Below are 109347 nucleotides of genomic sequence, written 5' to 3' on the forward strand. Positions count from 1 at the left end.
CCAGGCCTCCTGGGTGAAGCGGCGGCCGGCCGGCAGTCGCCACTGCTCGCGGATGCGGTCGCGCTGCAGGATGGCGTCGGGCGCCTCGGAGCCGGCGATGTCGCCTTCGAAGCGGATGTCCACCTCGGAGATCGTGGTCGGCTCGCCGGCCTCGACCTCCACCACCACCACCGGCACGCCGCCCGCGGCGCCGGGTTCGCGGCGGATGTCCAGCCGGGGCGCGAAGTAGCCCAGCGTGCCGATCAGCTCGCGGGCGTCGCGCTCGGCCAGGCGCAGCAGCCGTGCCAGCTCGGCCTCGTCCAGGTCGGGCACCCAGCGGTAGCGCTGCAGTTCGAGGTGGCGCTCCAGCAGTTCACGCACGTTGTCGGGCGCCCGCACCTCCAGGTTGAAGGCGGGACGTTCAGGCCCTCCTTCGGGCGGGGGCGACGACCGTGGCGGCTCCTGGGCCAGCGCCGTGCCGGCGGCCAGGAGGGTCCAGAGCATGGCGGTCCACCATCTTCGAGCATGCGCGAGCAGGCCGTGCTTCATGTTGTCGTGCAGGCATCCAGCGCCCTGTGAGCGGGCGCGCGCCTGAACTATGAACAGGGCCGGAGCCCGGCCGCGTAGGCTGAGGCCGCAACCGGCCGGGGCCAGCGCGACCGTGGGGCCGGCCGTTCGGGCTGAGCTTGCCGAAAACCGGGCCCGGCGCTCAGACCACCACCGGCTCCGGCTCGAGCCGGATGCCGAAGCGTTCGTAGACGCTGGTCTGGATGGCGCGGGCCAGGGTGACGACCTCGCCGCCGGTGGCGCCGCCGCGGTTGACCAGCACCAGCGCCTGCTTTTCGTAGACGCCGGCGTTGCCCACCGACTTGCCCTTCCAGCCGCAGGCATCGATCAGCCAGCCGGCCGCCAGCTTCACCCGCCCGTCGGGCATGGGGTAGTGAACGATGCCCGGTTCGCGGGCGATGATGTCCGTGCACTGCTCCGGCGTCACCGTCGGGTTCTTGAAGAAGCTGCCGGCGTTGCCGATCACGCGCGGGTCGGGCAGCTTGGCGCCGCGGATGGCGCACACCCAGTCGAAGATCTGCCGCGCCGTGGGTTCGTGCACGCCGCTCTCGGCCTGCTTGCGTTCCAGGTCGGAATACCCCAGGACCGGCTTCCAGGGCTTGGGCAGCCGCAGCCGCACGCGCAGGATCATCGCCCGCCCGGCCAGGCCCATGCCGCGCGCGCTCTCGCCCTCGGGCGCCACGTGCTTGAACACCGAGTCGCGGTAGCCGAAGGCGCACTGGGCCGCGTCCAGCGTGAACACCCGCCCGGTGAGCAGGTCGATGGCGTCCAGCGACTCGAAGCGGTCCTGCAGCTCCACCCCGTAGGCGCCCACGTTCTGCACCGGCGACGCGCCCACGGTGCCGGGGATCAGCGCCAGGTTCTCCAGCCCGGGCAGGCCCTGGTCCAGCGTCCAGCGCACCGAGTCGTGCCAGTTCTCGCCGGCGCCGATCTCCACCACGGTGGCCCGCGGGCCGTCTTCCACCACCCGGCGGCCCGGGATCTCCACCTTCAGCACCAGCGGCCGCACGTCGCCGGTGAGCACGATGTTGCTGCCCCCGCCCAGGACGAACTTGGGCCGGGCCGCCAGCTGGGGGTCGGCCAGCAGCTGCTGCACGTCCGCTTCGCCGCGCACGCGCACCAGTTCCCGCGCCTTGGCGACGATGCCGAAGCTGTTGTGCGGCGCGAGGGAGACGTTGTGCTCCACGATCATGGGAGAATTGTCGCCCAAGCGCGCGAGGCGCCGGGGAAGAGCAATGCCGTCATTCGATACAGTCTGCGAGCCCAACCTGGTCGAGGTGAAGAACGCCGTCGACAACACCGCCAAGGAGATCGGCACGCGGTTCGATTTCAAGGGCACGTCGGCGGCCATCGAGATCAAGGACAAGGAGATCACCCTGTTCGGGGACGCCGAGTTCCAGCTCGGCCAGGTCGAGGACATCCTCACGAACAAGCTGGCCAAGCGCAACGTCGACGTGCGGTTCCTGGACAAGGGCAAGGTCGAAAAGATGGGCGGCGACAAGGTCAAGCAGGTCGTCAAGGTGCGCAGCGGCATCGAGTCCGAGCAGGCCAAGAAGGTCACCAAGCTCATCAAGGAGAGCAAGCTGAAACTGCAGGCCGCGATCCAGGGCGACGCGGTGCGCGTCACCGGCGCCAAGCGCGACGACCTGCAGCAGGCCATGGCCCTGATCCGCAAGGAGATCAGCGACCTGCCCCTGTCCTTCAACAACTTCCGCGACTGAAGGCGGGTCCCCGCATGCGCACGGCGCTCCTGGCCCTGTCCCTGCTCGCCGGCGTCCCGGCCTGGGCGCAATCGGTCGCCCTGCAGGGCATGATGGGCAACCGGGCCCTGCTGATCGTCGACGGCTCCGCGCCCAAGCCGGTGGCGCCGGGTGATTCGCACCGGGGCGTCAAGGTGGTCTCCACCTCCGGCGACCAGGCCGTGCTGGAGTTCGGGGGCCGGCGCCAGACCCTGCGCGTGGGCGAAGCACCCGCCAGCGTGGGCGGCAGCGGCGACGCCCCCAGCGGGCAGAAGATCGTGCTCACCGCCGGCACCGGGGGCCACTTCCTCGCCGAAGGCAGCATCAACAACCGCGCGGCCTACTTCATGGTGGACACCGGCGCCACCAGCATCGGCATCGGCGCGGCCGAGGCCGACCGCCTGGGCCTGGACTACAAGTCCGGCCAGCCGGTGCGCCTGGGCACGGCCAACGGCGTGGTCGGCGGCTGGCGCGTCACGCTCGCGTCGGTGCGCATCCGCGACGTGGAGGTGCGCAACGTGGAGGCGGTGGTGAGCCCGCAGTCGATGTCGTACATCCTGCTGGGCAACAGCTTCCTGACCCGGTTCCAGATGCGGCGCGAGAACGACCAGATGGTGCTCGAGCGGCGCTACTGATGTCCGACCCCGAGCGCGCCACCCTCGAGCCGCCGCCGGTCAGCCCGCCCGTCACCGCGTTCGGCCCGCTAGGCAATCCGGTCTTCCGGATGCTCTGGTTCACCTGGTTCGCGGCCAACACCACGATGTGGATGAACGACGTCGCGGCCGCCTGGCTGATGACGTCGATCGCGCCTACGCCGCTGTGGGTGGCGCTGGTGCAGTCGGCCTCCACCCTGCCGGTCTTCTTCCTCGGCCTGCCCAGCGGTGCGCTGGCCGACATCCTGGACCGCCGCCGCTACTTCATGTTCACCCAGTTCTGGGTGGCCGGCACCGCCCTGGTGCTGTGCGCGATGATCCTGATGGACTGGCTCAGTCCCGGCCTGCTGCTGGCGCTGACTTTCGCCAACGGCGTGGGCCTGGCGATGCGCTGGCCGGTGTTCGCGGCCATCATCCCGGAGGTGGTTTCGCGGCCGCAGCTGCCGCAGGCGCTGGCGCTCAACGGCGTGGCGATGAACGGCTCGCGCATCATCGGCCCGCTGGTGGCCGGCGCCATCATCGCCAGCGCCGGCAGCGCCTGGGTGTTCGTGCTCAACGCCGTGGTGTCGGTGATCGCCGGCGTCATCATCATGCGCTGGCGGCGCGAGCACAAGGAGAGCCCGCTGGGCCGCGAACGCCTGGCCAGCGCCATGCGGGTGGGCGTGCAGTTCGTGCGCCAGTCCAGCCGCATGCGGGGCATCCTGCTGCGCATCTCGGTGTTCTTCCTGCATTCGACCGCGCAGCTGGCCATGCTGCCGCTGGTCGCGCGCGGCCTGCCGGGCGGCTCGGCCGGCACGTTCACCGTGCTGCTGGCCTCCATGGGCGCCGGCGCCATCTTCGCGGCGCTCAACATGCCGCGCATCCGGGCCCGGCTGCCGCTGCAAAAGCTGGTGTTCCTGGGCACCGTGCTGCAGGCGCTGGGCACGCTGGCCGTGGCCTACGCGCCCAGCATCTGGTTCGCGGTGCCGGCCATGCTGGTGTCGGGCATGGCATGGATCACGGTGGCCAACTCGCTAACCGTGGCCGCGCAGATGGCCCTGCCCGACTGGGTGCGGGCGCGCGGCATGTCGATCTACCAGATGTGCCTGATGGGCTCCACCGCCGCCGGCGCGGCGTTCTGGGGCCAGGTCGCGACGTGGAGCAGCCTGCGCGACAGCCTCACGGTGGCCGCGTTCACCGGCGTGATCCTGATGTTCGTGGTGCAACGCCTGATGGCCGACCGCGGCACCGAGGAGGACCTGACGCCCTCGCACGTGATCAAGGTGCCGGACATCCCGGCGCCGGCGCGGTCGGGGCGCATCCAGCTGTGCATCGAGTACCTGATCGACCCGGCGCGGGAGAAGGAATTCCTGGCGGTGATGGAGGAGAGCCGGCGCAGCCGTCTGGCGCAGGGGGCTCTGGGCTGGCAGTTGCTGCACGACCTGTCGGAGCCGGGGCGCTACGTGGAGCAGATCACGGACGAGTCGTGGATCGAGCACCTGCGGCGGTTCGACCGGATCACGGCGGCGGATGCGCAGGTGCGGGATCGGCGGCTGGGGTTCCATCTGGGGGAGGAGCCGCCTAAGGTGACGAGGTACGTGGTGGAGCGGGAGTAGGTTCCTTTGGGTCGCTGCTCAATTGGGCAGTGCGCCCGCGCGGCAGGCGGTGCCTGGCCCGGGCTCATGGTGGGCCGGTCGCTCGCTGCACTCGCAACTCGCAGGGCATTCCGCGGCCCGGCCTGCGCGGCAGAACTCGCTGCGCGCTGCTTCGCACCGCTCCGCTCAGACAGCTGCCGCGAGTCAGTAAGCTCGCCTTCGGCTCGCAACGGCCGGGCCGCGGAAAGCCCGGCTCGTCCCACAAATCGCCCGGGCCAGGCACCGCCTGCCGCGTGGGAGCAGGGTGGGGGTGCGGGCAGGAAACCCTCAGCGCTGCGCTGCTCGCCTCGTCACCGCCATTCGCTTTTCTTCGCCACCGTCATCCCCGCGAAGGCGGGGATCCAGGGCTTCCGGCAGTCCGCTGAAGGCGGACGCACTGGATTCCCGCCTCCGCGGGAATGACGGGGGCCTATCAGGAGCCCTGCCTGGTCAGCCACCGCTGTTTCCAGCGGCAGGGGGTCCCCGGCGGGGGGCGATTTCTGTGCCGAGCGTCGCGCAGTGGTGCGGGCCCTGCGAGCCCGCGGCAAGCGGGCGCAGCTCGTCGATGGCGATTTCTGTGCCGAGCGTCGCGCAGTGGTGCGGGCCCTGCGAGCCCGCGGCAAGCGGGCGCAGCTCGTCGATCAACCACTGACTCGCGGAAACTGTCTGAACGGAGCGCTGCATCGCAGCCCGCAGTGAATTTTTCCGCGAGGGCCCGCACCACTCAAGCGACGCGCGCAGCACTGCGAGCGCCAGCGAAGCAGGCGAAGAGGCACAGCATGAGCCCCCCGCCGGGGACCCCCTGCCGCAGGCAACGAACAGAAATGAGCCCCTGCCCAGAAAAGCCGCAAAAAACTCAGGCCTTCTTCGCCCCCAACCGCGACTCCGTCCCCTTCAGCAGCCTCTTGACGTTCTCCCGATGCCGCCAGGCCAGCAGCCCCGCCATCACGAACAGCGCCATCACCACCGGCGTCTCCGCGTACCACTGGATCCGGTCCCCCAGCAGGAAATACACCGGCGCGAACACCGCAGCCACCAGTGACGCCAGCGACGAATAGCGGAAGAAGAACGCGATGATCAGCCACGTGATGCCGGTCGCGATCCCCAGCAGCCAGTGGATGCCGAACACCGCGCCGATGAACGTGGCCACGCCCTTGCCGCCCTGGAAGCGGAAGAACACGGGATAGAGATGCCCGAGGAAGGCCCCCAGCGCCACCAGGGCCACGGTGCCGTCCTCCAGCCCCCAGCGCTTGCCGTACAGGCGCACCAGCAGCACCGGCACCAGCCCCTTGCAGGCGTCCAGCAGCAGCGTGACGATCGCGGCGGCCTTGCTTCCGGAGCGCAGCACGTTGGTCGCACCGGGGTTCTTGCTGCCGAAGGTGCGCGGGTCCGACAGGCCCATGGCGCGGCTGACGATGACGGCGAAGGCGAGCGAGCCGACCAGGTAGGCGGCGATCGCGGCGAGGGCGGGGTAGAGGGTGTGCATCGGGCGCCGATTCTGCCTCTTCCGCGGATCAGTCGGCCAAGGCGCAGCGCACCGGCTTGGCCCCGAGCAGCCGCACGCAAACCTGCGGATCGATGCCCACCAGGTAGCCGCGGCGCCCGCCGTTGATCGCGATCTTCGGCAGGCCGAGGATGGTCTCCTCGATGTAGACCGGCATCTGCCGGCGCGTGCCGAAGGGCGAGGTGCCGCCCACCAGGTAGCCGCTGTGGCGGTTGGCCACTTCGGGCTTGCAGGGCTCGACCGACTTGGCGCCGATCTGGCGCGCCAGGTTCTTGGTGGAGACCTTGCGGTTGCCGTGCATCAGCACCACCAGCGGCCGCGCCTTCTCGTCCTCCATCACCAGCGTCTTAACCACGGTGAACGGATCGACCCCGAGCACCTGCGCGCTGTGCTCGGCGCCGCCGTGCTCCAGGTACTCGTAGGGATGCTCGGTGAACGGCACCCCGTTCGCGCGGAGCAGGGCCGTGGCCGGGGTTTCGCTGACGTGGTCCTTGCGGCCCATGGGGAACCTCAGTCGCCCTCCACCCACTCCACGTGCGCGCCCAGCCGGCGGATGTTCTCGGCGAAACCGGGATGGGCGCGGCGCACGGGCGCGGCGTTGTGGATCACGCTGCGGCCGGGGATGGCGGCCGCCACCATCAGCAGCGCGATGGCCACGCGGATGATGTAGGGGCTGTCCACCTCCGCCGGCGCCAGCGGCTTGCCGCCGAAGGTGATCACGCGGTGCGGGTCGGCCATCACGGTGTGGGCGCCGAACTTGGACAGCTCGCTGGTCCAGCCCATGGCGCCTTCGTACACCTTGTTCCAGTACATCATGCTGCCCTCGGCCCGCACGCCCAGGGCGACGAAGATGGGCAGCAGGTCGACCGGCAGGTAGGGCCAGGGCGCGGCCTCGACCTTCTGCAGGATGTTGCGGGTGAAGGGCTCGCGCACGCGCAGCCGCCCCTCGGGCAGGCGGGCGCGCGACCAGCCGCCCTCGTGCGTGACCTCCACGCCGAACTTGGCGAAGGTGCGGTCGATCAGCGGGAACTGCTCGGGCGCGGAGTTGCGCACTTCCACGCTGCCGCCCGTGATGGCGCCCAGGGCCAGGAAGGTCACGGCCTCGTGGAAGTCCTCGGTGAAGCGGAACTCGCCGCCCCCCAGGCGCTGCACGCCTTCGACGGTGAGGCGGCTGGTGCCCACGCCCTCGATTCGCGCGCCCAGGAGGCGCATGAAGGCGCAGAACTCCTGCACGTGCGGCTCGCTGGCCGCGTTGTTCAGCGTGCTGGTGCCACCGGCCAGGGCGGCGCAGAGCACGAAGTTCTCGGTCGTGGTGACGCTCGCGTAATCGGTCCAGTGGTCGTTGGCGCGCAGGGCGCCGGAGGCATGCAGCAGCAGCGCTTCGCGGGTGCGCTCCACGCGGGCGCCGAAGCGCTCCATCACCTCCACGTGGGGATCGATCTCGCGCACGCCCAGCGTGCAGCCCTGCACGTCGTTCTCCACCTTGGCGACGCCGAAACGGGACAGCAGCCCGGGCACCAGCATGATGGACGAGCGCATCTCCTGCGGCAGGTGGTGGCGCTGGGGATCGAACTGCGTGTCGGCGTGGTGCACGTCGAGAACGCCATTCGCGAAGTCCACCTCCACCCGGCTGCCGAGCTGGCGGAAGACGTCCAGGATCTTGCGCACGTCGGTGATGTCGGTGATGCCCAGCAGGCGCACCGGCTCGCGCGTGAGCAGCGTGGCGCACAGGATGGGCAGCACCGCGTTCTTGTTGGCGGACGGAACGATCCGGCCGGCGAGCGGCGTGCCGCCATGGACGATGAGGTTGGCCATGAGGCAATCCGGGTCAGACCGCCGGGTCCCGCAGCTCCCAGCGGAGGCGGTCTATCTCGGCCAGCACTTCGGGCGCCAGCGTCGTGCCCCAGGCGTCGATGTCCTCGTCCAGCTGCGCCAGCGAGGTCACGCCGATGATGGTGCTGGCCACCTGCCACTTGGTGTAGCAGAAGGCCAGCGCCAGACGGGCGGGCGTGAGGCCGTGCTCGCGCGCCAGCGCGTTGTAGCGCCGCGCCGCGGCCAGCGCATCGGCGCGGCCCCAGCGGCCCTGCCGCACGGACTCGAACTTCGCCAGGCGCCCTTCGGCCGGCGCCTGGTCGCCCTCCGCGCCGCCCGCGTCGTACTTGCCGGTGAGCAGGCCGAAGCCGAGCGGCGAGTACGCGAGCAGCGACACGCCCAGGCGGTACAGGCTTTCATCGAGGCCGTTCTCGACGGTGCGGTTGAGCAGGCAGTACGGGTTCTGCACTGTCGCCGGCCGCGGCAGGCCGTGCAGCTCGGCCAGCCGCACGAACTCATGCAGGCCGTAGGGCGTCTCGTTGGAAAGGCCGATGTGGCGCACCTTGCCCTGCTGCACCAGCTTCCCCAGCGTCTCGAGCTGCTCGTGGATCGACGTCTTGGTCCGTTCCTTGGCAGGGTCGAAGTACATCGCACCGAAGGCCGGCACGTTGCGCTCGGGCCAGTGGATCTGGTAGAGATCGATCGTGTCGGTCTGCAGGCGCTTGAGCGAGCCCTCGCAGGAGGCCACGATGTCGGCCGCCGTCATGCCCGCGCCTTCGCGCACCCAGGGCATGCCGCGCGAGGGACCGGCCACCTTGGTGGCCACCACCAGCTGGCTGCGCACCGAGGGGCGCTTGCGCAGCCAACGGCCGATGATGGCTTCGGTGGCGCCGTAGGTTTCCTTGCGGGCCGGCACCGAGTACATCTCCGCGGTGTCGAGGAAGTTGATGCCGCGCTCGACCGCGCGATCGAGGATGGCATGGGCCCGGTCTTCGGCGACCTGCTCGCCGAATGTCATGGTGCCGAGGCAGACCGGGGTGACGCGCAAGTCGCTGGCGCCGAGCGCCACGAGGTTCATGGATGACATGGAACAGGCAATGAGGCGGACAAGCGCCGGAAAAGGGAGCTGCGCAGAATAAACCAACTCCCCTCCTGCCCCGCTCCACGACCCCGCCATGCCCGAAGGCCCCTCGCTCGTCATCCTGCGCGACAAGGCCTGTGTATTCGAGGGCCGCCGCATCCTGCGGGTGGAAGGCAACAGCAAGCTCGACCAGGACCGGCTGCGCGGCCGCGTGGTGCGCGCGGTGCGCACCTGGGGCAAACACTTCCTGCTGGAGACCGCCAACGTCTCGCTGCGCATCCACCTGCTGATGTTCGGCAGCTGGTGCATCGACGAGCGCAAGCCCGACAAGCCGCTGCGCCTGGGCCTGGGCTTTGCCGGCGGGCGCGAGCTCAACTTCTACAGCTGCGCGGCGCGGCTGGTGGACGAGCCGCTGGACCTGCTGTACGACTGGAGCGCGGACGTGATGTCCGACGCGTGGGACCCGAAGCTCGCGCGCAGGCGCCTGCTGCTGCACCCCGACACCCTGGTGTGCGACGCGCTGCTGGACCAGTCGGTTTTCTCGGGCGTGGGCAACATCATCAAGAACGAGGTGCTGTTCCGCATCCGCGTGCACCCGCTCTCTCGCATCGGCGCGCTGCCGCCGGCGCGGTTGCGCGAGCTGGTCAAGCAGGCCAGGCAGTACAGCTTCGACTTCCTCGAATGGAAGAAGGCCTACGTGCTGCGCAAGCACTGGCTCGCGCACACCAGGCGCACCTGCCCGCGCTGCGAGATCCCCTTCCACAAGGGGCACCTGGGCACGACGCAGCGCCGCAGCTTCTGGTGCGAGGGCTGCCAGGTCCTCTACGACTGAAGCGCCCGCGCGCGCTCTTCCTCCTGCAGCCGCAGCACGCGGCGCTGCACCTTGCCGGTGGTGGTCATGGGCAGCGCCTCGATGAACTCGATCTCCTTGGGGTACTCGTAGGGCGCGAGCTTGCCGCGCACGTGCTGCTGCAGCTCGGCCACCAGCGCGTCGCCGCCCGCATGCCCCGGCGCCAGCACCACGTAGGCCTTGACCAGCGCGCCGCGCTCGGCATCGGGCTTGGGCACCACGGCGGCATTGGCCACGGCGGGGTGCTTGACCAGGCAGTTCTCGATCTCGCTCGGCCCGATGCGGTAGCCGGCGGCCTTGAACACGTCGTCGGCGCGGCCCTGGTACCAGAGGTAGCCGTCCTCGTCGCGCGTGGCCAGGTCGCCGGTGCGGCACCAGTCGCCGGTGTATTTGCGCCGCGTGGCGCCGTCGTTGCGCCAGTAGCCCAGGAAGAAGATCGGGTCCGGGTCGCCGTGCACGTCGAAGCGGTTCACCGCGACGTCGCCCGGCACGCCCGCCGGGCATTCGTTGCCGTCGTCGTCGATCACCGCCACGCGGTGGCCCGGGTACGGTCGGCCCATGCTGCCGGCCCGCGCGGGCCAGCCCGCGCCCCCCTCGGTGCGGCCGTTCATGCTGCAGTTGCCGACGACGTAGTTGATCTCGGTCTGGCCGAACATCTCGTTGACCACCACGCCGAGCTGGTCGCGGCAGTAGGCGAAGACGGCATCGCCCACCGCCTCGCCCGCGCTCATGATGGCCTGCAGCTTCAATCGGTAGTGGCGGCCGGGCTCGGGGACGGCCTTCATCATGGCCTTGAGCGCGGTGGGGAACAGGAAGCTGTGGGTGACGCCATGTTCCTGCATCAGCGCGAAGGCGACCTCGGGGCCGAAGCGGCCGTTGAAGGCGACGATGGGCCGGCCGAAATAGAGCGAGGGCAGCAGCGCGTCCATCAGGCCGCCGGTCCAGGCCCAGTCGGCGGGCGACCAGAACACGGCGTCCGAGCCCTGCCCTTCCACGGCTCCCGGTCGCACCGACGCCGGGAAGCCGAACCAGTTCTGGCTGCACACGAAGCCCGGCAGGTTGCCGATCAGCGCGCGGTGCGGAATGAGCGCGCCCTTGGGCGGGCCGGTGGTGCCGCTGGTGTAGATCAGCACGGCGCCTTCGTCGGCCTTGGTCCTGGCGGCGGTGAACCTGGGCGAATGGCGGGCCAGTTCGACGCCCCAGTCCAGGTCCGCCTGCAGCGCGGCCGCGCCGACACCGACCAGGGTGCGCAGCGAAGGGCAATCGGCGCGCACCGCCAGCAGGTTGGCGATGGAGCTCTCGTCGCAGATCGCGACCGCGGCCTCGCTGTCCTGCAAGCGGTACTCCAGCGCCTCGGGCCCGAACAGCATGGACAGCGGCATCGCCACCGCGCCCATCTGGAAGATCGCCATGTAGGCGATGGCGGTCTCGAAGCGCTGCGGCATCACCAGCGCCACCCGGTCACCGCGGCGCACGCCCAGCGAGGCCAGCACGTTGGACAGGCGATCGGCCTGCGCCTGCAGCGCGGCGAAGGTGAGCACGGCCCCTTCCCGCTTCGCGCCGTGCTGGCGGATCGCGATGCGGTTGGCGCCATCGGGCGCCTGCGCCCAGCGGGTGCAGCACGCCTGCGCGATATTGAAACGCTCCGGCACCACCCAGCGGAACCCACCGTGCATGCGCGGCCAGTGGTCCCCGGGGTGCGGTCCGTGGACCGCCTTGTCGCTGCCTTGACTGACGGGCATCGGCCTGCCTCCTATGATTCGGCCGCAATGTACCAACCCCGCCGAACGTCGCGCAGCGAGTTTGTCCCGATCCGCCGGTTGCGCTACCACGTTCGCCTGTGGGGCGAGCCGGCGCCTGACAAGGTGCCGCTGGTGCTGGTGCACGGCTGGATGGACGTGGCGGCCTCGTGGCAGTTCGTGGTCGACGCGTTCTCGCGCGAGCACTACGTCATCGCGCCCGACTGGCGCGCCTACGGCCTGACGGAATCGCCCGAGGCCGACAACTACTGGTTCCCCGATTACCTGGCCGACCTCGATTTCCTGCTGGACCACTACGCCGGCGGCCGGCCGGTCCACCTGGTGGGCCACAGCATGGGCGGCAACATCGCCATGCTGTACACCGGCGCGCGCCCCGGGCGCATCGCGCGGCTGGTGAACCTGGAAGGCTTCGGCATGCCGGCCACGCGGCCGTCGCAGGCGCCCGGGCGCTATGCGAAGTGGATGGACGAACTGAAGGCCTTCCACCGCGGCGAGACCGAGCTGAAGTCGTACGACAGCGTCGACGGCGTGGCGCAGCGCCTGATGAAGACCAACCGCCGCCTGTCGCAGGACAAGGCGGACTGGCTGGCGCGCCACTGGGCCCGGCAGGACGGGGACGGCCGCTGGCGCATCCTGGGCGATCCCGCGCACAAGATCACCAACGCCCAGCTGTTCCGCGTCGACGAGGTGCTGGAGCTGTACCGCCGCATCGCCTGCCCGGTGCTGTCGGTCGAGGCCAGCGACGACAGCCTGGGGCAATGGTGGCAGGGCCGCTTCACGCTGGCCGAGTTCCACGAGCGCCTGCGGGCCGTGGCCCAGCTGAGGCAGGCCAGCGTGCCGGATGCGGGCCACATGCTCCACCACGACCAGCCCCAGCTGCTGGCCGATCTCATCGAAGACTTCATCGCCAGCTGAGCCTGCTTGCGGCTGAGCGACTGCGGCTGGGCTGCATCGCGACAAGCCTCGCCCTCTACGGCTGAGCTTCGTGCCCCCGCTGGCTGATGCGCATCCGCCTCAACCAATTGAAAAAGTGCGCAGTTGTCCTACTTGTCCGTCAGACAGTCAAGACAGCCTGGCGTAGGAACGCTCCTACCCGTAGACTGGCGCAAAGTTGAGGTGACTCGGATGAACAGGAAGTTCTGGTCGTTGTGTCTCGCAGCGATTCTCTCGCCCTGTACTGCACTCGCCACGGATGAGACGGAGCAGGGGCTGGCCACGCTGTGGGAAGTGCTGTGGCACCAAAGTGGTACTCCCACCCGCATCGTGCGGTGGGAGAGCGACATCCGCATGCGGATGACGGGCGTGGAACTGCCGCGCCACCGCGAGCACGTCCTCAAGGCCATGCGCGACGTCACGGCCGAGACCGGCGTGCGCCTCATCGACGTCACCGACCAGCCGGGCGAATTCGCCAACCTCACCGTCGAGATCACGCCCGACACGGCGCTGGAGGACAACCAGCCCTGCGTCACCTACCTGGACTTCCGCAGCGAAGCCCGGGTGGAAACGGCCACCATCCAGATGCGCAGCAAGGACACCTGGCGCTGCGCGTACCACGAGGCCATGCACCTCATGGGCGTGCGCGGCCACCCGGCCGGCAAGACCGTGCTGAGCTACTTCCCCTGGAAGGTCGACAGCCTGATGCCGCTGGACAAGGTGATGCTGCGGGCCTGGTACTCGCCGCGCATGAAGGGCGGCATGACGCCTTTCGAGGCGTTGCCGGTCCTGGCCGACGAGCTGATCGCCACCGCGGCCGACAAGCCCGCCGCCACCCAGGCGCGCGAACGCTTCTTCGCCAGCACGGTCGAGCAGATGCAGGCCTACGCGGCCGGCCGCGGCGACATCCCCGCGATCGTCAAGCGCTCGGGCAAGTCCACCGAGGAAGGCATCCGCCACGGCCGCAGCGAGATGAGCTACTTCCTGGGCGTCGCCTATTTCGAAGGCGCCACCGTGCGCCCCGACCAGAAGCAGGCCCTGACCTGGTTCGAGCGGGCCGCCAGCGCCGGCAACCGCCGCGCGCAGTCTTACCTCGCGGGCCCGAGCCGCTGACCCACGGATGAGTTGCGTGCCGTCCGCAGCGACGGCACCGCGCGGCGGCTTTTCCGGCAAACTCGCCGGTTTGCCCGACGGTTGCGTGCGGGCACTCCCGCGTCCGTGCCGCAAGATCCCTCCAGCTTTCGCCGCATCCTCGCCCGCAACGTCGCGCTCCCGCTGATCCTGGCGGGATTCAGCGCGGCCGTCTTCGTCGCCGTCATCGCCTACCTGGTGCAGGCCAATGCCGTGATCGAGCGGACCGACCGCCTGATCACGCGGGCCTTCGCGCTGCAGAAGCTCGACCTGGACATGGAGACGGGCCTGCGCGGCTACCTGCTCAGCGGTGAGGACCGCTTCCTCGAGCCCTTCAACGTCGCGCGCACGCAGCTGGCGGCCGAGCAGGCGACGCTGCGCGAGCTGAGCTCCGACCTGCAGCAGCGCGAGCGGCTGGACCGCATCCTGGCGCTGCAGGGCGAGTGGAACGCCTACGCCCTCCAGCACATCCAGGCCAAGCAGCGCGACCCGGGCTACCAGATCGGCACCCGCGTGGGCGATGGCCTGCGGCTGAAGTCGGCGGTCCGCCAGCAGTTCGACGACTTCATCGGCCATGAACGCCGCGCACGGCTAGAGCGGGTGGAGACCGTCAACCGCAACACGATCTGGCTGGTGGTCGCGTTCGTCGTGCTGAGCGCGCTGGTGGGCGGCACGCTGGCCTGGCGCGGGCGCCAGGAGTTGCTCGCGCTCTCCGACTCCTTCTCCGCCGCGCTCGAAGAGCAGACGCGCCAGGCGGCCACGCTGGAGGCGCAGGCCTGGCTGCGCGAAGGCCAGGCCCGGTTGTCCACGCGCGTCGCGCGCGAGCAGCAGCTGGCCGCCGTGGGCCACGCCGGCCTGGAAGCCCTGGCGCAGTACATCGGCGTGGCGGTCGGTGCCGTCTACACGGCTGACGACGATGGCGGTTTCACCCGCATCGCCACCTGGGGTTGGGCACCGGACGAAACCGCAGGGGACGAACGCCTGCCGGCAGGCCGGTCCCTGGTCGCCGAATGCGCCGCGCAGCGCGCCCCCCTCGCGCTGGAAGGCGCACCTCCCAGCTACCTGCGCGTCAATTCGGCCCTCGGGAGCACCGCGCCGGCGTCGGTGCTGCTCACGCCCATCGAGCACGAGGGCCGCCTGGTCGGCGTCATGGAGCTGGGCCTGCTGCGCGCGCTGCAGCCGCGCGACCGCGAGCTGGCCGCGGGCGTGGGCGCCCTGTTCGGCGCCTCGATCGAGTCGGCGCGCTATCGCCACCGCCTGCACGACGCGCTGGACGAGACGCAGCAGCTCAACGAGGAACTGCAGGTCCAGCAGGAGGAGCTGCGCACGGCCAACGAGGAGCTGGAGGAGCAGTCCCGCGCGCTGAAGGAGTCGCAGGCCCACCTGGAGAACCAGCAGGCCGAGCTGGAGCAGACCAACCTGCAGCTGGCCGAACAGGCCAGCCGCCTCGAGGTGCAGCGCGACGACCTGCGCCGTGCCCAGGGCGAGCTGGAGCAGCAGGCGTCCGAGCTGCAGCGCGCCAGCCGCTACAAGTCGGAGTTCCTGGCCAACATGTCGCACGAGCTGCGCACGCCGCTGAACAGCTCGCTGATCCTGGCCAAGCTGCTGGCCGACAACCCCGAGGGCAACCTCAACGTCGAGCAGGTGCAGTTCGCGCAGGCCATCTACTCGGCCGGCAACGACCTGCTCAACCTGATCAACGACATCCTGGACATCGCCAAGGTCGAGGCCGGCAAGCTGGAGCTGCGGCCCGAGGTGACGCCGGTCGCGTCGGTGGCGCAGGGGCTGCGCGCCATGTTCCAGCCCCTGGCGGCGCGCAAGGGCCTGCAGCTGGAGCTGTCGGTGGCGCCCGACGTGCCCGCGACCCTCTACACCGACCGGCAGCGCCTGGAGCAGATCCTGCGCAACCTGCTGGGCAACGCGCTGAAGTTCACCGAGCAGGGCAGCGTGGCGCTCGAGGTTTCGCGCCGCGGCGCCGACGCCCTGGCCTTCGAGGTGCGCGACAGCGGCGTGGGCATCGAGCCTTCTCAGCAGGAGCTGATCTTCGAAGCCTTCCGCCAGGCCGATGGCACCGTGAGCCGCCGCTTCGGCGGCACCGGCCTGGGGCTGTCGATCTCGCGCGACCTGGCGCGCCTCTTGGGCGGCGGGATCACGCTGGCCAGCACGCCGGGCGAGGGCAGCACCTTCACGTTGGTCGTGCCGCTGGAACATGCCGCCGGCGAACCCGTCGCGCCGCCGCCGCTCGAGCCGGTGCCGGCGCCCACGAAGCGCCCTCCCGCCGCCACGCCCGCGCCGACGCAGCCCTCCCTGGCCTTCAGCTTCGGGGACGACCGCGACACGCCCGCCGAAGGCCGGCGCACCGTGCTGGTGGTCGAGGACGACGAGCGCTTCGCCCGCATCCTGCTGGACCTGGCGCACGAACAGGGCTACCGCTGCCTGGTCGCGCCCCATGCCGACGAGGGCGTGGCGCTCGCCTTCGAGCACGCGCCCGACGCCGTGCTGCTGGACATGCGCCTGCCCGACGACTCCGGCCTCTCGGTGCTGCAGCGCCTGAAGGAGGATCCGCGCACGCGCCACCTGCCGGTGCATGTGCTGTCGGTGGAGGACCGGGTCGAGACCGCGATGCAGCTGGGCGCGATCGGCTACGCGCGCAAGCCGGCCACGCGCGACGAGCTGCAGGAGGTGTTCGCCCGCGTGGGTGCCAAGCTGGAGCAGAAGGTCAAGCGCGTGCTGCTCGTGGAGGACGACCCGCGCCAGCAGGAGAGCATCGCGCGCCTGATCGGCGACACCGACGTGGAGATCGTGCCGGCCCTCACCGGGCAGGCCGCGCTGCACGCGCTGGCCGGCTCGGTGTTCGACGTGATGGTCATCGACCTGAAGCTGCCCGACATGGGCGGGCTGGAGCTGCTGCGCCGCATGGCGTCCGGCGAGAGCCGCTCGTTCCCGCCGGTGATCGTCTACACCGGGCGCAACCTCACGCGCGACGAGGAGGCCGAGCTGCTGCGCTACTCGCGCTCCATCATCATCAAGGGCGCCCGCTCGCCCGAGCGCCTGCTCGACGAGGTCACGCTGTTCCTGCACCAGGTGGAGAACCGGCTGTCGGCCGAGCGCCAGAAGATGCTGCGCACCGCCCGCAGCCGCGACCGCGCCTTCGAGGGGCGGCACATCCTGCTGGTGGACGACGACATGCGCAACATCTTCGCCCTGACCAGCGCGCTCGAACACAAGGGCGCGCAGGTGGAGGCGGCGCGCAACGGCCTGGAGGCGCTGGAGAAGCTGCGGGCCGCGAAGGACGAGGTTGACCTCGTGCTGATGGACATCATGATGCCGGAGATGGACGGCTACACCGCGACCCGGGAGATCCGCAAGGACCCGCGCTGGCAGAAGCTGCCCATCATCGCCATCACCGCCAAGGCGATGAAGGACGACCAGCAGCGCTGCCTGGAAGCCGGCGCCAACGACTACCTGGCCAAGCCGATCGAGCTGGAGCGCCTGTTCTCGCTGATGCGCGTCTGGATGCCCAAGCTGGAGCGGCTCTGATGGGGCATGTGGCGGACATCGAGATCCGCCTGCTGGTCGAGGCCATCTTCCTGCGCTACGGCCAGGATTTCCGCGACTACGCGCCGGCCTCGCTCAAGCGCCGCGTGCTGCAGGCCCAGCAGAAGATGGGCGCCGCCTCCATCAGCGCCCTGCAGGAGAGGGTGCTGCACGACCCGGCGCAGTTCGCTGTGCTGCTGCAGCAGCTGACGGTGCCGGTCAGCGAGATGTTCCGCGACCCGGAGTACTTCCTGGCGCTGCGCCGGCACGTGGTCCCGGTGCTGCGCACCTACCCCTCGGTGAAGGTCTGGGTGGCCGGCTGCAGCACCGGCGAGGAGGCGTACTCGATGGCCATCCTGCTGCTGGAAGAAGGCCTGCTGGAGCGCACCATCTGCTACGCCACCGACATCAACCATGCATCGCTGGACCGCGCCCGCCAGGGGATCTACGCGCTGGACCGCATGCAGTCGTTCACCCGCAACTACCAGCGCGCCGGCGGCACCGGCAGCTTCAGCGACTACTACACCGCGGCCTATGGCGGCGCGCTGTTCGACAAGCGCCTGCGCGGCGCCATCACCTTCGCCGACCACAGCCTGGCCACCGACGCGGTGTTCGCCGAGACCCAGCTGGTCTCCTGCCGCAACGTGCTGATCTACTTCAACAAGCAGCTGCAGGACCGCGCCCTCGGCCTGTTCCACGAATCGCTGTCCCACCGCGGCTTCCTGGGGCTGGGCACCAAGGAGACGCTGGAGTTCTCCGCCCATGCGCGGCACTTCGAGGTGGTGAGCCGCGCCGAGCGCCTGTACCGGCGGGTGGCGGCATGACGGCCTTGCGGTCCCGGCTGCACGCGCCGGTCGAGGCCGTCGTCGTCGGCGCCTCGGCTGGCGGCATCGATGCCCTGCTCCAGCTCTTCGAGGGGCTGGGCCCGCCCCGCTCGGCCGCAGTGGTGACGGTGCTGCACCTGCCGGACGACCACGACAGCCGGCTGGCCGAGGTGCTGGCGGTGCGCCTGGGCCCGCACGTGACGGAAGCGCTGCCGGGCGCGCCGGTGGCGTTGGGCCACCACTACATCGCGCCCCCGGGCTACCATCTGCTGGTCGAGCAGGACCGCACCTTCGCGCTCAGTTGCGACCCGCCGGTGCTCTTCTCGCGGCCCTCGATCGACGTGCTGATGGAATCCTGCGCCGACGCGTGGGGGCCTTCGCTGGCCGGCCTGGTGCTGACGGGTGCCAGCGAGGACGGCGCCCGCGGGCTGGCGGCGATCAAGGCGGCGGGCGGACTGGCCCTGGTGCAGGACCCCGCCGGGGCCGCCTTCGCCACCATGCCGCGGGCGGCCATCGCTGCCGCCGCGCCCGACGCCGTGCTCCCGCTTTCCGGACTGCGTGACCTGCTCTCCAACCTGCTGAACCGATGAGTGACCCCGGCCTTCCCGACGTGAACCTGCTGCTGGTGGACGACCTGCGCGAGAACCTGGTCGCGCTGGAGGCGCTCGTCCGCGGTCCGGGGCGTCGCGTGTTCACGGCGCAGGACGGCGACGAGGCGCTGTCCCTGATGCTCGAGCATCCGTTCGCGCTGGCCATCGTCGACGTGCAGATGCCGTCGATGGACGGCTTCGAGCTGGCCGAACTCATGCGCGGCCCCGAGCGCACCCGCCACATCCCCATCGTGTTCGTGACCGCGGCCGGGCGCGAGCTGAACTACGCCTTCCGCGGCTACGAGTCGGGGGCAGTGGACGTCCTCTACAAGCCGCTGGACCCGCAGGCGGTGCGCAGCAAGGTCGAGGTGTTCGTCAACCTGTTCCGCCAGCGCCAGGAGCTGCTGGGCCTGAAGACGCAGCTGGAGCATGCGGTGCGCGTGCGCGACGACTTCATGTCCATGGTCTCGCACGAGCTGCGCAACCCGCTCAACACGCTGTACCTGCAGGCGCAGCTGCGCCAGCGCATCGCGGCCAAGGGCCAGGTGCCGGAGCTGCCCGCCTTCCGCCAGATGGTCGCGCGCGAGGAGCACCAGATCCGCAGCATGATCCGGCTGCTGGACGACATGATCGACGTCTCGCGCGCGCGCACCGGCCGCCTGGCGGTGGCGCTGCGGCCGATCGACCTGGCCGGCGTGTCGCGCCGCGCCGTCGAATCGATGCAGGAGCAGGCGCGCGCCGCCGGCACCCCGCTCACCGTCGAAGGGCCGGCCCGGCTGCCGGTCAACGGCGACGAGTTCCGGCTCGAGCAGGTGCTGCTCAACCTGATGACCAACGCGCTGCGCTACGGGCGCGGCCAGCCGGTGTGCGTGCGCCTCGAGGCCGCGGGCGGCGAGGCCTGCGTCACGGTGCAGGACCAGGGGCCGGGCATCGCCCCGGACGACCAGGAACGCATCTTCCAGCAGTTCGAACGCGGGCCGACGGGGGAGAACATCCCCGGCCTGGGCCTGGGCCTTTTCATCAGCCGCGAGATCATGCAGGCGCACGGCGGCCGGCTGGAACTTCGGAGCGCGCCTGGCGAAGGCGCGGCTTTCACCCTGCGGCTGCCGTTGGCGCCCTCGCCCGCGTGAGAAAATCGTCCGCTTTGGCAAGGATTCCCCACACCATGGACGCAGAACGCATCAACCTCATCGGCACCACCCTCTCGGACCTGCAGGGCAGGACGGCCGATCTCCGGAGGTATCTTTGACTTCGATGCCAAATCGGAGCGCCTGAGGACCGTCACCGCCGCGCTGGAAGACCCCGCGGTCTGGAACGATCCCAAGAAGGCCCAGGAGCTGGGCAAGGAAAAGAAGCAGCTGGACAGCGTGGTCCTGGTGATCCAGGAGCTGGAGCGCGAGCTGTCCGACAACCTCGAGCTCTATGAGATGAGCAAGGAGGACGGCGACCAGGCCGGCCTGGCCACCATCGAGGACGAGACGGCCAAGCTCACGGCGATCGTCCAGGACCTGGAGTTCCGGCGCATGTTCGACCGGCCGGCCGACCCGATGAACGCCTTCCTGGACATCCAGGCCGGTGCCGGCGGCACGGAAGCCTGCGACTGGGCCAGCATGCTGCTGCGCCAGTACCTGAAGTACGCCGAGCGCAAGGGCTTCAAGGCCAACGTCGAGGACGAGACGGCCGGCGACGTGGCGGGTATCAAGAGCGCCACCATCAAGGTCGAGGGCGACTACGCCTACGGCCTGCTGCGCACCGAAACCGGCGTGCACCGGCTGGTCCGCAAGTCGCCTTTCGACTCCGCGGGCGGCCGCCACACCAGCTTCGCCAGCGTGTTCGTCTACCCCGAGATCGACGACTCGGTGGAGATCAACATCAACCCGGCCGACGTGCGGGTGGACACCTTCCGCGCTTCGGGCGCCGGCGGGCAGCACATCAACAAGACCGATTCGGCGGTGCGGCTGACGCACGTGCCCACCAACATCGTGGTGCAGTGCCAGGACAGCCGCAGCCAGCACAGCAACCGCGACGTCGCCTGGCAGCGCCTGCGCTCGCGCCTGTACGACCACGAGATGCGCAAGCGCATGGAAGAACAGCAGAAGCTCGAGGACACCAAGACCGACGTGGGCTGGGGCCACCAGATCCGCAGCTACGTGCTGGACCAGAGCCGCATCAAGGACCTGCGCACCAACGTCGAAATCTCCAACACCCAGAAAGTGCTGGACGGCGACCTCGACCCGTTCATCGAAGCCTCGCTCAAGCAGGGCGTCTAAGGAATCCACATGATGCGCGAAGGACAGAACGCGGTGATCTACCGCGCCGATTACCAGGCACCGCCCTTCTGGATCGACACCGTCGAGCTGTGCTTCGACCTCGACCCGGCCAAGACGCGCGTGCTCAACCGCATGAAGCTGCGGCGCAACCCGGACGTGCCGCACCAGCCGCTCAAGCTCGATGGCGACGAGCTGAACCTGGCGCGCGTGCTGGTCAACGGCCAAGGCACCTCGTTCCGCATGGAAGGCCCGCGCCTGGTGCTGGAGAACCTGCCCGAGGGGAACGAGCCTTTCGAGCTGGAGATCTTCACCACCTGCGCGCCCGCCAAGAACACCAAGCTCATGGGCCTGTACGTGAGCAACGACTCGTTCTTCACGCAGTGCGAGGCGGAGGGCTTCCGGCGCATCACCTACTTCCTGGACCGGCCCGACGTGATGGCCAGCTACACGGTCACCCTGCGCGCCGACAAGCGCAAGTACCCCGTGCTGCTGTCCAACGGCAACCTGGTCGACCAGGGCGACCTGGACGACGGCCGCCACTTCGCCCGCTGGGTCGATCCCTTCCGCAAGCCCTGCTACCTGTTCGCGCTGGTGGCCGGCCAGCTGGTGGCCCGCGAGCAGAAGATCGCGGCGCGCAACGGCCGCGAGCACCTGCTGCAGGTCTACGTGCGGCCCGGCGACCTGGACAAGACCGAGCACGCGATGAACTCGCTGATGGCCTCGGTGGCCTGGGACGAGGCCCGCTTCGGCCTGTCGCTCGACCTGGAGCGCTTCATGGTGGTCGCCACCAGCGACTTCAACATGGGCGCGATGGAGAACAAGGGCCTGAACATCTTCAACACGAAGTACGTCCTGGCCAACCAGGCGACGGCCACGGACACCGACTTCTCCAACATCGAGTCGGTGGTCGGACACGAGTACTTCCACAACTGGACCGGCAACCGCATCACCTGCCGCGACTGGTTCCAGCTGTCGCTCAAGGAGGGCCTGACGGTCTTTCGCGACCAGGAGTTCAGCCAGGACCTGGCCGGCGAGGCCTCGGCCCGCGCGGTCAAGCGCATCGAGGACGTGCGCGTGCTGCGCACCGCGCAGTTCCCCGAGGACGCCGGCCCGATGGCGCACCCGGTGCGGCCCGACCAGTACCTGGAGATCAACAACTTCTACACGGTCACCATCTACGAGAAGGGCGCGGAGGTGGTGCGCATGATGCAGACGCTGGTGGGCCGCGAAGGCTTCGAGCGCGGCATGACGCTGTACTTCCAGCGGCACGACGGCCAGGCCGTCACCTGCGACGAGTTCGCCCAGGCCATCGCCGACGCCAACCCGCAGTCGCGCCTGTACGAGCTGCTGCCGCAGTTCAAGCGCTGGTACAGCCAGGCCGGCACGCCGCGCGTGAAGGCCGCGGCGCACTGGGACGCCGCCACCGGCCGCTGTGAGCTGGCGCTGTCGCAGTCCTGCCCGGCCACGCCCGGCCAGCCGGCCAAGGAACCTTTCGTGATCCCGATCGCCTGGGGGCTGGTCGGCGCCGACGGCCGCGAGGTGGCCCGCGGCATGCACGTGCTCACGCAGGCCAGCGAGACGCTGGCCCTGCCCGAGGCGCCCGCCGGCGCGGTGCCGTCGCTGCTGCGCGGGTTCTCCGCCCCGGTGGTCCTGGAGTTCGACTACACCGACGAGCAGCTGCTCACGCTGCTGGAGCACGACACCGATCCGTTCAACCGCTGGGAGGCGGGGCAGCGGCTGGCGGTCAACCGCGCGCTGGCGGCCATCCGCGGCAACGGCGAGATCGTGCTGGACACCCCCTTCCTGGAAGCGATGCGCAGCCTCCTGCGCCAGCCGGCGCTGGACTCGGCCTTCAAGGAGCTGGTGCTCACCCTGCCCGCCGAGACCTACATCGCCGAGCAGCTGGACGTGGTGGACCCGCAGCGCGTGCATGCGGTGCGAGAGTCCATGCGCGAGCAGGTGGCCACCGCGCTGCAGGACGACTGGGCCTGGGCCTACGAGCAGAACCGGGACAACGGCGCCTACCGGCCCGACCCGGTGTCCTCCGGCCGGCGCGCGCTGGCGGGGCTGGCGCTCACGCACCTGTGCATCGCGGCGCGTTCGTCCGGCGATGGCGTGTGGCCCGGCAAGGCCTACCAGCGCTTCAAGGACGCCTCCAACATGACCGACCGCTTCAATGCGCTGTCGGCCCTGGTGGTGAGCGGCCAGGACCTGGCCCGGCCGGCGCTGGAGAAGTTCCACGCCATGTTCAAGGACGAGCCGCTGGTGCTGGACAAGTGGTTCGCGCTGCAGGGCGGCGCGCCCGACCGCGGCGGCAACATCCTGCCGGCGGTGCGACAGCTGATGCAGCACCCGGACTTCAACATCCGCAACCCGAACCGCGCGCGCAGCCTGATCTTCAGCTACTGCAGCGCCAACCCGGGCGCCTTCCACCGCGCCGACGCCGCCGGCTACGTGTACTGGAGCGACCGCGTGATGGAGCTGGACGCCATCAACCCGCAGGTGGCCGCTCGCCTGGCGCGGGCGCTGGACCGCTGGCGCAAGCTGGCCGAGCCGATGCGCGGCGCCGCCCGCGAAGCCATCGCCCGCGTGGCCGCCAAGCCCGATCTCTCCAACGACGTGCGCGAGGTGGTCACCCGCGCCCTGGCCGAATGAGGAACCGAACCGCATGAGCAAGATCTCCCTCACCCGCTACCTCGTCGAGCAGCAGCGCGTCGACGGCCACATCCCCTCGCAGCTGCGACTGCTCATCGAAGTGGTGGCGCGCGCCTGCAAGCGCATCAGCCACGCGGTGAACAAGGGCGCGCTCGGCGACGTGCTGGGCACGGCCGGCAGCGAGAACGTTCAGGGCGAAGTCCAGAAGAAGCTGGACATCATCGCCAACGAGGTGCTGATCGAGGCCAACGAATGGGGCGGCCACCTCGCGGCCATGGCCAGCGAGGAGATGGACGGCATCTACCTGGTGCCCAACCGCTACCCGCAGGGCGAGTACCTGCTGCTGTTCGATCCGCTGGACGGCTCGTCCAACATCGACGTCAACGTCAGCATAGGCACCATCTTCAGCGTGCTCAAGAAGCCCGAAGACCACGCCGGCGTGAGCGAGCAGGACTTCCTGCAGTGCGGCAACAGGCAGGTGGCCGCCGGCTACTGCGTCTACGGCCCGCAGACCACGCTGGTGCTCACCGTGGGCGACGGCGTGGCCATGTTCACGCTCGATCGCGAGCAAGGCTCCTTCTTCCTCACGCAGGAGAACGTGCGCATCCCGGAGGACACCAGGGAATTCGCGATCAACATGAGCAACGTGCGCCACTGGGACGCCCCGGTCAAGCGCTACATCGATGAATGCCTGGCCGGCAAGGAAGGCCCGCGCGGCAAGGACTTCAACATGCGCTGGGTCGCCTCCATGGTGGCCGACGTGCACCGCATCCTCACCCGCGGCGGCATCTTCATGTACCCCTGGGACAAGCGCGAGCCGGACAAGCCCGGCAAGCTGCGCCTGATGTACGAGGCCAACCCGATGGGCTGGCTGATCGAGCAGGCCGGCGGCGCGGCCACCGACGCCCGCCAGCGCATCCTGGACATCCAGCCGCAGAAGCTGCATGAGCGCGTGAGCGTGGTGCTGGGGTCGAAGAACGAAGTGGAGCGGGTGACGAGGTACCACACCGAGGCATCGAAGTAAGGATGCCCGCCCTCCCCTGCGCCGCGTTGCGGCGCACGCCGAGTTGAACCCGGACGCCGCCCAGCTGTGGCGGGCGCCGCGCTGGGCGCTGGCGGTGCTGCTGGCCGTGCTGGGCATGCTCGGCCCGTTCTCCATCGACACCTACATCCCGGCCTTCGCCGGCATCGCCAGGGCGATCGGCGCCACGCCGGTGCAGATGCAGCAGACGCTGTCGGCCTACCTGTTCGGGTTCGCCTTCATGAACCTGTTCCACGGCGCGCTGGCCGACAGCTTCGGGCGCCGGCCGGTGGTGCTGTGGGGGATCGCGGTATTTACCATCGCCTCGGCCGGCTGCGCGCTGTCGCAGACCATAGCGCAGCTGGTGTTCTTCCGCGGGCTGCAGGGGCTGTCGACCGGCGCGGGCATCGTGGTGTCGCGCGCGGTGATCCGCGACATGTTCCCGCCCGCGCAGGCGCAGAAGGTGATGAGCCAGGTCACCATCTACTTCGGCGTCGCGCCGGCGGTGGCGCCCATCATCGGCGGCTGGCTGTTCGTCCATGCCGACTGGCATGCGATCTTCTGGTTCCTCACGGCCGTCGGCGTGGTGCTCTGGGTGGCGAACTTCCGCCTGTTGCCCGAGACGCTGCACGAGACGCACCGGCAGCCGTTCAACGTGCGCAACCTGCTGCGCGGCTACTGGCAGATGGGATCGAGCGCGCGCTTCCTGCTGCTGGCGCTGGCCAGCGGCGTGCCGTTCAACGGCATGTTCCTCTACGTGCTGGCGGCGCCGGAGTTCCTGGGCACGCACCTGAAGCTGGCGCCGACCGAGTTCTTCTGGTTCTTCGTGCTGACCATCGCCGGCATCATGGGCGGCGCCTGGGCCAGCGGGCGGCTGGCCGGGCGCATCGCGCCGAAGAACCAGATCAAGTACGGGTTCATCGTGATGCTGCTGGTGTCGCTGGCCAACGTGGCGGCCAACTTCGTGTTCGAGCCGCACGCGGGCTGGGCGCTGCTGCCGATCGCGGTGTTCGGCTTCGGCTGGTCGCTGATGGTGCCGGTGGTGACGCTGCTGGTGCTGGACATCAACCCGGAGCGGCGGGGGCTGTCGTCCTCGCTTCAGGCGGTGATCGGCTCCACCGCCAACGGCATCGTGGCGGGCGTGATCGCGCCGCTGGTGATGCACTCGACGCGCCTGCTGGCGGTGGCTTCGCTGCTGATGATGTGCGTGGGCCTGTTCGCCTGGCTGTTCGTGCACAAGCGCTGGCCGGAGATCGGACGGCACGCGGCGGCGCACCACTGAACCGCCACTGAGCCGTCATTCCCGCGCAGGCGGGAATCCAGTGCTCCCTTGAACGAAAAAAAAGCGGCCTCGCGGCCGCTTTCCTGTTCCCCTTCGCGGAGACGATCACCCGCGGATCACTCCGCCGGCCTGTACGCCCGCTTCTTCGCGTCGCGCGGCACGAACACCTTGCCGCCATTGCCCGGGCGGGCCGGCTTGGCGAAGCCCTGCGCCGGCTTCTCCCACGGCGTGGCCTCGCGGCGGCGATCGCCACCCCCGAAGTCGCCGAAGCCGGCCTTGCGGCCGTAGTCACCGCCGCCGTTGCTGCGGCCCTGGCCAGGACGCGCGCCACGCGGCGCCGGACCGCCACGGCCCTTGCCGCCGAAGCCCGGCTGGGGAGCACGCGGGGCACGCTGCTGCGGCTCCAGGCCCGGAATCACGTCGGCCGTGAACGGCTGCTTGGTGAACGCCTCGATGTCGAAGATGCGGAAGCGGTCGCGGTACTCGGCGAACGTCACCGCCAGGCCGTCGCGGCCCGCGCGGCCGGTGCGGCCGATGCGGTGGGTGTAGTCCTCGCTCTTCATCGGCAGGCCGAAGTTGAAGACGTGGGTGATGGTGGGCACGTCGATGCCGCGCGCGGCCACGTCGGTGGCCACCAGGATCTGCACCTGGCCGTTGCGCAGCGCCATCAGGCGGCGGTTGCGCAGGCCCTGGCTCAGGGCGCCGTGCAGCGCCACGGCCGAGAAGCCTTCCTGCTGCAGGTCGTTGGCCAGCCCGTCGCACTCGATCTGGGTCGAGGCGAACACGATGGCCTGGTCGATGCCCTGGTCGCGCAGCCAGTGGTCCAGCATGGCCCGCTTGTGCTGGGCGTTGTCGGCCCAGAACAGCACCTGCTTGATGTTGGCGTGGCGCTCCTGCGGCGAATCGATCTGGACCTTCTGCGGCTGGCGCATCACGCGCGCGGCCAGCTGCTGGATGCGCGGCGCGAAGGTGGCGCTGAACATCATGGTCTGCTGGCGCTGCGCCGTCAGCTGCTGGATCTCGGCCAGGTCGTCGGCAAAGCCCAGGTCCAGCATGCGGTCGGCCTCGTCCACCACCAGGAAGCGGACCTGGTCCAGCTTGATCTGGTGCGAACGCTGCAGGTCCAGCAGTCGGCCGGGCGTGGCCACCACCAGGTTGGCGTTCTGCAGGCGGGCGATCTGCATCTGGTAAGGCATGCCGCCCACCACGTTGGCCACGCGCAGGCCGCGGCAATGCTTGACCAGGTCGATGGCGTCGTGCGCCACCTGCTGGGCCAGCTCGCGCGTGGGGCACAGGATCAGGGCGCCGGGCGCGGCCGCCTTGAAGTGGCGCGGGTCGGTCGGGTTGCGGCGCTTGCGCTTGGGCGGCGCCTCGCCGCGGGCGGCGGCTTCGTCGGCCAGCTTCTGGTGCTCCACGCGCTCCTGCTCGTCGGCCTGGCGCTGCAGGTCCAGCAGCGTGTGCAGCACGGGCAGCAGGAAGGCCGCGGTCTTGCCGCTGCCGGTCTGGCTGGACACCATCAGGTCGATGAAGGCGGCCTGGTCCGAGGGCAGCGCGCGGGGGATCACCTCTTCCTGGACCGCGGTGGGCTGCGTGAAGCCCAGGTCCTCGACGGCCTGGATCAGCTCGGGCGCCAGGCCCAGGCGGACGAAGCCGTTCGGCGGCGTCGCCACGATGGAGATGTCGTCGGAAGAAGAAATGATTTCGGCAGGCGCGAAGTCGCCCTGCACGTCGAACGTGTCGGTCATGAAGCTCTCATGCGGCGGGGCCTGGAAGCCCAGCCGTCGTCAATGGTCAAAGGGACATGCAACCATCAACGACGTACCGCGCGTGGCGCGGGTGGCCCATTCCGGGGGCCTGTGCATGAAGGTCGAATGCGAGGGGTTTGCGATGCGTGCTGCACCGCGAGAACCCGTATTGTCCCACAGGCGCGATTCGCGGGCTGGGGGCGCCCCTCTATTCCCCCATGCGCAGGAAGTGCTCACGGTAGTGCGCGAGTTCGTCGATGGACTCGTGCACGTCGGCCAGCGCGGTGTGGGCCTGCTGCTTCTTGAAGCTGGTGTACACCTCGGGCCGCCAGCGCCGGGCCAGTTCCTTGAGGGTGCTCACGTCCAGGTTGCGGTAGTGGAAGAAGCCTTCCAGGCGCGGCATGTACTTCACCAGGAAGCGGCGGTCCTGCCCGATGGTGTTGCCGCACATCGGCGAGCCGCCCTTGGGAACGTGGCGGGCCAGGAACTCCAGCAGCGCTTCCTCGGCCTGCGCCTCGGTGACGGTGGAGGCCTTGACGCGGTCGATCAGGCCGCTGCGGCCGTGCGTGCCCTTGTTCCAGGCGTCCATGCGGTCGAGCTGCTCGTCGCTCTGGTGGATGGCGAAAACCGGGCCTTCGATGCGCGGCTCGAGGGTCGGGCCGGTGACCACCACGGCGATCTCGATGATGCGGTCGACTTCCGGGTCCAGTCCGGTCATTTCGCAGTCGAGCCACACGAGGTTCTGGTCGTTCTTCTCGAGCGTCGCGGCGCCTGCGCCGGAAGGGATTTCTGCCATCCGGGCATTGTCGCCGAAGGCCTGCGGCGCCCCGGGAGGGCCTAAACTCGTCGTGATGAGCGCTTCGTACCTGTGGACCCTGGCTTTCGCGGCAGCCCTGCTCGCCGGGCTGGGGGTCAAGTTCTGGCTGGCCTCGCGCCAGATCCGCCACGTGGCGCGGCACCGCGACCGGGTGCCGGCCGATTTCGCGGCCACGGTGCCGCTTGCGGCGCACCAGAAGGCCGCGGACTACACCGTCACCAAGGCCCGCATCGGCCTGCTCGAGATCGCCTTCGGCGCCGCCGTGCTGCTGGGCTGGACGCTGCTGGGCGGCCTGAACTGGCTCAACCAGGTCCTGCTGGACGCCCTGGGCGTGGGCATGGCTCAGCAGCTCGCCCTGCTGGTGAGCTTCGCCGTGATCGGCGGCCTGCTCGAGCTGCCCTTCAGCCTCTACAGCACCTTCGTGGTGGAACAGCGCTTCGGCTTCAACAAGACGACCTGGGGCCTGTGGCTGGCCGACGCGGCCAAGGGACTGGTGCTGGGCGCCGTGATCGGCCTGCCGATCGCCTGGCTCATCCTGTGGCTGATGGGCGCGGCCGGCTCCTGGTGGTGGTTGTGGGCCTGGGCCGTGTGGATGGGCTTCAACCTGCTGCTGCTGGTGCTCTACCCCACCGTCATCGCGCCGCTGTTCAACAAGTTCCGGCCGCTGGAGGACGAGTCGCTCAAGGCGCGCGTCACGGCGCTGATGCAGCGCTGCGGCTTCGCGGCCAAGGGCCTGTTCGTGATGGACGGCAGCCGCCGCAGCGCGCATGCCAACGCGTACTTCACCGGCTTCGGCGCCGCCAAGCGCGTGGTGTTCTTCGACACGCTGCTGTCCCGCCTGTCGCCGGCGGAGGTCGATGCGGTGCTGGCCCACGAGCTGGGCCACTTCCGCCACAAGCACATCCTCAAGCGCATCGCCGGGCTGTTCGCCTTCAGCCTGGCCGGCTTCGCGCTGCTGGGCTTCCTGTCGCGCCAGCCCTGGTTCTACACGGGGCTGGGCGTCACGCCCAACCTGATGGGCCCCAACGACGCCCTGGCCCTGCTGCTGTTCCTGCTGTCAGCGCCGGTGTTCTCGTTCTTCGTCTCGCCGCTGATGGCGCAGCTGTCGCGCAAGCACGAGTTCCAGGCCGATGCCTTCGCCGTGGCCCAGACCGGCCGCGAGGACCTGCGCACCGCCCTGCTCAAGCTCTACGAGGACAACGCCTCGACGCTCACGCCGGACCCGCTGTTCGTCAAGTTCTACTACTCGCACCCGCCCGCGTCGGAGCGGCTGGCGAGGATGGCCGCGATCGGAGGTGCATGATGAAATCGATGCTCAAGGTCAGGGACTGGTCGGGCCAGGCGCGCCGCGCCCTGTCGCCCACCGAGGTGGTCACGCGGCTGGGCACGCTGGACGACTGGAAGCTCACCGGCGACGGGCCCGACGTCGCCATCGAGCGCACCTGCACCTTCGCCAACTACCACGAGACCATGGCCTTCGTGAACGCGGTCGCCTTCATCGCCCACACGCAGGACCACCACCCCGACCTGTCGGTCCACTACAACCGCTGCGTGGTGCGCTTCAGCACGCACGACGTGCAGGGCCTGTCCTCCACCGACTTCGATTGCGCCGCCCGGGTGGACGCGCTGCTGGCCGAATGATGGACCTGCGCCTTGGCTGATCGGGCGCAGCTGTCGCCGGGGCTGGTGGTGGCGAGCTTCGGCCGCCACGTGCTGGTGGAGACGCCCGAAGGCGCGCGTCGCATCTGCCATCCGCGCGGCAAGAAGGCCCAGGCCGTGGTCGGCGACCGCGTGCAGTGGCAGCAGACCCACGACGAAGGCACGATCGAGAAGGTCGAGACGCGCCGCAACCTGTTCTACCGGCAGGACGAGATCCGCACCAAGTCGTTCGCCGCCAACCTGGACCAGGTGCTGGTGCTGATCGCCGCCGAGCCGGAGTTCTCCGAGCACCAGCTGGCCCGCGCCCTGATCGCCGCGGAAGCCGAACGCATCACGCCCGTCATCGCCCTGAACAAGAGCGACCTGGTGGAGCCGTTCGAGCGCGCCTGGGGTCGCCTGCTGCCCTACCAGCAGATGGGCTACGGCGTGCTGCCGCTGTCCCTGCGCGTGTCCAGGGAAGTCGACCGCGAGCACCTGGTCGCCCACCTGCGCGGCAAGACGACCCTGGTGCTGGGCCCGTCCGGCGCCGGCAAGAGCACGCTGATCAACCTGCTGGTGCCCGGTGCGACGGTGCTGACCGGTGAGATCTCGCGCGCGCTCAATTCGGGGAAGCACACCACGACCAGCACGACCTGGTACTGGGTGGACGAGGGGCGCAGCACCGCGCTGATCGATTCCCCGGGTTTCCAGGAATTCGGCCTGCACCACCTGGAGCCGGGGCACCTGGCGGGCCTGATGCGGGACCTGAAGCCGCACCTGGGCAAGTGCCGCTTCTACAACTGCACGCACCGCCACGAACCGGGCTGCGCGGTGATCTCCGCCGTGGCGCATGCCGATGGCGAGCACCCGATCACGGCCAACCGCTACCGGATCTACTGCGACCTGTTCGAGGAATTGAGCCAGCCGCCGCGGTACTGAGGAGCGCGTGCTCCCCGCTGCTTCAGCCGATCAGGTTGGCCAGCGTCAGCAGCGCCAGCAGCACCATGTACAGCACCACGGAGCGCCACACCAGGCCGACGATGCTGCGCAGGTGACCCGGTTCCGCCTCGCGGCCCGGCGTGCTCTCGCTGGCCTCTTGCGGCATGGCGACCGAGGCCGCGCTGAACGCCTGGCTGTTGTTCGGCGCGAAGGCCGAACGCAGGGCCTCGCCGCCCAGGCGCACGTTCACCGCGCCGGAAGTGGCGGCCAGCACCACGCCGTCGTTGTCGTTGGGGAAACGCTGCGAATGGTGGCGCCAGCAGTCGATGGCTTCCTCGAAGCTGCCGACGACGGCGAAGGCCAGCGCCGTGATGCGCGCCGGCAGCCAGTCGACCACCGCCCAGGCCCGCACCGACACCGACTGCAGCGCCTCGCTGACCGTCTGCGGGTTCAGGCGGCTGCGGTGGCGCCAGTAGCGGGTGACGTACTCGGCCATCCGGTACAGCACCGCGCCGGCCGGGCCGAAGCCGAAGGCGGCCAGCACCGCGAACCAGGCCAGCACGCCGAACACGTGGCGGTGCGCGGCCAGCACCGAATACTCGATCACGTGCCGCACGATCTCGCGCCGCGGCAGCTCGGAGGCATCGACCTGCTGCCACTCGGCCAGCAGCTCCCGGGCGCGGTCCTCGTCGCCGGCATCCAGCGCGTCGCGGATGGCGGTGAAGTGGTGGCTGAACTGGCGAAAGCCCAGGGTGACGTACAGGACTGCGACGCTCCAGGCGATGGCCGCCGGCCAGCCCACCCAGATCAGCAGCGCCCAGTGGATCGCCAGCGCCGCGAGGGCGGGCCCGAGCACCGCCACGCCCCATGCGATCCAGCCGTGGTGAGGGCGGCCCGCGTCGAAGTTGCGGCTGGCCCAGCGCGCCCAGGTCCTCAGGGCGTTGTGGATCGGGTTGTGGCGCGCCAGCGGCCGCACCTGCTCCAGGAGCAGGGCGAACAGGATGGCGAAAAAGGACATGGGGAGATGATACGAGGCAGCGCCATGGCCCACGCCGTCATCCCGGCGAAGGCGGGGATCCGGCGCAGCGTGCCGGCAACATCGAGGGATGCCCTGGATTCCCGCCGACGCGGGAATGACGGCGGGGCTATGCCGACAGGAACCGGTAGAAATTGCGCAACATCGCCGCGGTCGCGCCCCAGATGAAGCGCTCGGTGCTGCCGTCCATGTAGGGCATGGAGAACCACTCGCGCCGCGCGCCCAACGCCTCGAAGACGTGGCGCCGGTGATGGGCCGGGTTCATCAGGAACTTCAGCGGCACCTCGAAGGCGTCGGCGACCTCGTGCGCATTGAGCTCCAGCTGCGCATCGGGCCGCACGAGCGCCACCACCGGCGTGACGATGAAGCGGGTGCCGGTGGTGTAGGTGGGCATCTGGCCCAGCACCTCGACGTGCCGCTCGTGCAGGCCGATCTCTTCTTGCGCCTCCCGCAGCGCGGTGTGCGCGGCGTCGCGGTCGGTGTCGTCGCGCTTGCCGCCCGGGAAGGCCACCTGGCCGGAATGCGTCGACAGGTGCGTGGTGCGCTCGGTGAGCAGCACCGTGGGCTCGTCGCGCAGCACGATGGGCACCAGCACCGAGGCGTGGGCGATCTGGCGGTCGGTGAAGCGCTTCTCGGCCCAGATCTCCGGTTCCCAGGCGGGCGGCGTGCGGAATCGCTCGCGGATCGCGTCCGGCGCAAGCGCCGCCGCCCCCACCGCGGGCAGGTGGGAATCGATGCCGGCCACCGGCACGGCGCGCGGGTCGAAATGGGGCAGCTTGGACAGCGGCACCAGGTCGGGCGGCAGCGGGGGGACGGGCGCTATGGGGGGCATGGAATGAAAAACCGCCGCGGCCCGGTCAGGCGGCGGCGGCTCGTCGCGGGAGAAGGCGGATTACTCGGCGGCCGCGGTGCTGCGGGTGCCGTGGGCCAGCTTTTCCTTGATGCGGGCCGACTTGCCGCTGCGCTCGCGCAGGTAGTACAGCTTGGCACGGCGCACGTCGCCGCGGCGCTTGACTTCGATGCCGGCGATCAGCGGGCTGTAGGTCTGGAAGGTGCGCTCGACGCCTTCGCCGCTGGAGATCTTGCGCACGGTGAAGCCGCTGTTGAGGCCCCGGTTGCGCTTGGCGATGACCACGCCTTCGTAGGCCTGCACGCGCTTGCGGGTGCCTTCGACGACGTTCACGCTCACGATCACCGTGTCGCCGGGGGAGAAGGCGGGGATCTTCTTGCCCAGGCGGGCGATTTCCTCTTGCTCGAGGGTCTGGATCAGGTTCATGGTGGTTCCGTGCGATCGTGTCCGGGCGTTGTTGGAAGGCGTGCGTCCTGTTCTGGACGCCGGGCCGGCGCGGGTGGCGCCAGCCTTGGTAGGCCTGCGGGCAGAGGATCGGAAAGCCGAAGATTATAGCCCGCCGGCGCCTGGCCGGGCCAGGGTGGCCAGGAAGGCCTCGTCCGCGCGGGTCAGGCGCCCGGCCTGGCGGGCCGTGGCGAGCAGGTCCGGCCGCAGGCGGGCGGTGGCCTCCAGGCGGCGCTCGCGGCGCCAGCGCTCGATCTGCGCGTGGTGGCCCGACAGCAGCTCGGGCGGCGCCCGGCGGCCCTGCCACTCCTCCGGGCGGGTGTAGTGCGGGCAGTCCAGCAGGCCATCGATGGCGGGGTTGAAGCTGTCGGCCTCGTGGCTGCCCGCCTCGTTGAGCACGCCCGGCTGCAGGCGGGCCACGGCGTCCAGCAGCGCCATGGCGGCGATCTCGCCGCCCGAGAGCACGAAGTCGCCCAGGCTCAGCTGCGCGTCCACGTGGGCGTCGATGAAGCGCTGGTCGATGCCCTCGTAGCGGCCGCACAGCAGGATGGCGCCCTCGCCCGCCGACCAGCGGGTGACGCCGGCGTGGTCCAGGCGATCGCCCGTGGGAGTGAACAGCACCACCGGCGCGGCATCGGCGCGCTCGGCCTTCACGGCCGCCACGCAGCGCGCCAGCGGCTCGGCCATCATCACCATGCCGGGGCCGCCGCCGAAGGGGCGGTCGTCCACGCGGCGGTAGTTGCCGTCGGCGAAATCGCGCGGATTCGACAGGCGCACGTCGACCTGCCTGGATTCGTAGGCGCGGCGCGTCACGCCGCTCTCGAGGAAGGGCGCGAACAGTTCGGGAAACAGGGTGACGACGTCGAAGCGCATGGCGGCTTCTTCAGTAGTCGGGCTGCCAGTCCACCGTGATCCGCCGGCCCGGCAGGTCGACATCGTCGACGAAGGCTGCGACGAACGGGATCATTCGCTCGGCGGGCTTGCCGTCCTGCTCGTAGCCGACCACCAGCACCGTCTGCGGCCCGGTGGCCATGAGGTCGCGCACCTCGCCCAGCACCACGCCCTCGCGGTTGACCACCTGCAGGCCCATCAGGTCGACCCAGTAGTACTCGTTGGCGGCGGCCGTGGGGAAGCTGGAACGCGGCACGAAGATGCGGGCGCCCTTGAGCGCCTCGGCCGCGCTGCGGTCGTCCACCTCCTGCGCCGTGGCGACGATGGTGTCGGCGTGCTCCTTGGCCTCGCGCACGCGCAGCAGCACCGTGCCCGTGAAAGCCGGCTTGGCGGCCTTCTCGGACGGTTGCAGGTACCAGCGCTTGGAAGAAAAAAGCGCTTCCGGGGAAGCGCTGTGGGGCAGGACCTTGAACCAGCCCTTGATGCCCCAGGCATCGTGGATGCGCCCGACTTCGATCGCGTCGGCCGGCAGTTCCGCCGGCTCCAGCCCGGGCACCATCGCCTCGCTGAAGCTTACGCCGCGGCGGCGGGCGCCTTGGCGGCGGCCTGCTTGAGCAGGCGCTCGACGGTCGGGGAGGCCTGCGCGCCGACGCCGCGCCAGTAGGTCAGGCGGTCCTGGGCGACGCGGATGCTTTCCTCGTTGTCCTTGGCGATCGGGTTGTAGAAACCCAGGCGCTCGATGAAGCGGCCATCGCGACGGATACGCTTGTCGGCCACGACGATGTTGAAGAACGGACGGCTCTTGGAGCCGCCGCGGGAGAGTCGAATCACGACCATGATTTATCCTTCGGGTGGAGAAGCCAGCGCATCATGCGCACGGCCCCGTGATCCCCCAGCGTTGAGACACGCGCATCGGCCACCCGGCCAGCGACACGCTGGAAAGCCCGCGATTATAGCCCGCCACCCCCGATGAGCCTCATCCGCCCCAGCACGGAAGCCGACCTGCCCGCCATCACGGCCATTTACAGCCACCATGTGCAGCACGGCACCGGCACCTTCGAGACCACGCCGCCCACCGAACTGGACATGGCCGGCCGCCGCGCCGACGTGCTGGGCAAGGGCCTGCCCTGGCTGGTGGCCGAGCAGGACGGGCGGGTGCTGGGCTACGCCTACTGCCAGTGGTTCAAGCCGCGGCCGGCGTACCGGTACTCGGCCGAGGATTCGATCTACCTGCACCCCGACGCAGCCGGCAAGGGGCTGGGCAAGCAATTGCTCGCCGCGCTCATGGCGCAGGCCGAGTCGGTGGGCGTGCGAAAGCTCATCGCCGTGATCGGCGATTCTTCGAATGCCGGCTCGGTCGGTGTGCACCGCGCGCTGGGCTTCACGCCGGTGGGCACCATCGCCAACTGCGGCTGGAAGTTCGAGCGCTGGCTGGACATCGTCCTGATGGAAAAAGCGATCGGCGCCGGCAGCAGCACGGCGCCCGAATCGAAGTAGATGAAAAGCAAGACCGTCGCGACCTGGCTCGCCTTCCTGGGCGGGCCGTTCGGCCTGCACCGTTTCTATCTCCACGGCTTCGGCGACTGGCTGGGCTGGCTGCTGCCGGTGCCGACGCTGCTGGGCGCCTACGGCGTGCTGCGCATGGGATCGCTGGGGACCAACGACCCGCTCAGCTGGGTGCTGACACCGCTCCTGGGCTTCACCTTCGCGGGGTGCTGCCTGACCGCGATCGTCTACGGATTGAAGAAGCCGGAGGAATGGAACGCGCGCTTCAACCCGCAGGCGGCGCCGGACGCGGAGCCCGGCCGCACCGGGTGGGCCACCATCTGGGCGATCGTGATGGCGCTGATGATCGGGGCGGGGGTGCTGATGACCAGCATCGTGATGAGCATGCAGGGCTACTTCGAGCACCAGGTGGAGGAAGGGCGGCGCATCTCGCAGTGAGTGCGCGCCCTGGGGTGCCACCGGAGCGATCGGTCAGTAGGCCCCTACGCCAGGTCCAGGCGGCTCTGTCGTCTCAGTTGGGAACGGCAACGCAGGGGGAGGAGCCCCCACCACCGGGGGAGGAGCCACAGGCGGCGGCGCCGTGCCCCTCCAGACCAGCACGCGGTTGTTCTCGCTGTCCACGACGATCAGATCGGTCCCGTGGAAGCGCAGGCCGTGCGGCTCATTGGAAAGTGTCCTGTCGCTCGGCAGATCCGAGGCACGATCCGTGGTGAAGCCATCCTGTCCGATGACCTGGTCGGCAGGCTGGCCGTGCGCGCCCGCATCGGGGATGCGGTTCCACAGCAGCATGCGGTGGTTCTGCTGGTCCATGACGGCCAGTTGGCCGGCATCGTTGACGTCAACCGCAACCGGGAGGTCCAGGCTCATGGCCGACCGGACGTTCAAACCACCCGCGTTGGCCAGCGCATCCGTGAAGTTTCTCTGGCCAAGGACCGTTCTCGCCGGCTGGAAGCTGGCGGTAGGCAGGCTGTCCCAGACCAGGACGCGATGGTTGCCGCTGTCCGCCACGATCAGCCGGTTTCCATCCGACCAGACCGAGGACGGCCCGCTCAGGGTGCTGTCGCTGGGGCTGGTGCCGCCGCCATTGGCTTCACACGCGATCATCGACGGCTGGCCGAGCACGACGTTGGCGTCCCCCAAGGGCTGCCCGGGCGTCACCTGGTTCCAGATCAGCACCCGGTTGTTGGCCGCATCGGCGACCACCAGCCGGCCCGTGGGAGTGAGGTGGGCGGAAGAAGGTGCACGCAGCCCCGCTGCGCTGCAGACGGGCGCGCTGCCCGCCACGGCCAGCTGGGCGGCGCCAGGAGTCGCGCTCTCGAAGATCCTGACGTTGTTGCCGTCGATCACCACCAGCCTGCCCGAATGGATCGACACGCTCCGCGGGTCAGCGACTCCCGGGAAGTCCACGGACGGCCCATGCTGGTCATAGCGGCTGAAGACCTTCAGTGTCTTGGTCCCGAAGTCCGCGACGAACAGCCTGCCGTCGGCGGTCACGGCGGGTTCACCAACGGGGATGTTCAAGGTGCCGGGCGAGCCGACGGGCGCCAATTGATCGAAGCCTTCCTGGCCGATCACCGCCACCGCCGACGGGAAGGCGCTGAACACCAGCGGCGCAGGGGCGGCCACGGGCGCGGGCGCGGCGGCCGGTGGAGGCAGGCTGCCGCTGCCGCTGCCGCCGCAGCCGGCCAGGGCCGCCGTGAACAGCAGCGCTACGCCGGCGAGCCGCGTCTTCGAGCTTGCATGAAACTTCATGGATTCTCCTGTGGGATGAACATTGCGAAAGCTCGCGGATGCTCGGGCGACAGTCATGTCCCGACAAGGAGTCAAGTCACGCAGGGTGCGCCGCAATAGCGCCGCAACCCTGGCATGCATGAAAAAGGCACGGCGGCCGCATCACCGGCCGCCGTGCCTGAAATTGAAGTTGTGTGTTCGTGGAGCGGGTTGACGCCGGCCAGACCTAGAAGATCTGCAGCGAAACCCAGTACCCGATCGCCGCCATGAACGCACTGGCCGGGATCGTGAAGATCCAGGCCCACACGATGTTCCCCGCCACGCCCCAGCGCACCGCGCTCGCGCGCTGCGTGGACCCAACCCCCACGATCGCGCCCGTGATCGTGTGCGTGGTCGACACCGGGATCCCCAGCGCGGTCGCCAGGAACAGCGTCAGCGCCCCGCCCGTCTCGGCGCAGAAGCCGCCGACGGGCTTGAGCTTGGTGATCTTCTGCCCCATGGTCTTCACGATGCGCCAGCCGCCGAACATGGTGCCCAGGCCGATGGCGATGTAGCAGCTGACGATCACCCAGTTGGGCGGCGACGACTCGCCCTTGCCCACGTAGCCGGTGGCGATCAGCAGCATCCAGATGATGCCGATGGTCTTCTGCGCGTCGTTGCCGCCGTGCCCCAGGCTGTAGGCACCGGCCGAGACGAGTTGCAGCCGCCGGAACCACCGGTCCACGCGCGACGGCGTGGACCGACGGAAGAGGTGGGACACCAGCACCATCATCAGCGAGCCGAGCAGGAAGCCCAGCGTCGGCGAGATGAAGATGAACACCACCGTCTTCAGGATGCCGCCGCCGACCAAAGAGCCCGCGCCCGCCTTGGCGATCACCGCCCCCACGATGCCGCCGATCAGCGCATGCGAGCTGCTGCTGGGGATGCCGTAGTACCAGGTGATCACGTTCCAGGTGATCGCGCCCAGCAAGGCGCCGAACACCACGTGCGTGTCCACCACCCCCGGCTCCACGATCCCCTTGCCCACCGTGGCGGCCACGCTCAGGTGGAAGATGAAGATGGCGACGAAGTTGAAGAACGCCGCGAACACCACGGCCTGCGTGGGCTTGAGCACGCCGGTGGACACGACGGTGGCGATGGAGTTCGCCGCGTCGTGGAAGCCGTTCATGAAGTCGAATGCCAGGGCCAGCGCCACCAGCAAGATCACCACCCAGAGGGCGGCCTGCATCGGTTCCATGGGGGCCGCTGTCTTTAAGAATGCTCGAGCACGATGCCTTCGACGACGTTGGCCACGTCCTCGCACTTGTCGGTGACGGTCTCCAGCAGCTCGTAGATGGCCTTGAGCTTGAGCACCTCGCGCACGTCCGGCTCCTCGCGGAACAGCTTGCTCATCGCCGCGCGCATCACGCGGTCGGCGTCCGACTCGAGGCGGTCGATCTCCTCGCAGGTCTTGAGCGCGGCCTCGGCGGTGGCGTGGTCGGCCAGGCTGCCGATCATGGCGACGGCCTCGCGCACGCGCTCGCAGCACTTGACCGCCAGGTCCGTCAGCCGCGTGATCTCGTCGTTCATCCGCCGCAGGTCGTACAGCGACATGGTCTCGGCCGAGTCCTGCAGCAGGTCGGCCACGTCGTCCATGGTGTTGATCAGCGTGTGGATCTGGTCACGGTCGATCGGCGTGATGAAGGTCTTGTGGATGAGGCGGTTGACCTCGTGCGTGACCCGGTCGGCCGCGCGTTCGGCATGGTCGACGTCGCGGGCGTACTTCTCGCGCAGGTCGGGGTCGTCGTAATGCTTGACCAGCAGCGCGAAGGCATGGGCGGCTTCGACGACGCGGCCTGCATGCTGGTTGAACATCTCGTAGAAATTCCCCTCGCGGGGCAGCAGCTTGCCGAACAGCATCGTGCGGGGCCTTCGGTGGTATTTTTGTGAACAGGCGAGTGTACCGCCCGGCCGGGCGCCGCCGGGCGCGGCTCAGGCGCTACGGAAGATGAAGTAGACGGCGCCCACCATGCACAGCGCGGCCCACAGGTAGTCGAGTTTCAGGGGCTCGCGCAGGTACAGCACCGCGAACGGCACGAAGACCGACAGCGTGATCACCTCCTGCACGATCTTCAGCTGCGCCACCGAGAAGCCCGCCTGCTGGAAGCCGATGCGGTTGGCCGGCACCTGCAGCAGGTATTCGGCCAGGGCGATGCCCCAGCTGATCACGGCCGCGATGTACCAGGGGCTGCTCGCCAGGTTCTTCAGGTGGCCGTACCACGCGATCGTCATGAACACGTTGGACGCGGCGAGCAGCACAATCGTCTGCAGCGAGAAGGGCATGGCGGCGAGCATCGGCGGATTATCGAATGACGGGCAAGGGCGGCCCGCGTGCATCCTGCACGCGGACGTGCACTGCATCGTGGCGGACAAGCCCGCCGGCCTGCTGTGCGTGCCGGGCCGGGGCGACGACAAGCAGGACTGCCTGTCGGCCCGCGTGCAGTCGATCCATCCGGATGCCTTGATCGTGCACCGCCTCGACATGGCGACCTCCGGCCTGTGCGTTTTCGCGCGCGGCCTCGAGATGCAGCGGCGACTGAGCGCCGCCTTCGCGGGCCGCGAAGTGCGCAAGACCTACGAAGCCGTCGTGTGGGGCGACCCCGGGCCTGGCCCGGGCGAGATCGACCTGCCCCTGGCGGCCGACTGGCCGAACCGCCCGCGGCAGAAGGTCGATGCGCAGCACGGCAAACCGAGCCTCACCCGCTGGTGGCGCGAAGGCCCGGGCCCCGTCGCCGGCAGCACGCGGCTGCGGCTGGAGCCGGTGACGGGGCGCTCGCACCAGTTACGCGTGCACCTGATGGCCATCGGGCATCCGATCGTCGGCGACTCGCTCTATGCGCCGGAAGCAGTGGCCGCCGCCGCACCTCGGCTGTGGCTGCACGCCGGGCGGCTGGAACTCCCGCACCCGGCCACGGGGGAGCCGGTGGCGTGGCACAGCCGGGTGCCGTTCTGAGCAGTTTCGTCATCCCCGCGCAGGCGGGGATCCAGGGTCTCCGTGAATGACGGGCCAAAGGGGGGAACCTCCCGTGCCTTCCGGCGTCCCAGCAACAGCGAAGGACCCGCGATGACCCAGCCGCCTCCCCTCACCCGCCGCGCCGCCAGCGCCGCCCTCGTGTTCGCGCCCGCCGTGCTGCTGGGCGCGCAGGCCCAGGCCGCGCGCCGGCCCACGCCGGCGCAGACCGAAGGGCCGTTCTACCCGGTGGAGCTGCCGGCCGACAGCGACAACGACCTGCTGCGCAACGGCCGCCGCCAGTACGCCAAGGGCCAGCCGGCCCAGGTCGAGGGCACGGTGACGGACCTGCAGGGCCGCCCGGTGTCCGGCGCCACGGTCGAGATCTGGCAGTGCGACGAAGCCGGGCACTACCACCACCCGGGCGACGGCGGCCGCGCCGACCCCGACTTCCAGGGCTTCGGCCGCGTCACGGTGGGCGCCGACGGCCGCTACCGCTTCCGCACCATCAAGCCCGTGCCCTACACCGGCCGCACGCCGCACATCCACCTGAAGGTGCGACTGGGCCCGCGCGAGCTGCTGACCACCCAGCTCTACGTCGAGGGCGAAGCGAACAACGAGCGCGACGGCCTCTGGCGCCGGCTGCGGGAGGACGACCGGCGCGCCCTGACGGTGCCCTTCCGCCCCGCCGGCGACGGCCTGCTGCAGGCCAGCTTCCCCATCGTGCTGGCGACCTGAAGGGGCGGCCCGCTTAGGATGCGGGCATGAGCACCCCCGTCCCTCTCACCATCCTCACCGGCGCGTCCCGCGGCATGGGCCTGGCCCTGGCCGAGCAGCTGCTCGAGGCCGGCCACGACCTGCTGTGCATCTCGCGCAAGACCCACGACGACCTGCCCCAGTGGGCCGCCCGCGCCGGCCGCAAGCTCGAGCAGTGGCCGCAGGACCTGGGCCGGCCCGAGACCGCCGCGGCCAAGCTGGAGACTTGGCTGGCCGCCCGGGGGCCGGCGGGGCTGGCCAGCGTCACGCTGATCAACAACGCCGGCGTGGTCCCTCGCATCGCGCCGCTGGCCCAGGTGCCCGCGGCCGACCTGGCGCAGGCGCTGCGGGTGGGCCTGGAGGCCCCGATGCTGCTGGCCGGCGCCTTCCTGCGCGCGACCGCCCAATGGCCCTGCCCGCGCCGGGTGCTGAACATCTCGTCGGGCCTGGGCCGCAAGGCCATGGCCTCGCAGGCCGGCTACTGCGCGGCCAAGGCCGGCATGGACCACTTCACGCGCTGCGTCGCGCTGGAGGAAGCCCTGCAGCCCAACGGCGCCAAGGTGTGTTCGCTGGCGCCCGGCGTGATCGACACCGACATGCAGGTGCAGATGCGCGGCGCCGACGCGGACCAGTTTCCCGATGTCGGCACCTTCGCCGGGCTCAAGCAGAAGGGGATGCTCAGCTCGCCGGCCGAGGCGGCCGCGCGCATCCTGAAGTTCCTGGCGCGGCCGGATTTCGGGGCGAATCCGGTGGCGGACGTGCGGGACTGAAGGCGGAAGCACTGGATTCCCGCCTTCGCGGGAATGACGGGAAGGAGGCCTTCGCGGGAATGACGGGAGGGGGGCCTCCGGGGGAATGACGGGCTTCGGCTCAGTCGCCTTGGAACCCGTCCGCCCGGTACGTCAGCACCAGCGTGTCGCGGTGCCCGCCGGCCGCGGTGGGCTGGATCGGGGTGGTCTCGTGCACCACGCGCTCGTCGTCCAGCAGCAGCACGCTCCAGGGCTGGTCCAGCGTGAAGCGCTGCCCGGCCGGGCCGTCCGCCTCGAACACCCGCGTCTCGCCGCCCTTGATGCCCTCGCGGCCGAGCAGGAACACGGCCACCAGGTCCACGCCGTCGCGGTGCGCGCCTTCCGGCGTGGGGCGGCCGATGCCGTCGGTGGTGTCGATGCGGAACTGGTGCGCTTCCACGTACCACTTCTGCCGACCCTTCACCGACGTCGCCAGGCGGCCCAGCCCAAGAAGCAGCTTCGACCAGGCCGGCGCCGCGGCCACGTCGCCTTGCATCGGCTCGAACCAGCGCTGCATGCCGCCGTGCAGCGCGTTGTATTCCACCGGCTGCCAGTGCGCCCGGTGCGGCGCCTGCACGAGTTCGCCGCCTTCCACCACGAAGCAGGAATGCCGGCGCCGCCGGTAGCGGCCGCCGTCCTTCAGGTAGGCGTCGGGCGGCAGGTCGTCCCAGGAAGGATTGAGCGCCAGCAGGTCCGCGCGCCCGCAGCCGGCGAGTTCGCACACGGCCTGCGCATCGAGCACGGCATAACCGCGAGAACGCAGCTGCGGCGCGGCTTCGGAGACGGGGGAATAGGTGGGGGACAGCACGATGCGGCAAGCTTAACAAGCGCGCCGAGCGGCCTCGCCGCCAACCCGAGCTTGTCATTCCCGCGAAGGCGGGAATCCAGTGCATCCGCCTTCATGGACGCTCGCGGGGAAGCACTGGATCCCCGCCTGCGCGGGGATGACGGATTCATCCAAGGCCTGCGCGGTCCGTCTTTCGGAACTCACTCCCGCTCTGGCGCCCGCAACCAATGGACGCTGAAGCGCCGCTGCGCGTCGGTCCACACCGCCCCCGGCCGGAAGCCGGCCTGCACGGCCAGCCGGCGCAAGCCGTCGATCGTGAACTTGTACGAGTTCTCCGTGTGCAGCGACAGCCCTTCGTCCAGCTCGTAGCACTCGCCGCCCAGCGCCACCCGCTGGTGGCGGCGGCTGACCAGGTGCATCTCGATTCGCCCCTGCGCCGCGTTGTAGAACGCGCTGTGCCAGAAGGCCTCGACGTCGAAATCGGCGCCCAGCTCCCGGTTGGCGCGAGCCAGCAGGTTGAGGTTGAACGCGGCGGTGACGCCTTGCGCGTCGTTGTAGGCCGCGTGCAGCACGGCCGGGTCCTTGACCAGGTCGCAGCCCAGCAGCAGCCCGCCGCCGCGCAAGAGGCGCGCGGCGCCGCGCAGGAACTGCAGCGCCTCGGCCGGCGTGAAGTTGCCGATGGTCGAGCCGGGGAAGAAGCCCACCCGCGGCGCGCCCACCAGCGGCGGCGGCAGGTGAACCGTCTCGGTGTAGTCACCCGACACCGGCAGCACCAGCAGCCCCGGATGCTCGCGCTCCAGGTCGGCGGCCGACTGCTCCAGGTGCTCGGCCGAGATGTCGATCGGCAGGTAGCGGCGCGGGCGCAGCTCGTCCAGCAGCAGCCGCACCTTGCTGCACGAGCCGGCGCCGAACTCCACCAGGTCGCAGCCGGTTCCGATCTCCCGCGCGATGTCGCCGGCGTACTGCGTGAGGATCGAGCGCTCGGTGCGCGTGGGGTAGTACTCGGGCAGCTCGCAGATGCGGTCGAACAGGCGGGAGCCCTCGGCGTCGTAGAAGTACTTGGGCGAGATCGAATGCGGCGCCGCCGCCAGGGCCCGCTGCAGGTCCTGCAGGAAGCCCGGCTCCTGGGCCGTCTCCAGTTCGTCGGGGACCCCGACCAGCGGAGCGGAAGCGAGCATCGGGGGGGTCATGCCATGTCCTTCGCCAGCCGCAGGCCGGAGTACTGCCAGCGCGCGGCCGGCGGGAAGAAATTGCGGTAGGTCCTGCGCGCATGGCCGGGCGGCGTGAAAGCACTGCCGCCGCGCAGCACCAGCTGCCCGACCATGAACTTGCCGTTGTATTCGCTCACCGCACCGCCCAGGGGCTGGAAGCCCGGATAAGGGTCGTACGAGGACCGGGTCCACTGCCACACGTGGCCGGTCATCTGCGAGATGCCGGGCGCTTCCGCCATCGCTTCCCACTCGAACTCGGTGGGCAGGCGCGCCCCGGCCCAGTCCGCATAGGCCGCCGCCTCGTAGAAACTGAGCTGCGCCACCGGCGCCGCCGGGTCCAGCGCCTGCACGCCGGCCGGCCCGAACACCTGCCAGTGGTCGGCCGGTGCGCGCGGGTCGCCCGCCGCCAGCCAGTACGCCGGCGCCCCCCAGCCCTGCGCCTGCACGGCCGCCCAGCCGTCCGACAGCCAGTGCAGCGGCTTCGCGTAGCCGCCGTCCTCGATGAAGTCCAGGAACTCGCCGCAGGTGACCAGCCGGTCGGCCAGCGCGAAGGGATGCAGCAGCACGCCGTGGCGCGGCGTCTCGTTGTCGAAGGCGAAGCCCTCGCCCGCATGGCCCACCTCGACCACGCCGCCGGGATGTTCCAGCCAGCGCAGCGCGGGCGTGGTGCCCGCCAGGCGCAGGGCCGGCTGCTCCTGCGGCCGCCAGGCCGGCAGCAGCGGGTTGCAGGAGAACGCATGCAGGATGTCGGTGGCGATCAGCTCCTGGTGCTGCTGCTCGTGCTGCAGCCCCAGCTCGACCAGCGGCGCGGCCGCCGCCCAGGCCGACCCGCTGGCCTCGCGCAGGAAGGCCTGCATCGCCGCATCGACGTGCGCACGGTAGGCGTGCACCCGCTCGAGCGGCGGACGCGTCAGCAGGCCGCGCTGCGGGCGCGGATGGCGCGGGCCGAGCGACTCGTAGTAGGAGTTGAAGAGCCGCGCGAAAGACGGATCGAACACCTCGTAGCCGCCGGCATGCGGGCCGAGCACCACGACCTCGAAGAACCAGCTGGTGTGCGCCAGGTGCCACTTGGTCGGGCTGGCATCCGGCATGGACTGCACGCACTGGTCTTCCGGCGAGAGGGTGGCGGCGAGTTCCAGGCTCGCCGCGCGCACCTGCGCATAGCGGGCCGCGAGGGCGTCGCGGCCGCCGGGCGCGGCGCGCGGCACGGGGGACAGGCTGGGCATGGCGGTTCTCCTTGTGTTCTGGTCGCTCGGCCTTCGCAGTTCATTACAGGCGAGCGGGTTTCTTGCGGGATCGCGCGGTCGGGCTGTCACATGCGCTACCGTCCATGCCTCGCGGCCCCACTAGGATGCGCCGCGTTCGCAGGAGCCTTCCATGACCGACCTCACCCAGCTCACCAACCAGCAGATCCGCCTGGCCCGCCGCCCGGTGGGATCGCCCACCCGCGCCGACTGGCAGGAGACCAGCGAGCCGGTGAAGTCGCCGCCCGACGGCGGCCTGCTGGTCGAGACACTCGCCCTGTCGATGGACCCGGCCATGCGCGGCTGGATGAACGAGGGCAAGAGCTACATCGCGCCGGTGGGCATCGGCGAGGTGATGCGCGCCGGCGGCGTGGGCCGCGTGCTGGCGTCCTCGCATCCGAAGTTCGCCGTCGGCGACCTGGTGGCCGGCGTTCTGGGCGTGCAGTCTCACCCCGCCTTCACGGCCGAGCAGGCGGGGCGCGCCGGCCTGGCGACGATCGACACGCGCATGGGCAGCGTGACCCAGTGGCTCAACGTGCTGGGCATGCCGGGCATGACCGCCTACTTCGGCCTGCTGGACGTCGGCCAGCCGCGGCCGGGCGACACGGTGGTGGTCTCCGGTGCCGCCGGCGCGGTGGGCCAGACCGTGGGCCAGCTCGCGCGCATCAAGGGCTGCCGCGTGGTGGGCATCGCCGGCGGCCGGGCCAAGTGCGACTGGGTGGTGGGCGAGCTGGGCTTCGACGCCTGCATCGACTACAAGGCCGGCCCCGTGCGCGCCGGACTCAAGGAGCACTGTCCCAAGGGCGTGGACGTCTACTTCGACAACGTGGGCGGCGACATCCTCGACGAGGTCCTCGCCCGGCTGGCGATGCACGCGCGCATCGTCATCTGCGGCGCGATCAGCCAGTACAACAACACCACGCCGGTGCAGGGACCGAAGAACTACCTGTCGCTGCTGGTGCACCGCGCGCGCATGCAGGGGATGGTGGTGTTCGACTACGCCGACCGCTACCCGCAGGCCGTGGCCGAACTGGCCGGCTACCTCAAGGACGGCCGGATGAAGAGCCGTGAAGACGTCGTGCGCGGGCTCGGGCAGTTCCCCGAGGCGCTCAACCGCCTGTTCACCGGCGAGAACTTCGGCAAGCTGGTGCTTCAAGTCGCGGATGAGGTCACTGGCTCGCGATGAGGTCGAGGGCATCCCGAACCAAGGAGTCGCGCGGCTGCGGCCGCTGGGTCTTCTTCCACTCGCCCAGCCGGCTGGGGCTGTCGTCCATCCGCACGAAGTAGACCGGACGCTCGCAGGCCTGCCACTTGGCGCAGTGCTGGCCCCAGCGGCGCACCTGGCCGGGCGGGACATAGAGGTAGATCGGGTCCTGCGCGAGCGGCTGCGTGCCGGGCTCGGCGACCACGGGCCTGGCATGCACCAACGGCGGCGTCTCGCCGCGCACCTCGATGCGGCCGTACAGCCCCGGCCGCAGCGGCCGGCCGGTGTCCACGTTGCGCCACGAGGCCTGCTGCGTCGTCTGCGCACCGGCATCGGTGAGGGCGAGCAGGGCCGCGCAGGCGCCGACCAGTCCGGCCTTCACGACGCCACGCCCCCGGCCGCCATCACGATGAACGCGGTGGTCACGGTCACGATCGCCACCACGCCCACGATCAGCGCGTGCACCACGCCGGGTTCGGGGGAGGGGGACGAGGGTCGTGGCGGCTGGTGCATGGCAGAGGCTCCTCGGGGACGAACCTTGTTGTAGCCAGCCCCTACCGCTGAGCGTGTAGGCGTGCAGGAAGGCCAATGGTGGATTCGTCCCGGGCGCCCGTAGGAGCCGGCTGACAACGCTGCCTACGGTCGCGGCACGCCGTTTGCCACGTTTGTTTCATGGATCCCGACTCGCTCTTGCAGGCCCTCCGGCAGCAGGTGCTGCCCCTGAAGTCCGGCGTTCCCGCGCCGCTGATGCAGGCGCTCTCGCGACGACGCATCGCGCTCTTGGGCGAGGCCAGCCACGGCACGCATGAGTTCTACGCGCTGCGCGCGCAGATCACCCGGGCGCTCATTGAAGAGCACGGCTGCCGCGCGGTGGTGATCGAGGGCGACTGGCCCGATGCCTGGCGCGTCAACCGCTGGGTGCGCGGCCTCGCCGACGGCGACGCCGAGGACGCGCTGTCCGGCTTCGAGCGCTTCCCGACCTGGATGTGGCGCAACACCGTGGTGCGCGACTTCATCACCTGGCTGCGCCAGTACAACCGCGACCTGCCGCCCTGGCGCCAGGTCGGCTTCTACGGCATGGACCTGTACAGCCTGTTCGGCTCGGTGCGGGAAGTGCTGGCCTACCTGGACCGCGCCGATCCCGAAGCGGCGCAGCGCGCGCGCCGGCGCTACGGCTGCTTCGACCACTTCCAGCAGAACCTGCAGGCCTATGGCTACGCCGCCGGCTTCGGCACCGGGTTCAGCTGCGAGGAGGCGGTGGTGGCGCAGCTCACCGACCTGCTGCGCCACCGCACGCCGGAAGACGACGGCGACCCCGACGCCCTGTTCCACGCGCAGCAGAACGCGAGGCTGGTGCGCAACGCGGAGCAGTACTACCGCAGCATGTTCCGCGGCCGCGCGTCGTCGTGGAACCTGCGCGACCTGCACATGGCCGACACGCTGCAGGCGCTCTCGGCCCACCTGCAGGAGCGCAGCGGCCAGGCGCCGCGCATGGCGGTGTGGGCCCACAACTCGCACCTGGGCGACGCCAGCGCCACCGCGATGTCCGAGCAGGGCGAGTGGAGCGTCGGCGAGCTGATGCGCCAGCGCTGGCGCGACGAGGTCTTCCTGCTCGGCTTCACCACCTACGAGGGCACGGTGCGCGCGGCTTCGGAATGGGACGAGCCGGCGCTGGTCAAGCGGGTGCGGCCCGGGCTTCCCGGCAGCTGGGAGGCGCTGTTCCACGAGGTGGGGCCGGAGAACTTCCTGCTGCTGCCCGACGACGCCCTGCGTGCCCAGCTCGACCAGCCGCTGCTGGAGCGCGCCATCGGCGTGATCTACCTGCCCGAGACCGAGCGGCGCAGCCACTACTTCAGCGCCCGCATCGGCGCGCAGTTCGACGGCGTGATCCACCTGGACAGCACGCAGGCGCTGGAGTCGCTGCCGGAGCGCGCGACCGCCTCGCCCGACGAGGAGGTGGAGGTGCCGGAGACCTACCCCGAAGGCGTGTGACTACACCCCGCCGCGCGGGTGCGTGGGATCGACCCACAGCACCTGCTCCGGTTTCTCCACCGGCTCGATGTCCAGGTTGACCGCCACGGCCTCGCCGTCGCTGCGGCACAGCACGCATTCGAGCTGCTCGGTCGGGCTGGCGTTGATCTCCTGGTGCGGCACCCAGGGCGGCACGTAGATGAAGTCGCCGGGGCCGGCCTCGGCGGTGAACTCCAGCTGCTCGCCCCAGCGCATGCGCGCGCGGCCCTTGACCACGTAGATCACGCTCTCCAGGTGCCCGTGGTGGTGGGCGCCGGTCTTGGCGTTGGCGTGGATGGTCACGGTTCCGGCCCAGAGTTTCTGCGCGCCGACGCGGGCGAAGTTGATCGCGGCCTTGCGGTCCATGCCCGGCGTCTGCGCGGTGTTGGGGTCCAGCTGGTGGCCGGGGATGACGCGCACGCCGTCGTGCTTCCAGCGCGGGTCGTGGGCGGGGTCGTCGTGGCCGTGTTCGTGAGGGTGGTCGTGGTCGTGCGAATGGGGATCGTGTGCCATGGGAGGCTCCTCAGCCGTAACGCCGGCGCGCCAGTTCCGCGCCTTGCGCCAGCGCCTGCAGTTTCTTCATCGCCACGTCGCGGTCCATCGGGGCCAGCCCGCAGTTGGTACAAGGGATGAGCCGCTCGCGCGCGACGAACTGCAGGGCGCGGCCGATGGTGTCGGCCACCTGCTCGGGCGTCTCGACCTCGTCGCTGGCCACGTCGATCACGCCCACCATCACGTCCTTGCCCTGCAGCAGCTTCATCAGCTCGGGCGGCACGTGAGAGTGGTAGCACTCCAGGCTGACCTGGCCGATGCTGCTGCGGGCCAGCGCCGGGAACACCTGCTCGTACTGCCGCCATTCCTCGCCCAGCGTTTTCTTCCAGTCCACGTTGGCCTGGATGCCGTAGCCGTAGCAGATGTGGACCGCGGTCGTGCAGGTCAGGCCCTGCGCGGCACGCTCCAGCGCCTGCACGCCCCACTCGGCCGCTTCCTTCATGTACACGTTGAACGCCGGCTCGTCGAACTGGATCACGTCCACGCCGTCGGCCTGCAGCGCCAGCGCCTCCTGGTTCAGCAGCTCGGCGAACGCCATGGCCATCTTCACCTTGTCGCCGTAGAAGCGGTCGGCCACGGTGTCCACGATGGTCATCGGACCGGGCAGCGTGAACTTGAGCTTGCGCTTGGTGTGGGCGCGGGCCAGGCGAGCCTCGAATGCATGCACCCGGCCGGCCAGGCGCAGGGGTGCGACCACCTGCGGCACCATCGCGTCGTAGCGGTTGTTGCGGATGCCCATCTTGACCTTGTGCTCGAAGTCGATGCCTTCGACGCGCTCGAGGAAGCCGTGCACGAAATGCTGGCGCGCCTGCTCGCCGTCGCCCACGATGTCCAGGCCGGCGTCTTCCTGCGCCTTGATCCACATCAGCGTGGCGTCGGCCTTGGCTTCGAGAAGGGCGTCGCCGGTTGCCTTCCATTGCGGCCAGAGCTTGTGGGTCTCGGCCAGCCAGGAGGGCTTGGGGAGGCTGCCGGCGATGGCGGTGGGGAACATGGTTTTTGTCTCCTTCGTTTTGGTCTGCCGATCATCATCGCGCAATACTTGGCAGGGTCACATCCGCGCCCTCCACCGCCCTGCCCCGCCGCTCGTCGTCGTCATTCCCGCTCCCCTCTCCGTCATTCCCGCGAAGGCGGTAAGGACGGTAGTGACGGTGGCGTCCGGACTGCACAACAGGCCGGATATAAGTCCGCAATGAACCCGCCGCGTCGGGCGCGCGGCTGAGGGAAGCACCCCGCCTCGGCGGGGATGACGGGACTGCTCGCGCTCAGGGCTTCGTCGAGCAAGCCCCGAGCCCCTCCATGACTGTCCTACGCGCCCCTGCCCGAACTCCGACGCGGCAGCCCCAAAGCCAAGCCGATAGTTCCGCAGCCCATGGACTTCACCACCCTGCTGCTCATCAGCCTGGCCGGCGCCCTCGCCTCGCCGCTGGGCGGCGCCCTGGCGTTGTGCAGGAAGCCGACCACCCTCGCCCTGTCGATCGCCGTCGGCTTCGCAGCCGGCGCGCTGCTCGGAGCCTTCGCCTTCGAGATGCTCCCCAAGGCCGCCGAGACGGCTTCGCTGCCGATCGCGGTGGCGGGCTTCGCCGCCGGATTCGGGGCCCTCTACGCGCTGGACCTGTTCCTGCACCACGGCGTGAGCGCGGGTGAGAAGTCCTCGCAGTGGAAACGGGTCGTGCGCCTGCGGCACAAGCAAACCTCGCGGGGCGATGGCGTGACCCTGCTGGCCGGCGGCACCAGCGCCGAGGAACTGGTGGAAGGCCTCACGATCGGGGTGAGCGCGGCCACCGATGCCACCCTCGGGCTGATCGTCGGCCTGGCGATCGTCATCGACAACGCGAGCGAAGCCATGAGCATCGGCGACCTGATCCAGGAGCAAGGCGGCGAGCACCAGGTCCGCCGCATCCTGGGCTGGACCGGCCTGATCGGGGCGTCGCTGTTCGTCTCGGCGATGGCGGGGTGGTTCCTGCTGCGCGACCTGTCCCCCGGCATGCTGGGCTTCCTGCTGGCCGTGGGCGCCGGCGCGATGTTCTACCTCACGATGACGGAGCTGGTGCCCGAAGCCGAAAGCCATCAGTTCCAGCAGTCCTCGGCCGTGGCCGCCGGTGTCGGGCTGCTGGTGATCTTCACGCTGTCGCGCATGCAGTGAGCGGATGGGCCGCCCGGCTGCTCAGCGCGCCGAGTCCTGCTTGCACAGGTCGGCCGGGCCGCGGCAATCGTCTTCGCGCGAACTGCCCGCCGGCGGCACCGCGCTGCGGTCGCGTTGCCCGGCCTGCGCACCGCGGCCGGCATCGGGCCGCGCGGGCGCCTGGTCGAGCGTGCAACCGCCCAGGGCGATCAGGGCCGCCACCAGCGGCCAAGGAAGGGATGCTTTCATGGTCTCTCCCGGCGTTCGGACCGGGTGACCCATCATTGCGGCGGCCGCACCGGCCTCCTGTAGGACGAGGGCGCCGGTTCCGTCCCGCGTCGCGGGACAATCGCTTTCGTGCCCCACCTGCTCAACATCACGGACCGCGCCGCCCCGCCGGCGCCGGGCTTCGACCAGCCCTTCGAGATGCTCGACGCCTGCCACGACAAGATCCGGCAGATGCTGGCACTGATGGCCCGGATGCGCGAACACATCGAGCGGAACGGCAACGACGCGCAGGCGCGCGCGGCCGCGCAGGACGTGATGCGGTACTTCGACGTGGCCGCGCCGCACCACCACCTGGACGAAGAGCGGCACGTGCTGCCGGCGCTCGAAGCCAGCGCCGACGAGAAGCTCGCGGGCCTCGCGGTCCGGCTGCGGCGCGAACACCGCGAGATGGAGCAAGGGTGGGCCGCGGCGCGGCCCGTCCTGGCGCGCATCGCGCAGGGGGAACCCGCGTCGCCAACGCCGCAGGAGGACCAGACGCTGTCGTCCTTCGCCGGCCTGTACGCCGACCACATCGCCGCGGAAGAAGAAGCTGCGTTTCCCGCGGCGAAGACCGCCTTGGGCGCGGCCCAGGTCTCGGCCATGGCCTTGGACATGAAGGCCCGCCGCGGCGTGAAGTGACGCCGCGGCGGCCGGTCCCCGATTACAGCGACCGCAGGTAGTGCGCCACGTCGGCCACGTCCTGCGCGCTCAGCCCCAGCCCCAACCGGCTGTTGTAGGCCTGCACGGCGTCGTCCGCGGTGGCGGCCGATCCGTCGTGGAAGTACGGCGCGCGCTGCCACAGGCCACGCAGCGGGGTCGTGCGGTACTGCCTGGTCGCCGAGCGGGCCGCATGGCTGTCCGCCTCGGGTTCCGCCATCGAGGCCTCGGGCGGGTGCAGCCGGCTGTTGGCGTCGGTGAAGCTGCTGCCCGTGTGGCAGCTCGCGCAGCGCCCGGCGCCTTCGAACACCAGCTTGCCGCGCGCGGCGGCCGTCGCATCGAAGCTGCCCGCGGGCGGCGGGGGCGGCTGCAGGGTCAGCTGGTAGGCCTGCAGCGCCGGCAGCTTGTCGGTCACCAGGTCCACCGTTCCGTTGGTGATCGCGAGGTTCAGGCGCGGCTCGACCATGGTGCCCAGCCCGCCCATCTGCGTCACCGCCACGTAGCGGTTCCAGTACGCGATCTCGTCGCCGTCGCCGGTGAACGTGATCTTGTGGATGTCCTGCAGCCCGTAGGCCGGCGGGATGACGGTGGGCTTGTTGCGGCCGTCGATGTTGAAGCGAGCGTCGTACTTGCCCTTGCCCCAGGAGGAGTAGACCGCCTTCTTCGCCGCATCCAGCGCGGGTGACAAGGCGATGATCGCGCCGGGGTCCAGGTCGCGGTTGGGCCACCCGTCCAGGCGCTTGCCGATGCCCTGCGCGAAGGAGTTGTCCACGGTGGAATGGCACAGGGCGCAGGTGACGCCGAAGCGCACGAGCCGGTCTTGCCCGTTGACGGTTTCCACCGTGCCCTTGACGCCGACGATGGCGTCCAGCTTGAGCAGCGCGAGCGTGGTCGCGGGATCGGTGAGGCTCACGCTGCCGCTGCGCACGCCTTCCACCACCGCCGCGGGAAGCGCTTCGGCATCGACCTTCAGGCCCACCGACAACGCCGTCGTCGGATCGACGGTGGCGATCGCTTCGTGCATGCGCAGCTGGTCGGTCCAGAAGGCCTCGTCGCCGAAGGTGTCGAACCGGAAGATCTGCTGGCCCTGGGCCGCGAGCGCCGCGGCGCTGGGGGCCGGTGGCGCCACGGCGACGGGGTCGGCCGGCGCCGGCGCGGGGGCGGCGGTGGTCGTCGTGCCGTCGCCGCCCGAGCCCCCGCCGCAGCTCGCCGCAGCCGCCAGCGCTGCCGCTCCTGCGATCCACAGCGACGTCCTGAACAGCTGTGCTCGCGTCGGGCGCGAGCCTGTGGTGCGGGTTTCCATGGCAGTACTCCTTGCTCCACTGTCGTACGCCGAACCCGCCGCGGTGCCCTGTCGGCCCGCGGCGCAGGGAGGCGTCAGCCGGTGGCGCGCGCTGCTGCCGAGTGTCCGATCGGCCACTCGGCCGGCGCTTGCGGCAGAGCGGCCCCAGGCACGGCTATGGGAGCAGCGGCTGAACGAAGGCGAACCAGCCGCCAACCGCATAGAAGGCCAAGCTGATGAAAAAGACCCGCCGGGCCGCCGTCCGGGTGCGGATGCAAGCCTCGCGAAGCCCAGGGTCCACGGGGCATGGTGCCGTGCGATTCCGCCACTGGAGCCATCCGGAGAGCGCCAGGGCTGCTCCGGCGACCGCGAAGAGTGCCTCCTTGTGCTCGGACAGCCAGACCACCTGCGGGAAGACGGACACCAGCGACGAGAGTGCAGCACCCGCGCCCAGCGCCACGAGCATCGCGGGGATTGCGCAGCACACCAGGGTGCTCGAGGTGGCGAACAGCGTCGCCACCGAACTCCACAGGCTGCCGCGCGTCTGGGCGATCCCGTCGTCCATCACTTCTTTGCGCTCTTCGAGGCGGCCTTCAGCTCCTCGACGGACTGGGTGGACGGCTCGATCTTCACCACGTCGTAGCCGGCATCGACGATCGCGGCGCTGATCGCCTTCTCGTCCAGCGTCCTGCCGTCCCTGGCCTCGACCAGGACGATCCTGCTTTTCAGGTCCACGAACACGGCCTTCGTGGCATCCATCCGGAACAGGGACTTCTCGATGCCCTGGGCGCAGAATGCGCAGACCATGCCGTTGACCGTGGCCTTGAGGCTTTGGGCGGCCAGCGCCGGCAGGGCGGCAGATGCGATCGCCAGGGAAATGATGATGTTGCGCATTTGGATGTCCTTTAGAACGTGTACATGAAGTTGAAGCGGAGCTCCCTGGAGCCGTTCACCCCAGCCTCCACGAAGTAGCGGTTGTGAATGAGCCGCAGCATCGGGGTGATCTCGGTCTTGTCGGACAGGTCCCGCATGCGGCGTGCCTCGACCACGAACCATGGCTGCACCTCGTCGTAGTCCGTCTCGTAGAACGAGAAGCCCAGGCGCGCCGCCGCATAGTCGTGGTTGATGCCGTCGGCTCGGTAGAGGCGGCCGAGGGCAGAGGCGTAGATGCGGGTCGTTTCGTAGTCGACCTGGATGCCAGGCGTGGCCATGGTCCGGGTGCCGGAGAAGTCGTTGCCGCGCACGGCGCCCACCCCGCCGATGAACCAGACGTTCGCCTGCGCATGCGGCAGGTTCCACCGCTTCAGCAGGCGCGTGTAGGCCACCTCGGCCAGATCGCGCGTCCTGGCCTTGTCGTCGCTGCGCATGTAAAGCAATGACGGGCCGACCGCGTCGCGGGCGGTGAAGGCGTAGTTGGCGAACCCCTCGCGCCAGTTGGGCGAGAGGTCCCCCATGACCATCCAGCTTTCCTTGAAGCCCATGGGTGCAGCGAAGGCCTGGGAAGCCAGCACGGCCGCGGCGGCGGCAAGAAACCTATGTCTCATTCCAGATCTCCCGTGATGCGCGCGAACGCGCGTGAAACCGCTCCCGCAGCGCAGGAGCGTTCGGTCGGACAGGGAGATCAGGAAATCGGCGGCCGCAGGTCAGGCGCCAGGTCGGCACTGAGGTAGCGGCTCGGGCGCGCCTCGGGCGGGCCCCTGGGCGCGGGGCCTTGCTCGATCACCACCTCGGGCAAGCAAGCGGCGGCGGCGCACAGGTGGCAGGTCATGCAATGCGCGGTCGATGGGGACTCGTCCCGTGATCCACCGTCCGCCATGGCCTTCGCCATCATCGGGCAGTCCTCGGGCATGGTGTCCATCGCCGACATCTGCGCGGCCGCAGCCTGCTCCTGCGCCATGCGAACGGCCATGCCCTCGGCCGCCCACATGCGCATGGGCAGGAGAGCGATCATGAGGATCAGGACGAAGGTCCGCATCGGGTGATGATAGCGAGCCAGCCTCGAAGTCGAGGTGGGAGCACCGCACGGCTGGGCATGGAAAAAGAATGCGGGAAGGCGCTTGACCTTCCCACGGTGGCAGGGTTGACGATTCGATCTCCCCCTCAGGAGATCGCCATGAACCATGTGCACCACCACCCCCACGACCACGCCCCGGCCCGGCATCATCACGGCGCGGCAGGGTCCGCGACTCAGCCGGGCCTGAATGCCATCGCGCTGCGGGCGACCATCCACTGCCTGTCCGGCTGTGCCGTGGGTGAAGTGCTTGGAATGGTGCTGGGGACGGCCTGGGGGCTGTCGAACGGCGCGACGATCGCCCTGGCGGTGGCTCTGGCGTTCGCCTTCGGCTACGCCTTCACCTTCTTCCCGCTGCTGCGCTCCGGCATGTCCCTGCGCACCGCCGCCGGGGTCACCTTCGCTGCCGATACGGCTTCGATCACGCTGATGGAGATCGTGGACAACGGGATGATGCTGGTGATCCCCGGCGCGATGGACGCCGGCCTGGGCCAGCCTCTGTTCTGGGGTGCCTTGGCCGCCTCGCTCCTGATCGCCGGCGCGGCCGCGTTCCCGCTCAACCGCTACCTGATCGAGCGGGGCAAGGGCCACGCGCTGGCGCATGGCGCCCATGCGCAATGATGCACGGCCGCGCGGATTTCGTTCGCAATCGCCCAACCCGGCCGCAGCCCCGCTGGTCGTTGCGCTAGGATCAGAACCATGTCGCTTCTGCGCCTCGTCATCGCCTGGCTCGTCATGGCCGCGCTGCCCCTGCAAGGGCTGGCGGCTGCGTCGATGCTCTTCTGCGGCCAGGCGGCGCATTCGACGGCCTCGCAGCAGGCCGGCCACGACCACGCATCCCATGGCCACGCCCAGGCGGGGCACGACCAGGGCGCGAAGGATCACCATGGGCCCGAGGGCGCCGAGGCAAGCCCGTCCACGGACCCCGGCGAACAGGCTGCCGGCGGCCTCGTGGACGACGGGCACAGCTGCCCGATCTGTGCCTCGTGCTGCAACCTCGTCGCGGCCTCCGAGACACCGACCCTGTTGCCGGACGCGTCGCCACCCGCGGGCCTGCCTGCGCAAGGCGACGCGCGCGTGTCCACGCGACACGCACCCCAGCCCGACAAACCACCTCGCGCCTGACACGGCCTGCTGCCTCGGCCCGAGCCGGGGCGCGCCGCCGCATTCCGTTCCGCTTCCTGTGCAGCGCAATCGCGCGCGCCCAGGCCAACGCAACGACTCGCGCGAGGACCCATGTCAACGAGAATCCTTCTTTTCGCCGCCGCTGCGCTGGCGGCGAGTACCCCACTGGCCGCCCAGACGGGTGTCGCACCGCCGGTGCCGGCGACCGGCTCGATTGAGCCCCTGTACAACTCCGCCTTCAGCGGCTACCGCCCTTTCGATGCCGGTCAAGTCCAGGACTGGCGCAAGAGCAACGACACCGTTCGGGACATCGGCGGCTGGCGTGCCTACGCCCGCGAAATGCAGGAAGGCTCGCCGGCTGGCGCCGCTGGACAGGCTGCCCCGAACCGGCCCGCCCCTGCCGCCCGGCCCGCTCCCGGCAACGCCCACGAGGGGCACCACCGATGAACGCACCACGGTTCCACACGGTGGCCGCCACTGCCGCCGCGGCACTCGTCCTGGCTGGCTGCGCCGCACCCAGGATGGACGCCGCCCTGGAGGAGGCGAACACCCTGGCCGCTCCCGTTGCGGGGTCTGCCAGCGCCGGGCTGGCGCGCGATGAGGCGCAACGCACCGCCGCCGGCAAGGTGGCCTCGGACCTGCTCGCCAAGACCCTGACGATGGACGGTGCGGCCCAGCTTGCGTTGGCCAACAGCCCTGCGTTCCAGGCCGCCCTGGCGGACAGCTGGGGAGAGATCGCCGCCGCGCGGCAACGGGGCCTGCCCGGCGGGCTGGCTTTCTCGTTCGAACGCCTGCGCGAAGGCGGCGACCTGGAGCTCGGACGGCTGCTGTCGTTCGGCCTCTTGGACCTCCTGACCCTTCCGCAACGACACGCGGTGTCGCAGATCGATGGCGAGCGCGCCCGGGTGCGCATGGCCTCCACCATCGTCGAGCAGGTGACCAGCGCCCGCCAGGCGTGGGTCAACGCCGTGGCTGCCCGTGAGATCGAGACCTACGCGGCGCAGGTCAAGGAGGCCGCCGACGCAAGCGCGGAGCTGGCCACACGCATGCAACGGGCCGGCAATTTCACGAAGCTCCAGGCGGCCCGCCAGCACCTGTTCTACGCCGATGCGACGTCGCGCCTGGCGGCAGCACGGCAGAACGCGATCTCTTCGCGCGAGGCCCTCGTTCGGCAACTGGGTCTCTCGGACGACCAGGCGGCGGCCCTGAAGCTGCCGGATCGGCTTGCGGACCTGCCCAAGGCGCCCAGGGCGGCCGGCGAAGTCTCCAGGGCCCTGGCGGCACAGCGGCTCGACGCCCGCGTGGCCCGGCTGGATCTCGAGGCTGCCGGCCGGGGCCGTGGCGTCGACCTGGTGTCCAGCCTGGTGGACGTCGAGGCGGGCATCCGCCGCGACACCATCTTCGAGTCGAACGGCGAGAAGGCGAACGTCCGCGGCTGGGAACTGGAGATCCGGCTGCCGGTGTTCGACTGGGGCTCGACGCGCCGCGCCTCCCTGGACGCCCGCTCGCTCGCTGCCGCGAACCGCTACGAGGCGGTGGCCCGCGCCGCCACCTCGCAGGCTCGCGAGAGCTACTCGGCCTACCGCACCGCCTTCGACCAGGCCAGGCACCAGCGCGACGAGATCGTGCCGCTGCGCAAGGCCATCTCGGAAGAGAACGTCCTTCGCTACAACGGCATGCTCATCGGCGTCTTCGAGTTGCTCGCGGACGCACGCGACCAGGTCACCGGCGTGATGGCGGCCATCGAGGCGCAGCGCGACTTCTGGCTGGCCGATGCGGCCCTTTCCTCCTCCCTGATCGGCAAGCCCCTGGCTGGCAGCGCGCGTTCCGCGCCAGCCAGCGGTGGCGCGGCCGCCGGCGGCGATGCCGCCGCCCATTGATTCGCGAGGCAACCATGACAGAGCACAACCGACGAAGCTTCCTCACGGGCGTGGGCGCGATCGCCGGCGCGGTGAGCGCGGCGACCGTGGGCAAGGTGGCGATGGCCGCATTGCCCGAACCGGTCATCCAGACGCTGCCGGACACGGCGGGCCCGCTCGCGCCGAAGACAGGGCGGCCGTACAACCCGGTCGTCACCCTGAACGGCTGGACGCTGCCCTGGCGCATGAACAACGGCGTCAAGGAGTACCACCTGGTCGCCGAGCCCGTGGTGCGAGAGATGGCGCCGGGGTTCAAGGCGCACCTGTGGGGCTACAACGGCCAGTCGCCCGGGCCGACCATCGAGGTGGTCGAGGGTGATCGCGTGCGCATCTTCGTCACGAACAGGCTGCCCGAGCACACCAGCATCCACTGGCACGGCCAGCGCCTGCCCAACGGCATGGACGGCGTGTCGGGGCTGACGCAGAAAGCGATCCCCGCAGGCAAGACGTTCGTCTACGAGTTCGTGGCGCGCCGGCCGGGCACCTTCATGTACCACCCGCACGCCGACGAGATGACGCAGATGGCCATGGGGATGATGGGCTTCTGGGTGACGCACCCGAAGGCCAGGACGCCCCTCATCGAGGAGGTCGATCGCGACTTCGTGTTCCTGCTCTCGGCGTACGACGTCGAGCCCGGAAGCTACACGCCCAGGATCATGACGATGCTGGACTTCAACCTGTGGACCTTCAACAGCCGCATCTTTCCCGGCATCGACTCGATGAACGTCAGGCGCGGCGACAAGGTGCGCATCCGCTTCGGCAATCTGACCATGACCAACCACCCGATCCACATCCACGGGCACGAGTTCACGGTGACCGGCACCGACGGGGGACCGACGCCCAGGAGCACCCGCTGGAAGGAGGTGACCACCGACGTGGCGGTGGGGCAGATGCGCCAAGTGGAGTTCCTGGCCGACGAGGAAGGCGACTGGGCATTCCACTGCCACAAGAGCCACCACACCATGAACGCCATGGGCCACGGCGTGCCGACCATGATCGGCGTGGACCACCGGGACGTGGCCAGGAAGATCGGCAGGCTCGTGCCGGATTACATGGTGATGGGCGAGCGCGGCATGGCGGACATGGGCGAGATGGAGATGCCGCTGCCGGACAACACCGCGCCGATGATGACCGGCCAAGGCCCTTTCGGCGGGCTGGAGATGGGCGGGATGTTCACCACCGTGAAGGTGCGCCATGACCAGAAGCCCGGGGACTACGGGGACCCGGGCTGGTTCAGGCATCCGCCAGGCACCGTGGCCTACGAGTTCACCGGACAGCTCCCCGAGCCGGCACGCGCGCGCAGCCCCGCTCGTCCAGCCGCGGGCGCAGCGCCCTCGAAGGACGTCGAGGTCCGCGTGCGAAAGCCGTCCGGCAGCAGCGGTCACGGCGCCCATTGACCGAAGAACGAAACGAAGGAGCACTCCCATGAAAAGCAACGCAGCACGGACTGCCGCCCTGGCGCTGGCGATGACGCTGGGCGGCGGCCATGCGCTCGCGCACGAGAACGTCCGCACCCAGCCGGGCAGCGCCTCGAAGAAGGAGCAGCAGCCGTGGGGCATCGCGGGCGACAGGAAGGACGCCAGGCGCACGGTGCAGATCGCGATGGGCGACGACATGCGTTTCACGCCCTCGACGATCAACGTGAACGAAGGCGAGACGGTCCGCTTCGTCGTCTCGAACAAGGGGAAGGTCCTGCACGAGATGGTGATCGGCACCCGGAAGGCGCTCGATGAGCACGCCGCCCTGATGCAGAAGTTCCCCGGCATGGAGCACGACGAGCCCCACATGGCCCATGTCTCCGCGGGCCGCAAGGGCGAGCTCGTGTGGAAGTTCAACCGGCCCGGCGACTTCGACTTCGCCTGCCTGATTCCCGGGCACTACCAGGCCGGCATGGTCGGGACCATCAAGGTCGCGGCCGCCAGATGAGTGTCGACATCACATCCATCCATCCATCCATCCATCTATCCAAAGGAACCATCGATGAAAGCCTCTCTCGCAACCCTCCTCGTCGCCGCCTGGCTTGCTGCCGCGGCGCCCGCCAATGCGCAACAGGTCCAGCTTCCGCAGGCCGCCCGGTCCGGGGACGCGACCTACGCGGAAGGTGAGGTGCGCAAGGTCGACAGGTCCGCCGGGAAGATCACCCTGAAGCACGGCGAGATCCGGAACCTCGACATGCCACCGATGACGATGGTGTTCGTGGTCGCGGACGCGTCGATGGTGGACCAGGTCAAGGTGGGGGACAGGATCCGGTTCCGCGCGACCAGCCAGGAAGGCCGGTTCACGGTGACGGAGATCCTGGCCGCCCAGTGACGGCCCGCTCCGCCGCAGGCGTGGGCCCCGCCTAGTGCCTGTGCTGGTGGTGCAGGTCCGGCGCGTGCGGATGCGCGTGGCGCCTGGGCTCGTGCACGTGAGGATGGCTGTGGGGGCCCGCCGGCATCGGATCGTGGACGTGGTCGTGGTGGCCGTCGTCGTGCCTGTGGGCGTGTTCGTGCGCCATGGCCTCGTGCTCGTGCTCGTGCGCATGTCGCTCGACGAGGTGGAGGAAGATGCCGACGGCCATCAGGAGACCCGCCGCCGCCATGAGCCAGCCGCCATGGCGGTCGCCCAGCGCCAGTGCTCCGGCCGCCCCCATGAAGGGCGCGCAGGCGAAGACCGACCCCGTGCGCGCGGCGCCGAAGGTGCGCTGCGCGAGCAGGTAGAACCTCAGCGACAACCCGTAGCCCGTGGCCCCGATGGCGAGCAGCCCCAGCGCCGCGGAGCCTGAAGGAAGTGGCTCGCCGACGGCGAGCGCGATGGAGAGGGTCGCGCAGGCCCCGAGCGCAGCTTTCGCCAACACGACCTGGCCGGGGTCGCGGTCGGCGAGCGGACGCGATGCGGTGTTGTCGGCACCCCAGGCCGCGGTGGCCAGGAGCACCGCCAGGAGGCCCGCGAGCTGCCCGGAGCCCGCCGAGGCCTGGTCGAGCGCGAGCAGCGCGCCGCCCCCGAGCAGCAGGAGCATGGCCAGCACCACGCGCGGCTCCATGGTTTCGCGGTAGAGGAGGCGGGCGAGGAGCGCCGTGAACAGCGCCTCGAGCGTGAGCATGAGCGACGCGCCCGCGCCGCTCGCGCGCTGCAAGCCCCAGGCGAGCGCGACGGGGCCCACCACTGCGCCGAAGAAGGCGACCAGGAGGAGCCGGGGAGCATCGGCGCGCGCGAGTCGCGCCTCTCGTTCAGCGCTGCGCCTGAGCGCCGCTCCTGCGACGGCCGCTCCCGCGTAGAGCAGGCCCGCCGTGACGAAGGGGCCCAGGCCCCGGCCGCAGAGCTGGACCAGCGGCGTGGAGAGCCCGAACAGAACCGCGGCCAGCAAGGCCAGCAGGCCGCCCACTGCGGCTGGCCCGGGAGAACCGCCCGCGTGCCTCATCGCTCATGCCCTTCCTGCGCTGCGCGGCCATTCTACGGAGGCGATCCCGCGCCGTGCCTCGCCAGCTTCCCCGGAGGGTCCCTCGGTTCGACCGGCGCGTCCTGCATGAACGCTCAGCGCGCCACCAGCCATGCGCCCAGCAGCACCAGCCCGACGAAGAAGCAGCGGCGGAACAGCGCCTCGCTCATTTCCTCGCGCAGCTTCTGGCCGACGACCATGCCGGCCAGCGCGGGAGCCAGCGCGAGGGCCGAGTGCACCGAGCCGTCCAGGTCCAGCTGCCGGTTGGCGGCCAGCAGCGCCGCCAGCGCCAGCGTGGAGGTGGTGAAGGACAGCCCGAGGGCCTGCGCGAGCTGGTGGCGGTCGAGCTGCAGGGACTGCAGGTAGGGCACGGCCGGCAGCACGAACACGCCGGTGAGCGCGGTGATGACGCCGGTGACCCCGCCGACCAGCGGGGCCGCGACCCGCTCCCACGCGCGGGCGGGCGGACGCGGCTTCCATCCCGCCAGGCCGCAGAGGCCGTAGGCCAGCAGGCAGGCGCCCAAGAGCATCCGCCCGAATCGCTCGTCGGTCGCCGGCAGCCAGGCGGCACACGCCACGCCGAGGAGGATGCCCAGCTGCAGGCCCCACAGCCTCTGCAACAGCCTTCGCAGCGCGCCGCCGGCCAGGGCCTGCCACAGGTTGGTCACCAGCGAAGGCACGGTCAGCAGGCTCGCCGCCTGCGGCACCGGCATCAGCAGGCCGAGGAAGCCCATCGCGAAGGTCGGCAGGCCCATGCCGAGCACGCCCTTGACCAGCCCCGCGCCGAAGAAGATGGTGCTGACCAGGAAGAACTCGGGGAGGTGGGCGTCGAACATGGGCACGCAGTGTGGCGATGACGGTGCGCCGCGACCATCAACATTTGGTTGAAGCTCGAACGTCGGAGCCGCGCTGCGGTGGATCCCCGCCTTCGCGGGGATGACGGGGGGGCACGACAGCACGACATGCAAGGTTCCCGCCATTCCCGCGGGCCGGGCACGACGGGCAAGGTTCCCGTCATTCCCGCGGAGGCGGGAATCCAGTGCTTCCCATAATCCCCTCCATGCGATTCGACTGGACCGACCTCCAGGTCTTCCTGCACGTCTGCGAGGCCGGCAGCATGACCGCCGCGGCCGAGCGCTGCCACCTGACCGTCGCCGCCGTCAGCGCCCGGGTCCGCACCCTCGAAGAAGCCAACGGCGTGCTCCTGCTCCAGCGCCACGCGCGTGGCGTCTCGCCGACCGTCGCGGGCGAAGTCCTGTCCCGCCACGCGCGCGTCGTCTTCGACCAGGTCCAGCGCCTGGAGAGCGACCTGCTCCACGCCCGGGCCGCCTCCACGCGGCGCATCGTGCTGCTGGCCAACAGCTCCGCGCTGGCCCGGCCGATGGTGCCGGCGCTCATCGACCTGGGCGCGCCCGACTCGCCACCGCAAATCGTGGTCCGCGAGAGCTCGAGCGAAGCCACCGTGCTGGCCCTGCGCTCGGGCGCCGCCGACGTGGGCATCGTGTCCGACGCGGTGGACACCCGCGGGCTGGTGACGCAGGCGCTGGGCCCCGATCCGCTGGTGCTGGCCGTCGCGCGCACTCATCCGCTCGCAGAGCGCCATGCCGTCTCGTTCCAGGAAGTGCTCGACCCGCCCTGGGTCGCCTGGGGCGAGCAGAGCGCGCTGTCCACGCACCTGCTGGTGCGCGCCCTCGCGCTGGGCACGCCGCTGCGCCCGCGCATCACCTGGCCGCAGCTCGAAGGCGTGCTGCAGCTCGTGGCGCGCGGCGTCGGCGTGACGGTGCTGCCCCGGGCGGTGGTGGAGCGCCATGCGAACCCGGGCATCGCTTGCGTCCGCCTGGACGAAGCCTGGGCGCAGCGGCAACTGCTGGCCTGCCATGCGGAGGGCGGCGATCGCGTGCGGGCGCAGCTCGCGCAGGGCCTGCAACGGGCCTGGACCTGACGCCGTCACAATGGCTTGATGGACAACGTCACCCTTGCCGACAACCCGTCCCGCCACCGCTTCGAACTCCAGGTCGACGGCGAGGTGGCGGCCTTTTCCGAGTACAACGCGCTCAAGGGCGCGCTGCTCTTCACGCACACCGAGGTGCAGCCCGCCCACGAGGGCAAGGGCCTGGCCAGCCGGCTGATCAAGTTCGCGCTGGACGAGGTGCGGCGCCAGGGCCTGCATGCCATCCCGGCCTGCCCGTTCGTCGCGGGCTACATCCGCAAGCACCCCGAGGAGCTGGACCTGGTCACGGAAGAAAGCCGCAGGGCCTTCCTGAAGTGACCGCGCGTGCGGGGCTTCAGCCCCGGACGTGCTCGCTGCGGGCGAACAGCTCCACCGCCCATTCCACGAACGCGCGCACCTTGGCGCTCAGGTGCCGGTTGGGCGGGTAGACCACGTGCAGCGGGATGGCGGGGCGGTCCCAGTCGGGCAGCACGGGGACCAGCTCCCCGCGCTCCAGGTGCGAGGCCGCGCCGAACAGCGCGACCTGCGAGACGCCCATGCCCGCCAGCACGGCCGCCATGTGCGCATTGGCCTCGTTGAGCGAGAGCCGGTAGCGGCCCCAGATCTCCATCGACTGCCCGTCGCGCTCGAACACGTGCGGGTAGGGCCGCCCGGTGCGCGTGGAGAAGTAGTTGACCGTGGTGTGCTGGCCGTTCTCCAGGTCCTGCGGCGTGGCGGGCATGCCGCTGCGGCGCAGGTACTCGGGCGACGCCACGGTGACCAGCCGCATGTTGCCCACGCGGCGCGCCACCAGCGACTGCTCCAGCAGCTCGCCGCCGCGGATCACGCAGTCCACGTTGTCGCCGATCAGGTCCACCGGCCGGTCCGACACGCCCAGGTCGAGCTGGATGTCGGGGTAGCGCTGGAAGAACCCGGGCAGCGCCGGGATCACGATCAGCCGAGCGACCGAGGTGCCCACGTCCACCCGCAGCCGGCCGCTGGGGTTGGCCTGGGCGTTGGACATGCTGGCCTCGATGTCGTCCAGGTCGTTGAGCAGCCGCGAAGTGCGCTCGTAGTAGGCGGCGCCGTCGGCCGTGACGGTCACGCGCCGCGTCGTGCGGTTGAGCAGCCTCACTTTCAGGCGCTCTTCCAGCTGCTGCACCAGCTTGGTCACCGAGCCCTTGGGCAGGTCGAACGACTCCGCCGCGCGCGTGAAGCTGCCCGTCTCCACCACGCGCGCGAAGACCTGCATCGCCTGGATCCTGTCCATCCTTGTTTCCCTCTTGTGGCGGCCTCGTGGGCCTGGGTGTCCGATTCGCCACGGCCGGGTGGGCCGCAGCCCCGGATTGTTCATCCGATGGAAACAGAGAACTGGTCGGGCGCGTCTTTATCCGCAGATGCCGCCTGCCTATAGTCGCTTCCATGGCCGCACTGCCCTCTCCCACCGCCTTCCGCACCCTGCCGGTGCCGGGGCTCGGCCGCGACCTGCGGGTCTGGGGCGGCAAGGTGCGCGGCAAGTCGCTGCCGCTGGTGCTGCACTTCCATGGCGGCACCTTCGACAGCGGCGACCTCGACAGCGGCGCGCAACTCGCCCAGCTGATGGTGGGGGCCGGCGCGGTGGTCGCGTCCTTCGACTACCCGCTGGCGCCCGGGCACCGCTTCCCCGACGCGGTGGAAGCCGGCTACGCCGCGCTCGAGTGGCTGTACAAGCAGAGGACCGCCCTGGCCGGCAAGGACGCGCCGTTCTTCGTCGCCGGCGAGGAAGCCGGCGGCAACCTGGCCGCCGCGGTGGCGATGGTGGCGCGCGACCGGCTGCATCCGCCGCTGGCCGGGCAGGTGCTGGTCGCGCCCATGCTGGACCCCTGCAGCGGCACGCCTTCGCTGCGCGACAAGCTCGGGCCGCAGGTGGAATGCCGCTGGGCCGAGGGCTGGCAGCGGTACCTGCGCGGGCCGATGGACGCCGAGCATCCCTACGCGGTGCCCGGCCGGGCGCAGCGGCTCGCGGGCCTGGCGCCGGCGCTGGTGCTCACCGCCGCCGACGACCCGATGCGCGACGAGGCCGTGGCCTATGCCGACCGGCTGCGCGCGGCCGGCGTGCCGGCCACCAGCGCGGTGCTGGGCCTGGCCACCGGCTGGCCGCAATCGCTGGAGCAGGAGCTGCCCGACGACTGTCCCTGCGCCGGCGAGGCGCAGTGCTGGCTGCGCGACTTCTTCCAGGCCCCGACGCCGCCGCCGCCCAGCTGAACGCCGCCGGCGCGCCGAAAGGCCCGCCGGCCCTCCGCGAATTCCGCGGCATCCCTTTGACCTTGCCCCCATGGCAGGCCCGATCGTGCGGGCCCGCCAGGGATCGCTCATCCCTTTCACGACAGATCTCGAAGACGAGGCCCCCCATGAACAACGCTTTCCGGAAACTCTCCCGCCACTGGTGGCTCGCCGCCAGCCTCGGCGCCCTGGCCGCCGCCGGCGCGGTCGTGTTCGGTCCCACCAGCGGCGCGCAGGCCAGCGCGCCGGCCGCCGCGCCGCCGCCCACGCCGGTGTCGGTCGCCACCGTCGCCGAACGCGAGGTCACCGCGTGGGACGAGTTCTCCGGCCGCCTCGAAGCGGTGGAGCGCGTGGACATCCGCTCGCGCGTGGCCGGCGCGGTGCAGGCCGTGCACTTCCGCGAAGGCGCCATCGTCGCCCGGGGCGACCTGCTGGTGACGATCGACCCCGCACCCTACGCCGCCGAGGTCGAGCGCGCCGAAGCCCAGGTGGGCGCCGCGCAGGCGCGGCTGGCGCACGCCTCCAACGAGCAGGCGCGCGCCCGCCGCCTGTGGGAGGAAAGCGCGATCGCCCAGCGCGAGGTGGACGAACGCGTCAACGGCCTGCGCGAGGCCGAGGCCAACCTGCGCGCCGCGCAGGCGCAGCTGCAGGCCGCGCGCCTGAGCCTGTCGTACACCCAGGTGCGCGCGCCGGTGGCGGGCCGCATCGGCCGGCTGGAGGTGACGGCGGGCAACCTGGTCGCCGCCGGCCCCGGCGCGCCGGTGCTGACCACGCTGGTGTCGGTCAGCCCGATCTACGCCAGCTTCGAGGCCGACGAGCAGACCATCGTGCGCGCGCTCAGGGACCTGCCCAGCGGCGCCAGCGCCCGCCAGCAGATCGAGCGCATCCCGGTGCGGATGGACACGGCGGCCGGGCAGGAGAAGGACCACGAGGGCCGGCTGCAACTGATCGACAACCAGGTGGATGCCAAGAGCGGAACCATCCGAGTGCGCGCCGCCTTCGACAACCGCGACGGCAGCCTGATCCCCGGCCAGTTCGCCCGCATCCGCATGGGCCAGCCGCGCCCGGCGCGCGTGCTGCTGGTGAGCGAACGCGCCATCGGCACCGACCAGGAAAAGAAGTTCGTGCTCGCCGTCGGCACGGACAACAAGGCCGAGTACCGCGAGGTCGCGCTCGGCACCACGGTGGACGGGCTGCGCGTGGTGCGCAGCGGCCTGAAGGCGGGCGACCGCATCGTCGTCAACGGCCTGCAGCGCGTGCGCCCCGGCGCGGTGGTGCAGCCGCAGGCGGTGGACATGGTGGCGCGGGCCGAGCCGGCGCCGGCCGTCGCCGCCGCCAAGTGAGCACGGAGCCGCCATGAACTTCTCGAGATTCTTCATCGACCGGCCGATCTTCGCGGGCGTGCTGTCCGTGCTGATCTTCCTGGCCGGCCTCATCGCCCTGCTCGGCCTGCCCATCTCGGAGTACCCGGAGGTGGTGCCGCCCACGGTGGTGGTGCGCGCCAATTACCCCGGCGCCAACCCCAAGGTGATCGCCGAGACCGTGGCGACGCCGCTGGAGGAGGCCATCAACGGCGTGGAAGGCATGCTCTACATGGGCAGCCAGGCCACCACCGACGGCCTGCTCACGCTCAGCGTCACCTTCCGCCTGGGCACCGACCCCGACAAGGCGCAGCAGCTGGTGCAGAACCGCGTCTCGCAGGCCGAGCCGCGCCTGCCGGAGGAGGTCCGCCGCCTGGGCATCACCACCGTCAAGAGCACGCCCGACATCACCATGGTCGTGCACCTGGTGTCGCCCAGCGGCCGCTACGGCATGGACTACCTGCGCAACTACGGCGTGCTCAACGTCAAGGACCGCCTCGCGCGCATCCAGGGCGTGGGCCAGGTCGCGATCTGGGGCGGCGGCGAGTACTCCATGCGCATCTGGCTGGACCCGCAGAAGGTGGCGCAGCGCGGCCTGTCGGCCGGCGACGTGGTGGCCGCCGTGCGCAGCGAGAACGTGCAGGCCGCCGCCGGCGTGGTGGGCGCCTCGCCCAGCGTGCCGGGCGTGGACCTGCAGCTGTCCATCAACGCCCAGGGCCGCCTGGTGAGCGAGCAGGAGTTCGGCGACATCATCGTCAAGACCGGTGCCGACGGCGCCGTCACCCGCCTGCGCGACGTGGCGCGGCTGGAGCTGGGCGCGGCCGACTACTCGCTGCGCTCGCTGCTGGACAACGACCCCGCCGTGGGCATCGGCGTGTTCCAGGCGCCGGGCTCCAACGCGCTGGAGATCTCCGCGCAGGTGCGCGCCACCATGGAGGAGATCGCCCGCACCATGCCCGAGGGCGTGGAGTACCGCATCGCCTACGACCCCACGCAGTTCGTGCGGGCCTCGATCAAGTCGGTCGTGCAGACGCTGGCCGAGGCCATCGCGCTGGTGGTGCTGGTGGTGATCCTGTTCCTGCAGACCTGGCGCGCCTCCATCATCCCGCTGCTGGCGGTGCCGGTGTCGGTGGTGGGCACCTTCGCGGTGCTGCACCTGCTGGGCTTCTCGATCAACGCGCTCAGCCTGTTCGGGCTGGTGCTGGCGATCGGCATCGTGGTGGACGACGCCATCGTCGTGGTGGAGAACGTCGAGCGCAACATCGAGGCCGGCCACTCGCCGCTGGAGGCGACCTACCGCGCGATGCGCGAGGTGTCGGGGCCCATCATCGCCATCGCGCTGGTGCTGTCGGCGGTGTTCCTGCCCCTGGCCTTCATCAGCGGGCTCACCGGCCAGTTCTACCGGCAGTTCGCGGTCACCATCGCGATCTCCACCGTGATCTCGGCGATCAACTCGCTGACGCTGTCGCCGGCCCTGGCCGCCCTGCTGCTGCGCGGCCACGACCAGCCCAAGGACGCGCTCACCCGCTTCATGGACCGCGGGTTCGGCTGGCTGTTCCGCGGCTTCAACCGGCTGTTCGGCCGCGGCGCCGAGGCCTACGGCCGGGGCGTGCGCGCGGTGCTGGGGCGCAAGGCGCTGATGCTGGGGCTGTACCTGGCGCTCGCGGCGCTGACGCTGGGCGTGTTCAAGGCGGTGCCGGGCGGCTTCGTGCCGGCGCAGGACAAGCAGTACCTGATCGGCTTCGCCCAGCTGCCGGACGGCGCCACGCTGGACCGCACCGACGCGGTGATCCGCCGCATGGGCGAGATCGCGCAGAAGAACCCCAACGTGTCCGGCACGCTGGCCTTCCCGGGCCTGTCGATCAACGGCTTCACCAACAGCTCCAACTCGGGGATCGTGTTCGCCATGCTCAAGCCGTTCGAGGAGCGCAAGCGCGCCGACCAGAGCGGCGGCGCGGTGGCGATGCAGCTGAACCAGGAGTTCGCCGGCATCCAGGACGCCTTCATCGTGATGTTCCCGCCCCCGCCGGTGCAGGGCCTGGGCACCACCGGCGGCTTCAAGCTGCAGCTGGAGGACCGCGCCTCGCTGGGCTACGACGCGATGGACGCCGCGGTGAAGGCCTTCATGGCCAAGGCGCAGCAGGCGCCCGAGCTGGCCGGGCTGTTCACCAGCTGGCAGGTCAACGTGCCGCAGCTGTGGGCCGACATCGACCGCACCAAGGCGCGCCAGCTGGGCGTGCCGGTGACGGACATCTTCGACACCCTGCAGATCTACCTGGGCAGCCTCTACGTCAACGACTTCAACAAGTTCGGCCGCACCTACTCGGTGAGGGTGCAGGCCGACGCGCCCTACCGCGCGCGCGCCGAGGACATAGTCACGCTGAAGGTGCGCGCGTCGTCGGGCGAGATGGTGCCGCTGTCGGCGCTGATGAAGGTGCGCGAGAGCTACGGGCCCGAGCGCGCCATGCGCTACAACGGCTACCTCACCGCCGACGTCAACGGCGGCCCCGCGCCCGGCTTTTCGTCGCACCAGGCCCAGGCCGCCATCGAGCGCATCGCGGCCGAGACCCTGCCGCCCGGCATCTCGTTCGAATGGACCGACCTGACCTACCAGGAGATCCTGGCCGGCAACTCCGCGGTGTGGGTCTTCCCGCTCGCCCTGCTGCTGGTGTTCCTGGTGCTGGCCGCGCAGTACGAGAGCCTCACGCTGCCGCTGTCCATCATCCTGATCGTGCCAATGGGCCTGCTGGCCGCGATGACCGGCGTGTGGCTGACCGGCGGGGACAACAACATGTTCACGCAGATCGGGCTGATGGTGCTGGTCGGGCTCTCCGCGAAGAACGCGATCCTGATCGTGGAGTTCGCCCGCGAGCTGGAGTTCGCCGGCCGCACGCCGCTGCAGGCCGCGATCGAGGCCAGCCGGCTGCGCCTGCGGCCGATCCTGATGACGTCGCTCGCGTTCGTGATGGGCGTGCTGCCGCTGGTGCTGGCCAGCGGGGCCGGCGCGGAGATGCGCCAGGCCATGGGCGTGGCGGTGTTCGCCGGGATGATCGGCGTCACGGCCTTCGGCCTCTTCCTCACGCCGGTGTTCTACGTGGCGCTGCGCCGCCTGGCCGGCAACCGGCCGCTGCGCCAGCACGGCGCCTCCCCCCACGCCGTCGACCCTGCGCCGACGCTGCCCGGCCGCGGCGGCTCGGCGCGCATCGTGCCCGCGGCGCCGCACCAGGACTGAAGGATCCCGCCATGAATCGATTCCTCCTCGCCCCCCTCGCCGCCGCGCTGCTGCTGGCCGGCTGCGCCACCGCCTTGCCGGAGCTGCCGGCGCAACCCGTCGCGCCGGTGCGGTTCAAGGAAGACGGCCAGCGCTGGACGGTCGCCCGGCCCGCCGAGGCGCAGCCCCGCGGCACCTGGTGGAAGTCCTTCGCCGATCCGGCCCTGGACCGCCTGGTCGAGCAGGCCGCGCTGCGCAACACCAGCGTCCAGGAAGCCGCCGCCCGGCTGGCGCAGGCGCGCGCCTTCGTGCGCAGCGCGCGTGCCGAGCGCCTGCCCCAGGTGGCGGCCGGCGCTTCCGCCGACCGTGCCGCGGGCGCCGGCACGCCCACGGGTGCGCGCCCGGCCACGCTGCTGCAGGCCGGCGCCTCGCTGGCGTGGGAGGTCGACCTGTTCGGCCGCCTCGCGCGCAACCAGGACGCCGCTTCGCTCGACGCGCAGTCGCGCGAAGCGCTGCTGCACAGCACGCGGCTGGCGGTGCAGGCCGAGGTCGCGCAGACCTACCTGGCGCTGCGCGCGCTGGACACCGAGCGCGCGCTGGTGCGCGACACCGTGGGCGCGTATGCCGACACGCTGCGGCTGACGCAGCGCCGCCACCAGGCCGGCGACGTCGCCGAACTCGACGTGGTGCGCGTGCAGAGCGAGCTGGCCGGCAACGAGGCCGAGGCGCTGGCGCTGGACCGGCAGCGCGCCCAGCTCGAACACGCGCTGGCGGTGCTGGTGGGCGAGGCGGCTTCGGAGTTCGGCCTGGAGGCGGGCGCCTGGTCCGCGGCGCTGCCGGCGATCCCGCCCGGCGTGCCGGGCACGGTGCTGACGCGTCGCGCCGACGTGGCCGCGGCGCAGGCCTCGCTGATGTCGGCGCAGGCGCGCGTGGGCATCGCGCAGGCGGCCTGGTTCCCCAGCGTGACGCTCACCGGCGCGGCGGGGTTCGCCTCGCCCGAGCTGGGCGACCTGTTCAAGTGGTCGGCGCGCGCCTGGTCGCTGGGCGCGCTGCTGTCGCTGCCGATCTTCGACGGCGGCCGGCGCGAGGCCGGCGTGATGGCGGCGCAGGCGCAGATGGACGCGCAGCTGGCGCAGTACCGCGGCCAGGTGCTCAACGCCTTCCGCGAGGTGGAAGACCAGCTGGTGGCGCTGCGCCTGCTGGACGAGCAGGCCCATGCGCAGGGCCGCGCGGTGGAAGCCGCGCGGCGCGCCAGCACCATCTCGGAGACGCGCTACCGCAACGGGATGATCGGCCAGCTCGAACTGCTGGACGCGCGCCGCAGCGAGCTGCGCAACCGCCGGCAGGCGCTGCAGGTGCGGTCGGCCCAGTACCAGGCCACGGTGGGCTTGATCCGCGCCCTTGGCGGCGGCTGGGAGCCGCCGGCGGCGCCGGCCACGAGCGAAGGCCAGGAACGCGAGTTCGCGCTGCGCTGACCCGCACCCCCCGTCATTCCCGCTGCCCCGTCATTCCCGCGAAGGCGGGAACCCAGTGCTCCCGCCCCCGCGGCTACCGCCCCGGGGCGGTTGCCTTCGCCCTCAGTCGAACTTCGCCCCCGAGTCCTTCACCACCTTCGCCCAGCGCGCCTTCTCGTCGCGGATGAACTTGCCGAAGTCGGCCGACGACCCCGGGCGGGTCTCCGCGCCCATCTTGGTCAGGCGCTCCTGCATCTCCGGCGTGGCCAGGATTTTCGACACCGTGCCGTGCAGCGCGGCGACCACCGCGGGCGGCGTGCCGGCCGGCGCGGCGATGCCCTGGTAGGAACCGGTCTCGAACCCCGGCAGGCCGGCGGACTCGGCCACGGTGGGCACATCGGGCGCCGACGGGAACCGCTTGGCGCTGGAGATCGCCAGCGCCTTGAGCTTGCCGCCCTGCACCATCGGGTAGGTGGCGACCATGCCGTTGAACAGCACGTCGGCCTGGCCGGCGGCCACGTCGTTGATGGCCTGCGAGCCGCCCTTGTAGGGGATGTAGGTCCACTTGATGCCGCTGCGCAGCGCGAACTCGATGCCGGCCAGGTGGTTGGCGCCGCCCGTGCCCGAGATGGCGAAGTTCAGCGAGTTCGGCTTGGCCTTGGCCAGCGCGATCAGCTCCTTGGCGTCCTTGGCGGGCAGCGCGGGATTCGCGGCCAGCAGGTGGGGCGAGTAGGCCACCAGCAGCACCGGCGCGAAGTCCTTCACCGGATCGAACGGCAGGTTGGGGAACACGCTGGGCGCGATGGCCAGCGAGCCGATGTCGGTCAGCAGCAGCGTCAGGCCGTCCGGCGCCGACTTGGCGACGAAGTCCGAGCCCAGGTTGCCGGTGGCGCCGGCCTTGTTCTCCACCACCACGGTGGCGCCGAGCTGCTCCTGCAGCCGCGGCGCCAGCAGGCGCGCCAGGATGTCGGAGGTGCCGCCGGCCGGGTTGGGCACGATGATCCGCAGCGTCTTGCCGGCGAAGGCGGGATTGGCCGGCGCCTGCGCGAGGGCCAGGCCCGGCGCGGCGAGCGCCGCCAACGCGGTGGCGCCGGCCAGGCGGCGGCGGAGGATCGAGAAGTTCTTCATGGGGTGTCTCCTTCCAGTTAAGGGGTCGAGTGGGAGGGGGTCGGTGCCCACTGCTGCACCGTGATGCCTGGCGGCGGGATCAGGGGCGCTGGCCGCATTCGGCCGACTCGCGGGTCCAGCGGCGGGCCTGCTCGCTCAGCGTCAGGCCCAGGCCGGGCCGGGTGGGCACCAGCATGCGGCCCGCGCTGATCTGCAGGCGCTCCTCGAACAGCGGCTCCAGCCAGTCGAAGTGCTCCACCCAGGGCTCGGTCGGGTAGGTGGCGGCCAGGTGCACGTGCAGTTCCATCGCGAAGTGCGGCGCCAGCATCACGCCGGCGTGCTCGGCCAGCGCGGCGATCTTCAGGAAGGGCGTGATGCCGCCCACGCGCGGGGCGTCAGGCATCAGGTAGTCGGCGGCGCGGTGGCGGATCAGCTCGGCGTGTTCGGCGGCGCTGGTGAGCATCTCGCCGGTGGCGATGGGCGTGTCCAGCGACGCGGCCAGCGCCGCATGGCCCTCGTTGTCGTAGGCGTCCAGCGGCTCCTCGATCCACACCAGGTGGAACTGCTCCAGCGTGCGGCACATGCGCTGCGCCGCCGGCCGGTTCCACTGCTGGTTGGCGTCCACCATCAGCGGCGCGTCGTCGCCCAGGTGCTTTCGCACGGCTTCCACGCGCTGGATGTCCAGCCGGCCGTCGGGCTGGCCCACCTTGAGCTTGATGCCCCCGATGCCGCGCTCGCGCGAGGCCGCCGCGTTCACCAGCAGCTGGTCGGTCGGCGTGTGCAGGAAGCCGCCCGAGGTGTTGTAGCAGGCGACCGAGTCGCGCTGCGCGCCCAACAGCCTGGCCAGCGGCAGGCCGGCGCGGCGCGCCTTCAGGTCGTACAACGCGACGTCGAAGGCGCCCAGCGCCTGCGTGGCCAGGCCGCTGCGGCCCACCGACGCGCCGGCCCAGCACAGCTTGGTCCACAGCCGCGCGATGTCGCTCGGGTCCTCGCCCAGCAGGGCCGGGGCGACTTCCTTGGCGTGCGCGAACTGGCCGGGGCCGCCGGCCCGCTTGGAGTAGCTCAGGCCCAGGCCCTGGTGGCCGTCGCGGGTCTGGATCTCCGCGAACAGCATGGCGATCTCGGTCATCGGCTTCTGGCGGCCGGTCAGGACCTTGGCGTCGCTGATCGGCTGCGCCAGCGGCAGGTAGCAGGAGGACAGGCGGACCCAGGCGATCTGGTCGCCCGCGCCGGACACGGCGGGTGCCGTGGAGGGGTTGGCGGAAGAGGATGACATCGCTATCATGATATCGATGTCATCCTGGCCTGGTCAAGCGCCCGGACCCCCGGCCCCACGGCTGAGCCCCTCGTAGAATCGCCCGCCTGCGCGCGCCAACGATGAACGCCTCCCGCCCCTTCAAGACCGCGACCCTGGCCGACGTGGCGCGCGTCGCCGGCGTCTCCCCCATCACGGCGTCGCGCGCCCTGGCCAACCCGGGCATCGTCTCGCCCCGCACCATCGAGCGGGTGCGCCAGGCGGTCGAGACCACGGGCTACATCCCCAACCTGCTGGCCGGCAGCCTCAAGTCCAACCGCAGCATGACGGTGGCCTGCCTGGTGCCCGCGATCTCGGTCGCGCAGTTCCTTCCGACGGTGCACACCCTGACCGATGCGCTGGCGGCCGCCGGCTACCAGCTGGTGCTGGGCCAGACCGGCTACGTCCACGCGCGGGAAGAAGCGCTGATCGACACCATGGTGGCCCGCCGCCCCGACGGCATCGTGGTGGCCGGCCTGGTGCACTCGCCGGCCGCGCGGCAGAAGCTGCGCCGGCTGGGCATCCCGGTGGTGGAGACCTGGGACCTGAGCGACGAGCCGATCGACATGCTGGTGGGGTTCTCGCACCAGGAGGTGGGCGCGGCTGTCGCCGCGTTCTTCCGGCGCAGGGGCTGGCAGCGGGTGGGCATCGCCACCGGCGACGACCACCGCGCGTCGCTGCGGCGCCAGGGCTTCCTCGCCGCCTGGGGCCGCGAGGTGCCCGTGGCCGTGGGCCCGGCCCCGAGCAACCTCGCCTTGGGGCGCCGCGCGCTGGGCCGGCTGCTGCAGCAGGAGCCGGCGCTGGAAGCCGTCTTCTGCAGCTCCGACCAGCTGGCCCAGGGCGTGATCACGGAAGCGCTGGACCGCGGCCTGCAGGTGCCCGGGCAGCTGGCGGTGTGCGGCTTCGGCGACGCGGATTTCGCGGCCCACATGCGGCCGGCGCTGACCACGGTGCAGGTGGACGGCGCGGCCATCGGCGCGCGGGCCGCGCAGCTGATCATCGACCGCCGCAGCGGCGCGGCGATCGCGCAGGCGATCACCGACATCGGCTTTCGCATCGTCGAGCGGACCTCGACGATGGACGCAGGGCCCGCTACGCGGCCTTCGCCGGCGCCTTGATCCGGGCCTCCCAGCCCTCGATGAGCCGGTCCCAGGCGGCCCGGCGAGCGCCGGCGGCGGTGGCGCGCGCGCCCGTGTTCGAGGCCACCAGGCGATCGATCGCCTTCTCCTGTCCCGGGCTGAATTCCTCCGGGAACAGCGGCACCACGTTGACGATGCAGTCGCCGCACGCCCCGGCCGCCTGCCAGGGCAGGCCGGCGCCCTTGATGCGGTAGTTCAGGGTCCCGCGGCGCAGGCGCATCTGCTGCAGCCCGCGCGGCGTGGGCACCTCGGTCCAGCGGTTGGCGATCCAGGCGAAGCCGTCGACGGGGAGCTCGCAGCAGAGGGTGCCGTCCGGTTCCACCGAGAAGAACTCGTGCGCCCGCAGCGCGATGCGCACGCGCAGCGCCAGCTGGTGGTCCCGGCGGTTGCGGCCCTGCACGCGCGCCGCCACGTCGAGCACGTTGCCGGCGCGCAGGCCCGCCGGCAGTTCGACGCGGCAGCGGTACTTGCGGGCCGGCGACTTGCCGCTGGCGTCGCAGGCGGGGCAGCCCTGGCGCGTGGACCCGTGGCCCTGGCAGGCGCCGCATTCGATGGTGGATGCGACCCAGCCGAACCAGAGCGGCTGGCGCACCCGCCCCGTCCCGCCGCATTCACCGCAGGCGGCGGGTTCCGGCTCCAGGCCGGTGCCGTGGCAATCGGCGCAGTCGTCGATCACTTCACCGCGCAGCTCGCGCGTGCAGCCGCTGGCGATCTCTTCCAGCGTGAGTTCGACGGTGTGCTCCACCGCGGGCTCCCGGGCGCCGTCCGCCTCGCCCTCGCCCTCGCCTTCCAGCGCGAGTTCGCGCTTGGACCGGCGGATCTCCTCCAGCGCCTGGTTGATGCGCTGGATCTTGCGCAAGGCCTGCGGGCTGTCGTTGCGGTCCGGGTGCCAGCGCGCGGCCAGCCGGCGCCAGGCGGCCTTCACCTCGGCATCGCTGGAGCCCGGGGCGACGCCGAGTTCGTGGTAGCAGTCGTCGACGTTCAAATGCGCGCTCCGGGAGTCTGTGCTGCAGCGCAGCATCGTAGCCTGCGGCAGGGCCGGGAGACGGCGTGACACGACGTCGCGCGATGCAGACCGCGCGTCCGTGGAATATGGCCTGTGGACGTGCGGCGGGGCGCACTACCACAGCGCGGCACCCGCGAATTCACACCAAAACTGGAGAAGGCTGTGGACAACCCTGTGGAGCCGCGGCATTCGCGGCGCCAGCTCTGGCGTTGCGGCCGATGATCAAAGAACAGGCAGGTGCCCAAGATTTTTTTCGGCGCGCCATCGGCTGTGACGCGGCGGCGACGGGTCGCCGCCAGTGCACGCAAGCGGTGCGTTGTCACCTTTCGGGGGCCCGCCGCATCAAAGGCCTACACACCCCAGGAGCCAAGATGCCCCGACCGAGCCCCCTCCTGCCCAGCCTGCTGGCCATGGCGCTCGCCGCGCTGGTCCCCGCCTGCGGCGGCGGATCGGGCGAGGCGCCGGCCGCCGCAGCCGCCCCGGCCCCCTCCGCCGGCGCCCCGCCCGCGTCGGCGCAGGCCGACCTGGTCGCCCAGGGCCGGCAGGTCTTCCGCTTCGACACCTTCGGCGACGAGACCCAGTGGACCGACACGCTGCGCCTGCACGAGGTCATCGAGCAGGGCGTGTCGCCCCGCACCGCGCTGTCGGTCGGGTTGAAGGTGGACGCCGACGCCATCCCCGCCGACCTGGCCGCGGCGCTGCGCGCCGGGCAGGTCGACCTCGACAGCCCGGCCACCACGGTGGCGCTGCTCAAGCTGGATGCGGTGGTGGGCGTCAAGGGTGTGGTCGAGAGCGTCAACGGCGTCGACCGCCTGCGGCGCGTGGGCATCACCTGCGCCCTGTGCCACTCGACCGTGGACGACTCGTTTGCCGGCGGCATCGGCAAGCGGCTGGACGGCTGGGCGAACCGCGACCTCGATCCGGGCGCCATCATCGCGCTGTCCCCGGCGCTCGATGCCGCCACCAAGGCCGTCTACAGCTCCTGGGGCAAGGGGAAATTCGATCCGCGCTTCAATGTCGACGGGATCAGCAACCCGGTGGTGATCCCGCCGGCCTACGGCCTCGAAGGAGTGCACAAGGTGACGTTCACCGGCGACGGCGACGAGCCCGCCTACTGGAACCGCTACGTCGCGGTGGTCGAGATGGGCGGCCACGGCAGCTTCAGCGAGCCGCGCCTGGGCGTGCAGGTCACGCACGGAACGCAGGACCTGGTCTCGGCCAAGCTCGCGGCCCTGCAGGCCTACCAGCTGTCGCTGGCCCCGCCGGCGCCGCCCACCGGATCGTTCGACCTGGCCGCCGCCACGCGCGGGCAGGCGCTGTTCGCGGGCGCCGCCCAGTGCGCCAGCTGCCACAGCGGCGCCCTGTTCACCGACGCGAACTCGCGGCTGCACCCGCCGTCCGACTCGGTGGCCGAACCCGGCTACGCCGGCCGCTCGGCCACGAAGATGTACCGCACCACGCCGCTGCGCGGCCTGTGGCAGCACGCCCCGTATTTCCACGACGGTTCGGCGGCCACGCCGCAGGACGTCGTCGACCGCTACAACCAGCGCCTGGACCTGGGGCTGACCGCCCAGGAGGTGCAGGACGTGGCCCAGTACCTGAAGTCGCTCTGAGGTGGAACCGACATGACCGATCTGGCCCAACCCCATCCCCCTCCGGCGGCCACGGGCGCCGTCGACGAAGAACTCCTGGCCGGCCTGCGCGCGGGCCGCGCCGACGCCTTCGCACAGCTCATGCGCCGCTACAACCGCATGCTGTTCCGCGCCGCGCGCGGCATCGTCGGCGACGACGCCGAGGCGCAGGACGCGGTGCAGGAAGGCTACCTGCGGGCCTTCGTCGCACTGGACGGCTACCGCGGCGAGTCCAGCCTGGGCACCTGGCTGACCCGCATCGTCATCAACCAGGCGCTGGGCCAGCAACGCAAACTGGGGCGGGTCGTCTTCCTGGACGAGACCCTCCCCGACGACGAGGAGGGCGCCATGTCCGAGCACAGTCCCGGTCGCGCCGACGGCATCGACCCCGCCACCCCCGAGGCCACGGCCTCCAACAACGAGCTGCGGCGCCAGCTCGAAGCCGCCATCGACCTGCTGCCCCCGATCTACCGCTGCGTCTTCATCCTGCGCGCGGTGGAAGGGATGAGCGTGGAAGACACGGCGGGCAACCTGCGCGTCTCGCTCGACGTGGTCAAGACGCGCTACCTGCGCGCCCGCGCGATGCTGCGACGGCACCTGGACGCCGGGGCCACCGTGCCGCTGTCGGCGCTGCACGACTTCCGTGGCGCCCGCTGCGACGACATGGTCGTGCAGGTGCTCGCGCGGCTGCGTGCCGCGGGCGTGGTCCGCGACCAGTAGCCCCCCTCCTTCCTTCAACGCCCACAAAGGCAAAGGTGCGACCATGACCTCTCCCCAGGACTCCTCCTTCTTCTTCCTCGGTTCGTCCCGCCGCGAATCCCTGTTCGCGGGCGCCGCCATGCTCTCGGCCGGCGCGGTGGCCCTGCTGGCCGGGCGCGATGCGCTGGCGCAGGGCACCAAGGCCTCCAGCGCCAGGGGCGAGTCGGACGTGCGCATCCTCAACACCGCGCGCGGCGCCGAACTCGAGGCCATCGCCGCCTACCAGCTCGGCGCCGAGAGCGGCCTGCTGGGCCCGCAGGCCAAGGCGCTGGCGCTGGAGTTCCAGGGCCACCACAAGGAACACGCCGACGTGCTGGCGGGCACGGTGCGCAAGCTGGGCGGCCAGCCGGTGGAACCCAAGGCGCGCTACGAATTCCCCACCGACAAGCTCAAGGCCGAGGCCGACGTGCTGCGCTTCGCGGCCGGCCTGGAGCGCGGCGCCGTCTCGGCCTACCTCAATGCCGTGCCGCTGTTCCAGGACCGCGCGCTGGCGCAGGCGGCGGCGAGCATCCTGGGCGACGAGGCCATGCACTGGGCCGTCTTCCGGCAGGTGCTGGGCGAAAAGCCCCTGGTCCCCGGCGCCTTCATGTCCTGAAGGCCCGCCACGGTGCCCCGGCTCGCGCGCCCACTGGCCTTCACCGCGGCGCTGGCCGTCTGCGGCCCGCTCGCGGCCGCGGACGCGGGCCTGCTGGCGCGCGGCGAACAGGCCTACGGCCGCTGCGCGGCCTGCCATGCCATCGAGCAGAACCGCACCGGCCCCGCGCACTGCGGGCTGTTCGGCCGCAAGGCGGGCACGGCGCCGGGCTTCGAGACGTACTCCGCCGCCATGAAGAAGTCCGGCCTCGTCTGGACCGAGGCCACGCTCGCGCGCTTCCTGGCCAACCCGATGGCCACCGTCCCCGGCACCACCATGACCTACCTGGGCGTGCCCGAGGCCGAGGAGCGCGAGGCCCTCGTGGCCTGGCTGCGGCAGGCCACCCGGCCCGGCAAGGCCTGCAAGCCGCCGCGCTGACGCGTCACGCGGCGCTCACGCGCCGTCGGCGACGCCCTGGGGCGTGCCGGTCTGGAACATGCGCGTGAAGTCGCAGCTCTCCTGCGCCAGCATGGTGACGGAGGCGATCAGCGTGCTGCGCTGGTCGGTGCGATAGAGGGCCACGTAGGGCGTCGCCGGCAGCGCCGGCGTGACCTTCACCAGCGCCAGCATGCCGTCGTCGATCATCGGCTGCAGGCAGCGCCACGGCAGGTAGGTCACGCCCAGCCCGGACACCGTCATCGAGATCAGGGCCAGCATGTTGCTGCTGCTCAGGGTGTTCGGCAGCTTCATGCCCTGCGCGCTCAGCCAGCGGTCCACCACGATGCCGGTGCCGGACTTGTTGCTCTGGGTCAGGAGCCGGTATTTCGCCAGCTCGTGCAGGCGCAGCGGCTTGCGGCTGTCCACCATGCCGGGGCGGCACATCCACTGCAGCTCCACGTCGCCCACCGGGCGCGACGCGAAACGCGGATCCTCGAAGGCGTCCGGGACGATGGCCAGGTCCAGTTCATCCTCCAGCAGCTTGTCGCGCAGGGCCGCGCTGGTGTCGACGTCCGGCTCGATCACCACCCGGGGATAGAAGGTCTCGATGCGGTGCACCAGCCTGGGCAGCCAGGTCATGGCGGTCAGTTCCGTGACGCCCAGGCGCAGCCGCCGCTCGATCACTTCAGGCCGCAGGAACTGCTCCACCGCCGAATCGCGCTGCTCCAGCAGCCGCTGCGCCACCGCGAACATCTCCTCGCCCTTGTCGGTCAGCCGCGCCGTGCGCAGCGTGCGGTCGAAAAGCGGCGTGTCGAACAGGGACTCCAGTTCCTGCACGCGCTTGGAGATCGCCGACTGCGTGGTGTGCAGCTTGCTGGCGGCCTGGGCGAAGCCGCCCAGGCGCGCAACCCAGTAGATCGCTTCCAGCTGCTTGAAGGTCATCACGGCGCGGCTTTCGGGGAAACCCGGAATTTATCGCTTTTTTTCTTGAGTTTCGAATCGGAAATATCGCTTTTTTTCTGGTGAGGGAACACCAACAATCCGCCCCCTACCGCACCCCCATCGCAATGCCCGCCCCCATCCTCCTGAACCCCGTCCCGGCGCTCGCGCCGGCGGCCCTGGCCGATGCCTTCGGCCGCGTGGTCACGCCCCACCTGAGCGACAACCTCGACCGCATGGCCGGCATCACGGCGCTGCAGCGCTTCCACCGCGGCCGCAAGCTGGTGGGCACCGCCTTCACCGTGAAGACGCGGCCGGGCGACAACCTGGCGATCTACCAGGCCCTGCCCCTGCTGCAACCGGGGCACGTGCTCGTCATCGACGGCGACGGCGACACCAACAACGCGCTGGTGGGCGACCTCATCCTTTCCTACGCCATCCAGCGCGGCTGCGCCGGCTTCGTCATCGACGGCGCGGTGCGCGACACGGCCGCCTTCGGGGAAGCCGACTTCCCCTGCTACGCCCGTGGCGTCTCGCACCGCGGCCCCTACAAGAACGGCCCCGGCGCGCTGAACGTCCCCGTGGCCATCGCCGGCCAGGTGGTGAACCCCGGCGACCTGGTGGTGGGCGACGAGGACGGTGTCGTCACCTTCCCGCAGGCCGACGCCCAGCGCCTGCTCGAAGCCGCCCGCCGCAGCGCCGCCAAGGAAGACGCGATCCGCGCCGAGATCCAGACCGGCCGGGTGCAGCAGAGCTGGCTCGAGCCCTTCCTGCAGCAGCCGGCGCCCTGATCGCAGCGAACCCCATGACCCAACTGCTCGCCACCCGCCTCGATTCCGTCAAGCCGTCGCCCAGCATGGCGGCCAAGTCCCACGTCGATGCACTGCGCGCCGCCGGCCGCACCATCATCGACTTCACCATCGGCGAACCCGATTTCCCCACGCCCGCCCACATCGTCTCGGCCGGCGTCGACGCCCTCACCTCTGGCAAGACCCGCTACACCGGCTCGGCCGGCATCGCGCCGCTGCGCAAGGCCATCGCCGCCAAGCTGGCGCGCGAGAACGGCCTGGCCTACACGCCCGAGCAGGTCGTGGTGGGCAGCGGCGCCAAGCACGTGATCTTCAACGCGCTGGCGGCGACGCTGAACGAGGGCGACGAGGTGATCGTGCCCGCACCGTTCTGGGTGTCGTACCCCGACATGGTCGCGCTGCACGGCGGCCGGCCGGTGATCGTCACGGCCGACGAGCGCACCGGCTTCAAGCTGGTGCCGCAGGCGCTGGAGGGCGCCATCACGCCGCGCACGCGCTGGCTGATCCTCAACTCGCCGAACAACCCGACCGGCGCCGTCTACTCCGGGCAGGAGCTGAAGGCGCTGTGCGAAGTCCTGCTGCGCCACCCCCACGTGTGGCTGATGACGGACGAGATCTACGAGCACTTCGTCTTCGGCGGCGTGCGCCACGTCTCTCCCGTCGCGCTGGTGCCCGAGCTGGCGTCCCGCACCCTGGTGGTGAACGGCATGTCCAAGGCCTACGCGATGACCGGCTGGCGCATCGGCTACGGCGCCGGGCCGCTGCCGCTGGTCAAGGCGATGACGCTGCTGCTCACGCAGAGCACCTCCTGCGCCGCGTCCATGAGCCAGGTCGCCGCGGTGACCGCGCTGGAAGGCCCGCAGGAGTGCGTGGCCGAGGCGCGCCAGCTGTTCGAGGCCCGCCGCGACCGCATGGTCGAGCTGCTCAACCGCGTGCCCGGCATCCAGTGCGCGCTGCCCGACGGCGCCTTCTACGTTTTCGCGTCCGTGGCCGGGCTGATCGGCGCCACCACGCCCGCCGGCAAGACGCTGGCCAGCGACGTCGATGTGATGATGTACTTCACCGACGTCGCGGGCGTCGCCGCGATCGACGGCACGTCTTATGGCCTGCCCAACCACCTGCGGCTGTCGTTCGCGACCTCCATCGACCAGATCGAGGCCGGGTGCGCCGTGCTGGCCCGGGCCGTCGAAGCCCTTTCCCTTCCCCATGTCCACGAGGAGACCTCCCATGCGTAAGCTTCCGCTCATCTCCGCCGCCGTCGCGGCCCTCACGCTCCTGGCCGCCCCCGTCGCCAGCGCCGACCAGCTCGCCGACATCAAGGCCAAGGGCACGCTGGGGTGCGGCACGCTCGGCACCGCCGAGCCCTTCAGCTTCCCCAACCCGCAGACGCGCGAGACCCAGGGCTACGACGTGGACTTCTGCGCCGCCGTCGCCAAGAGCCTGGGCGTCAAGCTGGAGCTCAAGCTGATCTCGGTGCCGGCGCGCATCCCCGAACTGATGCAAAGCCGCGTCGACGTGCTGGCCGCCAACCTGGGCTTCACGCCCGAGCGCGCCGAGCAGATCGCCTTCAGCGAGAGCTACTTCGTGAGCAACCAGAAGGTGGCGGCCCGCCGCGCCGACAAGTTCAAGACGCCCGCCGACATGTCCGGCAAGCGCGTCGCCGCCGCCAAGGGCTCCACCTCGGAAGCCGGCGCCCGCAAGCACATCCCCAACGTCAACACCGTCACCTTCCAGGACCCGCCGGCGCTGTTCCTCGCGCTGCAGCAGGGCAAGGTCGAGGGCGTGGTGCTGTCCGAGCTGACGCTGGTGAAGTGGAAGCAGGACGCGGAGACCAGCCCGGCCCCGATCGACATCCTGGAGCCGGCCCTGTTCGCCGAGCCCTGGGGCATCGGCATGCGCAAGGGCGAGCCCGCGCTGCTCAAGCACGTGAACGAGGTGCTGTCCGCCATGGAGAAGTCGGGCGAAGCCGCGAAGATCTTCGACAAGTGGCTGGGAACGGGCACGCAGTTCAACCTGAAGCGCAGCTTCAAGATCGAGCCGATCAAGGGCTGACGACCCCGCCGCCCCGCCATGGCCCCGCTCGATTTCTCCGTCCTGCTGCGGGACGACGCGCCGCAGATGCTGGTGCGCGGCGTCGTCATCATGCTGGAGCTGACGGTACTGGCGTGGGTCCTGGCCATGGTGCTGGGCACCCTGCTCGCGCTGGTGCGCATGAGCAAGAGCCGCACCGCGCAGGCCGCGGTGGCCGGCTGGGTGGAGTACCACCAGAACGTGCCGATGCTGGTCCAGGTCTTCCTCTGGTACTTCGGCATCGCCACGCTGCTGCCCGCCGACCTGCAGACCTGGCTGAACCGCCATGGTGGCGAGTTCACCTTCGCCACGGTCTCCATCGGCCTGGCGATGTCCGCCTACGTCTCCGAAGGGCTGCGCGGCGGCATCCGGTCCATCCCGCCCTCGCAGATCGAGGCGGGCCGCGCGCTCGGGCTCACCTACCTGCAGTCGTTCCGCCACGTCGTCTTCCCGCAGGCGATCCGCATCGCCATGCCCACGCTGATCAACCACACGGTGCTGCTGTTCAAGAACACCGCGCTGGCGATGACCATCGGCGTCGCGGAGCTGACGTACGCCACGCGCGAGATCGAGAGCCGCTCGTTCAAGACGGTGGAGGTCTACCTGCTGGCGACCGTGGTCTACCTGGCGATCTCGCTCCTGATCATGGCGGCCGGCACGATGGCCGAGCGCCGCATGCGCATCGCGTCGAGGTGAGCCATGGCTGACATCCTCGCCCTCCTGCGCGACTACGGCGTGCTCCTGCTGGTCGGGCAGTACCCGAACGGGCCGCTCGGCGGCCTGGCCATCACCTTCGTGCTGGCGGTGCTGGGCATCGCGCTGGCCTTCCCGCTGGGGATCGCGCTGGCGCTGGCCCGCGTGAGCCGCTTCCGGCTGCTCTACTGGCCGGCCACCGCCGTGGTCTACGTGATGCGCGGCGTCCCGCTGATCATGCTGATCTTCTGGGTCTACTTCTTCCTGCCGGTGCTCCTGGGCCGGCCGGTCAGCGGCTTCAGCACCATGCTGGCGACGCTGGTGATCTACGAAGCCGCGTACCTGGCGGAGATCGTGCGCGCCGGCATCGAGTCGCTGCCCAGGGGCCAGACGGAAGCGGCCCGCGCCGTGGGCCTGACCTACATGCAGACCATGCGCAAGGTGGTCCTGCCGCAGGCGATCTACAACATGGTGCCGTCCATGCTCAGCCAGTTCGTCTCCACCATCAAGGAGACCTCGCTGGGCTACGTGATCAGCGTCAACGAGCTGACCTTCGCGGCCAACCAGGTGAACAGCACCCTGCTGACCAAGCCCTTCGAGGTGTTCGCGGTGCTGGCGGCCATCTACTTCCTGCTCTGCTTCTCGCTCACCCAGCTGGCCCGCCAGCTCGAAAAACGGGTCGCCCGTCGCCGCGCGGGCCAGGGCGCGGGCGCGGGCGCGGCCGCACCCGCCGTACCGCCGCCGATCGCGGCCATCGCCGAATGAGGAAACCCATGATCCAGTTCGAAGGCGTCAACAAGTGGTACGGCAGCTACCACGCGCTGGACGGCATCGACGCCGTCGTCGCCAAGGGGGAAGTGGTGGTCGTGTGCGGGCCTTCGGGCTCGGGCAAGTCCACCCTGATCCGCACCGTGAACCGGCTGGAGGAGATCCAGAAGGGGCGCATCCTGTTTGACGGCCAGGATATCCACGCCAAATCGCTGGACGTCAACAAATTCCGCAGCCACGTCGGCTTCGTGTTCCAGAGCTTCAACCTGTTCCCGCACCTGTCGGTGGCCGAGAACATCATGCTGGCGCCCACCACCGTGCTGGGCCGCGGCAAGGCGGAGGCGCGCGACCGGGCCGGGCAGCTGCTGGCCCGCGTGGGCCTGGCCGCCAAGGCCGACGCCTACCCCGGCCAGCTGTCGGGCGGCCAGCAGCAGCGCGTGGCCATCGCCCGCGCCCTGGCCATGGACCCGCCCGCGATGCTGTTCGACGAGCCCACCAGCGCGCTGGACCCCGAGATGGTCGGCGAGGTGCTGCAGGTGATGAAGTCGCTGGCCAGGGACGGCATGACGATGATCTGCGTCACCCACGAGATGAATTTCGCGCGCGAGGTGGCCGACCGCGTGCTGTTCATGGACCAGGGCCGCATCGTGGAGTCGGGCAGCCCCACCGGCTTCTTCGAGAATCCCCAGAGCGAGCGGGCCCGCCGGTTCCTGGCCGATCTTCGCTCGCACTGAGCGGGGCCGGCCCCGCCGGCGACAGCAAATGCGCGGATCGGCCACTCCCCCGTGGCCTTTTTGCGTTCCGGCCGCCGGCGCGGGGGTGCAATTGAAACGACGTGCTGCGCATGGCCGGATCGCCCCGTCCGCAGGCGAGAATGCGTGCCCTTCGCCACCCCATCCGTTGTAGCCCCGCATGCCGCTTTTCAAGAACATCGTCGTCTACCGCATCGGCCCCGACTGGACGCCCCCGGCGTTCGAGCGGCTGGAGGCGGAACTCCAGCGCCTGGCCTTCCAGCCCTGCGAACCCACGCAGGAACGCTCGGCCGGCTGGGTGCCGCCGCGCGGCAAGGACAACGGGGCCATGGTGGAGAGCGTCGCCGGCCAGTGGATCCTCAAGCTGGCCGTGGAGCGCAAGAGCGTGCCCGGCGGCGCCGTGCGGGCGGAGCTGGAGGCCCGCTGCAAGGCGATCGAGGCCGAGCAGGGCCGCAAGCCCGGTCGCAAGGAGAAGTCCGAGATCAAGGACGAGATCGTCCTGACCTTCCTGCCCCGGGCCTTCAGCAAGCGCTCCTCGCACGTGATCTGGCTGGACCTGGAAAAGCGCAGCCTGGTGATCGCGGCCAGCAGCATGAAATCGGCCGAACCGGTGGTCAAGCAGCTGGTGGACATGATGGCCGACCTGCAGCACGTGCTGCCGCTCGCGCCGCTGTCGACGTCGCTGGCGCCGGCCACGGCCATGGCCGAATGGCTCACGACCAAGCAGCCGCCCGAGGGCTTCTCGATCGACCGCGACCTGGAATTGAAGAAGGCGGGCGAGGAGAAATCCGTGGTCCGCTACGCCCGCCACAGCCTGGAGCTGGACGAGATCGGCCAGCACATCGAGGAAGGCAAGCTGCCGACGCAGCTGGCCCTGACCTGGAACGACAAGGTGTCCTTCGTGCTCACCGAGCAGCTGGCGATCCGCAAGATCGACATCCGCGGCGTGGAGGACGCGCCCAAGGGCGAGGACGGATTCGACGCCGACGCGGCCATCGCCACCGCGGAAATCTCGGGCCTCTTGCCCCAGTTGCTCACGTCGCTGGGGGGCGAGCTACACAATGTATAGGTTTCGCCGTTGAGGCACTGCTAATATCCGCCCGCCCTTGCAGTACCTCCGATGACAGTTGCGCTCGCAGGCCGTACACCGGCCACCTTCGAGATCAAGAGCGCGAACCTTCCGCTGGTCGCCCTGTTGCTCAAGTCCGCGGACCTGCACGCCCTCGCGGGCGAGCTGCAGGCCCGCTTCGGTGACATCCCCGAGTTCTTCGACCACGATCCGCTGGTGATCGACCTGGCGCCGCTGCCGGGCGACGCCGCGGTGGACTTCGCCGCGCTGGTGCAGCTGCTGCGCCGCCACCGCGTGATGCCGGTCGCGGTGCGCGGGGGCAGCCAGGACCAGCAGCAGGCGGCCCGCGCCGCGGGGCTGGCCCGGGCCGAGGGCGTGGCCGAAGCCCGGCCCCCCGCGCCCGCGCGGCCGCCGGCGCCCACCCGGGCCCGCGCCGAACCCGCTCCCGCCCGGGCCGAGCCCGATGCGGGCGCGCCCACCGGCGCCCTCATCGTCGACAAGCCCCTGCGCTCCGGCCAGCAGGTCTATGCCCGCGGCCGTGACCTGGTGGTGATGTCGATGGTGAACCCGGGCGCCGAGGTCATCGCCGACGGCAGCATCCACGTCTACGCACCGTTGCGGGGCAAGGCCATCGCCGGTGCGCGCGGCAACACCGAGGCGCGCATCGTGACGCTGTGCCTCGAGCCCGAGCTGCTTTCCATCGCCGGCGTCTACCGCACCAGCGACACCGCCCTGCCCGCCGAAGTGCTGGGCAAGCCCACCCAGGTGCGCCTGGAAGGCGGCGTGGAAGGCCGGCTCGTGATGGAAGCCCTCGAAATCGCCCCCTCCTCCTCGCGGCGGAGGGCCTGAAGACCAACGGGAAACCCCATGGCAAGAATCATCGTCGTCACTTCGGGCAAAGGCGGGGTCGGCAAGACCACCACCAGCGCCAGCTTCGCCTCCGGCCTGGCCCTGGCCGGACACAAGACCGCGGTCATCGACTTCGACGTCGGCCTGCGAAACCTGGACCTGATCATGGGCTGCGAGCGCCGCGTGGTCTACGACTTCGTCAACGTGATCCAGGGCGAAGCCACGCTCAACCAGGCCCTGATCAAGGACAAGCACTGCGACAACCTGTCGGTGCTGGCCGCCTCGCAGACGCGCGACAAGGAGGCCCTGAACAAGGAGGGCGTCGAGCGCGTGCTCAAGGACCTGGCCGAGATGGGCTTCGAGTACATCGTGTGCGACTCGCCGGCCGGCATCGAGACCGGCGCCCTGATGGCCATGCACTTCGCCGACGAGGCGGTGGTGGTCACCAACCCCGAGGTGTCGTCGGTGCGCGACTCCGACCGCATCCTGGGCATGCTGTCGTCCAAGACCAGGCGCGCCATCGAGGGCAAGGAGCCGATCAAGGAGCACCTGCTCATCACCCGCTACAACCCGAACCGCGTGGACCAGGGGCAGATGCTGTCGCTGGGCGACATCCAGGACATCCTGCGCATCAAGCTGATCGGCGTGGTCCCCGAGAGCGAGACCGTGCTGCAGGCCAGCAACCAGGGCACGCCCGCGGTGCACCTCAAGGGCAGCGACGTGAGCGAGGCCTACAAGGACGTGGTGGACCGCTTCCTCGGCCAGGACAAGCCGTTGCGCTTCGTCGACGCACAGAAACAAGGCCTGCTCAAGCGCCTGTTCGGAGGCCGCTGAGAATGGCGTCGTTCCTCTCCTTCCTGCTCGGCGAAAAGAAGAAGACGGCCTCGGTCGCCAAGGAGCGGCTGCAGATCATCCTGGCGCACGAGCGCTCCGGCCGCAACTCGGCCGAGCCCGACTACCTGCCCGCGTTGCAGCGCGACCTGGTGGCGGTGATCGGCAAGTACATCAAGATCAACCCGAACGACATCAAGGTCCAGCTCGATCGCCACGACAACCTCGAAGTGCTCGAGGTGAAGATCGAACTGCCGGAGCCGCAGGTCGCCAAGCGCTAGGCCTTGCGCTCCAGGGCCTCGCGGTCCCACTTGCCCTGCGAGGCCGCGGCCTCGTAGGTGCTCTGCAGGAACTCCAGCAGCGCCGCGTCCGGGTCGGGCGCGGTCCGCACCGCGGCGTAGGGCAGGATGAATTCGCGCGCCTTGGCGTGGTAGTACGCCGCGGCCGGGCGCACCTTGGCGCCTGAGTAACCCTCCGGTTCGGGATAGGCATAGGCGTAGAACGCCGCCTCGTCCACCGCGCCGCCGCCGGGCCAGAAGCCCGCGCTGGCGCACTCGCGCGAGTACGCCTCCACCATCACGTAGTCGGGACAGTTCGGCGCGCCGCCCGGATGCCGGGGCGCGGGCCGGCCGGAAAAGCGCGTCACCGCCAGGTCGAAGCTGCCCCAGAAGAAGTGCGAGGGGCTCTGCTTGCCCGAATAGCCGCTGCGAAAGCGCTTGAACACGCGGTCGGCCTGCGCCACGGTGCGCCACCAGGCGTGGGCGGCCACCGCGTCGTAGCTGGAATGCCCGTGGTCCTGCGCGAACGGCGTCGCCACTTCCACCTCGACCGGTCGCGGCACGATGCGCGGATCGAACCCGAGCGAACGCACGCCTTCCAGGTACTCGGCGAAGAAGCTCGCCACCGTCATCGGCGCCAGGTCCAGGCTGCGCGAGGCGCCGTCGTCGCAGCGCATCACCAGCCGGTGGTCCAGGAAGTCGAACTCCACCGACAGCGCGCGCGTGCCCGCCGGCATGGGCAGCGTGGTGAAGCCGCGCTCCGTCACGTACAGCGTGACGTGCCACCAGTGGTTCTCGAAAGGCGCCAGCGCCAGCCGGGTCTTGCCGACGATCTGCATCCACATGTGCAGCGTGGCGAAGGTGTCGCGCCACGCTGCAGGCGACAGGTCCGGCCAGGCGGCGGCGGTCGGGGCTTGCGCGGCCATGGCGTCGGGCCTTCAGCGCTGCAGCGAATCCACGAAGCCCTGCAGGAAGCCCCGCAGCTGGTCCTTCACCTTCTCGTCCACCAGTTCGCCCTGTTCGTTGAACGCCTGGCCGGCGCGCGCGACCATGAGGCGACCGCCGAACCAGGGCCGGGTGCCCAGGGTGCGCAGCACCGGCAGCCAGGCGTTCTGCGCGAGGATGGTGCCGAAGCCGCCGGGCGAGGCGCCCATCACCGCGACCTGCCGCCCACCGAAGACGCGGCCGATGTCCGCCGGGGGCCGGCTCAGCCAGTCGATGCCGTTCTTCAGCACGCCGGGCATGCCGTTGTTGTATTCGGGCGTGGCCAGCAGCAGGCCGTCGGCCGCGACCACGCGGTCCTTGAGCGCCTGCACGGCCGCGGGGATGCCCTCGCCCGCTTCGAGGTCGCCGTCGTACAGCGGGATGCCGTGCAGCGTGGCGATCTCCAGCGTCGCGCCGGCCGGCATCAGGCCGGCGGCCGCGCGCAGGAGCGAGGTGTTGAAGGAGCCCTTGCGCAGGCTGCCGGAGAGCCCGAGAAGTGTCGTCATGGGGAATAAGCGTGTTGCTGGAAGCGGAGACCAAGATAGCACCGCGCGCCGATGCGGGTTGTGCCAAATCCGAACGCGACAGCACGCGCCAATCCGGCAGCGACTCGTGTCGTCCGGCCCTGCGGCACCGGCGCGCCGCCGGTGCGCTGCAGGCCTGAAGCGCGCTCAGCCCTGGACGACCTGCTGGCGCTGCTGCCCCAGCCCCTCGATGCCCAGCGACATCACGTCGCCCGGCTTCAGGAACACGGGCGGCTTCAGGCCCAGGCCCACGCCCGGCGGCGTGCCGGTGGAGATGACGTCGCCGGGACGCAGGCTCATGAACTGCGAGAGGTAGGACACCAGCTTCGCGACGCCGAACACCATGGTCGCGGTGGAGCCGTTCTGGCGGCGCACGCCGTTGACCTCGAGCCACATGGGCAGGTGCTGCGGGTCCGGGATCTCGTCGCGCGTCACCAGCCAGGGGCCGATGGGGCCGAAGGTGTCGGCCGACTTGCCCTTGGTCCACTGGCCCTGGCGCTCCAGCTGGAACTCGCGCTCGGACAGGTCGTTGACCACGCAGTAGCCGGCGACGTGCTGCAGCGCGTCCTGCTCGCCGACGTACTTGGCCGTCTTGCCGATGATGACGCCCAGCTCGACCTCCCAGTCGGACTTGACCGAGTGGCGCGGGATCTCGACGACGTCGTTGGGCCCGACGATGGCCGACGTGGCCTTCATGAAGATGATGGGCTCGCTGGGCACGGTGGCGCCGGTCTCGGCCGCATGGTCCGAGTAGTTCAGGCCGATGCAGATGAACTTGCCGGTGCCGGCCACGCAGGCGCCCAGGCGCGGGTTGCCGCCGACGAGGGGCAGGCTCTGCGGATCGAGCGCGGCGATGCGGGCCAGCCCCTCGGGCAGCAGCACGTCGCCGGCGATGTCGCCCACATGGGCGGACAGGTCGCGGATGCGCCCTTGCGCGTCCAGCAGCCCGGGCTTTTCCTGGCCCACCGGGCCGTATCGCAGCAGCTTCATCTCGGTTCCTCTCGCGTCTCTCGGGTGTCGGTGTTCAGTTGGCCCAGCCGCCGTCGATCACGTGGATCTGCCCGGTGGTGTAGGTCGCGCCGGCCAGGTAGACCACCAGGTCGGCGATCTCGTCCGGCGCACCGATGCGGCCCATGGGCTGGCGCGCGACGAACTCGGACCGCGCCTTCTCGTAGTCGCCGGTGGCCTTGAGCCGGTCCTGCAGCGAGGGCGACTCCACGGTGCCGGGGCAGATCGCGTTGCAGCGCACGCCCTGGCCCACGTGGTCGGCGGCCACCGACTTGGTCAGGCCGATCACCGCCGCCTTGGTCACGCCGTAGGCGAATCGGTTGGGCACGCCCTTCACGCTGCTGGCCACCGAGGCCATGTTGATGATGGCGCCGTCGCGCCGCTCCAGCATGCCGGGCAGCACGGCGCGGATGGTGCGCACCATGGCCTTGACGTTCAGGTCCCAGGCGAAGTCCAGGTCCTTGTCGCTGGCCTGCAGCACGCCGCCGGCATGGACGACGCCGGCGCAGTTGAACAGCACGTCGACCGCGCCGATCTCTGCGGCCAGGTCGCGCACCGCGGCCTCGTCCAGCACGTCCAGGCGGCGCGTGGTCACGCCGGGCAGCTCGCGCAGGCCGGCCAGCGCGGACTCGTTGATGTCGGTGGCCCAGACGCGAGCGCCGGCGCGGGAAAAGGCTTCCACGCTGGCGCGCCCGATGCCCTGCGCGGCAGCGGTGATGAGGACGGTCTTGCCGGCGAAGTTCATGCGGCGGTTTCTCCTGTGGGGACGGGGTCGAGTTCGAATTCGGCGCGCAACGCGGCGCTGTGTTCGCCCACGCGGGGCGCACCGCGGCTGTCGCGCGCGCGCTGGCCGTCGATGCGCAGCGGGCCGCGCGTGGTGTGCACCGGCGTGCCGTCGCCGCGCTGCACGGTCTGCAGCATCTCCAGCCGGCGGAAGGCCTCGGTCTGCAGCAGCCGCGGCCAGTCCAGCACCTCGGCGCACCAGATGTCCTCGGGCTGCAGGCGGGCCAGCCAGTGGGCGGTGTCGTGGCGCGCCAGCGTCGCGGCGACCAGGCGCTTGATCTCGTCGCGCTTGCCGAAGGCGTCGGCCGTCGAATAGCGGCGCAGCTCGGGCAGCGGCAGGGTGTCGGCCAGGCGCGCCAGCGGCATCATCGCCAGCGCGAGGTAGCCGTCGGCGGTGGGGTAGATGCCGTAGGGCGCGGCCAGGTAGGCGTTGGCGTTGCGGAAGTCCGCGCGCCGGGGGTTGCGGCCGCCGTCGTTCAGGTGCGTGGTGAGCAGCTCGAACTGCAGGTCGACCATGGCTTCGAGCAGGCTGGTCTGCACCAGCGCGCCCTGCCCGGTGATGCCGCGCCGCACCAGCGACGCCAGGATGCCTTCGGTGAGCACGTGGCCGGCGAGCATGTCGGCCACCGACAGGCCCAGCGGCACCGGGCCCTCGCCCTCGTGGCCGTTGAGCCAGGCCACGCCCGAGACCGACTGCGCGAGCAGGTCCTGCCCGGGCAGGCCGGCCCAGGGACCGTCCTCGCCGTAGCCGGAGACGCTGGCGTAGACCAGGCGCGGGTTGAGCGCGTGAACGGCGTCCCAGCCGAGCCCCAGGCGCTCGATCACGCCGGGGCGGAAGTTCTGGATCAGCACGTCGGCCCGCTGCAGCAGGCGGCGCAGCACGGCCAGGTCGTCCTGGTCCTTCAGGTCCAGCGCCAGGCTTTCCTTGCTGCGGTTGATCGCGTGGAACAGCGTGGAGTCGCCGCCGACGTCGGTGTCGGTCAGGTACAGGCTGCGGCAGATGTCGCCGCTGCCCGCGCGCTCCACCTTGATCACGCGCGCGCCCAGGTCGGCCAGGCGCAGCGCGGCCGAAGGGCCGGAGAGGAACTGGCTGAGGTCCACGACCAGCAGCCCCTGCAACGGCAGGCCCTCGCGGGTGCGGGTGGCGATCATCGCGGCAGGCTCTCCCGGAACATGCGGTTGAGGTCGTCGACGATGGCGCGGGCCGGCTCGGTCGTGCGCAGCCCGGCCAGCAGGCGCTGCGATGCCGCTTCCTGGTAGGCCATGTAGCCGTCGTGGCGCGGGCGCACCCACGCGCCTTCCAGCGTGCGGCGGGTGGCGCGGTAGAAGTCGTGCGTGGCCGCGTTCACCTTGCCGTCTTCCCAGGCCGCGGCATGGCCCGGCTGGCCGCCGGAAGCGGCATAGGGGCCGGCCTGCGCCTCGGGCCCGGCGACCCACAGGGCGAAGTCCAGCGCCTGCTGCGGATGCTTGCTGCGCGCCGACACGGCGATGCCGGTGCCGCCGAGCGCGGAGCCCACGGGGCCGCGGCCGTTCAGGGTGGGCATGTCGGCGAAGGCGATGCGCGCCGGGCGGAAGCCGTCCATGGCGTAGCTCACGTAGCCGTAGATCAGCGGCACGCAGTGGATGCTGGAGCCGGGCTGCGCCATGCGCTCGAACACGGCGATCGGGTCCTGCTCGAAGTCGAGCGCATCGAGGTGCGGGAGCAGCGAGCGCAGCAGGCCGATCGCCTCGGATGCCAGCGCGAGATCGAACAGCTCCGGCCCCTGCACGCGGCCCGGCGCCCCGAGCTGCGCCGTCAGCGTGTACAGGCACATCAGCGAATGCGGCGGGCGCAGCGGCAGCGCCACGTGGCCGGCCTTCGCCAGGTCCATCACCTCGCGCCAGTCCGGCGCGGGCGCGGCCAGGCGGTCGGGCCGCCAGGCCTGCACCTGCGTCGCCGCATCGATCGGCAGCGCCCACTGGTAACCCTGCCAGTGGTAGCTGGGGTAGGAAGCGCCCACGCTGCCTTCGGCGACGGCGGACAGCCGCGCATCCTGCAGCGGCAGCAGGCAGTTCTCGCGCGCGACCTGGCCCACGTGCGGGTGGTCGATCACGATCAGGTCGTACTCGCGCGCCAGCTGGTCCACCGGGAAGGACTCGAAGTCCTGAAGCGAGCGGCGGTCCCAGGTGACGGCCACGCCGGTGCGCTCCTGCCAGAGCGCCGAGCAGGCTTCCAGCGGCTGCCAGCCGCGCGGGTGGTTCCAGGTCATGCCGCGCAGCGTCGGCCCGTTCTTCTCGTTCATTGGACGGCTCCGGTGCCGTAGATCAGGTTGGGCAGCCACAGGGACAGCTGCGGGAACACGGACAGCACCACCAAGAGGACCATCATCACGGCCAGGTAGGGCGCGACCTCGCGGGCGTAGTCGGCCATGGGCACCTTGAGGGTCTGCGAGGAGATGTACATCAGCCCGCCCACCGGCGGCGTGACGCCGGCGATGGTGAGGTTGGTGATCAGCACGATGCCGAAGTGCACCTTGTCGATGTGCGCGCCTTCCACCAGCGGCAGCAGCATGGGCGTGAGGATGATCAGCGCGGCCGAGCCCTCGATGGCCGTGCCCAGCACGATCAGCACCAGGTTGATCAGCAGCAGCAGGACCATGGGGTTGGACGTCGCGCCCTGCAGCCAGCCCGACATCGCCTGCGGCACCTGCATCCACGACAGGTAGAAGCCGAAGGCCCCGGCGGCGCAGATCATCATCATCACGCTGGCCGAGTCGCGCACCGATTCCGCCAGCACCTCGGGCAGGTCGCGCAGGCGCATCTCGCGGTAGCCGAAGATGGCGATGCCCAGCACATACAGCACGACGATGGCGCCCGATTCGGTGGTGGTGAACACGCCGTAGCGCGTGCCCGCCAGGATGACCACGGGAATGGACAGCGCCCACAGGCCGTCGACCAGCGCCCGGCCCAGCTCGCGCGCGCTGGCGCGGCGTTCGCGCTGCGGCTTGTAGTTGCGCTTGATGGCCAGCACGTGCGTGGTGAGCATCAGGGCCACCGCGAGCAGCAGGCCCGGCACGATGCCGGCGGCGAACAGGCGCCCGATCGAGGCCTCGGCCAGGAAGCCGTAGACGATGAGGCCGATCGAGGGCGGGATCAGCGCCGTGATGATCGCGGCCGACGAAGTGATCACCGCGGCGAAGGGGCGGCCGTAGCCGCGCTCCACCATCTGGTTGCCGATGGTCTTGGCCAGCATGGCCGCGTCGGCGTTGGCCGAGGCCGTGAGGCCGCCGAGCAGCGTGGCGAGCACCGTGCACATCTGCGCCAGCGCGCCGCTCACGTGGCCCACCAGCACCTCGGCCAGGTGCAGCAGCCGGCGGGTGATGCCGGCGGCGTTCATGACGCAGCCGGCCAGCACGAACAACGGCAGGGCGAGCAGCGACACCGACTCCGTGCCCTCGGCCATCTGCTGGGCGAAGTTGGCCAGCGGGATCTCGCCCGTGTTCATCAGGAAGAAGCCGAGCGCGGCGACGGCCATCGCCCAGGTCACCGGCGTCTGCAGCGCGAGCAAGGCCACCATCAGCAGCGAGGGCAGCCACAACTGGACCATGCTCATACCGCCAGCTCCGAGGAAGGACGCCACTGCCAGCCGTCGCGCCAGGGGGCCAGCAGCAGGTGCTGCACCAGCATCAGGACCGAGGCCACCGCCATCGGCGCATAGACCGCCGAGCGCGGGATGTCCAGCGACACCACCCGGATGTCGTGCGCGAGCACGGCCTGCCAGGCGAACATCGCCGCCAGCACCGTAAACAGCGCGGCCAGCAGGAACCAGTTGAAGATGAAGACCGCGCGGCGCAGGCGCGGCGGGAACTGCGCGACCAGCGCGTCCACGTCGGCGTGCATGCGCCAGCGGATGCACGCCGCGGAACCGAAGAACACCAGCCAGCCGAAGGCGATGACGGCCGCCTCGAAGGTCCAGGAGGCGGGCTGCGGGAACAGGTAGCGCGTGACCACGCCCCAGGCGATCGTGAAGACGACCGCCAGCATGCAGGCGACGGCGATCGCCTCGTCGATGCGGCGCAGGCTCAGCAGCCGGTCGGTGCGCGGCGCCGCCGCGGCGACGGCCGGCCCGGCGTCGGGCCGGGCCGCGCCCGCGGGGGCGGCCAGGGGTCGCGTGGAATCCACTGGAGGCCCGGTGCGTCAGTGCGCCATCGTGGCGCGGGCCTTCTCGTAGATGCCGGGCGTGAGGCCGGGCACCTTGGAGTAGGCGACCTTGGCCTTCTCGGCGAAGGCCTTGACATCGACGTCGCTCACGATCTGCACGCCCTGCTTCTTCAGCTCGTCGGCGAAGGCCTTGTCGGAGGCCAGCGTGGCGACCGTCAGCTCCTCGCCCGCCTTGCGGCCCTCTTCCAGCAGCACGGTCTTCAGGTCGGCCGGCAGGCTGTTGAAGAAGCTGGTGCTGGTGACGAAGGCGGCGAACATCATCTGGTGCGCGGTGTTGGACACCACCTTGCGCACCTCGTAGAGCTTGGAGCCGGCCAGCGAGCCGTAGTTGGCTTCGGCGGCATCGACCACGCCGGTCTGCAGCGCGTTGTAGACCTCGCCCCAGGGCAGCGCCTGCGGACGGGCGCCCAGCGCGGTGAAGGTCTCCAGCATGATGGGCGACGGCGGCACGCGCATGGTCAGGCCCGCCATGTCGGCCGGGGTGCGAACGGGCTTGCCCGCCAGCAGGTGGCGCACGCCGAACAGGCCGTCGGCCATGATCAGCTTCAGGCCCTGCTGCTCCAGGCGGGTGGACAGGTCCTTGAACACCGGCGAGGCGAACAGCTTCCTGGCGTCCTCCGGGCTGGAGAACATGTAGGGGCCGGCCACCACCGCCATGTCGGGCACGAACTGCGACAGCTGGCCGTAGTCGGTGACGCTGAGCATGCGCGCGCCGCTCTTGATCATCTCGTTGACCTTCTTCTGCGGGCCCAGCTGGTCGCCGGTGAAGATGGTCACGGTCATGCGTCCCTTGGACCGCTCCTTCACCCGCTCGGCGAAGCTGTTCATCACCTTGACGACCGGCTCGTTGGGGTTGGCCTGCGAGGTCGAGAAACGCAGGGCATAGGTCTCCTGGGCCTGCGCGGGCGCGAGGACGGCGGAGCCGAGAAGGCCGGCCAGGGCGGCGGCGGCGAGGACGTTGCGGCGGAAGGTCATGCTGTCTCCTGGGGTCGGTCGGACGATTCTTTAGCAAACTTCGCGTTTGCAAATGAATGGTACGAACGGAGGTAAGCTGACGCCCTAGGTGTTTACCCGGGGAATCGGGTGAATCCGAACCGAGACAATCGCACGGTAATGAATTATCGATTTACCTATGAGCCAACAGCCTGACGCCGTCGACCTCCCGCTGGCCGGCCTGCGGGTGCTGGACTTCAGCCAGTTCCTGGCCGGGCCCTCCTGCGCCCTTCGCATGGCGGACCTGGGCGCCGACGTGATCAAGGTGGAGCGCCCGGACGGCGGCGACCTGTGCCGCCAGCTCGTCGTGGCCGACCAGCGCATGGGCGACGACAGCGCCCTCTTCCACACCATCAACCGCAACAAGCGCAGCTTCGCCGCCGACCTGAAGCGCCCGCAGGACCTGGAACGCGTCAGGCAGCTGGTCGCGCGGGCCGACGTGATGATCCACAACTTCCGGCCCGGGGTGATGGAGCGCATCGGGCTGGACTACGCCTCGGTGCAGGCGCTCAATCCGCGCATCGTCTACGCCGCCGTCACCGGCTACGGCGACGAGGGCCCCTGGCGCGACAAGCCGGGCCAGGACCTGCTGGTGCAGTCGCTCTCCGGCATCGCCTGGCTGAGCGGTGCGGGCGGCGAAGGCGCGCCGCCGGTGCCGGCCGGCCTGTCCATCGTGGACATGATGACGGGCGCCCACCTGCTGCAGGGCATCCTGGCGCTGCTCCTGCGGCGCGGCATCAGCGGCCGCGGCGGCCGGGTCGACGCCAGCCTGCTGGAATCGGCGCTGGACCTGCAGTTCGAGCCCTTCACCGCCTACCTGAACGGCGCGGGCGAGCCGCAGCGCAGCGCGGTCAACCACGCCAACGTGCATGCCGCGGCGCCCTACGGCATCTACCGCACGGCCGACGGCTTCCTGGCGCTGGCGATGGCGGCCATGGACGACCTCGCGCGGCTGGTCGAATGCAAGCCGCTGGCCGACCTGGCCGCCGACCGCACCGGCTGGTTCCGCAACCGCGACGAACTCAAGCGCGTGCTGCAGGATCACCTGCTGTCGCGCCCCACCGCCGCCTGGCTGCAGGTGCTGGAGCCGGCCGGCGTCTGGTGCGCCGACGTGCTGACCTGGCCGCGCCTGCTGGAGCATCCGGGCTTCGCCGCCCTCGGCATGGTGCAGTCGCTGGGCAGCGGGGGCGCCACGATGAAGACCACCCGCTGCCCGCTGCGCATCGACCGCCAGGTGCTGCGCCACGCGCGGCCCGCGCCCGCCATCGGCGAGCACACCCAGGAGATCCTGCAGGAGCTGGGACTGCAAACCACCGAGGAGACCGCATGACCGAGGAACGCTATTTCGAGGAGTACGTGCCGGGCGCGCGCCGCGGCACGACGGGCCGCACCATCACCGAGGCCGACATCGTGCTGCACGCCGGCCAGACGGGCGACTTCTTCCCGCACCACATGGACGCCGCCTGGTGCGCCACGCAGGAGTTCAAGCAGCGCATCGCCCACGGCACGCTGGTCTTCAGCGTCGGCATCGGCCTGACCGCGTCCACCATCAACCCGCGCGCCATGTCCTACGGCTACGACCGCATGCGGTTCGTCAAGCCGGTGTTCATCGGCGACACGATCTACTCGCAGGTCGAGATCACCGACTGCCGCCCGCACCCCAAGCGCCGGGGCCACGGCATCGTGGTGGAGACGGTGACGGTCACCAACCAGCGCGAGGAGACGGTGCTGGTCTGCGATCATCTGCACCTGGTGGAGCGCCGCCAGCCGCTGTGAACGGCCTCCCCCTCCCGATGCCCGCCCGCCCCATGAACGCCGCCGAACCCGATTCCTCGCCCCGCAGCAAGTACGCCGTCCCGGCCCTGGAGAAGGCGCTGGACGTGCTGGAGCACCTGGCGGAGCAGGCCGTGCCGCTCACCCAGGCGCAGCTGGCGCGCGCGCTCGGCCGCGAGCCCGGCGAGCTGTTCCGCATGCTCACCTGCCTGGAGTCGCGCGGCTACCTGCGGCGCGACGACGCCGGCGGCTACCAGCTGACGCTCAAGCTGTTCGAGCTGAGCCGCACGCACTCGCCGCACGAGCAGCTGATCGAGGTGGCCACGCCGCTGATGCGCGACCTGGTGGACCGCGTGCGGCAGTCCTGCCACCTGTCGGTGCTGCACCGCGACGAGGTGCTGGTGCTGGCGCAGGTGGAGAGCCCGCAGCCGGTGCGCCTGTCGGTGCAGGTCGGCTCCCTCCATTCGCCGGTGGCCACCGTGTCGGGGCAGCTGCTGCTGGCGCACCTGGAGGCGGCCGAACGCACCGAGCTGCTGGCGCGCCAGGCCGACTACCTGCGCCTGTCCGCCGCCGATCGCCAGGAGTTCCAGGCGCGGCTGGCGCGCGTGCGCGAGGACGGCTGGGCCTATGCGGAAGGCGCCCGCTTCGTCGGCGGGCTGGACCTGGGCGTGCCGCTCGGCCGCCCCGGCGCGCGCACCCGCGCGGCGCTGACCATCGCCGCCCTCAAGGGACAGCAGGGCCCGGACCTGTTCGAGCTGCTGCCCAAGCTGCAGCAATGCGCCGGCGAGATCGCCCGCGCGTGCGGGCTGGGTTGAGCCCGCTGCGGCGCGTGCTGGACAAGGCGCCCGCAGGGGCTGGGATAAAGTCGGCCCCATGTTCAGTGTTACGGTGCGGGACGACACCGCCTACCTCGTGGCCATGGCCACCGGCCGGGCCGAGCTCGCGCACCTGTGCGGCCTGGCCGACCTGGCGGCCCGCATCGCCGTCATGAAAGGCCACCGGCGCGCCCTGGTCGACCTGCTCGAGGTGCAGCCCTTCCTGACGTTCACCGAGCACCTGCAACTGGGCGCGCACGTGGCCGCCGCGTTCGGGCCGCTGGAGCGGGTGGCCACCGTGGTGCCGGCCAGCCAGCGCAACGGCACCAGCGAGAAGGCGGCCCAGAAGCACGGCCTGCGCCTTCGCACCTTCACCGTCCTGCAGGAGGCCGACGCCTGGCTGCAGGAGCGAGACACCCCCCTATCGAAAGCGACACGTCCATGAGCTCGCGCTCCAAGCAGACGGTCCTGGTGGTCGACGACAACGCCGCGCATCGCTACGCGACCATGCGCGGGCTGTCCAAGGCCGGCTTCAGGATCATCGAGGCCGCCAACGGCACCCAGGCGCTGGAAAGCGCCGAAGGCGCCGATGCCGTCGTGCTGGACCTCTTCCTGCCGGACCTCGATGGCCGCGAGGTCTGCCGGCGGCTGCGGGCCCGGCCCGCCACCGCCAACCTGCCGATCGTCCACGTCACCTCGGTCTACGTGACCGAGCACGATCGCGAAGAATGCCGCCGGGCCGGCGGCGACGACTTCATGGTCAGCCCCGTGCTGCCGCAGGAGCTGGCCGTCACGCTCGACGCGCTGATCGCCCGGCGCGCCGGCAAGGGCGGCCCGGCCCCGGCGCCCGACGCGCCGGCCTGAGCCGGGCCGGCGGCTCACTGCCCGCTGCCTTCGCGCGGCGCCAGGGCCTGCGACTGGGCCGCGGCCTCCGGCGATTTCGCCACGCGGCCCACGGCCAGCGCACCGATGCGCCGTCCCATGTCCAGGCCCACTTGCGTCGACGTGCGGAAGTGGATGCCCTCCCAGACGCGCGCGTCCCCCACCTCCTGCATGAAGGCCTCGACCGTGGCCCAGCGCCGCGTCGCGCCCTGGGCCGTGGGGCTGCTGGTCGCAAGTTCGGGCAGGCGGCCGCGGCCGGCCTCGGCCTTCAGCAGTTCCCCGACGGCGCCGGCCAGGATGCTGTGCGCGCTGGGGTACTCGGGGTGCGACGGGTTGTCGATCATCGGCGTCCAGCCGGCCTCGACCTCGGTGGCCGGGTTGTCGTCGCGGTCGCCGTTGCGGATGGCGGTGACCGGGCGCCAGAAGCCGTAGTGGTACTTGGCGTCCAGCACCGCGATCAGCGCGTCGTCCATGGCCTGGCTGGCGGCGGCGAACAGGCGCGCGTTCTGCGCCACGCTGCGCCCCGGCGCCTGCGCCACCGAGCGCACGACGCCGTGGTAGATCGGCGGCAGCGAGTATTCCCAGAACTTCGCCACCTCGGTCTGGGCGGCGCTGCGTTCGCGGCTCGCCTTGGCGCCCAGCGCCTTGACCTCGTTGTAGTCGCGCGCCCACTGCACGCTGCCCAGGGCCGGCGGCGGCCCGGGGCGCAACTGCGCCGCGTCGGCCAGCAGCCAGGGCTGGCGCTGCGGCCACTGCGGCGCGGCCACGCCGGTGGTCGGCACGTACGCGCCGGGCGCCGCATGCGGGCGGTAGCGGTCGCCCGCGCCGGCGCCGTCGTCCGCGCGCCAGGCCAGCACGCGGGCCGCGGCCTGTTCGCCGGCGGCGATGCCGGCCGCGGTGGCCGGGCCCTCGCCCAGCTTGCCGAGTGCCGCGCGGTAGGCGGTGGCGATGGCCGCGTCCTGCTGCGGCAGCAGCCTGGCCAGGCTGGCGCGGCTGGCCGCGGCCACGGCGGCATCGGCCGCCAGGGCCGCGCCCTCGCCCGGGTGCTGCGCCTGCGCGGCGGCGACCGCCTCGTGCACGGCGGTCTGCACGATGGCCATCACGCGCACGGCCGGCGGCGTGCCCAGCTTGGCCTGCACCACCAGGTCGCCGGCCACGGTGTTCCAGTCGGTCACGGAGTCGGCGCGTGCCTGGGGCGCGGCGCCGGCGAAACAGGCCACCGCGAAGCAGGCGGCCGAAATCTCTCTTGCGTTTCTCATGGCTTTCTCCCGGGCCTGCCTCAGCGGCGCGTGATGATGATCTCGAGGTAGTCGCTCACGACGACGAGCCCGTCGCCCTGGCCGCGGTCGAAGCGCTTCATCAGCGCCACCAGGTCCTCGGCCAGCGCGTGCTGCCCGTCGGCGTCCAGCGCGGCGAAGGCCTTGAGGATCGGGCCGTAGTAGCTGCGGAAGACCTCCAGCATGTGCTCGGCCGAGCGGTAGCGGAACATGAACTGGCGCGGCTCGGCGGCGATGCCGGCGGACGCCGCGCCGAACAGCTCGACGATGCGCGCGCGGCTGCCCCACAGCGCCGGCGACGCCACGCCCGCCGGCGGCGGCACGTGCCTGCCCACGGTCTTGAACACCTGGCCGATGAAGCCCTCGGGCGTCCAGTTGGCCATCGCGATGCGGCCGCCCGGGCGGCAGACGCGCAGCAGCTCGGCCGCCACGCGCGGCGGGTTGGGGGCGAACATGCAGCCGAAGATCGACAGCACGGCGTCGAAGCTCTCGTCGTCGAACGGCAGCGCTTCGGCATCGGCCTCGCGGAAGTCGATGCCGTGCAGGCGCTCCGCGGCGGCGCGTTCGCGGCCACGCTCGAGCAGGGCCGGCACGTAGTCGGTCGAGGTGACTTCGCAGTAGCGGCGCGCCGCGGCCAGCGTCGCGTTGCCGTTGCCGGCGGCGACGTCCAGCACGCGCTCGCCGGCGCGCAGGTCGGCGGCTTCGCAGAGCGTCTCGCCGACGATTTGCAAGGTGGTACCGACCACGGCATAGTCGCCCGAAGCCCAGGTGGCCTTCTGTCGGGTCTTGATGGCGGCGAAGTCGGGCCCGGTGGCGGCTTGCGGGGCGGCGACGGTGGCGGACAGTGCATTCATGGGCATTGCTCCAGTGGATTGAGGAAGGGTCGGACGGGCGGGTGGCGGTGTCCGGCATTCGTCGCCGTGCGGCCGCCGAAGAAAACTGTCGGCCGGCGACGTGGAAGCCGGCGTGGTGGCCAGCGTGGAAATTCACGTGGAAATGCAGACGCAGCTGAGCGGACCGCCGCCCACGGCCGGGCTGGCGTTGCGGCTGCTCGGCCCCCTGTCGGTGAGCCGCGGCGGCACCCCCGTGGCGCTCCCGCCCTCGCGCAAGGTGCGCGCGCTGCTGGCCTACCTGGCCGTGGCCGGGCGCACCACGACGCGCAGCCACCTGTGCGAGCTGCTGTGGGACCTGCCCAGCGATCCGCGCGGTGAACTCCGGTGGTGCCTCAGCAAGCTGCGCTCCGTGCTCGACGAGCCCGGCCGGCAGCGCGTGCTGGCCGACGGCGAAGGCGTGTCGCTCGACCTCTCGGACTGCAGCGTCGACGTGCTGGAGGTGGCCCACGCCCTGCGCGACGGCTTCGCCAACCTGGCCGCCGCGGACCTGCAGGCGCTGGCCGCCCGGTTCGGTGACAACGACCTCCTCGAAGGCCTGGACCTGCCGCGCAGCCCGGCGTTCTCGGGCTGGCTGATCGCCGAGCGCCGGCGCCTTCGGGCCACGCACGCGGCCGTGCTCGAGCACTGGGTGCAGGCCCTGCCACCGGGCAGCGACACGGCACTGGCCGCGCTGGAGCACTGGCTCGCGATCGCGCCCTTCGACCGGCGCGCGCACGAGGGCCTGCTGGAGGCGCTGGCCTCGCGTGGGCGCCTGCGCGAAGGCGAGGAGCACCTGGCCGCCACCGCGCGGCAGTACGAAGCCGAAGGGCAGGACTGGGCCCCGATCGGGCATGCCTGGCGCGCGGCCAAGTCACGCGCCGCCCGCCATCCCCGTGAAGCCGACGACCGTCCCTCCCTCTCCGGTCATCCCCGCGAAACCGACGACCGTCCTCCCCCCTCCCGTCATTCCCGCGAAGGCGGGAATCCAGTGCTCCCGCTTCCGTTTTCGCTCGACCTGCGCGCTGCGCCGGGTCCCCGCCTGCGCGGGGACGACGAAGCGCCCACCCCCCTCCCCCGCCGCGCCTCCCTCGCCGTCATGCCTTTCATCGACCGCACCCCCGGCGTGGCCCTGCGCGGCGGCCTGGGCGACGGCATGGCGCACGACGTCATCACGCGGCTGGCCAAGCTGCGCAGCATGTTCGTGATCGCCGAGGGCACGATGTTCGCGCTGTCCGAACGGCGGGTGGACTCGCAGGACGCCGGCCGCCGCCTGGACGTGGACTACGTCGCCAGCGGATCGATCCGGCGCGGCGCCGATGCGCGCCTCACGGTGACGGTGCAGCTGGCCGAAACCCGCACTGCGCAGGTGGTGTGGGCCGAGGAGTTCTCGGGCCGGTTGGACGACACCTTCGCCGTGCTGGACGAGATCGGCAACCGCATCGTCTCGTCCATCGCCCGGCAGATCGAGGTGGCCGAACGCAACCGCGCCATCCTCAAGAACCCGAACTCGCTCGATGCCTGGGAGGCCCACCACCGCGGCCTGTGGCACATGGTGCGGTTCAACCGCGAGGACAACGAGCAGGCCCGGCACTTCTTCCAGACCGCCGTGCGGCTGGACCCGACTTTCGCGCGGCCCCACGCCGGCCTGTCCTTCACCCATTTCCAGGACGCCTTCCTGGGCTGGCGCGAACGCGACGCGGCGATCGAGCGGGCCTACGGCGCCGCGGCCGACGGCGTGATGGCGGACGAGCGCGATCCCGCCTCGCACTGGGCCCTGGGCCGCGCGATGTGGTTGAGGGACCGGCAGGACGAGACCCTGGGCGAGCTGCATTCGGCCATCGAGCTGAGCCCGAACTTCGCGCTGGGCCACTACACGCTGGCGTTCGTGCACATGCAATCGGGCGACCCGCGGACGGCCATCGCCGAGGCCGACCACGCACGTGCGCTCAGTCCCATGGACCCGCTGCTGTTCGGCATGCTCGCGTCGCGCGCCATCGCCCTGGCGCGCCTGGGGCAGTACGAGGAAGCGGCCGACTGGGCGGTGCGCTCGGCGGCGCGGCCGAATGCGCATGTGCACATCCGCGCGATCTCGATGGTCTGCCTGGCGCTGGCCGGGCGCGTGCAGGAAGCCAAGGACGTCGCGGCGGCGATCCGGCAGTCGCAGTCGGGCTACGGCGTCGCCGACTTCCTGCAGGCGTTCAAGCTGGGCGCCGAGGCCGAAAGCCTGGTGCGCAAGGCGGCGCGGCTCATCGACGCGTGAGGAGCTGGGCGACCGGAGCGCCGGTGCCGCCCGAGGCGACGCCTTCCGCCGCCGGCCGGGTGCAGTCCGCGTAGGCATCCAGGCCCGGCGCGAAGGCCGCGGTGCGCACGTCCAGCAGCGCCAGCACCGAATGGAACAGGTGGTCGTGCGTGACGCGTGTGTCCCGGCGGCCGCGCAGGCAGGCCAGCTCGACGCCGCTGCGGCGCTCGAAGCCGGGCGAGAGCCAGGTGATCCATGGCACGCGCTTCTGCACGTCCGGCGCGATCGCGTACGGCAGCCCGTGCAGGTACAGGTTGTTCTCGCCGAGCGACTCGCCGTGGTCGGCCACGTAGACCATCGCGCCGTCCCAGCGGTCCTCGCGTTCGCGCAGCCAGCCGATGGTCGATGCCAGCACGTGGTCGGTGTAGGCGATCGAGTTGTCGTAGGCATCGACCAGCTGCTCGCGGCTGCAGTCCTGCAGGTTGGCGCTGCGGCACTCGGGCCCGAAGCGCTTGGACGCGGGCGGCGAGCGGCGCCAGTAGGCCGGGCCATGGCTGCCCATCTGGTGCAGCACCAGCACCACCCCGCGGGCACGCCGCACGGCGGGCAGCGCGTCGATCCGGGCGTCCAGCCCTTCGAGCAGGATGCCGTCCAGGCATTCGCCATCGCGGCACAGCCGCGGGTCGCTCGACGCGGCGACGCTCGCGTGCGGGACGCGGTCGCAGACGCCCTTGCAGCCGGCCTGGTTGTCCAGCCACAGCACGGCCAGGCCGGCGTGCTGCAGCACGTCGAGCAGGTTCTCCTGCGGCTGCTTCTGCGCATTGAACGCCTCGCGGCCCAGCGCGGAGAACATGCACGGCAGCGCGGTGGCCGTGCTGGTGCCGCAGGCCCAGGCGTTGGTGAAGCTGGCCACGCCCTGCGCGGCCAGCTCGGGCGTGGTGTCGCGGGCGTAGCCGTTGAGCCCGAGGTTGCCGCTGCGGCCGGTCTCGCCCACCACCAGCACGAGCAGCGGCGTCCTGCCACCGGCCGCGCCGCCGAGGACCGCGTCGCGGCCCACCGGTGCGAGCGGGCCCGCCTCGCGCGCGAACGGGCGCGCCGCCACCACGCCGGCGGCATAGACCGAGTTCAACGGGCTCATCATGTAGCGAAGCTCCTTGTGGTTGCGCATCGCCGAGGCCAGCGGCTGGAACACGGCCAGGATGGCCACGGCCGCGAGCGCCAGGCCCGCCGCCGCGGCCAGCAGGTTGTGCAGCAGCTGGCGCGCGGGCGGGCGCCAGCGGACGGCGACCTTCGACAGCCCCCACGCCGGCAGCCCGGCGAGCAGCGCCAGGCACAGCGGCAGCCGCAGGCTCCAGAGGTCCGCCGCCTCGTGCCAGTCGGTCTCGACGACGTTGACCAGCATCCCGGGGTCGACCACCACGTGGTAGGCCAGCATGAAATACGCGGCGGCCGCGGTGACGAACAGCAGGACGGCGACGGCCGCCTTCAGGGTCCGCCGCCAGGCCAGCAGGCTCAGGAGCGCGGCCGTGCAGCCGGCCAGCACCACCGCCAGCGCGGCGGCCAGCGCCCAGCCGGCCGCGGAATCGAGCAGGCCGAAGCGGCGCAGGCCTTCCCAGAGCGGCAGGTTGCCCGCGGTCGCCATCCACGCGCTGGCGGCGGCGATGACGGCGAGGGGATGGCGCGCCGGCGAAGTCATCGCCCGCCCCACCCGGACTGCATGGACGCCGTGTCCACCGCCAGCGCGACCGCCCAGCAGATCCACGCGCTCCACAGCGTGTGGCTCATGAAGTGGGCGCCGCGCACCTGCTGGGCCGCGCCCAGCACGAACCCCACCGCCAGCGACGCAGCCAGCCAGCGGCGCGCGATCGCCGGGTCGGTCTCGCGAAAGCAGAAGTAGCCGCCGACGAAGGCGAAGCCCGCGCTCGCATGCCCCGCGGGAAAGCAGTGCCCCGGGCCGCCGTCGTGCAGGCGTGTCCAGTGCGGCACGTAGTGCGCGACGCCGCCGAAGGCCTGCAGGTCCCAGGGGCAGCTGGTCGCGCTCAAACCCTTCAGCGCCGAGACCAGCCCGGCCGCCAGCAGCGTGGTGGCCGCCAGCTGCAGCCGCCGGCGCACGTCGAGCCGGCGCAGCACGCCCACCGGCCACCAGACCGCGACGCACAGCGCCAGGGCCAGCCCCCAGGACAACCAGCGCGCGCCCGTGTGCAGCACCGCCGCCAGCAGCCAGTGCTCCCGCAGCGCGAAGCCCTGCGCGCCACCGGCCAGGCCGGCAAGCTGCAGGTCCGGGGCCGCGAGGTCCCAGAGCACCAGCCCCGTCAGGGCGACGAGTGTCGCGATCGCGGGCCCGGGCGGGGGAAGCGCTTTCTCCATCCGCCTGAGCTTGCGGACCGCGACTTAACGCAGTCTTAAGGCCGGGCGGAAGGCGCAGTCGTCGACAGATCGCACAATCCCCGCCATGCGGCTGCTGGTGGTGGAAGACGACGAAGGCATCGCCAGGGGCCTGGCGGACAACATGCGCCTGCACGGCTGGGCCGTCGACATCACGGCGGCGGTGGGGCCCGCGTGGGCGGCGCTGCGGGCCGAGGCCTTCGACGCCGTCCTGCTCGACCTGGGCCTGCCGGACGGCGACGGCAGCCAGCTGCTGCGGCAGCTGCGGGCCAGCAAGGGGCCCTGCCCCGATCCGCTGACGCCGGTGCTCATCATGACCGCGCGCGACACGGTCGGCGACCGCATCGAGGGCCTGGACCTGGGCGCCGACGACTACGTGACCAAGCCGTTCGACTTCAACGAGGTCGCGGCCCGGCTGCGGGCCTTGCGGCGGCGCGCGGTGGGCCGGGCCTCGCCGGTGATCGCGCACGGCGACCTCGAGGTCGATCCCGCCGCGCGCACGGTGCGCAGCGGCGGCCTGCCGGTCGATGTGTCCACCCGCGAGTTCGACGTGCTGCTGGTGCTGCTGGAGGCCAGCCCGCGCGTGCTGTCGCGCGGGCAGATCGAGGCCCGGATGTACAACTGGGAAGCCGCGCTGGACAGCAACGCGATCGAGGTCCACATCCACCGCCTGCGGCGCAAGCTGGGCGAAGGCCTGATCCGCACCGTGCGGGGCGTGGGCTACTTCGTCCCGGAGCCGGTGGCGCGATGAGGCGGCGCACGCTCGCCCGCCACCTGCTGGCCTGGACGCTGGGCGCCCTGTGCATCGTCTGGGCCAGCTTCGTGCTGGTGGGCTACAAGACCGGCGAGCACGAAGCCGACGAGCTGACCGACGGCCACCTGGCCAGCGTGGCCGCGCTGCTTTTGGACTACGGCAACGGCGAGTTCATCTCCGGCGCCGGCATGTCGCCGCCGGGCGGCGCCGCCGCCGACCTGAAGGCGCACGACTACCAGCAGTCGATGAGCGTGGTGGTCTGGGACGCCGCCGGCCGGCTGCTCACGCGGCGCGGCGATGCGCCGCCGCCGCCCTACCCGCGGCAGGAAGGCTTCGACACGCTGCAGCTGGGCGATCCGGCGATGCCCTGGCGCTCGTTCTCGCGGTGGAACGAGGACCGCAGCCGCCTGGTGATGGTGCTGCTGTCGGTGCGCGAACGCGACGACCTGGCCGACGACATCGCGCAGCAGATCACGCAGCCCAGCCTGTGGCTGCTGCCGGTCATCGCCCTCGTGCTGGGCCTGGCGATCTACCGCGGGCTGCGGCCGCTGTACGAGCTGTCGCGCGAGATCCTCGCGCTGGACATCCACCGCTCGCAGCCGCTGCCGACGGCCGGCCGCCACCGGGAGTTCGACTCGGCGGTGCGCGCCATCAACACGCTGGTGGACCGCTACAAGTCGGCGCTGCAGCGCGAGCAGGAGCTGGCCAACGAGTTCGCGCACGAGCTGCGCACGCCCCTCACCTCCCTGTCGCTGCAGGCCCGGGCCCTGCGCGGCGCCCCGCCGCAGGCGATGGAGGACGGCCTGGCCCGCATCGAGCAGGACGCGCTGCGCGCCGGCGGCGTGGTGGCCCACCTGCTCGCGCTGGCGCGGGTGAGCCGCGGCGAATTCGAGC

Annotated in this window: 114 protein-coding genes (2 of these 114 running past the window's edge); 62 read left to right on the forward strand and 52 right to left on the reverse strand. The window is 70.9% G+C overall.

The genetic code is table 11. The annotated features are described in order from the left end of the window. Positions 1-483, reverse strand: the start of a protein-coding gene (locus ASG30_RS10315; protein ID WP_055895570.1) for an autotransporter assembly complex protein TamA. 1317 nt of this gene lie to the left of the window's left edge; the window shows 483 of its 1800 coding nt (coding positions 1-483); the start codon lies at positions 481-483; its stop codon lies off the left edge, out of view. A gap of 205 nt (positions 484-688) precedes the next feature. Beyond that, positions 689-1738: a UDP-N-acetylmuramate dehydrogenase gene (gene murB / locus ASG30_RS10320; RefSeq protein WP_055895571.1), complete on the reverse strand. Its 1050-nt coding sequence runs from the start codon at positions 1736-1738 to the stop codon at positions 689-691. A gap of 43 nt (positions 1739-1781) precedes the next feature. On the opposite strand from murB, the gene ASG30_RS10325 reads away from it, so the two are divergent. From ASG30_RS10325 to ASG30_RS10335, 3 genes are read left to right on the forward strand one after another with little or no spacing between them, the layout of a single operon-like run. Continuing rightward, on the forward strand, positions 1782-2267 hold the full coding sequence (locus tag ASG30_RS10325; RefSeq protein WP_055895574.1) for a YajQ family cyclic di-GMP-binding protein: 486 nt from the start codon (positions 1782-1784) through the stop codon (positions 2265-2267). Between the two features lie 14 nt (positions 2268-2281). Then, positions 2282-2920 carry a retropepsin-like aspartic protease family protein gene (locus tag ASG30_RS10330; RefSeq protein WP_055895576.1) on the forward strand — a complete coding sequence of 213 codons (639 nt, stop codon included), beginning with the start codon at positions 2282-2284 and terminating at the stop codon, positions 2918-2920. Further along, complete coding sequence (locus ASG30_RS10335; protein ID WP_055895578.1) at positions 2920-4533, forward strand: MFS transporter; 1614 nt, start codon at positions 2920-2922, stop codon at positions 4531-4533. The genes ASG30_RS10330 and ASG30_RS10335 overlap by 1 nt, the downstream gene beginning before the upstream one ends. A gap of 874 nt (positions 4534-5407) precedes the next feature. Here the strand turns inward: ASG30_RS10335 and plsY are convergent. Genes plsY through ASG30_RS10355 form a run of 4 tightly spaced genes read right to left on the reverse strand, consistent with a single transcriptional unit; the run spans position 5408 to position 8945 of the window. Next, positions 5408-6037: a glycerol-3-phosphate 1-O-acyltransferase PlsY gene (gene plsY, locus ASG30_RS10340; protein WP_055895579.1), complete on the reverse strand. Its 630-nt coding sequence runs from the start codon at positions 6035-6037 to the stop codon at positions 5408-5410. Positions 6038-6065: 28 nt separating this feature from the next. Beyond that, on the reverse strand, positions 6066-6557 hold the full coding sequence (gene ybaK / locus ASG30_RS10345) for a Cys-tRNA(Pro) deacylase (RefSeq protein ID WP_055895581.1): 492 nt from the start codon (positions 6555-6557) through the stop codon (positions 6066-6068). Between the two features lie 8 nt (positions 6558-6565). Then, entirely contained in the window at positions 6566-7870 is a 1305-nt protein-coding gene (locus ASG30_RS10350) for a UDP-N-acetylglucosamine 1-carboxyvinyltransferase (RefSeq protein WP_055895583.1), read from the reverse strand. 13 nt (positions 7871-7883) lie between these two features. Continuing rightward, entirely contained in the window at positions 7884-8945 is a 1062-nt protein-coding gene (locus tag ASG30_RS10355) for an aldo/keto reductase (RefSeq protein ID WP_055895586.1), read from the reverse strand. Between the two features lie 97 nt (positions 8946-9042). On the opposite strand from ASG30_RS10355, the gene ASG30_RS10360 reads away from it, so the two are divergent. After that, on the forward strand, positions 9043-9780 hold the full coding sequence (locus ASG30_RS10360) for a DNA-formamidopyrimidine glycosylase family protein (protein WP_055895588.1): 738 nt from the start codon (positions 9043-9045) through the stop codon (positions 9778-9780). Here the strand turns inward: ASG30_RS10360 and ASG30_RS10365 are convergent. Next, positions 9771-11540, reverse strand: coding sequence for an acyl-CoA synthetase (locus tag ASG30_RS10365; protein ID WP_055895590.1), 1770 nt, complete (start codon positions 11538-11540; stop codon positions 9771-9773). The two genes, ASG30_RS10360 and ASG30_RS10365, sit on opposite strands and share 10 nt — an antisense overlap. A gap of 27 nt (positions 11541-11567) precedes the next feature. Here ASG30_RS10365 and ASG30_RS10370 point away from each other — a divergent pair, with 27 nt between their 5' ends. The 10 genes from ASG30_RS10370 (at position 11568) to ASG30_RS10415 (ending at position 25801) form a co-directional block, all read left to right on the forward strand. Beyond that, the gene (locus ASG30_RS10370; protein ID WP_055895592.1) at positions 11568-12473 is read left to right on the forward strand and encodes an alpha/beta fold hydrolase; all 906 of its coding nucleotides are present in this window, start codon (positions 11568-11570) and stop codon (positions 12471-12473) included. Positions 12474-12683: 210 nt separating this feature from the next. Beyond that, positions 12684-13604 (forward strand): SEL1-like repeat protein, encoded by a 921-nt coding sequence (locus tag ASG30_RS10375; protein ID WP_156385483.1) that lies wholly within the window; start codon positions 12684-12686, stop codon positions 13602-13604. Positions 13605-13709: 105 nt separating this feature from the next. Beyond that, a complete protein-coding gene (locus tag ASG30_RS10380; protein WP_235579766.1) occupies positions 13710-17162 on the forward strand; it encodes a response regulator in 3453 nt (1150 codons plus the stop codon). Continuing rightward, positions 17162-17983, forward strand: a complete 822-nt coding sequence (locus tag ASG30_RS10385; protein WP_055895598.1) for a CheR family methyltransferase — start codon at positions 17162-17164, stop codon at positions 17981-17983. Before ASG30_RS10380 ends, ASG30_RS10385 begins: the two co-directional genes overlap by 1 nt. After that, positions 17980-18573, forward strand: a complete 594-nt coding sequence (locus tag ASG30_RS10390) for a chemotaxis protein CheB (RefSeq protein ID WP_055895600.1) — start codon at positions 17980-17982, stop codon at positions 18571-18573. Before ASG30_RS10385 ends, ASG30_RS10390 begins: the two co-directional genes overlap by 4 nt. Next, on the forward strand, positions 18570-19703 hold the full coding sequence (locus tag ASG30_RS10395) for a hybrid sensor histidine kinase/response regulator (RefSeq protein WP_055895602.1): 1134 nt from the start codon (positions 18570-18572) through the stop codon (positions 19701-19703). The genes ASG30_RS10390 and ASG30_RS10395 overlap by 4 nt, the downstream gene beginning before the upstream one ends. Positions 19704-19814: 111 nt before the next feature. Beyond that, complete coding sequence (gene prfB, locus ASG30_RS10400) at positions 19815-20843, forward strand: peptide chain release factor 2 (protein ID WP_442965687.1); 1029 nt, start codon at positions 19815-19817, stop codon at positions 20841-20843. 12 nt (positions 20844-20855) lie between these two features. Next, positions 20856-23498, forward strand: a complete 2643-nt coding sequence (pepN, locus tag ASG30_RS10405; RefSeq protein WP_055895912.1) for an aminopeptidase N — start codon at positions 20856-20858, stop codon at positions 23496-23498. A gap of 13 nt (positions 23499-23511) precedes the next feature. Beyond that, positions 23512-24522, forward strand: a complete 1011-nt coding sequence (locus ASG30_RS10410; RefSeq protein WP_055895606.1) for a class 1 fructose-bisphosphatase — start codon at positions 23512-23514, stop codon at positions 24520-24522. A 43-nt stretch (positions 24523-24565) separates the two neighbouring features. Next, on the forward strand, positions 24566-25801 hold the full coding sequence (locus ASG30_RS10415) for a multidrug effflux MFS transporter (RefSeq protein ID WP_055895608.1): 1236 nt from the start codon (positions 24566-24568) through the stop codon (positions 25799-25801). 116 nt (positions 25802-25917) lie between these two features. Here the strand turns inward: ASG30_RS10415 and ASG30_RS10420 are convergent, their stop codons facing one another. Both ASG30_RS10420 and orn read right to left on the reverse strand, forming a co-directional pair. After that, the gene (locus ASG30_RS10420; RefSeq protein WP_055895610.1) at positions 25918-27546 is read right to left on the reverse strand and encodes a DEAD/DEAH box helicase; all 1629 of its coding nucleotides are present in this window, start codon (positions 27544-27546) and stop codon (positions 25918-25920) included. A gap of 208 nt (positions 27547-27754) precedes the next feature. Further along, a complete protein-coding gene (gene orn / locus ASG30_RS10425) occupies positions 27755-28342 on the reverse strand; it encodes an oligoribonuclease (protein ID WP_055895612.1) in 588 nt (195 codons plus the stop codon). A gap of 55 nt (positions 28343-28397) precedes the next feature. Between orn and ASG30_RS10430 the strand changes: the two genes are divergently transcribed. The 3 genes from ASG30_RS10430 to rsgA are packed head-to-tail and all read left to right on the forward strand — an operon-like array spanning position 28398 to position 30940. After that, a complete protein-coding gene (locus tag ASG30_RS10430) occupies positions 28398-29666 on the forward strand; it encodes a M48 family metallopeptidase (RefSeq protein WP_055895614.1) in 1269 nt (422 codons plus the stop codon). Further along, a complete protein-coding gene (locus tag ASG30_RS10435) occupies positions 29666-30004 on the forward strand; it encodes a 4a-hydroxytetrahydrobiopterin dehydratase (RefSeq protein WP_055895616.1) in 339 nt (112 codons plus the stop codon). Before ASG30_RS10430 ends, ASG30_RS10435 begins: the two co-directional genes overlap by 1 nt. A 12-nt stretch (positions 30005-30016) precedes the next feature. Continuing rightward, a complete protein-coding gene (rsgA, locus tag ASG30_RS10440) occupies positions 30017-30940 on the forward strand; it encodes a ribosome small subunit-dependent GTPase A (protein ID WP_055895618.1) in 924 nt (307 codons plus the stop codon). Positions 30941-30962: 22 nt separating this feature from the next. Here the strand turns inward: rsgA and ASG30_RS10445 are convergent, their stop codons facing one another. The 6 genes from ASG30_RS10445 to rpsP all read right to left on the reverse strand — a co-directional run bounded on the left by ASG30_RS10445 (position 30963) and on the right by rpsP (position 34998). Then, entirely contained in the window at positions 30963-31958 is a 996-nt protein-coding gene (locus ASG30_RS10445; RefSeq protein ID WP_055895620.1) for a CobD/CbiB family protein, read from the reverse strand. 127 nt (positions 31959-32085) lie between these two features. Beyond that, positions 32086-32808: a CoA pyrophosphatase gene (locus tag ASG30_RS10450; RefSeq protein ID WP_055895621.1), complete on the reverse strand. Its 723-nt coding sequence runs from the start codon at positions 32806-32808 to the stop codon at positions 32086-32088. A gap of 60 nt (positions 32809-32868) precedes the next feature. Further along, positions 32869-33252, reverse strand: coding sequence for a 50S ribosomal protein L19 (rplS, locus tag ASG30_RS10455; protein WP_055895623.1), 384 nt, complete (start codon positions 33250-33252; stop codon positions 32869-32871). A gap of 123 nt (positions 33253-33375) precedes the next feature. Then, on the reverse strand, positions 33376-34143 hold the full coding sequence (trmD, locus tag ASG30_RS10460; protein WP_055895625.1) for a tRNA (guanosine(37)-N1)-methyltransferase TrmD: 768 nt from the start codon (positions 34141-34143) through the stop codon (positions 33376-33378). Positions 34144-34153: 10 nt separating this feature from the next. Then, entirely contained in the window at positions 34154-34720 is a 567-nt protein-coding gene (gene rimM, locus ASG30_RS10465; protein WP_055895627.1) for a ribosome maturation factor RimM, read from the reverse strand. Positions 34721-34734: 14 nt separating this feature from the next. Next, the gene (gene rpsP / locus ASG30_RS10470) at positions 34735-34998 is read right to left on the reverse strand and encodes a 30S ribosomal protein S16 (protein WP_055895632.1); all 264 of its coding nucleotides are present in this window, start codon (positions 34996-34998) and stop codon (positions 34735-34737) included. Between the two features lie 132 nt (positions 34999-35130). Here rpsP and ASG30_RS10475 point away from each other — a divergent pair, with 132 nt between their 5' ends. Further along, a complete protein-coding gene (locus ASG30_RS10475; RefSeq protein WP_055895634.1) occupies positions 35131-35658 on the forward strand; it encodes a GNAT family N-acetyltransferase in 528 nt (175 codons plus the stop codon). After that, entirely contained in the window at positions 35659-36105 is a 447-nt protein-coding gene (locus ASG30_RS10480; RefSeq protein ID WP_055895635.1) for an NINE protein, read from the forward strand. Positions 36106-36138: 33 nt separating this feature from the next. On the opposite strand, the gene ASG30_RS10485 is transcribed toward ASG30_RS10480, so the two are convergent. The 4 genes from ASG30_RS10485 to ASG30_RS10500 form a co-directional block, all read right to left on the reverse strand. Next, on the reverse strand, positions 36139-37419 hold the full coding sequence (locus tag ASG30_RS10485; RefSeq protein WP_055895636.1) for a hypothetical protein: 1281 nt from the start codon (positions 37417-37419) through the stop codon (positions 36139-36141). A gap of 205 nt (positions 37420-37624) precedes the next feature. Next, the gene (locus tag ASG30_RS10490; protein WP_055895638.1) at positions 37625-38635 is read right to left on the reverse strand and encodes an inorganic phosphate transporter; all 1011 of its coding nucleotides are present in this window, start codon (positions 38633-38635) and stop codon (positions 37625-37627) included. A gap of 14 nt (positions 38636-38649) precedes the next feature. Continuing rightward, the gene (locus ASG30_RS10495) at positions 38650-39297 is read right to left on the reverse strand and encodes a DUF47 domain-containing protein (protein WP_055895640.1); all 648 of its coding nucleotides are present in this window, start codon (positions 39295-39297) and stop codon (positions 38650-38652) included. A gap of 72 nt (positions 39298-39369) precedes the next feature. Beyond that, the gene (locus ASG30_RS10500) at positions 39370-39732 is read right to left on the reverse strand and encodes a DMT family protein (RefSeq protein WP_055895641.1); all 363 of its coding nucleotides are present in this window, start codon (positions 39730-39732) and stop codon (positions 39370-39372) included. Here ASG30_RS10500 and ASG30_RS10505 point away from each other — a divergent pair. The 3 genes from ASG30_RS10505 (at position 39719) to ASG30_RS10515 (ending at position 41913) form a co-directional block, all read left to right on the forward strand. Next, entirely contained in the window at positions 39719-40390 is a 672-nt protein-coding gene (locus ASG30_RS10505; RefSeq protein WP_055895914.1) for an RluA family pseudouridine synthase, read from the forward strand. The genes ASG30_RS10500 and ASG30_RS10505 overlap by 14 nt on opposite strands. Positions 40391-40501: 111 nt before the next feature. Beyond that, positions 40502-41125 (forward strand): dioxygenase family protein, encoded by a 624-nt coding sequence (locus ASG30_RS10510; protein WP_055895643.1) that lies wholly within the window; start codon positions 40502-40504, stop codon positions 41123-41125. 26 nt (positions 41126-41151) lie between these two features. Beyond that, the gene (locus ASG30_RS10515; protein ID WP_055895644.1) at positions 41152-41913 is read left to right on the forward strand and encodes an SDR family NAD(P)-dependent oxidoreductase; all 762 of its coding nucleotides are present in this window, start codon (positions 41152-41154) and stop codon (positions 41911-41913) included. A gap of 100 nt (positions 41914-42013) precedes the next feature. Here ASG30_RS10515 and ASG30_RS10520 read toward each other — a convergent pair whose 3' ends face one another. The 3 genes from ASG30_RS10520 to egtB form a co-directional block, all read right to left on the reverse strand. Continuing rightward, complete coding sequence (locus ASG30_RS10520; protein WP_055895646.1) at positions 42014-42742, reverse strand: 2OG-Fe dioxygenase family protein; 729 nt, start codon at positions 42740-42742, stop codon at positions 42014-42016. Positions 42743-42918: 176 nt separating this feature from the next. Beyond that, positions 42919-43908: an L-histidine N(alpha)-methyltransferase gene (gene egtD / locus ASG30_RS10525; protein ID WP_156385485.1), complete on the reverse strand. Its 990-nt coding sequence runs from the start codon at positions 43906-43908 to the stop codon at positions 42919-42921. Beyond that, entirely contained in the window at positions 43905-45155 is a 1251-nt protein-coding gene (gene egtB, locus ASG30_RS10530; RefSeq protein WP_055895648.1) for an ergothioneine biosynthesis protein EgtB, read from the reverse strand. Before egtB ends, egtD begins: the two co-directional genes overlap by 4 nt. A 151-nt stretch (positions 45156-45306) precedes the next feature. Between egtB and ASG30_RS10535 the strand changes: the two genes are divergently transcribed. Further along, a complete protein-coding gene (locus ASG30_RS10535; RefSeq protein WP_055895650.1) occupies positions 45307-46359 on the forward strand; it encodes an NADP-dependent oxidoreductase in 1053 nt (350 codons plus the stop codon). On the opposite strand, the gene ASG30_RS10540 is transcribed toward ASG30_RS10535, so the two are convergent. Together ASG30_RS10540 and ASG30_RS23100 are read right to left on the reverse strand one after the other, a co-directional pair. Then, entirely contained in the window at positions 46343-46759 is a 417-nt protein-coding gene (locus tag ASG30_RS10540) for a hypothetical protein (RefSeq protein ID WP_055895652.1), read from the reverse strand. The genes ASG30_RS10535 and ASG30_RS10540 overlap by 17 nt on opposite strands. Further along, positions 46756-46890, reverse strand: a complete 135-nt coding sequence (locus tag ASG30_RS23100; RefSeq protein ID WP_268793576.1) for a hypothetical protein — start codon at positions 46888-46890, stop codon at positions 46756-46758. The genes ASG30_RS10540 and ASG30_RS23100 overlap by 4 nt, the downstream gene beginning before the upstream one ends. Positions 46891-47049: 159 nt before the next feature. Between ASG30_RS23100 and ASG30_RS10545 the strand changes: the two genes are divergently transcribed. Next, positions 47050-48369, forward strand: coding sequence for an erythromycin esterase family protein (locus ASG30_RS10545; RefSeq protein ID WP_055895654.1), 1320 nt, complete (start codon positions 47050-47052; stop codon positions 48367-48369). Here ASG30_RS10545 and ASG30_RS10550 read toward each other — a convergent pair whose 3' ends face one another. After that, positions 48370-48900, reverse strand: a complete 531-nt coding sequence (locus ASG30_RS10550; RefSeq protein ID WP_055895656.1) for a cupin domain-containing protein — start codon at positions 48898-48900, stop codon at positions 48370-48372. Between the two features lie 10 nt (positions 48901-48910). Then, entirely contained in the window at positions 48911-49930 is a 1020-nt protein-coding gene (locus ASG30_RS10555) for a methionine synthase (RefSeq protein ID WP_055895664.1), read from the reverse strand. A gap of 378 nt (positions 49931-50308) precedes the next feature. On the opposite strand from ASG30_RS10555, the gene ASG30_RS10560 reads away from it, so the two are divergent. Further along, on the forward strand, positions 50309-51082 hold the full coding sequence (locus ASG30_RS10560) for a ZIP family metal transporter (RefSeq protein WP_055895666.1): 774 nt from the start codon (positions 50309-50311) through the stop codon (positions 51080-51082). Between the two features lie 21 nt (positions 51083-51103). Here the strand turns inward: ASG30_RS10560 and ASG30_RS10565 are convergent, their stop codons facing one another. After that, complete coding sequence (locus tag ASG30_RS10565) at positions 51104-51310, reverse strand: hypothetical protein (RefSeq protein ID WP_055895668.1); 207 nt, start codon at positions 51308-51310, stop codon at positions 51104-51106. A 108-nt stretch (positions 51311-51418) separates the two neighbouring features. On the opposite strand from ASG30_RS10565, the gene ASG30_RS10570 reads away from it, so the two are divergent. Continuing rightward, positions 51419-51967, forward strand: coding sequence for a hemerythrin domain-containing protein (locus ASG30_RS10570; protein ID WP_235579767.1), 549 nt, complete (start codon positions 51419-51421; stop codon positions 51965-51967). Between the two features lie 22 nt (positions 51968-51989). On the opposite strand, the gene ASG30_RS10575 is transcribed toward ASG30_RS10570, so the two are convergent. The 5 genes from ASG30_RS10575 to ASG30_RS10595 all read right to left on the reverse strand — a co-directional run bounded on the left by ASG30_RS10575 (position 51990) and on the right by ASG30_RS10595 (position 55242). After that, the gene (locus tag ASG30_RS10575) at positions 51990-53288 is read right to left on the reverse strand and encodes a c-type cytochrome (protein ID WP_055895670.1); all 1299 of its coding nucleotides are present in this window, start codon (positions 53286-53288) and stop codon (positions 51990-51992) included. Positions 53289-53442: 154 nt separating this feature from the next. Further along, a complete protein-coding gene (locus ASG30_RS10580; RefSeq protein ID WP_055895672.1) occupies positions 53443-53832 on the reverse strand; it encodes a hypothetical protein in 390 nt (129 codons plus the stop codon). Further along, positions 53832-54161: a heavy-metal-associated domain-containing protein gene (locus ASG30_RS10585; protein ID WP_055895675.1), complete on the reverse strand. Its 330-nt coding sequence runs from the start codon at positions 54159-54161 to the stop codon at positions 53832-53834. Before ASG30_RS10585 ends, ASG30_RS10580 begins: the two co-directional genes overlap by 1 nt. 11 nt (positions 54162-54172) lie before the next feature. Next, on the reverse strand, positions 54173-54811 hold the full coding sequence (locus ASG30_RS10590) for a hypothetical protein (protein ID WP_055895676.1): 639 nt from the start codon (positions 54809-54811) through the stop codon (positions 54173-54175). A 77-nt stretch (positions 54812-54888) separates the two neighbouring features. After that, entirely contained in the window at positions 54889-55242 is a 354-nt protein-coding gene (locus tag ASG30_RS10595; RefSeq protein ID WP_055895678.1) for a hypothetical protein, read from the reverse strand. A gap of 138 nt (positions 55243-55380) precedes the next feature. Here ASG30_RS10595 and ASG30_RS10600 point away from each other — a divergent pair, with 138 nt between their 5' ends. The 7 genes from ASG30_RS10600 (at position 55381) to ASG30_RS10625 (ending at position 60632) form a co-directional block, all read left to right on the forward strand. Then, complete coding sequence (locus tag ASG30_RS10600) at positions 55381-55899, forward strand: DUF4396 domain-containing protein (RefSeq protein ID WP_055895680.1); 519 nt, start codon at positions 55381-55383, stop codon at positions 55897-55899. Between the two features lie 78 nt (positions 55900-55977). Beyond that, positions 55978-56403, forward strand: coding sequence for a hypothetical protein (locus tag ASG30_RS10605; protein ID WP_055895682.1), 426 nt, complete (start codon positions 55978-55980; stop codon positions 56401-56403). 111 nt (positions 56404-56514) lie between these two features. Further along, entirely contained in the window at positions 56515-56850 is a 336-nt protein-coding gene (locus ASG30_RS22120) for a hypothetical protein (protein ID WP_156385486.1), read from the forward strand. Then, a complete protein-coding gene (locus tag ASG30_RS10610; RefSeq protein ID WP_055895684.1) occupies positions 56847-58283 on the forward strand; it encodes a TolC family protein in 1437 nt (478 codons plus the stop codon). Before ASG30_RS22120 ends, ASG30_RS10610 begins: the two co-directional genes overlap by 4 nt. A 14-nt stretch (positions 58284-58297) precedes the next feature. Next, positions 58298-59719: a multicopper oxidase family protein gene (locus ASG30_RS10615; RefSeq protein ID WP_055895686.1), complete on the forward strand. Its 1422-nt coding sequence runs from the start codon at positions 58298-58300 to the stop codon at positions 59717-59719. A 28-nt stretch (positions 59720-59747) separates the two neighbouring features. Next, positions 59748-60248: a cupredoxin domain-containing protein gene (locus ASG30_RS10620; RefSeq protein ID WP_055895688.1), complete on the forward strand. Its 501-nt coding sequence runs from the start codon at positions 59748-59750 to the stop codon at positions 60246-60248. Positions 60249-60302: 54 nt separating this feature from the next. Next, positions 60303-60632, forward strand: a complete 330-nt coding sequence (locus ASG30_RS10625; protein WP_055895689.1) for a copper-binding protein — start codon at positions 60303-60305, stop codon at positions 60630-60632. A gap of 31 nt (positions 60633-60663) precedes the next feature. On the opposite strand, the gene ASG30_RS10630 is transcribed toward ASG30_RS10625, so the two are convergent. Further along, the gene (locus ASG30_RS10630; RefSeq protein ID WP_055895691.1) at positions 60664-61722 is read right to left on the reverse strand and encodes a DMT family transporter; all 1059 of its coding nucleotides are present in this window, start codon (positions 61720-61722) and stop codon (positions 60664-60666) included. 113 nt (positions 61723-61835) lie between these two features. Further along, complete coding sequence (locus tag ASG30_RS10635) at positions 61836-62576, reverse strand: sulfite exporter TauE/SafE family protein (protein WP_055895693.1); 741 nt, start codon at positions 62574-62576, stop codon at positions 61836-61838. 224 nt (positions 62577-62800) lie between these two features. Here ASG30_RS10635 and ASG30_RS10640 point away from each other — a divergent pair, with 224 nt between their 5' ends. After that, positions 62801-63682 carry a LysR family transcriptional regulator gene (locus tag ASG30_RS10640; protein WP_055895695.1) on the forward strand — a complete coding sequence of 294 codons (882 nt, stop codon included), beginning with the start codon at positions 62801-62803 and terminating at the stop codon, positions 63680-63682. Between the two features lie 18 nt (positions 63683-63700). Continuing rightward, complete coding sequence (locus ASG30_RS10645) at positions 63701-64009, forward strand: GNAT family N-acetyltransferase (protein WP_055895697.1); 309 nt, start codon at positions 63701-63703, stop codon at positions 64007-64009. A 16-nt stretch (positions 64010-64025) separates the two neighbouring features. Here ASG30_RS10645 and ASG30_RS10650 read toward each other — a convergent pair whose 3' ends face one another. After that, positions 64026-64940 (reverse strand): LysR family transcriptional regulator, encoded by a 915-nt coding sequence (locus ASG30_RS10650; protein WP_055895698.1) that lies wholly within the window; start codon positions 64938-64940, stop codon positions 64026-64028. A 152-nt stretch (positions 64941-65092) separates the two neighbouring features. On the opposite strand from ASG30_RS10650, the gene ASG30_RS10655 reads away from it, so the two are divergent. From ASG30_RS10655 to ASG30_RS10670, 4 genes are all read left to right on the forward strand, one after another. Further along, a complete protein-coding gene (locus ASG30_RS10655) occupies positions 65093-65914 on the forward strand; it encodes an alpha/beta hydrolase (protein ID WP_055895700.1) in 822 nt (273 codons plus the stop codon). A 146-nt stretch (positions 65915-66060) separates the two neighbouring features. Then, positions 66061-67275, forward strand: a complete 1215-nt coding sequence (locus ASG30_RS10660; RefSeq protein WP_055895702.1) for an efflux RND transporter periplasmic adaptor subunit — start codon at positions 66061-66063, stop codon at positions 67273-67275. 13 nt (positions 67276-67288) lie between these two features. Then, positions 67289-70525 (forward strand): efflux RND transporter permease subunit, encoded by a 3237-nt coding sequence (locus ASG30_RS10665; RefSeq protein ID WP_055895703.1) that lies wholly within the window; start codon positions 67289-67291, stop codon positions 70523-70525. Between the two features lie 11 nt (positions 70526-70536). Next, on the forward strand, positions 70537-71979 hold the full coding sequence (locus tag ASG30_RS10670; RefSeq protein WP_200947290.1) for an efflux transporter outer membrane subunit: 1443 nt from the start codon (positions 70537-70539) through the stop codon (positions 71977-71979). Between the two features lie 102 nt (positions 71980-72081). Here the strand turns inward: ASG30_RS10670 and ASG30_RS10675 are convergent, their stop codons facing one another. Further along, complete coding sequence (locus ASG30_RS10675; protein ID WP_055895705.1) at positions 72082-73086, reverse strand: Bug family tripartite tricarboxylate transporter substrate binding protein; 1005 nt, start codon at positions 73084-73086, stop codon at positions 72082-72084. Between the two features lie 79 nt (positions 73087-73165). After that, positions 73166-74341 (reverse strand): L-talarate/galactarate dehydratase, encoded by a 1176-nt coding sequence (locus ASG30_RS10680; protein WP_055895707.1) that lies wholly within the window; start codon positions 74339-74341, stop codon positions 73166-73168. A 101-nt stretch (positions 74342-74442) separates the two neighbouring features. On the opposite strand from ASG30_RS10680, the gene ASG30_RS10685 reads away from it, so the two are divergent. Then, a complete protein-coding gene (locus ASG30_RS10685) occupies positions 74443-75477 on the forward strand; it encodes a LacI family DNA-binding transcriptional regulator (RefSeq protein WP_055895709.1) in 1035 nt (344 codons plus the stop codon). On the opposite strand, the gene ASG30_RS10690 is transcribed toward ASG30_RS10685, so the two are convergent. Continuing rightward, on the reverse strand, positions 75452-76483 hold the full coding sequence (locus ASG30_RS10690; RefSeq protein ID WP_055895711.1) for a DnaJ domain-containing protein: 1032 nt from the start codon (positions 76481-76483) through the stop codon (positions 75452-75454). The two genes, ASG30_RS10685 and ASG30_RS10690, sit on opposite strands and share 26 nt — an antisense overlap. A gap of 392 nt (positions 76484-76875) precedes the next feature. Here ASG30_RS10690 and ASG30_RS10695 point away from each other — a divergent pair, with 392 nt between their 5' ends. The 4 genes from ASG30_RS10695 to ASG30_RS10710 are packed head-to-tail and all read left to right on the forward strand — an operon-like array spanning position 76876 to position 79906. Next, positions 76876-78117: a c-type cytochrome gene (locus ASG30_RS10695; RefSeq protein ID WP_055895713.1), complete on the forward strand. Its 1242-nt coding sequence runs from the start codon at positions 76876-76878 to the stop codon at positions 78115-78117. A 12-nt stretch (positions 78118-78129) separates the two neighbouring features. Beyond that, positions 78130-78855 (forward strand): RNA polymerase sigma factor, encoded by a 726-nt coding sequence (locus tag ASG30_RS10700; protein ID WP_055895716.1) that lies wholly within the window; start codon positions 78130-78132, stop codon positions 78853-78855. Positions 78856-78898: 43 nt separating this feature from the next. Further along, the gene (locus ASG30_RS10705) at positions 78899-79489 is read left to right on the forward strand and encodes a ferritin-like domain-containing protein (protein ID WP_055895718.1); all 591 of its coding nucleotides are present in this window, start codon (positions 78899-78901) and stop codon (positions 79487-79489) included. A gap of 12 nt (positions 79490-79501) precedes the next feature. After that, the gene (locus ASG30_RS10710) at positions 79502-79906 is read left to right on the forward strand and encodes a c-type cytochrome (protein ID WP_055895720.1); all 405 of its coding nucleotides are present in this window, start codon (positions 79502-79504) and stop codon (positions 79904-79906) included. 15 nt (positions 79907-79921) lie between these two features. On the opposite strand, the gene ASG30_RS10715 is transcribed toward ASG30_RS10710, so the two are convergent. Next, positions 79922-80848, reverse strand: coding sequence for a LysR family transcriptional regulator (locus ASG30_RS10715; protein ID WP_055895721.1), 927 nt, complete (start codon positions 80846-80848; stop codon positions 79922-79924). A gap of 125 nt (positions 80849-80973) precedes the next feature. Here ASG30_RS10715 and ASG30_RS10720 point away from each other — a divergent pair, with 125 nt between their 5' ends. The 10 genes from ASG30_RS10720 to minE all read left to right on the forward strand — a co-directional run bounded on the left by ASG30_RS10720 (position 80974) and on the right by minE (position 88967). Beyond that, positions 80974-81636 carry an RraA family protein gene (locus ASG30_RS10720; protein ID WP_082522020.1) on the forward strand — a complete coding sequence of 221 codons (663 nt, stop codon included), beginning with the start codon at positions 80974-80976 and terminating at the stop codon, positions 81634-81636. A 14-nt stretch (positions 81637-81650) separates the two neighbouring features. Further along, positions 81651-82889 carry a pyridoxal phosphate-dependent aminotransferase gene (locus ASG30_RS10725; RefSeq protein ID WP_055895723.1) on the forward strand — a complete coding sequence of 413 codons (1239 nt, stop codon included), beginning with the start codon at positions 81651-81653 and terminating at the stop codon, positions 82887-82889. Then, positions 82882-83706, forward strand: a complete 825-nt coding sequence (locus tag ASG30_RS10730; protein WP_055895724.1) for an ABC transporter substrate-binding protein — start codon at positions 82882-82884, stop codon at positions 83704-83706. The genes ASG30_RS10725 and ASG30_RS10730 overlap by 8 nt, the downstream gene beginning before the upstream one ends. An 18-nt stretch (positions 83707-83724) precedes the next feature. Then, entirely contained in the window at positions 83725-84420 is a 696-nt protein-coding gene (locus ASG30_RS10735) for an amino acid ABC transporter permease (RefSeq protein WP_055895726.1), read from the forward strand. Positions 84421-84423: 3 nt separating this feature from the next. After that, entirely contained in the window at positions 84424-85182 is a 759-nt protein-coding gene (locus ASG30_RS10740; RefSeq protein WP_055895728.1) for an amino acid ABC transporter permease, read from the forward strand. Positions 85183-85190: 8 nt separating this feature from the next. After that, the gene (locus tag ASG30_RS10745; RefSeq protein ID WP_055895729.1) at positions 85191-85919 is read left to right on the forward strand and encodes an amino acid ABC transporter ATP-binding protein; all 729 of its coding nucleotides are present in this window, start codon (positions 85191-85193) and stop codon (positions 85917-85919) included. A 178-nt stretch (positions 85920-86097) separates the two neighbouring features. After that, a complete protein-coding gene (locus tag ASG30_RS10750; protein ID WP_055895731.1) occupies positions 86098-87006 on the forward strand; it encodes a recombination-associated protein RdgC in 909 nt (302 codons plus the stop codon). Between the two features lie 51 nt (positions 87007-87057). Beyond that, positions 87058-87855 carry a septum site-determining protein MinC gene (gene minC, locus ASG30_RS10755; RefSeq protein ID WP_055895733.1) on the forward strand — a complete coding sequence of 266 codons (798 nt, stop codon included), beginning with the start codon at positions 87058-87060 and terminating at the stop codon, positions 87853-87855. 18 nt (positions 87856-87873) lie between these two features. Continuing rightward, the gene (gene minD, locus ASG30_RS10760) at positions 87874-88689 is read left to right on the forward strand and encodes a septum site-determining protein MinD (protein WP_055895734.1); all 816 of its coding nucleotides are present in this window, start codon (positions 87874-87876) and stop codon (positions 88687-88689) included. A gap of 2 nt (positions 88690-88691) precedes the next feature. Next, entirely contained in the window at positions 88692-88967 is a 276-nt protein-coding gene (gene minE / locus ASG30_RS10765) for a cell division topological specificity factor MinE (protein WP_055895736.1), read from the forward strand. On the opposite strand, the gene ASG30_RS10770 is transcribed toward minE, so the two are convergent. The 9 genes from ASG30_RS10770 to ASG30_RS10810 form a co-directional block, all read right to left on the reverse strand. Beyond that, the gene (locus ASG30_RS10770) at positions 88964-89890 is read right to left on the reverse strand and encodes a DUF5996 family protein (RefSeq protein WP_055895738.1); all 927 of its coding nucleotides are present in this window, start codon (positions 89888-89890) and stop codon (positions 88964-88966) included. The two genes, minE and ASG30_RS10770, sit on opposite strands and share 4 nt — an antisense overlap. Positions 89891-89902: 12 nt before the next feature. Next, the gene (locus tag ASG30_RS10775; protein ID WP_055895740.1) at positions 89903-90454 is read right to left on the reverse strand and encodes an NADPH-dependent FMN reductase; all 552 of its coding nucleotides are present in this window, start codon (positions 90452-90454) and stop codon (positions 89903-89905) included. A 165-nt stretch (positions 90455-90619) separates the two neighbouring features. After that, positions 90620-91462 carry a fumarylacetoacetate hydrolase family protein gene (locus tag ASG30_RS10780; protein WP_055895742.1) on the reverse strand — a complete coding sequence of 281 codons (843 nt, stop codon included), beginning with the start codon at positions 91460-91462 and terminating at the stop codon, positions 90620-90622. 34 nt (positions 91463-91496) lie between these two features. Next, entirely contained in the window at positions 91497-92225 is a 729-nt protein-coding gene (locus ASG30_RS10785) for an SDR family oxidoreductase (protein ID WP_055895744.1), read from the reverse strand. Beyond that, complete coding sequence (locus ASG30_RS10790) at positions 92222-93415, reverse strand: CaiB/BaiF CoA transferase family protein (protein WP_055895746.1); 1194 nt, start codon at positions 93413-93415, stop codon at positions 92222-92224. The genes ASG30_RS10785 and ASG30_RS10790 overlap by 4 nt, the downstream gene beginning before the upstream one ends. Then, positions 93412-94545: an extracellular solute-binding protein gene (locus ASG30_RS10795; RefSeq protein WP_055895747.1), complete on the reverse strand. Its 1134-nt coding sequence runs from the start codon at positions 94543-94545 to the stop codon at positions 93412-93414. Before ASG30_RS10795 ends, ASG30_RS10790 begins: the two co-directional genes overlap by 4 nt. After that, a complete protein-coding gene (locus ASG30_RS10800) occupies positions 94542-95855 on the reverse strand; it encodes a TRAP transporter large permease (protein WP_055895749.1) in 1314 nt (437 codons plus the stop codon). Before ASG30_RS10800 ends, ASG30_RS10795 begins: the two co-directional genes overlap by 4 nt. Next, on the reverse strand, positions 95852-96424 hold the full coding sequence (locus ASG30_RS10805; RefSeq protein ID WP_235579768.1) for a TRAP transporter small permease: 573 nt from the start codon (positions 96422-96424) through the stop codon (positions 95852-95854). Before ASG30_RS10805 ends, ASG30_RS10800 begins: the two co-directional genes overlap by 4 nt. Before the next feature lie 15 nt (positions 96425-96439). Further along, complete coding sequence (locus ASG30_RS10810) at positions 96440-97438, reverse strand: C4-dicarboxylate TRAP transporter substrate-binding protein (protein ID WP_055895750.1); 999 nt, start codon at positions 97436-97438, stop codon at positions 96440-96442. A gap of 157 nt (positions 97439-97595) precedes the next feature. Between ASG30_RS10810 and ASG30_RS10815 the strand changes: the two genes are divergently transcribed. The 5 genes from ASG30_RS10815 to ASG30_RS10835 are packed head-to-tail and all read left to right on the forward strand — an operon-like array spanning position 97596 to position 100908. Then, positions 97596-98786: a CaiB/BaiF CoA transferase family protein gene (locus tag ASG30_RS10815; protein ID WP_055895752.1), complete on the forward strand. Its 1191-nt coding sequence runs from the start codon at positions 97596-97598 to the stop codon at positions 98784-98786. Continuing rightward, on the forward strand, positions 98783-99232 hold the full coding sequence (locus ASG30_RS10820; RefSeq protein WP_055895754.1) for a MaoC family dehydratase: 450 nt from the start codon (positions 98783-98785) through the stop codon (positions 99230-99232). Before ASG30_RS10815 ends, ASG30_RS10820 begins: the two co-directional genes overlap by 4 nt. A gap of 32 nt (positions 99233-99264) precedes the next feature. Then, on the forward strand, positions 99265-100044 hold the full coding sequence (locus ASG30_RS10825; RefSeq protein WP_055895756.1) for an IclR family transcriptional regulator: 780 nt from the start codon (positions 99265-99267) through the stop codon (positions 100042-100044). Positions 100045-100102: 58 nt separating this feature from the next. After that, positions 100103-100489, forward strand: a complete 387-nt coding sequence (locus ASG30_RS10830; RefSeq protein WP_055895758.1) for a hypothetical protein — start codon at positions 100103-100105, stop codon at positions 100487-100489. Next, positions 100486-100908, forward strand: a complete 423-nt coding sequence (locus ASG30_RS10835; protein ID WP_055895760.1) for a response regulator transcription factor — start codon at positions 100486-100488, stop codon at positions 100906-100908. Before ASG30_RS10830 ends, ASG30_RS10835 begins: the two co-directional genes overlap by 4 nt. Positions 100909-100922: 14 nt before the next feature. On the opposite strand, the gene ASG30_RS10840 is transcribed toward ASG30_RS10835, so the two are convergent. Then, positions 100923-102185 (reverse strand): vanadium-dependent haloperoxidase, encoded by a 1263-nt coding sequence (locus ASG30_RS10840; RefSeq protein WP_156385488.1) that lies wholly within the window; start codon positions 102183-102185, stop codon positions 100923-100925. A 20-nt stretch (positions 102186-102205) separates the two neighbouring features. Beyond that, entirely contained in the window at positions 102206-103057 is an 852-nt protein-coding gene (locus ASG30_RS10845; RefSeq protein ID WP_055895763.1) for a class I SAM-dependent methyltransferase, read from the reverse strand. Positions 103058-103199: 142 nt separating this feature from the next. Between ASG30_RS10845 and ASG30_RS10850 the strand changes: the two genes are divergently transcribed. Beyond that, on the forward strand, positions 103200-105335 hold the full coding sequence (locus ASG30_RS10850) for a transcriptional regulator (RefSeq protein ID WP_055895927.1): 2136 nt from the start codon (positions 103200-103202) through the stop codon (positions 105333-105335). Here the strand turns inward: ASG30_RS10850 and ASG30_RS10855 are convergent. Both ASG30_RS10855 and ASG30_RS10860 read right to left on the reverse strand, forming a co-directional pair. Further along, positions 105322-107010 carry a phosphoethanolamine transferase gene (locus ASG30_RS10855; protein ID WP_055895765.1) on the reverse strand — a complete coding sequence of 563 codons (1689 nt, stop codon included), beginning with the start codon at positions 107008-107010 and terminating at the stop codon, positions 105322-105324. The genes ASG30_RS10850 and ASG30_RS10855 overlap by 14 nt on opposite strands. Further along, positions 107007-107681 (reverse strand): phosphatase PAP2 family protein, encoded by a 675-nt coding sequence (locus tag ASG30_RS10860; RefSeq protein ID WP_055895767.1) that lies wholly within the window; start codon positions 107679-107681, stop codon positions 107007-107009. The genes ASG30_RS10855 and ASG30_RS10860 overlap by 4 nt, the downstream gene beginning before the upstream one ends. Before the next feature lie 85 nt (positions 107682-107766). Here ASG30_RS10860 and ASG30_RS10865 point away from each other — a divergent pair, with 85 nt between their 5' ends. Further along, positions 107767-108450, forward strand: coding sequence for a response regulator transcription factor (locus tag ASG30_RS10865; protein ID WP_055895768.1), 684 nt, complete (start codon positions 107767-107769; stop codon positions 108448-108450). Further along, positions 108447-109347, forward strand: the 5' portion of a protein-coding gene (locus ASG30_RS10870) for a histidine kinase dimerization/phospho-acceptor domain-containing protein (RefSeq protein WP_082522025.1). Its footprint extends 527 nt past the window's final position; only the first 901 of its 1428 coding nucleotides appear in the window; its start codon is at positions 108447-108449; its stop codon lies off the right edge, out of view. The genes ASG30_RS10865 and ASG30_RS10870 overlap by 4 nt, the downstream gene beginning before the upstream one ends.

The organism is Ramlibacter sp. Leaf400 (genome assembly GCF_001424545.1).
In the GTDB taxonomy this organism is placed as follows: Bacteria; Pseudomonadota; Gammaproteobacteria; order Burkholderiales; family Burkholderiaceae_C; genus Ramlibacter.

Coding starts and splice junctions, on each gene's coding strand:
- ASG30_RS10495 (WP_055895640.1), bottom strand. CDS start 39,297: ATGCTGTTCGGCAAGCTGCTGCCCCGCGAGGGGAATTTCTACGAGATG.
- ASG30_RS10775 (WP_055895740.1), bottom strand. CDS start 90,454: ATGACGACACTTCTCGGGCTCTCCGGCAGCCTGCGCAAGGGCTCCTTC.
- ASG30_RS10475 (WP_055895634.1), top strand. CDS start 35,131: ATGAGCCTCATCCGCCCCAGCACGGAAGCCGACCTGCCCGCCATCACG.
- ASG30_RS10560 (WP_055895666.1), top strand. CDS start 50,309: ATGGACTTCACCACCCTGCTGCTCATCAGCCTGGCCGGCGCCCTCGCC.
- ASG30_RS10850 (WP_055895927.1), top strand. CDS start 103,200: ATGCAGACGCAGCTGAGCGGACCGCCGCCCACGGCCGGGCTGGCGTTG.
- rplS (WP_055895623.1), bottom strand. CDS start 33,252: ATGAACCTGATCCAGACCCTCGAGCAAGAGGAAATCGCCCGCCTGGGC.
- ASG30_RS10825 (WP_055895756.1), top strand. CDS start 99,265: ATGAACGCCGCCGAACCCGATTCCTCGCCCCGCAGCAAGTACGCCGTC.
- ASG30_RS10865 (WP_055895768.1), top strand. CDS start 107,767: ATGCGGCTGCTGGTGGTGGAAGACGACGAAGGCATCGCCAGGGGCCTG.
- ASG30_RS10670 (WP_200947290.1), top strand. CDS start 70,537: ATGAATCGATTCCTCCTCGCCCCCCTCGCCGCCGCGCTGCTGCTGGCC.
- ASG30_RS10485 (WP_055895636.1), bottom strand. CDS start 37,419: ATGAAGTTTCATGCAAGCTCGAAGACGCGGCTCGCCGGCGTAGCGCTG.
- ASG30_RS10545 (WP_055895654.1), top strand. CDS start 47,050: ATGGATCCCGACTCGCTCTTGCAGGCCCTCCGGCAGCAGGTGCTGCCC.
- ASG30_RS10435 (WP_055895616.1), top strand. CDS start 29,666: ATGAAATCGATGCTCAAGGTCAGGGACTGGTCGGGCCAGGCGCGCCGC.
- minD (WP_055895734.1), top strand. CDS start 87,874: ATGGCAAGAATCATCGTCGTCACTTCGGGCAAAGGCGGGGTCGGCAAG.
- ASG30_RS10555 (WP_055895664.1), bottom strand. CDS start 49,930: ATGTTCCCCACCGCCATCGCCGGCAGCCTCCCCAAGCCCTCCTGGCTG.
- ASG30_RS10645 (WP_055895697.1), top strand. CDS start 63,701: ATGGACAACGTCACCCTTGCCGACAACCCGTCCCGCCACCGCTTCGAA.
- ASG30_RS10705 (WP_055895718.1), top strand. CDS start 78,899: ATGACCTCTCCCCAGGACTCCTCCTTCTTCTTCCTCGGTTCGTCCCGC.
- ASG30_RS10350 (WP_055895583.1), bottom strand. CDS start 7,870: ATGGCCAACCTCATCGTCCATGGCGGCACGCCGCTCGCCGGCCGGATC.
- ASG30_RS10735 (WP_055895726.1), top strand. CDS start 83,725: ATGGCCCCGCTCGATTTCTCCGTCCTGCTGCGGGACGACGCGCCGCAG.
- ASG30_RS10785 (WP_055895744.1), bottom strand. CDS start 92,225: ATGAACTTCGCCGGCAAGACCGTCCTCATCACCGCTGCCGCGCAGGGC.
- ASG30_RS10790 (WP_055895746.1), bottom strand. CDS start 93,415: ATGATCGCCACCCGCACCCGCGAGGGCCTGCCGTTGCAGGGGCTGCTG.
- trmD (WP_055895625.1), bottom strand. CDS start 34,143: ATGCGCTTCGACGTCGTCACCCTGTTTCCCGAACTGTTCGCGCCCTTC.
- ASG30_RS10370 (WP_055895592.1), top strand. CDS start 11,568: ATGTACCAACCCCGCCGAACGTCGCGCAGCGAGTTTGTCCCGATCCGC.
- ASG30_RS10665 (WP_055895703.1), top strand. CDS start 67,289: ATGAACTTCTCGAGATTCTTCATCGACCGGCCGATCTTCGCGGGCGTG.
- ASG30_RS10720 (WP_082522020.1), top strand. CDS start 80,974: ATGCCCGCCCCCATCCTCCTGAACCCCGTCCCGGCGCTCGCGCCGGCG.
- ASG30_RS10815 (WP_055895752.1), top strand. CDS start 97,596: ATGAGCCAACAGCCTGACGCCGTCGACCTCCCGCTGGCCGGCCTGCGG.
- ASG30_RS10450 (WP_055895621.1), bottom strand. CDS start 32,808: ATGCCCCCCATAGCGCCCGTCCCCCCGCTGCCGCCCGACCTGGTGCCG.
- ASG30_RS10535 (WP_055895650.1), top strand. CDS start 45,307: ATGACCGACCTCACCCAGCTCACCAACCAGCAGATCCGCCTGGCCCGC.
- ASG30_RS10390 (WP_055895600.1), top strand. CDS start 17,980: ATGACGGCCTTGCGGTCCCGGCTGCACGCGCCGGTCGAGGCCGTCGTC.
- ASG30_RS10505 (WP_055895914.1), top strand. CDS start 39,719: ATGGCGGCGAGCATCGGCGGATTATCGAATGACGGGCAAGGGCGGCCC.
- ASG30_RS10740 (WP_055895728.1), top strand. CDS start 84,424: ATGGCTGACATCCTCGCCCTCCTGCGCGACTACGGCGTGCTCCTGCTG.
- ASG30_RS10770 (WP_055895738.1), bottom strand. CDS start 89,890: ATGGCCGCGCAAGCCCCGACCGCCGCCGCCTGGCCGGACCTGTCGCCT.
- ASG30_RS10430 (WP_055895614.1), top strand. CDS start 28,398: ATGAGCGCTTCGTACCTGTGGACCCTGGCTTTCGCGGCAGCCCTGCTC.
- ASG30_RS10330 (WP_055895576.1), top strand. CDS start 2,282: ATGCGCACGGCGCTCCTGGCCCTGTCCCTGCTCGCCGGCGTCCCGGCC.
- ASG30_RS10410 (WP_055895606.1), top strand. CDS start 23,512: ATGAGCAAGATCTCCCTCACCCGCTACCTCGTCGAGCAGCAGCGCGTC.
- ASG30_RS10335 (WP_055895578.1), top strand. CDS start 2,920: ATGTCCGACCCCGAGCGCGCCACCCTCGAGCCGCCGCCGGTCAGCCCG.
- ASG30_RS10600 (WP_055895680.1), top strand. CDS start 55,381: ATGAACCATGTGCACCACCACCCCCACGACCACGCCCCGGCCCGGCAT.
- ASG30_RS10365 (WP_055895590.1), bottom strand. CDS start 11,540: ATGCCCGTCAGTCAAGGCAGCGACAAGGCGGTCCACGGACCGCACCCC.
- ASG30_RS10745 (WP_055895729.1), top strand. CDS start 85,191: ATGATCCAGTTCGAAGGCGTCAACAAGTGGTACGGCAGCTACCACGCG.
- ASG30_RS10635 (WP_055895693.1), bottom strand. CDS start 62,576: ATGTTCGACGCCCACCTCCCCGAGTTCTTCCTGGTCAGCACCATCTTC.
- ASG30_RS10795 (WP_055895747.1), bottom strand. CDS start 94,545: ATGAACGAGAAGAACGGGCCGACGCTGCGCGGCATGACCTGGAACCAC.
- ASG30_RS10840 (WP_156385488.1), bottom strand. CDS start 102,185: ATGAGAAACGCAAGAGAGATTTCGGCCGCCTGCTTCGCGGTGGCCTGT.
- ASG30_RS10500 (WP_055895641.1), bottom strand. CDS start 39,732: ATGCTCGCCGCCATGCCCTTCTCGCTGCAGACGATTGTGCTGCTCGCC.
- orn (WP_055895612.1), bottom strand. CDS start 28,342: ATGGCAGAAATCCCTTCCGGCGCAGGCGCCGCGACGCTCGAGAAGAAC.
- ASG30_RS10420 (WP_055895610.1), bottom strand. CDS start 27,546: ATGACCGACACGTTCGACGTGCAGGGCGACTTCGCGCCTGCCGAAATC.
- ASG30_RS10820 (WP_055895754.1), top strand. CDS start 98,783: ATGACCGAGGAACGCTATTTCGAGGAGTACGTGCCGGGCGCGCGCCGC.
- ASG30_RS10605 (WP_055895682.1), top strand. CDS start 55,978: ATGTCGCTTCTGCGCCTCGTCATCGCCTGGCTCGTCATGGCCGCGCTG.
- ASG30_RS10780 (WP_055895742.1), bottom strand. CDS start 91,462: ATGAAGCTGCTGCGATACGGCCCGGTGGGCCAGGAAAAGCCCGGGCTG.
- ASG30_RS10860 (WP_055895767.1), bottom strand. CDS start 107,681: ATGGAGAAAGCGCTTCCCCCGCCCGGGCCCGCGATCGCGACACTCGTC.
- ASG30_RS10325 (WP_055895574.1), top strand. CDS start 1,782: ATGCCGTCATTCGATACAGTCTGCGAGCCCAACCTGGTCGAGGTGAAG.
- ASG30_RS10575 (WP_055895670.1), bottom strand. CDS start 53,288: ATGGAAACCCGCACCACAGGCTCGCGCCCGACGCGAGCACAGCTGTTC.
- ASG30_RS10730 (WP_055895724.1), top strand. CDS start 82,882: ATGCGTAAGCTTCCGCTCATCTCCGCCGCCGTCGCGGCCCTCACGCTC.
- ASG30_RS10685 (WP_055895709.1), top strand. CDS start 74,443: ATGAACGCCTCCCGCCCCTTCAAGACCGCGACCCTGGCCGACGTGGCG.
- ASG30_RS23100 (WP_268793576.1), bottom strand. CDS start 46,890: ATGCACCAGCCGCCACGACCCTCGTCCCCCTCCCCCGAACCCGGCGTG.
- rimM (WP_055895627.1), bottom strand. CDS start 34,720: ATGGTGCCCGGGCTGGAGCCGGCGGAACTGCCGGCCGACGCGATCGAA.
- ASG30_RS10680 (WP_055895707.1), bottom strand. CDS start 74,341: ATGTCATCCTCTTCCGCCAACCCCTCCACGGCACCCGCCGTGTCCGGC.
- ASG30_RS10445 (WP_055895620.1), bottom strand. CDS start 31,958: ATGTCCTTTTTCGCCATCCTGTTCGCCCTGCTCCTGGAGCAGGTGCGG.
- ASG30_RS10625 (WP_055895689.1), top strand. CDS start 60,303: ATGAAAGCCTCTCTCGCAACCCTCCTCGTCGCCGCCTGGCTTGCTGCC.
- minC (WP_055895733.1), top strand. CDS start 87,058: ATGACAGTTGCGCTCGCAGGCCGTACACCGGCCACCTTCGAGATCAAG.
- ASG30_RS10700 (WP_055895716.1), top strand. CDS start 78,130: ATGACCGATCTGGCCCAACCCCATCCCCCTCCGGCGGCCACGGGCGCC.
- minE (WP_055895736.1), top strand. CDS start 88,692: ATGGCGTCGTTCCTCTCCTTCCTGCTCGGCGAAAAGAAGAAGACGGCC.
- ASG30_RS10580 (WP_055895672.1), bottom strand. CDS start 53,832: ATGGACGACGGGATCGCCCAGACGCGCGGCAGCCTGTGGAGTTCGGTG.
- rpsP (WP_055895632.1), bottom strand. CDS start 34,998: ATGGTCGTGATTCGACTCTCCCGCGGCGGCTCCAAGAGCCGTCCGTTC.
- ASG30_RS10675 (WP_055895705.1), bottom strand. CDS start 73,086: ATGAAGAACTTCTCGATCCTCCGCCGCCGCCTGGCCGGCGCCACCGCG.
- ASG30_RS10585 (WP_055895675.1), bottom strand. CDS start 54,161: ATGCGCAACATCATCATTTCCCTGGCGATCGCATCTGCCGCCCTGCCG.
- ASG30_RS10615 (WP_055895686.1), top strand. CDS start 58,298: ATGACAGAGCACAACCGACGAAGCTTCCTCACGGGCGTGGGCGCGATC.
- ASG30_RS10480 (WP_055895635.1), top strand. CDS start 35,659: ATGAAAAGCAAGACCGTCGCGACCTGGCTCGCCTTCCTGGGCGGGCCG.
- ASG30_RS10810 (WP_055895750.1), bottom strand. CDS start 97,438: ATGACCTTCCGCCGCAACGTCCTCGCCGCCGCCGCCCTGGCCGGCCTT.
- ASG30_RS10800 (WP_055895749.1), bottom strand. CDS start 95,855: ATGAGCATGGTCCAGTTGTGGCTGCCCTCGCTGCTGATGGTGGCCTTG.
- ASG30_RS10395 (WP_055895602.1), top strand. CDS start 18,570: ATGAGTGACCCCGGCCTTCCCGACGTGAACCTGCTGCTGGTGGACGAC.
- ASG30_RS10610 (WP_055895684.1), top strand. CDS start 56,847: ATGAACGCACCACGGTTCCACACGGTGGCCGCCACTGCCGCCGCGGCA.
- ASG30_RS10695 (WP_055895713.1), top strand. CDS start 76,876: ATGCCCCGACCGAGCCCCCTCCTGCCCAGCCTGCTGGCCATGGCGCTC.
- ASG30_RS10630 (WP_055895691.1), bottom strand. CDS start 61,722: ATGAGGCACGCGGGCGGTTCTCCCGGGCCAGCCGCAGTGGGCGGCCTG.
- ASG30_RS10510 (WP_055895643.1), top strand. CDS start 40,502: ATGACCCAGCCGCCTCCCCTCACCCGCCGCGCCGCCAGCGCCGCCCTC.
- ASG30_RS10375 (WP_156385483.1), top strand. CDS start 12,684: ATGAACAGGAAGTTCTGGTCGTTGTGTCTCGCAGCGATTCTCTCGCCC.
- ASG30_RS10835 (WP_055895760.1), top strand. CDS start 100,486: ATGAGCTCGCGCTCCAAGCAGACGGTCCTGGTGGTCGACGACAACGCC.
- ASG30_RS10725 (WP_055895723.1), top strand. CDS start 81,651: ATGACCCAACTGCTCGCCACCCGCCTCGATTCCGTCAAGCCGTCGCCC.
- ASG30_RS10650 (WP_055895698.1), bottom strand. CDS start 64,940: ATGGACAGGATCCAGGCGATGCAGGTCTTCGCGCGCGTGGTGGAGACG.
- egtB (WP_055895648.1), bottom strand. CDS start 45,155: ATGCCCAGCCTGTCCCCCGTGCCGCGCGCCGCGCCCGGCGGCCGCGAC.
- ybaK (WP_055895581.1), bottom strand. CDS start 6,557: ATGGGCCGCAAGGACCACGTCAGCGAAACCCCGGCCACGGCCCTGCTC.
- pepN (WP_055895912.1), top strand. CDS start 20,856: ATGCGCGAAGGACAGAACGCGGTGATCTACCGCGCCGATTACCAGGCA.
- ASG30_RS10385 (WP_055895598.1), top strand. CDS start 17,162: ATGGGGCATGTGGCGGACATCGAGATCCGCCTGCTGGTCGAGGCCATC.
- ASG30_RS10355 (WP_055895586.1), bottom strand. CDS start 8,945: ATGAACCTCGTGGCGCTCGGCGCCAGCGACTTGCGCGTCACCCCGGTC.
- ASG30_RS10490 (WP_055895638.1), bottom strand. CDS start 38,635: ATGGAACCGATGCAGGCCGCCCTCTGGGTGGTGATCTTGCTGGTGGCG.
- ASG30_RS10715 (WP_055895721.1), bottom strand. CDS start 80,848: ATGACCTTCAAGCAGCTGGAAGCGATCTACTGGGTTGCGCGCCTGGGC.
- ASG30_RS10655 (WP_055895700.1), top strand. CDS start 65,093: ATGGCCGCACTGCCCTCTCCCACCGCCTTCCGCACCCTGCCGGTGCCG.
- ASG30_RS10620 (WP_055895688.1), top strand. CDS start 59,748: ATGAAAAGCAACGCAGCACGGACTGCCGCCCTGGCGCTGGCGATGACG.
- ASG30_RS10855 (WP_055895765.1), bottom strand. CDS start 107,010: ATGACTTCGCCGGCGCGCCATCCCCTCGCCGTCATCGCCGCCGCCAGC.
- egtD (WP_156385485.1), bottom strand. CDS start 43,908: ATGACCCCCCCGATGCTCGCTTCCGCTCCGCTGGTCGGGGTCCCCGAC.
- ASG30_RS10660 (WP_055895702.1), top strand. CDS start 66,061: ATGAACAACGCTTTCCGGAAACTCTCCCGCCACTGGTGGCTCGCCGCC.
- ASG30_RS10565 (WP_055895668.1), bottom strand. CDS start 51,310: ATGAAAGCATCCCTTCCTTGGCCGCTGGTGGCGGCCCTGATCGCCCTG.
- ASG30_RS10515 (WP_055895644.1), top strand. CDS start 41,152: ATGAGCACCCCCGTCCCTCTCACCATCCTCACCGGCGCGTCCCGCGGC.
- ASG30_RS10830 (WP_055895758.1), top strand. CDS start 100,103: ATGTTCAGTGTTACGGTGCGGGACGACACCGCCTACCTCGTGGCCATG.
- ASG30_RS10640 (WP_055895695.1), top strand. CDS start 62,801: ATGCGATTCGACTGGACCGACCTCCAGGTCTTCCTGCACGTCTGCGAG.
- ASG30_RS10550 (WP_055895656.1), bottom strand. CDS start 48,900: ATGGCACACGATCCCCATTCGCACGACCACGACCACCCTCACGAACAC.
- ASG30_RS10845 (WP_055895763.1), bottom strand. CDS start 103,057: ATGAATGCACTGTCCGCCACCGTCGCCGCCCCGCAAGCCGCCACCGGG.
- ASG30_RS10750 (WP_055895731.1), top strand. CDS start 86,098: ATGCCGCTTTTCAAGAACATCGTCGTCTACCGCATCGGCCCCGACTGG.
- ASG30_RS10590 (WP_055895676.1), bottom strand. CDS start 54,811: ATGAGACATAGGTTTCTTGCCGCCGCCGCGGCCGTGCTGGCTTCCCAG.
- ASG30_RS22120 (WP_156385486.1), top strand. CDS start 56,515: ATGTCAACGAGAATCCTTCTTTTCGCCGCCGCTGCGCTGGCGGCGAGT.
- ASG30_RS10595 (WP_055895678.1), bottom strand. CDS start 55,242: ATGCGGACCTTCGTCCTGATCCTCATGATCGCTCTCCTGCCCATGCGC.
- ASG30_RS10360 (WP_055895588.1), top strand. CDS start 9,043: ATGCCCGAAGGCCCCTCGCTCGTCATCCTGCGCGACAAGGCCTGTGTA.
- murB (WP_055895571.1), bottom strand. CDS start 1,738: ATGATCGTGGAGCACAACGTCTCCCTCGCGCCGCACAACAGCTTCGGC.
- plsY (WP_055895579.1), bottom strand. CDS start 6,037: ATGCACACCCTCTACCCCGCCCTCGCCGCGATCGCCGCCTACCTGGTC.